A 114,808-nucleotide genomic window follows, 5' to 3' on the forward strand; every position below is an offset into this window, starting at 1 on the left:
GCAGAGGAATGAAGTGAAGGAACCGCGCAGCGGCGCGAGGACCGCCAGCCCCTGCCCGGCACCAGACTGCGTTATCACCTGTCGCTTAACTGACTGACATTACCGCTGGCGGGTTTATTTTTATCACTGTTCCGTCAGCCGCACACCGCTGCTGGCATCAAACAAGTGCATTTTATCCGGGTTAACGGTCACCGGCAGCGTGCCGCCAGGCACGGCATCGCTGCGGCCTGTCAGTTGCATATGCAGCGGGAAACCCTGCCAGTTCAGATGTAGCAGGGTCGATTCGCCGGTGATCTCAACAATATTGACCGCCGCCGGTTGCCCGCTGGCATCAAAAATCAGATCGTGGGGTCGTACGCCAAGCGTGACCGGCTGATCGGCCTGCTGCTGTGCCGCACTGTGCCAGCGACGCGGCAACGGCAGCCACTGCTCGCCACAGCAGACGCCAGGCAGACCATCGCGTGTCTGGAAACGGGCATCCAGCAGATTCATCGGCGGTGACCCGATAAACCGCGCCACGAAGGTGTTTACCGGGCGGTCATAAATCGCCAGCGGTGCACCCTGTTGCACAATGACCCCTTCTTTCATCACCACAATCTGATCCGCCAGCGTCATCGCCTCGACCTGATCGTGGGTAACATAGACCATGGTGGTTTTGAAACGCTGATGCAGCGACTTAATCTCGGCCCGCAGCTCCATGCGTAACTGCGCATCAAGATTAGAAAGCGGCTCATCAAACAGAAACACCTGCGGATTGCGCACCATGGCGCGGCCCATCGCCACGCGCTGCCGCTGTCCACCCGACAACGCTCTTGGATAACGCTGCAGCAGCTGATCGATGCCGAGAATGCCGGCAATGCGGGCGATTTTGCTTTTTTGCTCCTCGCGCTTCACCTTTTTCACCTGCATGTGAAACGCCAGATTCTCCGCGACGGTGAGATGCGGATAGAGCGCATAGCTCTGAAACACCATGGCGATATCCCGGTCAGCAGGATCGAGATCGTTAATCTGTTTTTTATCCAGCATGATCGCCCCGTCAGAGACGGTATCCAGACCGGCAAGCAGCCGCAGCAGGGTTGATTTGCCGCAGCCGGAGGGGCCGACCAGCACAGTGAAACTGCCATCAGGAATGGTTAAATCCAGCGGGTGAAGCACGCTCTGTTTACCGTAGCGCTTCGCCACCTGTACAAGTTCAACACTGGCCATGTTCAGCGCACCTCATTTGATAGTTGGAGTTGTTGCCAGCTTGGATAGCGGCGCGGAGAGCTGCTTATCGCCTGTGATGCCACTTCAATGCCCCAGCGCAGCGCCGTGTGCGATGGCTGGTGATAGAGCAGTGCAGTAAGAAAACCGGCATTAAAACTGTCACCGGCTCCAATGGTATCTACCACCGTCACCGGCTGGGCAGCAGCATACTGCACAGAGGCGGCAGACCAGAGACGTGCGCCCTCTGCGCCACACTTAATCACACAGCCGCCGCGACCACTGAGCCGGGCTGCCAGCTGTTTACCGCTTTCATCCAGCAGTTCTGCGCCCGATAAGCCCAGCGCTTCCACCTCATTCAGCAGCAGCCAGTCACAGTCCGCTAACCAGTTGCCAATCTGTAAGCGAAGCCCATCGCTCCAGCCCGCAGGCGGCCAGCCGGTATCCACGGCGACACAGAAGCCACGCTGTTGCAGCGCGGCCAGCAGCGCCGGGTAGTGATCATAGAGTTCCAGACAGAGAAAGGTGCCGCACAGCAGTACGATGTCGCCCGACGTCGCCTGCGACGGCAACTGGGCCAGCACATCGTCCGCGGTCAGCACGGTAATATGGCCGTGATTGCTGAGAAACGAGCGTTCGTTATCGGGATGGGTCACGCCTACCGTCAGCGAGGTTTCACAGGCATAGCGCGGCCAGTATGCAGCGCTATGAGGAAAGTGACTGGCGAGCCAGTGACTGAATCCATCGTCGCCCTGATTGGCAATGGCCCGATGCGGCACCTGCATCGCCTCCAGCGCCAGCGCACAGTTACCTGCGGACCCGCCGGGACGTAACTCGCTGTGCTGCAGCATCACTTCCGTGCCGCGCTGCGGCCAGTCGCTGAGCGTACTCATGATTAAATCAACATTTATATTGCCCACCACATAGAGGGTGGGCGTGAGGGTAGTGACCATAATTATCCCTTACTTCCGCCGCTGGTGAGACCGCTGACCAGCGTCTTCTGCAACCAGATGGCAATAAACAGTGGCGGCACCGAAGCCAGAATGCCGATTGCCGCGATCAGCCCGTCATCGGTCGCGCGTCCTGCGGTAAAACCGGCAATGGCGACCGGCAGGGTCTGTGCCGAAATATTGCTGGTAAACAGCAGCGCGTAGAAAAACTCATCCCAGGCGAGCAGCCAGCCGAACAGCGCGGCAGCGCCCAGCACCGGCTTTGCCAGCGGCAGCGTAATGCGCAGCAGAACCTGCCAGAAGCGCAGGCCATCAAGCCGTGCTGCCTGTTCGATATCACGTGGCAGTGAGTCGAACTGGTTCTTCAGCATCCAGGTCAGAAACGGCAGGATCAGCGAACAGTAGACCATCACCAGGCCGGGACGGGTGTTGAGCAGCCCCAGTTGTTGCAGCAGAAAGTAGAGCGGCAGCACAAACGCCACGGGCGGCACCATATAGATTGCCAGAGCGCCGGAAAGCCAGGCATCACGACCACTGTAGCGTGAGAAGCTGAACGCCGCGGGTATCGCCAGCAGCAGCGAGATCGCTGTGGCCACCGTCGCTACCAGCAAACTGTTGCCCAGCGCGTGCAGAAAAACGTTGCCGGGCTGATTCGGTGCCAGCGAAACCAGCCCCTGATAGCGGCTGAAATCCCACTGACGCGGCAGCCACTCCAGCGGCACGCGGGAGAGATCGCTGGCAGAACTGACGCTCATCAGAAACAGCCAGCCCATCGGGGCCAGAATGCTGACGGCGACCAGCAGCGCAGCCCCGTAACGCAGGACCCGTCGCAGTTTAGTTTTCATAAGCGGTACTCCGGCGGCGCTGATGCCATAACATCAGCAGATAGAGCGTGATCAGCAGGGCGCACATCAGGGTCATCAGTATCGCGTAGGCGGCACCGCTGCCGGCACGCAGATAGCTGAACGACTCCTGATAAACGAAAAAGCTCAGGGTTTTGGTGCTGTCCACCGGGCCGCCGCGCGTCATCACGTAGATGATGTCGAAGATTTTGAAGGCATCGATGGTGCGTAACACCAGCGCGACGCCGAGCGGTGCAACAATCGCCGGGAAGGTAATCGCTCGGAAACGCCGCCAGGCGGAGGCACCGTCCAGTCGTGCCGCTTCAAACAGATCCTCGGGGATCGACTGCAGCGCCGCCAGCACCAGCAGGGTGACCAGCGGATAGTTTTTCCAGATATCCGCAAACATCACCGCATTGAGCGCCGCCTCCGGCGATCCCAGCCAGCTGCGATAGCCGTCAATGATACCGAGCTGGCTGAGCAGGGCATTGATGCTGCCGTAGTCAGGGTTGAAGTTGAGCCGCCACATCATGGCATTGACGATGGTCGGCAGCGCCCACGGCAGAATCACCAGTACACGCAAAACGTTGCGCCCGATGAATTTCTGATTCAGCAGCAGCGCCACCAGCACGCCGATAATCCCTTCAACGGTGACAGACACAAGGGTGAAATAGAGTGTGCGCCAGATCGACGCCCGAAAGTCGGGATCGCTAAGCGCATAGAGATAGTTTTCCAGCCCAATCCAGGCAGGCGTTTCACCACTGCCAATCAGCGCAGCATCGGTAAAGCTGAGCCAGATGGTACGCAGCAGAGGCCAGGCGGTTAACAGCAGCATCACCAGCAACATGGGTGCCAGCAGCACCCATGCCTGACGCTGTTCGCGTTGACGCAAACTCAGCATCGTGACTCCTTAACGCAGCCGGGCGGCGCTTTTATCAACCGTCGCCATCGCGTCCTGCACCGGGGCTTTACCCAGCAACACCTGCTGTAACTGCTGCTGCAGCTGGTTCGACAGACGGGAATAGTCAGCGGTCTCCGGACGTGACAGCATCACGTTTAGCGATTTGTCCGCCGCAGCAATCAGGCTCTCCTGATCCTTTTTCACTGCTTCATCCTGATAAGAGGATTTCCAGATCGGCAGGCTGAGCTTCGCATACTGATTCTGTACCGGCTGTGAGGTCATGTACTGAATGTACTGCCACGCCTCGTTGGCATGGGTGCTGCCTTTGGTGATCCCCAGCCCCATTGAGCCGTTCACCGCACCGACTTTACCAGGTGCATCGCCAGGCGCAGGCATGATCCCAACGTCGCCCGCCACTTTGCTCTGCTTCGGATCGTTGGCCATGTTGTACATGTAGGTCCAGTTCAGCGCGAAAGCCGCATCGCCATTAGAAAACGATTTACGCACATCCTCTTCCAGATATTCACGCGACGCCGGGTTACTCAGGCCCTCATCAAGCGAGCTTTTCATCAGGTTAAGCGCCTTGAGTGAAGCCGGGCTGGAGAAGTTAAGTTTGCCGTTCTGATAGAACTGACCACCAAAGCCTGAAACAAGCGTGGTGTAGTCACACACCAGCGCCTCAGCCTGGGACCAGCTCCAGACCAGCGGCCAGGTGACAATCTTTTTATCCTTGATGATCTTCGCGTCATCCAGCACCTGCTGCCAGGTCTGTGGCGGCGTGGTGATGCCCGCTTTAGCCAGCATCGCTTTGTTGTAGTAAAGGTATTTGGTGTCGAGGATCCACGGCATACCCAGCGTTTTACCTTTGTAAACCACGGTGTTCATCGCGCCCGGGAAGACCTTCTCTTTATCCTCTGGCGTAATGCGTGCGCTGACATCCTGCAGCAGATCGAAACGGGCGAATTCCGCTGGCCAGATGGCATCGAACAGCACCACATCATAGCCATTGCCGCCCGCGCCACGCGCCGCCACAATCTTGTCGTGCAGCGCCTCATAAGGAACAAACTCCAGATTGACGCTGACATCCGGGTGCTGCTTCTGAAAATTTTGCGTCATCGCGCGGATATCATTTTCGCTGTAAGCCGCCTGGGTCATAAACAGGGCATTGATCTGGCTGGCCGCCGCCGCGCTGCCTGCGCTTAACATCAGTAAGGCGGCAAAACCGGCTTTTAGTTGGGGTGTGTAACGCTGTGACATGGTCTTCTCCACTGTGCAGCAACAGGCTGTCGGTTAATTAAATCAATTTGATTGATTTAATCGGGGGCGTAATTTTGGTCAGTGGGTGAACTGACCTGTCTGAATCTAAGCAAACGGCGTGCCACAGTGCCGGAGGGCATAGCAACAAAGCCGTAACAACGCTGAAACTCAGACTGCGCTTTTATGGCAAAATTGCCTATCCTGATGCGCGAGAATTGCGTGCAGCATCAAAGATATTGTTTGCCCGAATGCATTCGGAGACCAATACTGTCGGGTCCCGCTGAAATGGAAAACAACATGAAAACCTCGGGTACCAACCTTGAACATGCGCGGGCGCACAACCGACGTGTGGTGATTGAAGCCATTCGCCTGCACGGTGAACTGACCCGTGCCGAACTGGCCCGCATGACGGCGCTGACGCCGCAGACCGTCTCGAATATCGTGGCGGAACTGGAGCAGGCCGAACTGCTGACCAGCCGCCAGCCGCGCCGCAGCGGGCGTGGTCAGCCCTCAATTCCGGTTACGCTCAATCCCACCAGTGCCTGGTCGATCGGCATCCATCTTGATCACCAGACGCTGCTGCTGGTTCTGGTCGATCTCAGTGGTGAAGTGCGTTTCCGCCGCCTCGTTCTGGTGCAAAAGCCTCAGCCTGCTGCCACCCTGGCGTGCATTGCCAGCGTGCTGGAGGAGATGCGCGCCTTCCTGGGTACTCAGTGGCAGAAAGTGCTGGGGATTGGCGTGGTGATGCCAGGGCCTTTTGGTGTGGAGGGCATTTCATCAGTGGGGCCGACCACGCTGAACGGCTGGGAGCAGGTCGATATCGAGGCTGAACTCGCCACCATTAGCGGTCTGCCGGTGACGCTGGAAAATGATGCTACGGTCGCTGCCATCGGCGAACGCTTTCACGGCACAGCGCGCCACCTTAACTCCTTTATCTATCTCTATATCGGCACCGGCCTGGGCGCGGGGATCTTCACCGATGGTCATATCTATACCGGCCACGCTCATAATGCGGGCGAAATCGGACACATTGTGGTCGAGCCGGGCGGTCGCGACTGCTACTGCGGAAATCAGGGCTGCCTCGAGCGTTACGTCTCGCTGCAGGCCGCTTATGAATTCTGCGGTCTCGATCCAATGCGGGCGCTGCCCGAAGATCTGTTGCAGATTGAACCCGCGCGTTTTACCGCATGGATTGAGAATGTGACGACGCCGTTGCGTCAGGCGATCAATATTCTGGAGTCGGTGTTTGATGCTGAGGCGGTGATTATTGGCGGGATGATGCCTGCGCCGTTGCTGGAGCAGATGGTGCAGCGATTGCCGCCGCTTTATCAGTCGGTGCGCGGACGTTATCTTAACGATATGCGACTAAAAATTGGCATGACCGGCAGCGATACAGCCGCTCTCGGCGCCGCCGCTTTACCGATTTTCGATGAATTTAATCCGAAGTTTCAGGTGCTGATGAAGTAGTCAGGGAAAAGGGCGCTGCTGCAGGCAACAGCGCCACAGGCATTAACCCGGGTAGATACCGCGATCTTTACGCGCCATCAGAATACGCTCACAGGCCACGATATAGGCCGCGGTGCGCAGCGAGCAATCTTTCTCCTTCGACTTTTCCCAGACGTGTACCATCGCTTCCGTCATGATCTTGTCTGAGCGACGATTGATCTCATCTTCGCTCCAGAAGAAGCTGGCCATGTCCTGAACCCACTCGAAGTAGCTGACGGTCACGCCACCGGCATTACAGACCACGTCCGGCACCACGATAATGCCGCGGGTGGCCAGCATGTCATCGGCATCCGGATAGGTCGGGCCGTTTGCGCCTTCCAGCACGATTTTGCAGCTCAGGACTTCAGCACGCTCGCGGGTAATCTGACCTTCCAGCGCCGCCGGGATCAGAATATCCATCCCTGTGGTCCAGAACGCCTCTTTATCAATGCTCTGCGCACCAGGGAAACCGGCAATCTGCTTATTGGCGATCTGCCATTCGGTCAGGGCAGCCATGTTGATGCCATCGGCATTAAACAGCGTCGCGGTGTGATCCTGAATCACTACCACACGAGCACCCGCCTCATCAAACAGGCGTGCCGCTTCGCTGCCGACGTTACCGAAGCCCTGGACCGCAACGCGTGCGCCTTCAATTTCAATACCTGCACGGCGTGCCACTTCGCGTCCGGTAATAAACACGCCGCGACCGGTGGCTTTTTCACGCCCCAGTGAACCGCCCAGATGAATCGGTTTGCCCGTGACAACGCCGGTAATCGTTGTGCCGTGGTTCATGGAGTAGGTATCCATCATCCACGCCATCACTTTGCTGTTGGTCCCGACGTCTGGCGCAGGAATATCTTTTTGCGGCCCGATGATGATGCCGATCTCGCTGGTGTAACGGCGGGTCAGTCGCTCAAGTTCACCGTCGGACAGTTTGAACGGATCAACGCGGATACCGCCCTTAGCGCCGCCATAAGGCAGGTTAACCGCCGCACATTTGATGGTCATCCATGCGGAGAGCGCCATCACTTCATTAAGGTCGACATCCGGATGGTAGCGAATACCGCCTTTTCCTGGGCCGCGCGAAAGGTTGTGCTGAACGCGATAGCCTTCGAAATGGCGAATTGAGCCATCATCCATCTGGAGAGGAATATCAACAATCAACGCACGTTTTGGATGACGCAAAGTATCTATCCAACGTGAAAGATCGCCCAGATAGGGCGCAACCCGGTCGATTTGCTGTAAATAGGTGGACCAGGCAGATGTGCTGCTTTCAGACGCATAAGATAACTTATCCATAAAAAACCTTTCTTAATGAAGTTATTTATTGTGTGGAGCCGTGGATGGAGAGCGCATTGCATTGCGCCGACATAATCTAACACTACTGAAACAAATAAGATGTGGCATCAGCCATGCCACATCGCTGTAATGCCCTGTTTTGGGGCAGGGTAAGTGAATAGATTAGTATTGCTGGCCCCTTACAGACGAATAAAGATGCGCGTGGAGTGCGTATTTTCTGCATAGGACAGGAAATATCGCTATCTTTCAAATCTTTGAGGGCGTTCAAAAAGTTAAATAATTGATCGTAACCATGTTGACTTTGCTGCACCAATTAAGTGCATGAGAATAAGTAATCAAAGGATTACATAAAGTAATGGATTGGACGTTAATAGCGCAGGCTAATCAGGTATTTAGAAAGGAGAGAGGGTCAGGGCTGGGGAAGGGAGAATAACGGGCCAGCGCAGTGGCTGGCCAGAATGAGTTTTACTGATGCAGAGCCTGCTCGGCTTCTTTCAGTTCCTGGCGAGCGTCAGCCAGTTTATCTTCGCGCTTCTGGATCTTGCTGGCGCTGCGGCCTTCTGCTTTCGCTTTAGCCAGTTCCTGTTCGCGTTCCTGTACCTTCAACTTTTTCTCTGCCACTTTTTCCTGACGCTGCTTTAGCAGACTGCTTTCGGTACAGTTCTGATTTACTTCGCTCAGCGCTTTTTCAAGGCCGGCAACCTGATGGGTATTATTGTGCTGGCGGGCAAAAGAGAGCTGGGTCTCAATCTCCTGCTTTTTGGCTGCACAACCGGTCAGGCCAGAGGCCGCGTGAGCAGCAGTAAAAGTGAGTGGTAACAGGAGAAGGCTGAAGGTCAGTAAGGTCTTTTTCATCTTAGTCTCGTCAATGAGTCAGGGTTGTGGCACCAGTATACGGAACCACCTTAAGAGATTCTTAACGAAAAAAATTATTTACTGGCGCGGAAAAACAGGGGTAAAGAAGGCGCTGCCTGCTGTCAGGCAGCGCTGGAGGCGTTGGATTGGGCAAATTGCAGGTTACAATCAGGTCCACTGAGCATTACCGGATGGCCATCCAGACTCTGCTGTTCAAAATAGTCCTGCATCTGCTGGCTGATGCCGGCACCACACCACATCACATGATGCTGATGAAGGTCGGTTTTAACGGCTGGCAGCCCGGTTGCACGCGAGTCAACCTCGACATTAAAGCCCATCGCAGTAAGACGAATGGCTTCAAGCCAGATTTCGGTTTTATCAAGTACGCTCACCGCTTCCAGAAACAGAGGAATAGAAGATTCGTTGCGCGATGAGGCGCGCATGACTTTATCCGCCTGCTGCTGCACGGTTTGCTCAAAACGGTTGAGGCGACGTGACGCTCCCCGACGGAGATCGGCGTAAAGCCAGGCGCTCAGCGGCCGCAGCAGATTAATGACGAAATCATCACCGCTATAATGGCTGGACATCGTGTGCATCTGACGTGAAAGCGACAGCGGTGTGCCAAATTCCAGCTGCCAGAGCAGGTCACCTTTGCGCGCCGCCCAGCCAAAGGTGGTGACCGTCGAAGCAGCCTGCTGACCTTGCCAGATTTCGTCGAGCGTCGCGCCAGTGGCTGTTAAGCCAACCAGGGTCTGGATTTCACTGAGGTGATGCTCACTCCAGCGTTCCTGATACTGCTGCGGCGTCAGTAATCCCTGCTTCATCCAGCTCTTCAGGTTAGCGGGATGGGTGCCGGTTATGGCGCAAACAGTATCGGTGGTATAAGAATGCATATCGTGCCCTCTGTAGAGGGGAAGGCCGCCGGGATTAACCGGGGATGAACCACCACTATGAACCTTATAACAGCCAATTAACAGAGGCAGAGTTAAGGCAAACCGGCGCTATGTGCCTGTGACGCTACGCTTATTCGTTGTTATTCTCCGATTAAATTTATGCTGATCAGCAGGTTAAAAGCGCTGCGATCAGGCAATAAAAATACTGTGTATTTATTCAGTAAATATTCTTTACGCAAATATACCGGGAAATCGGTACTTTTAAGCCTCTTTTAAGAGCATGCCGACTCTTATCCCCCTTACATCCTCCCGCTAAATCGCTAAAATAGCGGGTTCTGATGATCAGGAGAAAGAGTGCCCAATGCGTTATCGTTTTAGTCTCGCCGTTGTAACGGTTGCTGCTGTACTGACTGGCTGTGCAAAACATGCCGCCAGCGATGCGCCAGATGAATTTGCTGCTGGCCCGACGCAGATTGATGTCTCACACATCAAGACCCGCGCAGATGATGGCTCCAGTGTATTCCTGACTGTAGATGGTAAAGACGCCGGCAGATTGCCTAACGGCGAAAGCATGCTGCTGCATGTTCCGGCCGGAAAACACCAGGTCGGTGGCTATGTACCCACTCTGTTTGGTATGGGTCGGGTGACCATTGCGCCGGTAGAAGTGACCACGTCACCGGACGATGTCAAAAAGGTGGCTTATACGGTCACACGCAACAAAGCGACCTTTGTTGAGAACAAGGACGAGCAGGGCTGAGTGGATGACGGCGGAGAGCTGCGCTCTCCGCTGGAAGGGCTGGCACTATAAGCCCAGTTCGCTCAGTGAAGGATGGTCGTCAGGGCGTCGGCCCTGCGGCCAGTGAAACAGCCGCTGTTCTTCACTGATTTTCAGATCGTTGATGCTGGCATAACGCTGCTGCATTAAACCCTGCTCATCAAAGGCCCAGTTCTCGTTGCCATATGAGCGATACCACTGCCGTTGCTCGTCATGCCATTCATAGGCGAACCGCACCGCAATCCGGTTCTGGTCAAAACTCCACAACTCTTTAATCAGCCGATACTGCTGCTCCCGCTGCCATTTTTGCTGCAGGAAGGCGATAATTTCTGCCCGGCCGGTCAGAAAGGTATCGCGATTGCGCCATTTACTGTCCGCTGAATAGGCCAGAGCGACTCGCTCCGCATCCCGGCTGTTCCAGCCATCCTCAGCCAGCCGGACTTTTTCAATCGCCTGTGCAGCCAGGGTAAATGGCGGTAGAGGCGGACGTGTATTTTCCAACTTTCTCTCCTTAACAGCGCAGGCAAACGCATTGTCAGCATTCGTTACAGTCGTATCAGAGTTCCAGGGCGTGAATCTGGCAGACGGCACGCGCCGCTTCCTGACCTTTTTTCACGAAATGCTGAGTATAGAAGTCGATAAACTCGGCCGATGGCTGGAAATTATGCGGCGTGAGTGACACCGAGAAGACGGGCACATTGGTTGCCAGCTGTGCCTGCATCAGACCACTTACCACAGCCTGCGCGACGAAATCATGGCGATAGATGCCGCCATCCACCACCAGTGCTGCACAGACAATCGCATCGTAGTTGCCGGTCTGCGCCAGGCGTTGCGCCAGCAGCGGCATTTCAAAAGCGCCCGGAACATCCCATGTCTTAATCTCATATGAGGTACCGCGGCTTTCCAGTTCCTGTTCGAATCCTGTCAGAACCTGAGAAACGATTTCGCTGTGCCAGTTAGCTTTAATAAAGGCGACTTTCAACGGCTGCATGACTTACTCCAGTAAAAGGTGACATTCAGTGGTAACGGGCCAGATTTCGCCCTGCACCCCGAATCAAAATAGTGAGCCCGGCAGGCCAGTAACCTGCTGACAGTCTTCACTATACTGTAATGTAAAGAGTCTGTGTCCATCATTGTGATTATATGTAAATAACTTAGCGATGGATTACCCGCTTATGCTGCCGCAAAAGCCCGCAACGCCTCCTGCAAGGCATTCAGCACGCACTCTTCAGCCCGCCAAACCGCCTCACACCCTGTTGTTTGCGTAACAGCTTCCAGTTACGTTATTGCTTAAATAAAATACTGGATATTTGAACAGGTTTTTGTATAATTAATCGACTGCCCGCCGGGTATTGGTAGCGTTAGCGAGGGGTGAACCCATGATGATTTCAACTGAAAGCCTCAAATCTCTGGAACAATCGGTCACAATGAGCAGTCGTGAACTGGCTCAGATGACCGGTATTACACACGGAGAAGTGAAGCGGTTAATCAAAAGTCTGGAGACGGCTCAGCGTCTCTCCCAGCCGCTCAGCGTGAATGAGTATGAGCGGGAAGGGGAAGTGCGTCAGGAGTACCGTCTGTGCAAGCGTGACTCGCTGCTGGCCGTGGCACGCCTGTCGCCAGGCTTCACTGCAGAAGTGCTGGATCGCTGGCAGGACCGCGAGAAGACGACCCATCTGCCTGACTTTACCAATCCGGCTGAAGCCGCTCGCGCCTGGGCTGAGCAGTTTGAACAGCGTCAGGCGGCGGAGCAGCAGCTGGCTCTCTCGGCACCCAAGGCGGCGTTCTTTGATAACTTCGTTGAGGTTGATGACTCGCTGGGCTTTCGGCAGCTCTGCAAAATGCTGAAAGTGAAAGAACCGGAGTTTCGCCAGTTTCTGCTGGAGCGCAACATCATGTATCGCGCAAAAGGCACCCTGACGCCGCAGCACTACCATATGCAGGCCGGCTACTTTACGCTGCATACCGGCACGGGCGAAAATCAGCACGCTTTCTCTCAGGCACGTTTTACGTCTAAAGGGGTGAAATGGGTCGCCAGTCTGTGGGCAGGGCACCTCTCTGCTCAGCCAAAAGGCGCAGCTGCGTAACCGTTCCTGTGATCTTGCGGGCTGGCGCGGATGTATAAGTGCTGGCAGATGTGCCTGTAAAAGTGCAGATATAAAAAAGGCCGCAACAGAGTGCGGCCTTTTTTGATCGTTAATGATCGATTATCGGGCAACTCACCAGCCTTTAATCGCATCACCCTTGTAAACTTCTTCGGCTTTGGCCGCCACCTCCGGTGACTGCAGCGCTGACTTCAGCTTCTGAATTTTATCGCTGTCTTTATTATCTTCACGTGATACCAGCGCATTGACGTAAGGCGATGAGGCACTTTCCATAAATAAGCCATCGCGGTGCGCTGATAATCCAGCCTGAGCCGAGAAATTAGTATTAATGATCGACAGGGTCACGTTGGGATCGTCTAAGGTGCGGGTCAGCTGTGGGGTGTCCACTTCAACCAGCTTCAGATTTTTTGGATTTTCGATGATATCCAGTGAGGTCGGTAAATAACCCACATCCGGTTTAAGTTTAATCAGACCCTGCGCCTGCAGCAGCAGCAGGCTGCGTCCCAGCGTGGTGGCTTCGTTAGAGATGGTGATAGTGGCACCATTCTGCAGCTCACTGATGTTCTTGATTTTGTGCGAATAGGCAGCAATCGGGAAGACGAACGTTTTACCCACTACCGCAAACTTATAGCCGCGCTCTTTAGACTGTGATTCCAGATAAGGCAGGCTCTGGAAGGCGTTAGCATCAACTTCTTTGTTATTCAGCGCTTCATTTGGCAGCACATAGTCATTGAAGTTAAGCACTTCGACATCGAGCTTGTATTTATCTTTCGCCACCTGCTTTACCACCTGCCAGATTGCTTCATCAGGCCCGGTATTAATCGCAACTTTAACTTTGTTATCGTCATCTTTTGAGCAGGCGGATAATAGTAGAACAGAACTGGCGAGTAATGCCGTAAACAGACCTTTCATTATCAGAAATCCCTCAGGTGGTTGATGGCTTCAAAGATAATACAGAACTCACAGGTTGCGTACTGACTGAGGAATATATCTTATAACCACAACGCAAATAATGAACATTAATTAATCAGTCATTCAGCCAGTCCGCTAATGGCCGGTTTTCATCCCTCTGTTCGCTGGCGGAAAATTCCTGTTAACAGGCTTATTAAAACGCAGGCGGGCATCAACACAGTTTTCTTCTAAGCTTACTTATCGGTCACTACTGGCATTCTATTGATTATTAACAGGGATTAACCATGTCGAAGCAAGATAACGAAATTAACGCGGTTGAAGTGATGCGCAGCAGCCAGGCCTGGAACGGTGACGTTCTTGAAGCCTATCCCACCGGCGAACCTGAGCTGACCGTTATGCGGCTCTCGCTACCTGCCCATACGTCATTGCCCTGGCATATCCATCCAATGCCGAATGCGGCGTTTATTCTTTCCGGCACCCTGATTGTTGAGGATAAAGAGAGCGGCGAACAGCGCACCTTCCATGCGGGTGAAGCCCTCAATGAGACGGTCAACAGTGCGCATCGCGGTTACACACTGGATGAGCCAGCCGAACTGGTGATTACCTATGCCGGTGTAAAGGGGCAGGAACTGACCGAGCCACTGCCGGGCGAGCCGGAAGAGTTTTAAACGCACTTACTTCATGACGCACCACGGTAGTGTCGCCCGCTGCCGTTTAAAAACCCTGCTCAGACTTGATTCGGATCAGTAAAGGGTGCGCCTGCACAGACCAGGATTAAACGCTCTCTGCTTCATCCACACCAATTAAAAAGGAATTTTCATGGATAAGAATGTTGCTCTGCTGCTTGCCCCAGGCTTTGAAGAAGCTGAGGCTATTATCACTCTCGACATCCTCTCACGCCTGGGCGTTCAGGTTACAACCCTGGCCTGTCAGCCCTATCGCGAAGTGAACAGTTATCATCATGTGAAGGTTGTCGCCGATGAGCTGCTGGAGGCGAATCGGGACAGGCTGTTTGATGCGGTGATTGTGCCGGGTGGTCCTGACGGCAGCAAAAATCTGGCGGCAAATGCGGCAGTGATAGATTTTATTCGCCGCCATGATGAGGCGGGCCGCCTGGTCTGCCCAATTTGCTCCGCAGCGGCCAGAGTGCTGGCGCCACAGGGTCTTTTAAGGGGGCGTCGCTATGTCAGTTCTGGGACGTCATCAGAAGGTGTCACCGATGGCGTTTACGTTAATGCCTCGGTAGTGAAAGATGGCAATTTGCTGAGTGGACAGGATCTGGGCGCGGCGTTTGATTTCGCCTTCGCGATCGCTTTTATCCTGACTGGCGAGGCTGACCGTGCCACCGAGCAGGCTGAACATATCAGTCACAAGCTTAAGGTGGATTTCGCTAAGCTTTAATGAGCGGTATTTCGCGCCCTTAAAGCGAGATGCTGGCAGGGCGCAAAGTCATCCGCGACAGAAAAGGCATTTACTTCCCGCCAAATCCCGCTTCCCGCAGTACCTTTTTTGCCTGCTCCGATTCTGAAAATCCGCCAGCCGACGCGCCTCTGGGGTAATGACTGCACAGGCGTAGCGCGCAACAGAATTGAAAGCCGCAGGGATATCAACGACTGTCAGCCCGGCAATCTGGCTCAGGGCAGCCCGATGGCTGGCATAACCGATAAACAGATCCGCCAGATCCTCCAGGATAATCCATTCTGCCGCCAGCCTGCCTGCGGGAATCGGTGCAGAGTCACGCCCACCCACCAGTGCCTTTGCGCGCTGGCGCACCGCTTCACCGGCTTTGCCCATCCGGGTGAAAAGGGCCTGCGCGTAGTCGCCAGAGGGATCGGCTGTGGGCGTAGAGGTTGCGATCCGCAGTGTGTCGCGGGTCACTAGCTGATACCAGTCGTCTCCCGCCTGTAGCCGATCGCTGCGAACCGCGATGCAGAGTTTATTAGTTGTGAACGGTATGACTGCCAGCGCTCGCCCAGCGTTCAGCAATTTTTGCGGATGTTCCTCACTGGCTGAAGCAAAGAGATCGCAGGGTTCACCGGCTTCAATCCGTTCGCGAAGCAGACCGGCGGGGCCAAACCGGGTTTCAACTGGCTCAGGAAAGTACGCCATCAGCGCGGGCCAGACCGCTTTCAGGCTGCCCGCCGCCAGTACGCGCATCACTCTGTTCCCTGATAAGCGGTGCGATAGAAGCGCTGATACCACTTATTGGCCAGCTTATTCATGTCCACATCCTGAAATTTCTGCGGATAGAGTTTTTTCGCCATCCACAATTCGCCAATCCCCATCGCTTCCGGCATTGGATAACCCCATGCTTTGGCGTAGTCCGGCATCAGCCAGACGCGATGATTTTTTACCGCGTCGATAGCCTGCCACTGTGGTGAACTGTTGATTTCATTCACGACGGAGGGATAACGGTCCTGCACAAAAATCACCTGCGGATCCCAGGCGATTATCTGCTCCATCGACACGGTTTTGAATCCCTTTACAGTCGCTGCGGCGACGTTGACCGCGCCCGCATGCAGCATCATCAGGCCGGTATATTTCCCTGATCCGTAGGTGGTCAGTTCCGGGTTCGCCATATAGGCGCGAATGCGTTTTTCCGCCGGAACATCCTTCAGGCGATCGCTGACGATTTTGCGGCCCTCATCGGTGGCCGTAATCAGCGCTTTTGCTTCTGCCGGTTTATTGATGATCTCGCCGATAAGCGTAATCCCTTCACGCAATCCTTTGTCATAGGCCATTTCCTCATCGCGGATAGAGGGGTTCATTTTTGCCTTTTCACCCGGCTCGTCATGACGCAGTGAGATAGCCACCACCGGAATGCCCAGCGCGGTAATGCTGTCGATCATCTCCTGCGGTGCGTAGTTGGTCACAAACACCACCTGCGGATGCAGCGCCACCAGTTTTTCGGGATCAACATGCGTTAGATCCCCCAGTGTCGCTTTCTGATTCAGCTCAGGAGCCAGGCGGGCATAGCTGTCGCCAAGTTGCTGCTTCCAGTTCGCCATCACACCGACGATTTTATCGGTCGCGTTCATCTGCACCAGCAGGTTCAGCGTTTGATGCTGAAGCACCACAATACGATCAACACGGTCAGGAATCGTGACCTGGCGGCCTGTCTGATCGGTTATCTGGCGCGATGCCTGGGAAAAGAGCGGAAGGAGTATCAGTAAACCGAGTGTGCATGCCTGCCAGAAGCGCTTCATTAACTATCCTCAAAATACGTTATGCATTGGATTATATAGCGATAAGTGATGGGCGTCACGGTCCGGGTCTGCATTCCGGCATAGATGTGAGTACGAAAAGAGACTGACTGAGGGTTCTGATATCTCTTGCCTGTCCGGCACTGATAATGTGCAACGCCCGTTACTGACTCACCATCCCGGTGCCTTCTGGATTATGCTCTCTCTATTTCTCTGATTTTACGTAAGTTAATTTCTGGCACGCCATTTGCTGAAGTCTGAACAGTAAGCAGCGTTCGACACAATTGATAGCAAATAGCTGGCTAGGGTTCCGGTTCACGCAGGTGAATGTCTGGTCCGAGAGCTGGCGACCTCTGCGAGGTTACACGGCGGGACAAAAGCCCGGGAGACAGCGGCACCAAATGGTGTCTTGCGCTGCTCCCGTTTTTTTGTGCCAACCAGAGGTCAACCATGAAGAAATCACCCCTCCTGACGCTTATTCTGTCGCTGACGCTGCTGGTCAGCGCGCCATCTTTCGCCGCGGTCAAAAAAGAGTTCAATATCTGCTGGACCATCTATGCGGGCTGGATGCCGTGGGGCACCATCAGCAACGAGAAAATCATCGATAAATGGGCCAGCAAATACGGCATCAAAATTCATATCACCCAGCTCAATGACTATATCGAGTCGATCAACCAGTACACCGCGGGTCAGTTCGACGGCTGCACCATGACCAACATGGATGCGCTGACCATACCTGCGGCGGGGGGCATTGATTCCACGGCGCTGATCACCGGCAGCTTCTCCGATGGCAATGACGGTGTGGTGCTGAAAGGCGCAAATAAAAAACTTAGCGACCTGAAGGGGATGTCTGTCTATCTTCCTGCGCTGTCGGTTTCGCACTACCTGCTGGTTCGCGGTCTGGAGAAGGCCGGTTTACAGGAAAAAGACGTTAAGGTCGTGAACACCTCCGATGCCGATATCGTCTCCGCCTTTGGTACCAGCGGCGTGCAGGCGGCGGTTGCCTGGAATCCACAGCTTTCAGTGATCAAGAAAACCCCGCAAACCACAGAGGTGTTCAGCTCTTCGGCCGTGCCGGGCGAACTGATTGACATGATGGTGGTGAACACCGAGACCCTGAAAGATAACCCCGCGCTGGGTAAGGCACTGACCGGGGCCTGGTTTGAGATGATGGCGAAAATGCAGGCCGGAGATGCGCAGGCGCTGAGCGCGATGGCTGCCGATTCCGGTACTGACCTCGCCGGATACAAGGCGCAGCTGAAAACCACCCACCTGTTCTGGACCCCAGCCGAAACCCAGACATTTGTTTCTTCCCCCGATCTGGCGAAAACCATGCAGCGCGTCGCCGCGTTCTCCTTTGATAAGGGATTACTGGGCGAGGGTGCACAAAGCGCTGACTTCATCGGTATGAGCTTCCCTGGCAACATCACCGTCGGTGATACAGCGAACATCAAACTGCGCTTTGACGACAGCTATCTGAAGATGGCCGCTGCGGGCAAGCTGTAATCACCGATCTCAGGAGTATTTGCCATGCGCCACATCAACCGCTATCCCCGGCAGGGAATGCGCCTGACGCTGATGCTATTACCTTTTGTGCTGCTGATCGCCGTCTGGTTTATCAGTTCGGCGGTGCGTCTTGAAGCCAACCCACACGACAAACTGCTGCCCGGCCTGTCACAGATGATCGCCGCCATTGATCGGATGGCCTTCACGCCGGACAAGCGCAGCGGCGAATATCTGCTGTGGGCGGATACGTGGATTAGCTTAAGCCGTCTGCTGACTGGCCTGGCGATCTCTTCACTGATTGGTCTCTGCATCGGTGTTGCTGCGGGCGTCTTCCCGATGAGTCGCGCGGCGCTGTCACCCTTTATGACCGTGGTGTCGATGATCCCGCCGCTGGCGCTCCTGCCGATGCTGTTTATCGTCTTCGGGCTGGATGAGCTGTCAAAAGTGATGCTGATTGTTATCGGGATTACGCCGATGCTGGCGCGCGACCTTGAACATCGGGCGCGGGAAATCCCCGCAGAGCTGTTTATCAAAGCACAAACTCTGGGGGCGAACAGCTGGACGGTGGTGCTGCGGGTTGTGCTGCCGCAGCTCTTGTCGCGGCTGATCACCTCGCTGCGCCTGTTGCTGGGATCCGCATGGCTCTTTCTGATCTCCGCCGAAGCCATTTCCGCAACCGCCGGACTGGGCTATCGCATTTTCCTGGTTCGTCGCTATATGGCGATGGATGTGATCATTCCCTATGTCATCTGGATCACGCTGCTGGCGTGGCTGATGGATCTCGCGCTGCGTCAATTGCACAAAGCCTGTTTCCCCTGGGCGGAAGGAGGCCGGGAATGAGTTTTATCGATATCAAAAATATCTGGCAGGAGTATGGCGACCACGTGGTGCTGGAACGCATCAATCTGCAGGTCAAAGAAGGTGAATTCTGCTCGCTGGTGGGGGCGTCCGGCTGTGGTAAGTCGACGTTTTTACGCCTGCTGCTGGGTCAGGAAAAGCCGACACGGGGATCGATCACGCTGGATGGCGAACAGCTGCGCGCGGAACCCGATCGCAGCCGTGGCGTGGTGTTTCAGCGTTATTCGGTTTTTCCTCATCTCAACGTGCTGGATAACGTCGCCATTGGCCTCGAACTTCCGGCTTCACCGTTTACTGGCCGGCTGTTTGGCACCCGAAAACGCCATGCCCGTGAGCAGGCAAAACAGATGCTGGAGAAAGTCGGGCTGGGCCATTCGCTCGATAAATATCCGGCGCAGCTTTCGGGCGGGATGCAGCAGCGGCTGGCCATTGCGCAGGCTTTTGTGATGCAGCCGCGCGTACTGCTGCTGGATGAGCCCTTCGGCGCGCTGGACCCCGGCATCCGCAAAGATATGCATGCGCTGCTGCTCCAGCTCTGGAGCGAAACCCGCATGACGGTGTTTATGGTCACTCACGACCTTGCCGAAGGCTTCAATCTTGGCACCCGGCTGCTGGTTTTCGACAAAGTGCGCATCGATCCTCAGGCCCCCAATGCCTGGGGCGCGCGTATCACTTACGACATCCCGCTTAATGAAACGCGGCTGTCGCAGCTGGCAACCCGCAACAAAAACAACATTTATCCCTTCAAGGAGACCGCTCAATGACCGCATTTTTTCATTCAGCTCCGAGCCTGCGCGAAGAGCAGCTGCCTGGCGGAGGGCACACCTCGCTGATTTTGCGCAAAGGGCAAATCCTGCGCCTGACCGACATCGAGGGAGGCGCGAACGTCAGCATGATGATGCTCAATCCCCACGAGAAAAGTGAACGCCTGAATCTGCCGGATACCCTGAAAGGCCAGCATACGGCTCGCCTGACCACCGGGCACTGTTTCTACTCCGACATGGGACGCGTACTGGCCGCGATCGTGGCGGATAGCTGCGGCTGGCACGACCCGTTTGGCGGCGTTCTCAACGCGGCGGAAGCGCACGATAAGTATGGAGCCGGACGCTATCAGGAGCTGCGCAACGGCTTCTACCGCAACGGCACAGATAATCTGCTGGTTGAGATGGGCAAATGGGATCTGGGCCTGGAAGATCTGCTGATGGTCGTCAATTTTTTCAGCAAGGTCACGGTTGATGAGAAGGGCCGCTTCCGGTTCAGCGCGGGCAACAGCCTCGCCGGCGATTTCACTGAACTGTACGCACCCATGGACGTGCTGATGGTGCTGACCGCGCTGCCACATCCGCAGGATCCCGCCGCTGACTATCTCCCGCGACCGGTTCAGCTGAGCTGGTATCAGGCCGACGATATGCAGGCCGTCAGCGAAGCGATGGTCACGCGCGGTGAAAACCAGCGCGCGCTTCATAACACCCAACTTTTTGCCCTGTAAGGAGGCTGCGATGACCCTTATCAACTCTGATCGTCGTCCTGAAGATGCCGTCTATCGCCACGTGATACCGGCAGGCGAGCCGTGGCTGTTCGAAGTGAAAAAAGGGCAGACGCTGCGCCTGCTCGACCTCGAAGGGAATCAGGCAATTGATACCCTGTTCTATAACAGCGATAACCCGCGGGAACGCTACGATCCTCAGCGCACGCTGCGTCGTCAGGGAAACGTCTATCTGACCACCGGCAGCGTGCTCTATTCGAATCTCGGCAATCCGCTGCTGACTATCGTTGCCGACACCTGCGGTCGTCACGATACCCTGGGCGGAGCCTGCTCGCAGGAGAGCAACACCGTGCGCTATGCCCAGGATAAGCGCTACATGCACAGCTGCCGGGATAACTTTCTCTGTGCCTGCCTGCACGATGGCCGCCTTCACAAACGTGATATCGGTGCCAACATCAATTTTTTCATGAACGTTCCGGTCACGCCGGAAGGCGGTCTGACCTTTGAAGATGGGCTATCGGCACCCGGCAAATACGTTGAGCTGGTAGCCGAATGCAATGTGATGGTGCTGATCTCCAACTGTCCGCAGCTGAATAATCCCTGTAACGGCTGGAACCCGACGCCTGCCGAAGTGCTGGTGTGGAACTAAGCCAGCGTTGCCATGGCGAAAAGCGGGAATGAGTTTCTCAGCCTTTTGCGTCAGACCTCTCAACACACTACCGGCGCACGCCTGTTACGTGCCGGTCAGCCCCGGGGACGGCCCCAGGGAATATCGATTATTGCGGGACGACCCGCATCCCTGAGAGTTCGCTTATGTTTGATACCTTACTGATTGCTAATCGTGGTGCTATCGCCTGTCGCATCCTGCGCACGCTGCGTGCCATGCAGGTGAAAGGGGTCGCCGTTTACTCCGAAGCCGATCTGAGCAGTTTACATATCCGCGAGGCGGATGTGGCGCTAAGCCTTGGCGAAGGCCCGGCTGCACAAACCTATCTGGTGACGGAAAAGATCATCGCCGCCGCGCAGCAGAGCGGGGCGAAAGCGATTCATCCTGGCTACGGTTTCCTTTCGGAAAACGCCGCCTTTGCTGAGGCGTGCGAGGCTGCCGGTCTGATTTTTGTCGGGCCCACACCGCAGCAGTTGCGGACTTTTGGCCTGAAACACACGGCCCGCGCGCTGGCGGAAGCCGAAGGGGTGCCGTTGCTGGAAGGCAGTGAACTGCTGGCAGATATCAGTGAAGCCCGCCGCGCCGCAGAGAGGGTCGGCTATCCGGTAATGCTCAAAAGCACCGCGGGCGGTGGTGGCATCGGTATGCGGGTCTGTCGTGATGCGAATGCGCTGTCAGAGGCGTTTGAAACGGTCCAGCGCCTCGGCCAGAACAACTTCAGCGATGCCGGGGTATTTCTCGAAAAATATATCGAACGCGCCCGTCATCTTGAAGTGCAGATTTTCGGTGACGGCAAGGGCGAGGTAATCGCGCTGGGCGTACGCGACTGCTCGGTACAGCGGCGTAACCAGAAAGTGATCGAAGAGACGCCAGCGCCGAATCTGCCCGCAGGTATGGCGGAGGCTTTATGCGCGGCGGCTATCGCGCTGGGAAAAGCGGTGAACTATCGCAGCGCCGGAACGGTTGAGTTTGTCTATGACAGCGTGGCGCAGCAGTTCTATTTTCTTGAAGTGAATACCCGTCTGCAGGTTGAACATGGCGTCACGGAGCAGGTGTGGGACGTTGACCTGGTGCAGTGGATGATTGAGCTGGCAGCAGGCGATCTTCCTCCGCTTCACGCGTTAGCCGCCGCGCTGAATCCTCAGGGCCATGCCGTGCAGGCGCGAATTTATGCGGAAGATCCGGGGCGGCAGTTCCAGCCTTCGCCAGGGCTGTTAACCCAGGTCCTCTTTCCGGCAGCCGACGGTAAAACCCTGCGTATTGACCGCTGGGTGGAAGCCGGCTGTGAAGTCCCGCCATTCTTCGACCCGATGCTGGCAAAAGTTATCACCTGGCGCCCCACTCGCGAGGAAGCCATCGCCACCCTGGCACAGGCGCTGGCGGAGACCCGTTTCTATGGCGTCGAAACCAATCGCCTCTATCTGTTGCAGATTCTGGCCTTCTCGCCTTTTACGGCTGGCGAACCCTGGACCCGCTGCCTGGAGCAACTCGCCTATCAGGCGGCAACGGTTGAAGTGGTGAGTGCCGGAACCCAGACCAGCGTTCAGGATTATCCCGGACGTCTGGGATACTGGGCGGTGGGCGTGCCGCCGTCGGAGCCGATGGACGATCGCGCACTGCGTCTGGGCAACCGTCTGCTGGGCAATGAGGAGGGTGACGCCGCGCTGGAAATCACCCTGAATGGACCCACCCTGAAATTCAACACTGAGATTCAGGCGGTGATCTCTGGCGCGCCGCTCACTGTCACACTGGATGGCGTCGGACAGTCAATGAATTCTGTTTTTACCATTCCGGCCGGGGCAACGCTGAAGCTGGGCGCGATAAGTGGCGCAGGCGTCAGAAGTTATCTCTGTCTGAGCGGCGGCATTCAGGTGCCGGACTATTTAGGCAGCAAAAGCACCTTCACCCTTGGTCAGTTTGGCGGACATGCCGGACGGGCACTGCGTAGCGGTGACGTGCTGCATCTCGCTCCGCGTTCTGCGAGCGCAACCGGATCGGAACTGCCCGTCGGACTGCACACAGAGCTTGCCACGGTGCGCACGCTGCGCGTCATTTATGGTCCGCACGGTGCGCCTGAGTTTTTTGCGCCGGAGTATATCGAGACGTTTTTTGCCACAGAATGGGAAGTGCATTTTAACTCCAGCCGCACCGGCGTTCGCCTGATCGGGCCAAAGCCAATCTGGACCCGCGACAGCGGCGGTGAAGCAGGGCTGCACCCCTCAAACATCCATGACAACCCGTACGCGATCGGCGCGGTCGATTTTACCGGTGATATGCCGGTGATCCTGGGGCCGGATGGCCCGAGCCTTGGCGGGTTCGTCTGCCCGGTGACGGTAATCGAGGCGGACCTCTGGCAACTGGGACAGCTCAAAGCCGGTGACAAAGTGCAGTTTGTCGCGGTGGATATTCCTACCGCCCGCCGACTGGCAGAGGGCCGACGCACCGAGCTGACCACGCTCCAGCCACAGGAAACAGACTGGCAGCCTGCGCCGCTGATTTCGCCCATCGTGATGACCTGCGGCGCAGCGGATAAACGCCTGGTGGCGCGCCTCTCTGGTGATACGCATCTGCTGCTGGAGGCTGGCGAGCCGGAACTGGATCTGGTGTTACGTTTTCGCATTCATGCGTTGATGCAGGCGCTGGAAGCGCAATCCCGCAACGGTATTATTGATATCACGCCGGGGATCCGCTCGCTGCAAATCCACTTTCAGCCGGAGACGCTGACGCCCGACGTGCTGCTGATGTGGGTGCGCGGTGAGTGGGAGAGGGTCTGCATGAGTGATGACCTTCAGGTTCCCACACGCGTGGTGCATCTGCCGCTCTCCTGGGACGATCCGGCCTGTCAGAAGGCCATCGAAAAATATATGACCACCGTGCGGCAGGAAGCGCCGTGGTGCCCGAGTAATCTGGAATTTATCCGCCGGATAAACGATCTGCCGGATGAGCAGGCTGTCTGGAACACGGTCTTTGAAGCCAGCTATCTGGTGATGGGGCTGGGCGATGTCTACCTCGGCGCGCCGGTCGCCACGCCGCTGGATCCCCGTCATCGGCTGGTGACGACAAAATATAATCCGGCCCGCACCTGGACGGCGGAAAACTCGGTTGGCATCGGCGGTGCCTATCTGTGTGTGTATGGCATGGAGGGGCCAGGCGGCTATCAGTTTGTTGGCCGCACGCTGCAGATGTGGAACCGGTATCATGAAGTCGCTGATTTTGGCGGTAAACCCTGGCTGCTGCGCTTTTTCGATCAGATCCGCTTTTATCCGGTTTCAGCCAGTGAGCTGTTGCAGATTCGCCGCGATTTTCCCCTCGGTCGCTATCCGCTGCGCATCGAGCACAGCACGCTGCGGCTGGCGGAATATCAGGATTTCCTCGCCCGTGAAGCGCAGAGTATCGGTCGGTTTCGCGATCACCAGCAAGCCGCGTTCAATGCGGAACGTGACCGCTGGATCGCCAGCGGGCAGGCCCATTTCGACAGCCAGGAAAGTGTGGCCGATGAAGGCGGCGACGCGCCGCTGCAGCCGGGCGAGCAGGGGGTTGAAAGCCCGGTTTCCGGCAATTTATGGCAGGTGCAGGCGACGGCGGGCAGCCGGGTGCGGGAAGGCGATATCCTGGTGGTGCTGGAGTCGATGAAGATGGAGATCCCTCTTCTGGCGCCGTGCGACGGCATTGTTCAGCAGGTCAGCGTGCAGCCAGGCAGCGCTGTACGTGCAGGGCAACGCGTGGCGGTGATTGTTGAGGATAATGCGGAAGGATGATGACAACTGGTCGCCTGGTGGCGCAGTAATAATCTGACCCTGCGCCTGCTGATGGTTCCAGACTGGCGGGCGCAGGCGAGTCCGATCACGGCGAAGGGCTATTCGCCGCTCGCGCCCAGTTGGCTTAACCAGCTGATCATCGCCTCACTGCCTGGCTGGCTCAGGGTGCGTTGCGGCCAGACAAGGTAATAGGGTTTGCTCAGCGGCAGGCAAAGATCATCCACTACCACCAGATCGCCCCGCGCCAGTTCCGCCGCGATAAGGCGTCGCTGCCCCAGCAGCACACCAGCTCCCGCGACGGCCGCATCAATCGCCAGCGAGGTCAGATTAAAGCTGAATGCGGGCTGCGGCAGAGGTTCGTCCATGCCTTTAGCCTGAAACCAGCTTCGCCAGTCCGGCAGAAAACGGCCTTCATTACCCCAGTCGAGGTGGATCAGCGGCGCCTGGCTTAAGATCGTTTCCGGCGTAAAGCGATGTAACAGAGCAGGACTGGCCACCGGCAGCACGTCATCATGAAACAACTTCAGCTTATCTGACTGCGGGTAACGATCCTCACCAAAGCAGATCACAAAATCGGCGGGCATCGCGGTGAAATCGACCTGAGAATGCGTACCGTGTAACGAGAGATCGATATTCGGGCAATGGTCGCGCCAGCTAGCCAGCTGGGGCAACAGCCATTTGGACGCCAGCGCCGGTAATGTGTAAACCGTGAGTTTTGGCGCACTGGCCGCATGGCGGATGTTTTGCTGACCGAGATGCAGAATATCAAACGCCTCGGTGACATAGCGCAGATACTCTTTGCCGGTTTCGGTCAGCATCACGCCGCTCTGCGTACGTAAAAACAGGGCGCTGCCGAGTTGCTCCTCCAGCTGGCGAATCTGCTGACTGACTGCCGCCGGGGTTAAGGCAAGTTGAGCGGCCGCTTTTGCCAGGCTGCCCAGTTCGGCAGCCACTTTAAATGACTGTATGACGCTGATCTTTGGCAACCTTGGCAATTGGGCAGGCATTAACTCTTCCTTATCAGGGCATTAAGTTTTTATCGTTACGCAGCGTTGCAGGCGACCGGTAGAGTAACATCACACCTGCTCATCATGAGAATTGTTGCTATGTCTGGTTCCCTTGTCCGTCTCGATCTTCATCCACTGGCCGATCATGGCTGGCGTCAACGTTGTCGTGAACAGTTAAACCAGTCCGGCGCGCTGGTACTGCGTCAATTTTTAAAACCACACGCTTTAGAGGCGATCATCGAAGAGGGCAATGCACAACGTCACCAGGCTTATCACACCCGCAGCAAGCACAATGTCTATCTGATGAAACCTGATGACGCTTTCAGTGCTGAGCATCCGCGTAATCGGGATGTGATCAGCACCAAAGGCTGCATCACTGATGATGTTATCGCTGCCGACTCGCCGCTGCGTCAGCTTTATAATGATGAGCTGTTCAAACATTTCCTGTGCGATGTGCTGGGTGAAAAAGCGCTCTATCCCTATGCTGACCCACTTTCCTCGATCAACCTGCACTATGCATCACACGGCCAGGAGCTGGGCTGGCACTTCGACAACTCCTCATTTGCCATCACCTTACTGGTACAGAAACCGCTGGCGGGCGGCGTGTTTCAGTATGTGAAAGATCTGCGGGATGCCGATGCCGGTGAGATGAACTTTGCCGGTGTCGACGCAGTGCTGGAAGAACGCCAGACCGTTGACGCGCTGGAGATAGATGCCGGGGATCTGGTGCTGTTTCGTGGCCGTAATTCCCTGCACCGTGTGACCCCAACTGAAGGCGAGGTCACCCGTATGCTGGCCGTGCTGGCTTACAATACGCAGCCGGATATTGCGTTGTCAGAAACCGCGCGTATGACCTTTTACGGCAGACTATGACATCATGGCGTGTCTGCAAGGGCACGCCAGCCGCGCAGAAAGATTTGCTGCGTGCGGAAAGCCACCAATGCACGCCAGTCCGCATCTTCTGGCCAGAACCCCTCGACCAGTTGCTGCTTTATCACCTGGCCGCCCGCACTGGCAGGGTCGCCATAGAGGTGCAGCCAGTGATCTTCACGCACCCGCTGATGCATATCCTGACCCTCGTAAGTCCCGCATTCCACCACCAGAGGCAAAATCCGGGTGTCAGCCAGTGACGTCAGCAGATAGTGCGACAGATAGCCTGTTGCCGTTGCTGTTACACCAGTTACACTGTCACGTCCGGCACCAGTAAACAATAAGGTCAGCCACTCACCGTAAATGACTTTGCCCCAGTCATGCGCCGGATAACGCTGCTCCGCAATAGAGAGCAGCATCGGATGCCCCCATGCGCCAGCCCCGGTATGAAGGTCAAAGCTGATGATGGTTTTCGCCACAGAGAGATGCTGTTCAACGATTGCCGCCATCGTAAGGTGTGACCAGCAGGGCTTCTCACCGCCGAAAAAAAAGCCGTCAGCAAAACTATACTGTCCGGCTTCTGTGACACGTTTAACCGCCTGCCAGCCCGCGCCCTCGAGTGCGTCGGCCAGTTGCCGATCGGCGCTTGCACGGTCGCCATGATAAATACCGTGCCACTGTGCATAATCCGGGTTAGCAGGAGGCGGCTGACTGAAATCGATAAAGTTACGGTTCAGATCAATATTGTCTTCGTTCACGCGCCGTAAATGCGCCGCGCCCCATGGATTGAGCAGATGAATCAGCAACAGCGCGGTATCAGCGGGCAACGCTTTTTCATCCAGGGTCTCGAGCCAGGCTATCTGGCAATCGGAACCATAATAGCCTTCAACGCCGTGAGTGCCGGAAACGACCAGCATCAGACGTGATGCGCTGGCCGGTCCTATCCGTGCCACGTCTGTATACAGGGCTTCTCCCAGAGGACCAGGCAGAGGATGCGGATACGAGGTCGTCTCAGCAACTTTGCTCTGCGCCGCTGCCATAAACCGCGCGCGCTGAACGTGGTATTCGGGCAATGCCATAGTCTTCATATTCCTGCGATTCTTCACGTTGAGCGGCTCAGGGATAAACACTGAATTTAAAATATTTTTTGGTGAGCTGGTCATAATTCCCGTTTTTATGCATCTCCGCCAGTGCCGTGTTAATCATCTTCAGGTTTGCCTCATCTCCTTTGCGTAGCGCGATACCCACGCCATCACCAAAAATCACTTTATCCACCAGGGTCCCTTTGATGGCGTACGGCTTGCCTTCGGCTGAGGTCAGGAATCCCTGTTCAGCAGAGACCGCATTGGCCAGGCTGCCATCAAGACGCCCGGCGACCAGATCCGGATAAACTTCCATCTGGTTAGGATAGGAGATGACTTTAACGCCCTCCGGCTCCCATTTGGTTTTGGCATAGGTTTCCTGGATGGTGCCCTGTGCCACACCGATCGTCTTACCGCGCAATGAGGCAACATCGGTCGTCAGCGTGCTGGCAGCCGGTGCCAGTAAAGCACTGGGCGTGTTGTACAACATATCGCTGAAAGCCACCTGCTGACGACGCTTATCGGTCATCGACATCGCTGACAGGATGGCATCAAATTTCTTCGCCTGAAGGGCAGGGATGCTGCTATCAAAACCCATTTGCACCCACTGGCACTTCACCTTTGCCTGAGCGCAGATGGCATTGCCCAGATCAACATCAAAGCCCTGCAATGATCCATCAGCCGCCTTGAATTCAAACGGCGGGAACGTAGGGTCAACGCCAAAGCGCAGGGTCTGCTGCGCCAGTGCCACGTGACTAACTGTTGTGAGCGAAAACAGTAATGCGAGGGATAAGCTCTTTTTCATGTTTTAATTCCCGGATGCAAATGAATTTAAGCGCGACATTCAAATTTAATAACATGCGACCTGTTTTCCTGCCAGCGAATAAACTGCAATCATCCAGATTAAAATCTTATGTTATTAAGGTACTGTGCGAATTATTTATACGGCGTTAATTTTTACTTAATACTGTGCATCAAATGACTGAGCCATACCAGGGTGTGGCGCAGGTCCGGGCCTGAAGCCGCAGGCGCTGGGGATGGGATAACAAGACAAGCCCCAGCGCCAGTTTTACAGGTTATCGCGCAGCAGTGATTTATCAGGACAGGGAATTAAGTAATGCGCCTGCGTTAAACTGAATTGTCATAGCCAGACAGTAAATATTTACCTTCCCGCGCTGCTTAAAATAAAGTTTATGGGGTTTAAATCAGTTCAGATAAATTAACGGTTAGCCCATCAGAATAATGTGATGGATGCGCTTATTTTCTGCTGGAGAGCGCTAAACGTTCATGCAGGAAATCTATAAACGCGCGTACTTTTTCTGGCACATGACGAGTATTAGGATAGAGCGCGTAAATTCCCTGACGGGGGAATTGATGATCGGGCAGTAGCCGTACTAATCCACCTTTTCCAATCTCATCCTGTACCAGCCAGGCGGGCAGAATCGCCACGCCAGCACCGGCTAAAGCAAAAGCGAGCAAAGAAGAGGCACTGTCAGCCGTGATCATGGCAGGCTGAAATGCGCTCATCAGCACAGACTCGCCTTCGGGCGTGATCACCTGCCAGCTGAGTGGCGTCGATAAACGGCTATGCGCAATCCATTTTGCTGACGCGAGATGTGAAAGATCCCGGATAGACGCTTCATTCAGGCTGTTGAGATAACAAGGTGCAGCGACCGCCAGGATATCAAACTGATCGATAAGGCGGGCGTGATGACTGGAATCGGCAAGATGCCCAAGTCGTATCGCCACATCGAAGCGGCCGGCAATCAGGTCGTCATTTTTTGATGAAGAGACGTGATGTATGCATAACTGCGGGTGTTGGGCTGCAAAGTCAGCCAGGGCAGGGACGATCACACGAGCGCCATATTCCAGAGTGGTTGTGATCCGGAGTGTCCCGCTTAATCCAGCGTGATCACTTCTCACATCCTCTAATACGCTTTCCGCATCCTGAAGAAGCTGAAGGCAACGATGATAAAATCTTTCACCCGTATCCGTGGCTGAAACGCGTCTGGTGCTCCTGATAAGGAGCGAGACACCCAGCTCCTCTTCGAGATGTTTAATATTGAAACTCACAACGGCTTTAGTTAACCCGAGTGTCTGAGCTGCACCTGTAAAACTGCCTGCCTCGACAACTGCGACAAAGATCCCCAGCCGTTGCATATTGATCATCGTAAACTCCGTTAACGAAATCTCATTGTCAAAATATCTTTGACAGTGTAACAACAGAAAGTGAATTTATCCCGATAATTTAAGCACCTATACTGCGCGCCTTACGCTGACCTGTCTGGGAAAAAAATGAGCTATCGTGTGCGCGTAGCCAGTGTCTATTTGCTGGGATTTTTTATTGATCTGGTCAACATGTTTATCGCCAATGTTGCTTATCCAGCAATTGGCAGACATTTTGATGCCCCCGTTAGCCAGCTGGCATGGATCAGTAATGGCTACATCTTAGGCCTGACGCTGGTCATACCGCTCAGTAGCTGGCTGGTACGGCGCATGGGCGCAAAACGTCTGTTCATGCTCTCACTGCTTATTTTCATTGCGGGCACTTGTGGTGTGGGGGCATCAGCGTCACTTTCTCAGCTCATCACCTTCCGATGGATACAGGGCATCGGCGGCGGACTGTTGATACCTATCGGTCAGACGATGACCTATGCGTTATACAGGAGCAATGAACGTGCGAAGTTATCGTCAGTCGTGATGTTGATTGCATTGCTGGCACCCGCCTTGTCGCCAGCTGTTGGTGGAATAGTGGTTGAGAGCCTTAGCTGGCGCTGGGTTTTTCTTGTGACCCTGCCGCTCGCGGTTGCGGCATTGCTGCTGGCGGGATGCTGGCTCAAAGCAGACAAACCGGCGAACTCATCTGAACCGCTGGACCTGGTGGGTTTAGTCAGTGGTTGTGCCGCGCTCACGCTGATCCTTCTCGGACTGACTTACCTGGGCGATGCTGACAGGCTTTATCAGGGGGCGATGATGCTGCTTGCTGGCGTCATTACTCTGGCGGCCTATGTATGGGACGCACTTCGAAAAAGCCATCCACTCATTAACCTGCATCTGATAAAGGATCCGCTCTTACACACCGCAATGCTGATCTATCAGTTTATACCAGGCGTGTTCACCGGCGTCAGTATGATCACTATGCTATACCTGCAAAATCAATTAGGTATGCATGCCAGCATTGTCGGCGCGCTCATGCTGCCATGGTCTCTGGCTTCCTTTGCGGCAATTAGTCTGACAGGTAAGACGTTCAACCTCTGGGGACCACGCCCGCTATTTATCACCGGCTGTCTGTTTCAGGCGCTGGGTATTGGCCTGCTGGCGTTGACTGGCCAGACATCGGACACCTTAGTCTTTGCACTTGCTTTCGCCTTGATGGGATTTGGCGGCAGCCTGTGCAGCAGTACGGCCCAGAGTTCTGCTTTTATTCACATCACCGACAGCGAACTTGCTGATGCCAGCGCACTCTGGAATATCAATCGCCAGCTCAGTTTTTGTCTCGGCGTTACGCTGGTCAGCCTGCTGTTCAATCTGATTGCGAATAGCAGCATGCCTGAAGAACACGCTTATCACCTCTGTTTTGTTATAGCGGCATTCAGCGCTGTGATTCCGCTTCTGTGTTGTTTACGCATTTCAAATCAGAAAGTTATTTCTATGCTTAAAAGGGACCAAAAATGAACCGTTATTTTAAGGAAGTACTGGACGCCCACGAATTGATTTGCAACTGGCTGGGTAACAAAGAAGCACATGATGAGGTTTGTGAGGAACTTTTAGCGCGTTTTAGTCCTGCATATTCTATGGTGACACCGGGCGGTGCCTTGCTGGATTTCACGACACTAAATGGGTTTTTCCGCACTCAGCGCGGTGCACGTCCGGGTTTAGCGATTGATATCTGCGACATGCAGATGGTTGCTGAGAGTGAAGAAAACGCCACTGTGGTATATAAGGAGTTGCAGCAGCTTCCGGGCCAGGAAGCCACGCTGCGGTTTTCTACGGTTGTGTTCGAGGTAAATGATGCTGGCAAGGTTTTGTGGCGACATCTGCACGAGACTTCGTTACCTAAGCCGTAGATGCTGTCGATTCGCAGTGTGTCAGGGCGCGACGGGTTGAGAGCAACAGCGTGCTCTTAAACCAGCGATCATCGCCACTGTATATCCTGAACCGATCGCCGTGAGAGATACAGTGGTGGTGAGGCGACGGCTTTATTGATCGTGAAAATTCCTCACCAGAGGCCGTTATACAAGGGGCTTCAGCAGGTTGTCTGAAGTCCACGGATAAGGTTAGCTTAGATCTTTAGCCTTTATGTTACCGCCTTGCCTTAAGTGCGCATAATCTATCTTATGTTAAATAAAATATCTCATACGTACTTCATTACCCTTTACCACCTTCGGCCTGCCGCCGATATTTTTGCGACAGGCGACCAAATACCTCTTCCGCGTTTTTGCTTTCGCCGCTGTTTATACCTGCGCTGACCGCTGTTTGCAGAGCATCAAGTTTCATCTGCTGCTCCCGTTCTTCCAGTGCCCTGAGGCCCGCACGGATCACTTCACTGGTGTTGTTATATCGCCCGCTTTCTATCTGTTCGCGGATGAACGCTTCGAAATAAGGACTGAGTGCTACGCTGGTTGGCATGATTCCTCTCCCGCTGAGTTACTATCAGTTATTAACTGTTAGTATTTCAGAGTTACTTAAAACCCTCCCACAGCTATGCCGAATATTTACCTGTGATGTCCAATGCTACGATGTTATCGCATCGCCAGTATCCATCGCAGGTCTGCGCTATTCTCCCGCATCGGTATTGTCATCTCGTGACGGTACAATTAACAACGCCCTATGTCGATTACTGCCATTATCAGTTATGGCAAAACATAACTGACTGACCAGTTAAGTAAAAACCCCAACAAGTTAGCTGGGGTTATGATGGGTCGTTACTCTTTCGCTATCGGCGTCTCGCTTACATCAATCTTCGTGTCACCCTGAATGCCCTTAATGCGTTTCTCAACGTCATTAACCTGCTCGCTGCTGTGCAGCAAGGTGTACGTCAGATCAAATGTTGTGCTCGCACCCGGTTGCAGTTGCTTCACACGTTTTTGTTCACGTTCAATGGTGACCGGATAGGCGTAACTGGTACCAGGTTCGATGCCGGTCACGTAGCCCTGTTTCAGGGTGTCGGTATTTTTCCATAAGGTCAGCATCGGGAGCTGACGCGTATCGAACTGAATGGATGCGCCGCTGTTGCCCTCTTTATTTATCACCGCAGCGACGGTCTGATGTTTGCTGTCTGAAAGTGGCTTGATGTTGAACACCATCTCATCGAAGTCTTTGGTCGGACCTTTATAGGTCTGCCACTCTTTTAACCCGGCTTTCGCGTAGTCATTGAACGGGCTGATGCCGGACATCGGTGCCAGGAAGCGTGCGCCCTCTTCCAGAATCGGTTTGCCGAAGTTGCTGTGATAGATGATCTGGTAATCGTGCGGATAGTCGGCATGGTTTGTTAACACATCATGCAGGCTGAAACTGTTGCTGCCTGGCACGTAACGCAGCTCGGTCATGGTCTGCAAATCAGCTTTCTTAAAGGTGCTCTCTTTAATCAGGCCGCGAATACGAATTTCGTGTGGTGCTGCATCGGCCACTTTAACTTCCAGCTGAGAAACCGGCGTATTCCCTGCTTTACCGTGCAGCGTATAGATTCGGCCTTCATCGGTGACCGGATGGCCGGTCCATTCGTAGCCGCAACGCACCATCATCTCGTTGAAACCATCCAGCCAGCCCAGACCGTTGCGGCTCTCAAGATTGATGTAGGCAGGATTGACGACCTCTTTAACCGGTGAATCCCAGCCCATGCGGGTGCCAAAGCCTTCAACACGCAGTAAGTTCATGCCACGGGTCGGGCTTAGCGTAATCGTCAGGCCGTCCTCGCTGCGGATCGTCAGTATTTTACTGCCTTCCTGCTTGCCGCCATGCAGGACTTTCTGTTCGATGCTGAACGGTTTGCCCTGTGACTTCAGCTCACTGCTGGAAATCTTCCAGTTTCCCTGCTCGGTGCCCTGTTCAGCACTCGTCAGCACCCAGGTTTTCGCCGCTGCAGAGCCTGAAACCAGCACTGCCAGTACCGTTAACGCCAGTTTAATCTTCATCCTTCACCCCATTAGCTGAATCGTTTTTTCATTCCGTAAGGGAAATTTACTTAATGGGACTGAAGATAAACGTGATGATGCTCACCTGTTGGGAAAAGGCAGCGACTCAGACCTATTATTGTGGGCCAAATCACAGTGATTACAGGCCAGAGAGGAATAACTACAGCGGATCAGGTGAAATTTGCTGACATTAGCTTTATTCGATTCAGCTAAAAATGAGGGATCTGATAAAGGACGGCTGGTGAAGCACCATAAAAAAAACACGAAAAAAATTCCTCAAACGCGCAACTTTTTCCATTTTTAAACGAACCTGTTATCAGGGACGTCAGACAACTCCGTCTGTTCGTCAATGGAGAGAGTAAAGCCAATGAAAAACACCCTGAAAACCCTGGCCGTCGCTACGCTGCTGGCACTGAGTGTTCCGGCAACATCTGCTTTTGCAGCGTTACAGGTCGGTGAAAAAGCACCGGACTTTAAACTGGAAGCCGCGCTGGCCGGTAAATCGACCACCTTCTCATTGCAACAGGCGCTGCAGAAAGGCCCGGTTGTCCTCTACTTCTTCCCTGCTGCTTTCAGTGCAGGCTGTACGCTGGAAGCACACGATTTTGCTGAAGCGACCGATGAATTTAAAAAGCAGGGTGCGACCGTCATTGGCGTGACGGCGGGTAATACCGATCAGATTGCGAAATTCTCGCAGCTTGAATGCCGTGACAAATTTACCGTCGCAGCCGATCCCGGTGCCAAAGTGGCGGCAGAATATAAGAGCACTATGGAGATGAAAGGTCAGAAACTCTCAGACCGTACCTCTTACGTGATTGCGCCCGATGGCAAAATCCTGCTGAGCTTCACCGATAAAAATCCTGATACGCATATCCAGAAAGCGATGGATGCCGTTAAAAAATACCGCCAGGCCAATCCGGCATAACTTCATCTTCAGAGCAGGTACATCATGCTGACTGCGATTGCAGCCGCCTTCCTGGGCGGCATTATTCTGAACCTCATGCCCTGCGTGTTTCCGGTGATCTCGCTGAAAGCACTGAGCCTGATCCGCCATCACGAATCACCTTCCCACGCCAGAGCCGAAGGCCTGGCCTTTCTGCTGGGCGTAGTCGTGACGATGGTCGCTCTGACCGCAGTTCTGTTGCTGGCCAGGGCGGGCGGTGCATCGGTGGGCTGGGGATTCCAGCTGCAATCGCCGCTGGTCATCGCTGCGCTGATTCTGGTGATGCTTGGGTCGGCGCTGAACCTGCTCGGTCTGTTTGAAGTAGGATTATCGGTTCAGCGGGTTGGCGAAGTGGGAGGCGATCGCGGTGGTTTAGTCGGTTCAGCTCTGACTGGCGCGCTGGCCATCATTGTCGCCACTCCCTGCAGCGCGCCCTTTATGGCCAGCGCGGTAGGCTATGCGCTTACCCAGCCTCCGCTAATCAGTCTGGTGATCTTTATTTCACTGGCGCTGGGCTTTGCTGCGCCCTTCACCCTCATCTCATTCTTCCCGGTGCTGGCGCGAATTTTGCCAAAACCGGGTGCATGGATGATCACGTTAAAGCAGGGGCTGGCGTTTCCCATGCTGGGCGCGGTGGGCTGGCTGATCTGGGTACTTGAACGTCAGGCGGGTTCGGCGGCGCTGGCTGCCATTCTGGCCTGCTGTTTACTGTTTAGTTTCGCTGCCTGGCTGTATGGCATGGCGCAGAAACGCCGTATGATGGGACAGCGTCATTGGGTGCTGCATGTGGCGACCGCATTCTTCCTGGCGCTGGTCGTAGTGCCGTTACTGAACCTGAACAGGTTTGCCGAGGCTCCGGCTGAAACGGCAACCGCCTCACAGGCTGCCGCCGCTGTGGCGTGGTCGCCCCAGAACGTTGATGCCATCAAAGGTCAGGGCAAGCCAATACTGGTGAACTTTACCGCATCATGGTGTATTACCTGCCAGGTTAACGATCGTACTTCGCTTTCGACGCAGGCGGTAAAAGCGGCGATGGCGCGAACCAACACCATTTATATGGTCGCGGATTCCACCAAATACAATCCCGATGTTGAACAGGCGCTGAGCGATTTCGGACGCGGTGGATTACCGCTCTACGTGGTCTATCCGGCTGACGGCGGTAAACCTGAGGTACTGCCCCAGGTGCTGACGCCTGGCATTGTGATTTCAGCGCTGAATCAGGCAACAGAAAAAGGAAATAAATCCTGAGATTACTGATGAAACGATTGCCTGGCGCGTGGCCAGGGCGCGGCGACAGCGTGCTGAACTGCTGATGATCGATGCCAGAAACTGATCAACGCGCACAGCAGTGGCCAGCATTAATGGCCCGGGCGCAGGCGGGTGACAGAGCTGCCTATAACCAGTTACTGAAAGCGATGGTTCCGGCCATCCGGGCACTGGTATGCAAAAAAATCCGTGATGAGGGACTGGTTGAGGATGTCATTCAGGAGACGCTGCTGGCGATTCATCGGGTGCGGCATACTTACGATCCGCAGCGTCCGATACTCCCCTGGGTTGCTGCCATCGCCTCTGCCCGGGCCATAGATGCGCTGCGCCATCGCGGCCGTCGCCAGGAAGTACAGGATGAGGAAGAGCTGCAACGGCAACCCGCTGCAAGTGCAGAGTCCTCAGCCGATACGGATATCCTCTCCGGTTATCTGGATAACCTTCCGCTGCGCCAGCGAGAGATCGTCGAATCCGTGCATCTGCGCGAGCAGAGCCTGGCGCAGGCAGCAGCTGAAACCAATCAGTCGCTCTCTGCGGTTAAATCTCTGTTGCATCGCGCAATGGTCAACCTTCGTAAATATGGACGGGGTCATCATGAGAAATCATGACCAGTTAATCAATCAGCTCAGCGCGTCTGCCCAGCCGGTGCAGCGCGTCTGGCCCACCGCCTGGCGCGTCGCGGGCTGGATTGCCCTTGCCCTGCCCTGTGGCGCGCTGACCAGCTGGGCATTTCACAGCCGTTTCACCGACTGGTCTCAGCCTGGCGCGTTTTTCGCGCTGGTTGCCCTGCTGCTGTCACTCATCATCGCGGGCAGCACGCTGGCGGCAGCCTTTACGCTGAGTATTGCAGGCAGAAAACCGATCAGCCTGCGCTGGCCGCTGCTGATGGCGATGATGTGGCTGGGGCTGAATCTGATCAATATGTCATCTTCAGCACCGCCATCGGGCGCGAACCGGTTGGGTGAAGGGATGCACTGCTATCTGTTTATGCTGTCGGCCAGTGTCCCGATGATGCTGATGTCCGTGTTCGCCCTGCAGCGCACCCGATCCCTCTATCCGGCGCGCAGTCTGGCGCTGAGCGGCTGCGGCAGTGCGTTTACCTCATCGATGCTGCTGTCGTTGTGCCACGATACCCATCTGCACGCCATCGATTTTTCTATGCATCTGGCTGCGGGCATCACCATCGTGGCGCTGACGGTGCTGGCAGGCCGCCGCTGGGTCAGGCTGGGAGAGTAATGGCACGCCGCTTCCGTTCCTCCTGAAGATGACTCCGCGCCCCGTTCAATGAAATTCTGTCAGGAGCGCGGACTGGGTAATTTTATGCATTCTCCCCCGCGCGGCTACGGCCCAGATCCAGGGTCAGAGAGACCGCACCGACGATCAGCATCAGCGCCATAATCAGTGAAAACGAGAAAGTGAGATGTGTGTAATGCGCCACGTAGCCAATCACGGCTGGCCCGCTCAGTACCCCCAGGTAACCCAGAGTAGTAATGGCAGGCACGGCGACCGCCTGCGGCATCACCGTCTGACGTCCGGCGGCGGAGAACATTACCGGCACGATATTGGCGCAGCCTGCGCCGACCAGGGTGTAGCCCAGCAACGCCATCGGCCAGGAGGCGATAAAGGTCACCATCGCCATGCCTGCGGCGGCAATCAGTGCGCCGCCCAGCACAACCGGTAAACGTCCCAGCGATGAGATAATCCGATCCCCGGTCAGACGCGCCACGGTCATCGCAATGGCAAAGCAGGTATAGCCCAGTCCGCCCAGTGATGCCGGAATGGCCCGGACGTCGGTCAGATAGACAGCACTCCAGTCCAGCACGGTGCCTTCGGTCAGGAAGACGGCAAAGCAGATGATGCCGATAATCAGTACGCTGCCGCGCGGAACAGCAAACACCGGGCCTTCAGCGGGGTTCGCGTAGGTCAGTAAGCCCGATGCGCTGACCAGCGTCATGATAATCACCGCCGCGACCGCCAGCAAACAGCCGGTCAGCACGCTAAATCCCATCGCCAGCAGCAGCGTCATAAAGCCTGCCCCGGCAATGCCGCCCACGCTATACATGCCGTGAAAGCCTGACATGACTGGCTTTTCCGCCTGCTTCTCCACCAGGATCGCCTGGATGTTCATGGCGCAGTCGGTTACTCCGATGCCGACGCCAAAAAACAGCAACGCCAGCGCCAGCAACAGCGGGTCGCTCAGCACCGATAGCCATGGCGTACTGATGATGACCAGCGCGACAGCGACCAGAATCACCCGGCGGCAGCCAAAGCGGCTGGTCAGCCAGCCCGTCACCGGCATCGCAATCAGCGCGCCGACGCCAAGACAAAGCAGCAAGGTGCCGAGTTGCGCCTCATTAACGCCGGTATTGCCGCGGGCGAAGGGCACAATCACCGCCCAGGTCGCGGTTATAAATCCGGCTATAAAAAAGATGATGCGTGTTGCCAGCGTGGAAGAGACGTTATTAGCCATTGCATTCCTTTGAGGGATGTCGGGGAGAGCTGACAGGACCGAGAGATCGCTATTGACTCCCTGCCCGGCAGTGAACGATTATGCTCACTATAGCTCGATTGTGAATATTTTGAGGTTTATATGCTCGATTATGCAGCTTTCCCGCAGCAGCGACAAGCGCTGATTCGTGAGATATTGCAGGACAAAGGACGGGTGGTCTGCGCTGACCTGGCACGGCAATTGGCTGTATCAGAGCACACTATCCGCCGCGATCTCCATGAACTCAGTAAAGAGGGTTTATGTAAAAAGGTCTATGGCGGTGCGGTGTTACAGCTTCAGGAGGCGGGCAGCTTTGTCAGCCGGAAAGCTCACGATCACGCAGCAAAAGCCCTGATCGCGCAGCGCTGTGCCAGCCTGGTGAAAGCCAATAGCTGCATCTTTATTGATGCCGGTACAACCAATCTGGCGCTGGCACAGGCGCTATCACCAGATTTGAATATCACCGTCGTCACCAATGCACCCGATATTGCTGCGCTACTGATCAACCATCCTGCTGCGGAGGTGATTATGCTGGGCGGGCAGATACAGAAGAGCACCGGCGGCGCGGTCGGGCAAACCGCGATCAACCAGATCCAGGGGATTCTGTTTGATCAGGCGTTTATTGGCGGCTGTGCCATGAGTCCGGAGGCCGGTCTGACCGGTTTTAACTATGCGGATTGCGAATTCAAGAAAGTTGCCATGGCGCAAAGCAATCAGGTCATTGTCGGGCTGACAGCGGATAAAATCCCCGCCGTAGCGCGATTCAGCGTGGCGAAATGCCGTGAAATTTCAACGCTCGTCGTGGAAGAGAAGCTCGATAAAGAACTGCTTAAGGCGTTTGAAGCGGAAGAGATGACGCTTATTACTGTCTGATACGGGGTGATTAAATAAATCGTGTCGCAGACGAACCCGATGAACGCACCCTGCCCTGGCTGTGCTAATGGTCGACAAATCCGCACCCGATGCTGCCAAATCCCAGGCTTTGGCGTAGGCTGAAAGCTGGTTGGTTTCACTACACAGGAGATCACGATGCAAAATGAAATGACAGCACAATGCCACTGTGGCGCGGTGGCGTACCGGGTGACGCTGAAGGATGGATTTAATACGGTGCGCCGCTGCAACTGCTCGTTTTGCCGGATGCGCGGCGCGGTGGTGGTATTTGCGACAAAAGTGGAGCTGACCCGCGGTGAAGCGCAGCTAACAGAGTATCGTTTCAACAGCAAAGAGGTGGGCCACTACTTCTGTTCCGTTTGCGGCATTTACACCTTTCATCAGAGCCGCTCACAGCCCGATCAGTTCGGGGTGAATGTCGCCTGCCTTGAGGGGGTTTCGCCGTTTGATTTCACCGATGTCCCGGTCTCCGATGGTATCAATCATCCAAAAGATGGCGGCGCGGGCGGTGTAGCCGGTCATCTGATCTACACCCCCACGCAATCCTGAACGATCGCAGGCTGAACTACTCCCGTGTGGGCTTGCCACTGAAGCGGGTAATCGGCTTCTGCTCTTCACGGTCAATCTGTTGTGAGAAGACTTCAAGCGCCGCGAAGATGGGGCGAAGTCCGCGCCACAGATCCTCATCATTGAGTAACCGGATAATGCCGCGGATGCCCGGCGCAGTTTTTTCCTGACGGGCCTCATCGCGCGCCGGTTTAACGGCCATCGCGGCATCGCGAACGGCCAACAGCAGATGATTAAACCGTTCTGGCGGCACACTGCCCAGCGTCATCATCAGTAGCGAGAGATTCTGCAGCGCGTTCTGCGTATCCGGCTGATTAAGGCCCGAAACCAGGATTTTCCCCACCTCGCTATTTGATTTAACCAGGTCGTTCGCCAGCCGCAGAAAACCGTGCTGGTGAAGATTTTCGATTAGCTCATCCATCGCCTCCCGGGCGGTCGGCTCGGTAGGTGTCGGCGGGACCTGATATTTCATCCGTTCTGCCATTAGAATTTCTCCGGTTTTTCGACATGTTCAGGCGGTTCCCGATAGCCAGCCTGCTGCCATTTTTGCTCTATCGGCAGGTGATCCAGCGGCGTACGACTGCCGTGACGGAAGTTGTGTAGTGGCACCGGATTAGGCTGCGACCGGCGATCAACGCGCTTCATATTTACGGCAATTTCTTTATAAGCTGGTGTGTTGACGTCGGGATCGTGATGTTCGCCGGTCAGGGCGTTGACGCCATCTTTGCCATGATGAATCGGCATAAACAGCACGTTGCCTGCCACTCGCTCAGTGATCACAACAGGCACATCCAGCGATCCGCGCCGCGAGGTAATGCGCACCCACTCTCCTTCGTTCAGCGCGCGCTCGGCGGCCAGCTCCGGTGAGATCTCAACAAAGGCATTAGGCGACAGCGACATCATGCGGCCACCCTGCCCGGTCTGATTCATCGACTGGAAATGCTCCAGCATCCGCCCATTATTCAGTAGCAGATTATACTGTGAATCCTCCTGCTCGGCGGGCGGCTGCCAGCTCAGCGGATAGAGTCGCGCTTTGCCATCCGGGAAATTAAACCGTTCCGTGTAGAGTCGCGGCGTGCTTTCGCCTGCGGCGCTGACGGGCCAGAGCTGGGACTGCCAGCCGACCAGTTGCTCATAGCTGACACCCGCGAAAATCTCTGCGATGCCTGCCGCTTCCGCCATAATCGCGCCTGGGTTCGGGTAATGCCACGGATGACCAAGACGGGCGGCGAGATCGGTAAAGATCTCCCAGTCGGGCCGACTATCACCCAGCGGCTTCATGGCGGGTGAAAAGTGCTGGATCCGCCGCTCGGTGTTCACAAAGGTGCCCTCTTTCTCCACGCTGGGCGCACCGGGCAGCACCACATCGGCAAATTCGGCAGTGCGTGACATGAAAATGTCCTGTACGACCATAAATTCCAGCTTGCTGAAGGCGGTATGCACCGAAGTGGCATCGGCATCCGCAAACGCCGTCTCTTCACCGGTGATATACATCGCACGAATTTTGCCTTCACCGGCCTGCTGCACCATTTTGAAATTATCAGCACCAGGCTGATCGGAAAGCGCTTCAGGCGAGACGCCCCAGGCGCGCGCCCATTTTTCGCGCACCGCTGGGTCAGTGACTTTTTCATAGCCGGGATAGAGATTACTAAGGCAGCCATAGTCGCTGGCGCCCTGTACGTTGTTGTGTCCGCGCATCGGATAACCGCCGGTGCCAGGCCGGCCATAGTTGCCGGTGACCAGCAGCAGGTTCGACAGCGCCGTACTGGTGTCTGCCCCGTGGCTGTGCTGGGTAATTCCCATCGCCCACAACACACAGGCACTGCCCGCCTGGCCGATCATTTCCGCTGCTTCAATCAGTTCTGATTCACTCAGTCCACATGTCTTACTGGCAAAGGCCAGCGTAAAGGGAGCTAGTGAGGCGCGGTACTCATCAACCTGGTTGACCCGCTGGGCCAGAAAAGCCTCATCCGCATAACCGTGATCGAACATATATTTTGCCATCGCCGAGGCCCAGACCAGGTCAGTACCCGGTCGGATGCGCAGATAGCAGTCAGCACGTTCCGCCATTTCATGACGGCGCGGATCAACGACCAGCAGTTTCTGACCGCGATGTTTGTGGCTCTGTTTGATGTGAGAAGCAATGACCGGATGGTTCTCGGCCAGGTTGCTGCCGACCAGCACGATCAAATCGGTCTGTTGCAGATCTTCAATCGTCCCGGCATCTCCGCCGTAGCCCACCGTGCGGAACAGTCCTTCTGTGGCCGGGTTCTGACAATAGCGCGAGGAGTTATCAACGTTGTTGGTGCCAAAAATTAAACGGGCGATTTTTTGGGTCAGATAGGCTTCTTCATTGCTGGCCTTGCTGGAGCCGATAAAGCCAATCGCATCGCCTCCATAATTCTGAGCGATACCCTGCAATCCTTCGGCAACCCGCTGTAGCGCTTCATCCCAGCTGGCAGGTCGGAAGCGACCATTCTCGCGGATCAACGGCGTAGTCAGGCGCTCCGGGCTGTTGACGAAATCCCAGCCGAACTTACCTTTAACGCAGGTCGAGATGCCGTTGGCCGGGGCTTCGGCGACCGGCTGAACTTTCAGGATATGGCGGTCGCAGGTCCAGATTTCAAAGCTGCAGCCTACACCGCAATAGGTGCAAACGGTTTTTGTGCGTTTGATCTCAGACTGGCGTAGCGCCACATCGATTTTCGAAACGCCGGTAATCGGCTCCATGCCGATGCTGTTTTCCAGCGTTTTAACAAAGTCGATCAGCGGACGCTTCAGCCCTTCATCCATCGCGGTAAAGGGGCCTGCATCTGGCTGCATGGTTTTTTCCAGCAGCGCATTGCACGGGCAAACAGTGACGCAATGTCCGCAGCTGACGCAGCTGGAACCGGCGATTTCCGTTCCGCCATCCCAGAGCACGCGAGGATGCGCCTGGGTGTAGTCAATCGACAGCGTCTCATTGACCTCGACATTCTGACACGCTTCGACACAGCGACCGCATAAGATGCACTGGTCAGGATCGTAGGTGTAAAACGGATTGGAATGATCTTTTGCGTAGGGCTTGGGCTCATGAGGATAGTACTGAATCGGAATGTGCATATCTGCCACGGCATTATGCAGCGTGCAGTCACCGGTGTTGTGTTCACAGACGGTACAGTAAAGCTCATGACGATTGAGCAGCCGATCCATTCCCTCCTGCTGCGCGGCCTTAAGCGCACTGCCTTCACTCTGCACCTCCAGCCCCTCTTCAGTGCGGAGCGTGCAGCCGCGAACCCGCTCGCCGTTGGCATCTACCCAGCAGACATCACAACTTTGCAGCGGCGGCAACGCCGGGTGGTAACAGACATGAGGTAGTTTTTTCCCTTGAGCATCCAGAAAATCGATTAGCGGTTGATCAGCTAACCCTTTTAACCGTTCACCATTGTAGATAATGGTGCAGTAATTTTGACTCATATAAGCCTCATGACGACATTGCGACGAGCTACCGAATGGAAAATCTCCCTCTATTTAAAGGGTTGCTTCACAAGCTTAGTGAGGATTAGCAGCCACGCCATGAATACCGCTACGCTTATCAAGGTTACTCGCTGACAGGTAAGGCTTTTTTAAATGTAATGACTTCTTACCGGGCAAAAACGGGTCAGGTTTTACCCGGCTGATCGTCAGAATCTGGCACAGAGGCTTCGCGTTGATAAGCATTGGCCGCACAATGGTGAAGTTTAGGGTTAATAACCAAACATAATGTATGTTGTAACTATATAATCAACTAGCTTATTTCGCTATAAGACGCAGTGTAATGATCGGCACGCTTATCAATCCGTCGTTTTGCCCTCAGGCAAATTAATTATCAGGACCGCCGCGAGTTAACAGACTACTTCCGAATTAATTACGTACCGCCACTAACTTATTCCAGTACATATCAGGCTGAAACGATTTAATCTGGATAACGGGTTTATGGATTATTTTAGCTATTAAACGGGACTATTCTCCTGGCCGTGAGTGAGCGAACAATTTATGGCATAGCTATGTCGATCAAATGACAGTTATCAGCATTTACGCCCAGAACAGTGGCGCTCCACCCCAGAGTTGACGCTCACATATTAGTCATACCTATCAGCCATTTATCTTAATTTTAACAAGCTGATAATTATAAGATGATAATGATAACTGTTATGGTAATATCCTGTTAACCCTGCCCGACACTTTCTCATCAGGGCCTCTTTACGCGTCATGCTTAATTAAATTATCAGTAAATACCTGGCTGAAACGAGGTCCCTATGAATCCCATCGTTTATATCGTTGACGACGACGCTGCTGTGACTGCTGCACTGCGTAATCTGCTCACTGCCGACGATTACACGGTTATCTCTTTTTCATCGCCTGATGATTTCCTGGCTCACGCTTTTACTCCCCTTCCCTGTTGCCTGATTCTGGATATTAATCTGCCTGGTGCAGATGGATTTGATGTCGCACAGGCATTGATCGATCGTGGCTACGCCATTCCCACTATCTTCTTAACCGGCTTCGGGACTATTCCGGTCACAGTGCGGGCGATGAAAACCGGTGCTTATGAGTTTCTGACTAAACCTGTCGATCCCGATCGTATTTTGCAGGCGGTTGCAGAAGCCTTACAAATCGCCGGGCAGAATATGGCCTCTTCCGAGGAGCGAAGGGAGATACTGGAGCGACATCAGACCCTGACACCGCGTGAAAGCGAGGTCATGCTGCTGGCGATTAGCGGCCTGCTGAATAAGCAGATCGCCGCCGAAATGGGCGTCAGTGAGATCACAGCTAAAGTTCACAAGCGGCGGGTGATGGAGAAGATGAAGGCGCGGTCGCTCACCGATCTGGTGCGGGCGGCAGAGCGGCTCAATATTGATCATACCCGACGCCGCTAAGGCCAGGCAGACACCTGGCCTCAATACGATTATCCAAGTGGCAGAGTGAACCAGAAACGGCTGCCGCCTTCCGCCCGGTTCTCTGCGCCTAACTCACCACAATGCTTTTTGATAATCCCTTTGCTGATGGTTAATCCCATACCCATGCCACTTTTCTTCGTGGTGTAAAACGACTCAAAAATCCGTTCACGCACGCCATCCGGCAAGCCGCAACCACTGTCCAGCACCTCAAAACGCAGCGTGTCCGGCGTCGGGTTCTCTGACGTCAGCCGCAAAAGCGCCGCGCGCGGTAAATCGTCGGACATGGCATCAATGGCATTGATCACCAGATTCAGCAGCACCTGCTGAATCTGAACGCGGTCGCAATAGATATCCGCCTTTTCGGCCTTCAGTTTCAGCTCCAGCGAAATTCCGCGTCGCTCCAGCTCCACCCGGGAGAGCGCCAGAATATCGCGAGCGATCAGATGGAGGTTTTCCGAGGCAAAGCTCGATTCATGATTGCGGGTCAGCGCCTGCAGGCCACGAATTATCTCTCCGGCACGTTTTCCCTCTTTGATAATTTCATCCAGACTGCTGCTGGCATTCTCCAGCATCACCGGTTCACGCTTTAACCAGCGCAGGCTGGCACCGGCATTGGCCACGATCGACATCAGTGGCTGGTTAATTTCGTGTGCGATTGAGGCAGTCAGTTGCCCGACTGTGGTGGCGCGCGTTACACGGGCCAGATCCGCCTGGGCCATGCGCGCGGCATCTTCTGCCTGGCGCTGCGAGGTGATATCGGAAATGGTGCCGAAGTACTCTTTCACCTCGGGGAAGTTTTCTACCGGCTCTCCGATACCTTTGATATAACGGCATTCCCCATCCGGCCTGAGCACACGGAACTCAGCCTGCATACTACGTCCCTGACTGACGCTGTGGGTCACCAGTTCGCTGATGCATTCATAATCATCGGGATGAACGCGGGTCAGAAAATCTGCCATCGACAACCCTTTTTGATGGGCTGGCAGGCCCAGAATACGGCCATACTCTTCAGACACCATCATCATGTCCTCTGCCACTTCCCAGCGCCAGGTACCGGTATGACTGATCTTCTCGCCGAGCATCAGTGAGGTTTTGCTGGCGCGCAGCTGCTTTTCAACCCGTCGCCGATGGTTGTTCTCCTCCAGCAGTTCAGCGTAGAGGCGCGCCGTCTCCAGCGAAACTGCCGCCTGAGCGCTCAACGTTTTAACAATGTGGGAGTGCTCAGCCGTGAACGCATCGGGCATCAGGCGATTCTCCAGATAGAGCACCCCAACCATATTGGCCTGCCTGAACATCGGAACACATAACACCGCAGCGCCCGAGGCCACCAGGTAAGGATCCTGACTGAACGGACTGAACTCTTCCGGCTTGCCAGTACGTATCTCCTGACCGGTACGGATCACCGCGGCCAGTACCGATAGCGGCAGGTCAGTTGCGACGGGGCGCTCTTTGACAATCTGCACCCGCACGCCATCAGCCGTGCTTTCTGCCCAGGCCTGCGTTTCCGGAAGCGTACCATCCAGAATCCGGATAAGCCGACAGCGCTGGGCACCGGCCCGCTCCAGCAGGATGCGCATCAGGGTATGAATCAACCGATCAAGGTTGATCTCCTCCGTCAGGGCGCGCACGGCGGTCAGCACACTCTCCAGGTCGTAGAACGAGGCATCCTGCGTAAAGGGAATGGTCGCCACTGCACTGTTTTGCATCGGCGTGGTCAGATGCGGATAGTGCTGCTCAAGCTGGCGCACCATCGCCAGCGCGCCCCAGCTCTCCCAGCTTCTCATCGACGCTTTAACGTAGGCATCGGCGGCGGTATCTAGCTGTAATGCTTTGCAGTAGCGGCCAGCCAGCTGATTCGCCAGCGCATGAATGTGCAGATATCCCCCCTGGCGGGAGAGACAGATCGCATTTTCATACTGTTTCAGCGCCTCGCCCGTGTTGCCCGCAAGACGGGCACACTCTGCCCTGAGCAGGGCATATTTATCAGCAAAGAGTCCGGGATTGAGGTCGGCCCAGCCCGCAAATTTGTCCAGATCGCAGCGCAGCGTGTTGCTGTCAGCCGCACCGGGCTGCAGACTCAGCGATAGTGCGCTGTAAAAATGCATATCCATCAGGTAGATGTAAGCGGGCACTGCGCTGGTCAGCGGACGAATTTCTGCAAAACAGCGCAGCGCCTCCCGGTATTCTGCCGCAAAGAAATGCGCCATTCCCCGATACAACCCCGCCCAGAACAGCACCATCGCTTTTGGGCCAGAGATCACGCCCGGCTCGCTGCCCGCCACCATCGGCAAAGCGCCATCGCGATCGCCTGCCCTGAACCCGTTGCTGTTCCGCAGTTGCATCACCAGCTGCTTCTGCATGACCAGCACGTTCTCAACATCGGGATAAAAGGTTTTGCGGGTAAAAGCGAGTCCGCGCTCAATGGAGGTCATGACCGACTCCAGGTGATCGCCGCGTGTCAGCGTGTTCATGATCTGATGACGCAACGAGAGGCAGGCAAAGGAACGGTCTCCGTGCATCACCGCGACGCGAAAACTTTCACGGGCACTTTCTACGGCCACATCCAGCGGCTGCGTCCAGATCCCCAGCTGATCCAGAGGCAGCAGCGTGCGGGCTTTATAGCGGGTAAAGTCATGCCGCTCCACCAGCTCACGGGCCACCCGACCACAGGCATAGCCAAAATGCCAGGCCTGATAGCGTTCGCTGATCAGCACGCTGAACCAGGCGAGACCAAACGCAGAAGCACCGGTCACGCCGTGATCCAGCGTCATCTCCAGCATCCGGCAGACCAGTAACAGATGCAGCTGCGGGCAGTCGTAGGCGGAGACAAAAATGGTGCTGGCCATCAGGTTCAGCACCGACTCAGTTTCCTGATCGGTGTTGCGTGGCAGGTGGGAAAAAGCCGCTTGCGGGGAATCGCCGATCCGCGCCCTGATCGCCTGCCAGGCGGCGTCAATCTCCGCGTCGTCCGGATCACGCCTGAGATGCACACCAAAGACAGCCAGCCAGGCGAGCGCAGTTTCCAGCGCCAGATGGTTGTCGGACTGGCGCATATGAATTTCAGCAGAGAGACAGGCTGCCATCGATTTTTCACTGAGCGTGCCTGGCTCACTCAGCAGTCGGGTACAGAGCTTTTGCGCGGTCGTGAGATTACCGTGCAGAAATTCGCACTCCGCCTCATCGATGCCCAGCATAAAGTCATTGCCGGTCACCATCCGCTGGCTGAGTTGCTGGGCGCTGCGCAGATAGCGCAGCGCCGAGAGATAATCCCCGGCACGTTTTGCTCCCTGCGCAGCATGTAAACAGAGGGGATAATAGCGTTCACGATCTGCGACACTAAGCGGCAGTTCAGCAATCATGCCGATGTGATAAGCCGCGCGGAACAGCGTCTCACTGTGATCGGCATTCGCCACCGCGGCCGACAGCCATGCCGCCGCCTGATGATGAAGAGAGTGTTGCTGCCGAAGTTCGAGCAGTAAAAACGCCGCGTTATGCACGCGGTCGTGGGTAAAGGCGTAGTTCCCGCCAGTCAGGGTTATAAAACGGCCGCTGACGGCAGGCTCAAGCTGCTGCTGAATCCGCGATACGGACGTCGCGTTGATATGACTTAACAGCGACAGTTCACCGCTGGCCCCCAGACAGGCCAGCGAACCCAGCAGCTGGCGTGTAGCCTCCGGCATCCGCGCCAGCTGATTTAATACCAGCGTCGCCACATTGTCGGTGTACTGACGCGCAATCAGCGCCTGGCTGTCGTAATGCCACTTCAGCGGGTTCTGACGATAGACAATCACCCCATCATCCACCGCCTGACGGAAGAACTCCTGCATCGAGAGCGGATTACCGCCGGTTTTCTCAAAGATAATCTGTGCCAGCTCACGATTGCCGCCGGGACGGGTATGCAGCATTCCCGCCAGCCAGCGGGTGATGCTTTTAACACTGAGCGGCTGCGGCGTCAGCGCCACGACACGTGCCGCTGATGCTCTGAGGCGCAGCAGAAACCCGGCAATCATCGGACAGGGCATCGACTCACCCTCCCGGAAGGCGAGCACCAGCATAAAAGGCAGATGCTCATTACGGGTAATCAGATTTTCCAGCAGTTGCAGCGTGGCATTGTCTGCCCAGTGAACATCATCAATCAGCATCACCAGTGGACGGCCCGGGGTGGCAAAGGCCTGGATAAGCGCAGACGCCATCTGATTAAACTGCTCGCGGGCGTCCGGGGCATGGCGCACCACCGGCTGCACCGTCCGGATATTCAGCAGCTGTTTTAGTTCAGGCACCAGTTCAATGGCTAAATCGGTATAGCCACCCAGCAAGCGCAACAGGCGAACCCGCCATTTGCTTAGCTCCAGGGCTGACAATCCCAGCAGATAAAGCGTGACCGTGCGAAACGCTGAGGCGACTGCGGCATAAGGTGCGGCAGGCGAATGTTGATCGGCCTTGCTGGCGGCCAGCAGAATCTGTCGGTGCTGCAGGGTTTTCAGGGCGGAAGCGATAATGGCGGACTTACCCGAGCCGGGCGCACCGCTCAGCATCACCAGGCTCTGCGTGCCGGTACGGTTGACCGCATCCAGCGTCGTCAGCAGCACGCGAGCCTGCGGATGTTGCGTGAATAGTGTCTCGGGCCGGAAACTGGTGCTGAACCGCTCCTGCAGACCGGGCGTGAACGGCGCAATGGTGTTTTCTGCGGTCAGCGTCGCCTGACAGCGGCGTAAATCAGCCATCAGCCCCTGCACGGTCTGATACCCGTCAGCAGGTGACTTTGCCAGCAGACGCAGCAGAATCACAGAGAGCATCAGCGGCACATCCTCTCTGACCTGTCCGGCTGGCCGGGGTGCGCTGGCGATGTGATGATGAATCCACTCCGCCTCCCCCGCATCTGGTGAGCCAAACGGCAACTTACCGGTGAGATACTCATACAGCACGACACCCAGACTGTAGAGATCGCTGAGGCTGCTGACCGGATGCGGCGTGCGGCCGGTATGTTCAGGTGACATATAGGCCAGCGTACCGCCTGAGACGCGCAGGCTGTTTTTTTCCGCCGACTGTGCCGCCAGCGAGGAGAGGCCAAATCCGCCCAGCCGGAACCGGCCATCGTCACTAATAAAAAAATGGCCCGGCTTGATATCCCCATGCACGATGCCCTGATGATGCGCCTGGCCGAGCGTGTAGCAAAGCTGCAATGCAACCTGCAGGAAGTCAGCGATTTCATCGGGAGGGGTCGCGAGGTTATTCGCCAGGCTGCGAAACGGAAACGTGGGGTAGATCAGCGCATAGCGGTTGAGGTAACGGGTGGTGCCCGTCGCGGTGATGGCCCAGCGGGGCGAAAGATAAGCGGCCAGCGCGCGCTCATTTTTCAACCGCTGCGTCGCCTGAAACGTGACGTCGTCACTCTGTCCGGTGGCGATTATCAGTGACTCACCTGAGTGACGGCGCGCCAGCATCCAGAGCAGACAGCCATCCTGCGCCAGCGGCGTCAGCGTGTCGAAATCTTCAATCGCGATCCCTGCGTCGTCACTCTCCTGAAAATTAACTGAAAGCATGCTCATCAGCGCACCTTTCCCTGAGATAACTCGCAACGGATCAGTGTCAGCAGCGTATCAACATCAATCGGCTTTCGCAAAAAAGTCACGGCACCCAAGGCAATGGCATACCACAGGGTGGTCTCTTCCAGATCTGCCGAGATAAAAATCACCGGTGGCAGACCTGCCCGCTGTTTCAAAATAGTGAACAGCTCAAAGCCGGACATGCCCTTGAGTCCGACATCGATGATCAGCATGCCCACCTCTGAAAGCGCATCGTCATCGCTCAGCAGCGCCTCACCTGACTCAAATAGTCGGGTCGAATAGCCGTCTGAATGCAACAGATTGCTGAGTCCACTGCGGACCGCGCGTTCATCGTCCACAATGACAATACGCTGTGACAGCGCCATGCAGTTATCCTCTGAAACGCCTCATCGTACGGCACGCGAGGACTTAAGGGTGGTCATCACCATCGGGTGGCGGTGTCCCACTGATTTTTGGCACACACTCATGGCGAAACCACTTCAGCGTCACCGGCTGCCGGCGGAACAGACGCGTACCCAGCGGAATCAACTGCTCGCCCACCAGCATGCCAAACAGCCCCACTAAAGCAATAACCGGCGGTGCCGGAGAGTTCACGTTGATCAGGGCATAGATTACCCCGGCAAGCAGCCCCACCGTGAGAGAAATAATGTAGGATTTCAACATGTTCAGCTTACCCGCGAAACAGGTGTAACAAACGGCGCATCGGATCGCTGCAGGGTGGTCGCATGCTCTGCGGGCAAGACTGCATGAACCAGCGCCCCACCCAGCAACATCCCCAGCAGCCCCACCAGCGCAATCGCGGGCGGAGCCGGTGAACGCACCTTTAACAGGCCGTAAAGCAGGCCAATCAATACCCCTGCAGCCAGAGAAAGCAGTAAAGGATTCATAACCGGACTCCTGTTATGCCTGCTGACCGGCAGACGTAAGCCGATCAGCAGGACGCCCCTTAGCGGACCGGTGCGTGAACCGGTGCCAGGGTACGGTGTTCACTTTTCTGACGTGACGGCGCTTTGTGTACCATGGTGTAGGCATAATCCACACCAATGCCATAGGCACCTGAATGCTCTTTGGCGATGTTCATCACTGCATCGTAAGTGTCACGGTTGGCCCAGTCACGCTGCCACTCCAGCATCACCTGCTGCCAGGTCACCGGCACCACACCCGCCTGAATCATGCGCTGCATCGCGTAGTCGTGCGCTTCTTTGGTGGTGCCGCCTGACGCATCCGCCACCATATAGATCTCGTAATCCCCTTCCAGCATTGCGCACAGTGCAAAGCTGTTGTTACACACTTCCGTCCAGAGACCGGACACCACCACTTTTTTCTTGCCGTTCGCGGCCAGCGCATCACGCACTTTCTGGTCATCCCAGGAGTTCATTGAGCTGCGTTCCAGAATGTCCTGACCCGGAAACACATCCAGCAGTTCAGGATAGGTGTGGCCAGAGAAGCTTTCGGTTTCGACGGTGGTAATGATGGCGGGGATATTGAAGACTTTCGCCGCCTTCGCCAGCGCAACGGTGTTGTTTTTCAGCACCTGGCGGTCAATCGACTGCACGCCAAAGGCCATCTGCGGCTGCTGGTCGATGAAAATAATCTGGCTGTTATGTGGCGTGAGGACTTCAAGCTTAGCGTTGGACATGCGTTCACCCATAGAGGTTATGTAACGGAATTTTCGCCAATTGGCGCGGAGCAAAAGGACGATCAGTGCAGGTTTAACGTCCTGCTGCTGGCTGTCTGGTCGCAGTGTAGGGCGACGGGCGAAGGCAAACTATTATCTCTGCGTATAACTATACGAAGGTATAGGTATCCCTCTGTATAACTAGACGACGCATTAACCCGCTCACCATAATCCGGCTTATTCGTGCCCTGTTATCTGCGGCACTTCCTGTCCCGCACTACGTCGGACAACCCCGTTGAGGAGGATCTATGGTTACGCTGGGTAAAGCAGAACTGATACTGACCCATGGCAAATTTCATACTGTTGACCGCAGCAATCCGGTGGCAGAAGCGGTTGCGATTCGTGATGGCAAATTCGTTGCGGTAGGCACACTGGCAGAGGCGATGGAGTATCACTGCGACGGCACCAAAGTGATCGATCTGAAAGGTCACACCGCCGTGCCGGGCCTGAACGATTCCCACCTGCACCTGATACGTGGTGGTCTGAACTACAACCTTGAGCTGCGCTGGGAAGGGGTTCCGTCGGTTGCCGATGCGCTGCGAATGCTGAAAGAGCAGGCGCTGCGCACGCCGTCACCGCAGTGGGTGCGTGTGGTAGGCGGCTGGACCGAGTTCCAGTTTGCCGAGCGCCGGATGCCGACGCTGGATGAGATCAACGAAGCGGCCCCCGACACGCCAGTTTTCGTGCTGCATCTTTATGACCGCGCCCTGCTCAACCGCGCAGCGCTGAAAGTCGTCGGCTACACCAAAGAGACACCGAACCCGCCGGGTGGCGAAATCCAGCGCGACAGCAACGGCAATCCCACCGGCCTGCTGATCGCCCGTCCCAATGCGATGATCCTCTACGCCACCCTGGCCAAAGGACCGAAACTGCCGCTGGAACAGCAGGTCAACTCGACCCGTCAGTTTATGCGCGAGCTGAATCGACTGGGTCTGACCAGCGCGATTGATGCGGGCGGCGGCTTCCAGAACTATCCCGAAGATTACGAAGTAATCGCTGAACTGCATCAGAAAAAGCAGATGACGCTGCGTATCGCCTACAACCTCTTCACTCAGCGTCCGGGTCATGAACTGGAAGATTTTGAGAAGTGGACGGACATGCTGACGCCAGGTCAGGGCAGCGACTATTTCCGTCACAACGGCGCAGGCGAAATGCTGGTGTTCTCGGCCGCCGATTTCGAAGATTTTCTGGAGCCACGTCCGGACTTAGCGCCTGGCATGGAGGATGAACTGGAGCGCGTGGTGCGTCATCTGGTGGAACATCGCTGGCCTTTCCGTCTGCATGCAACCTATGACGAGTCGATCAGCCGGATGCTGGATGTCTTTGAGAAGGTCAACCGCGATATCCCGTTTAATGGTCTGCACTGGTTCTTTGACCACGCGGAAACCGTTACTCAGCGCAATATCGATCGTATCAAAGAGCTGGGCGGTGGCATTGCGGTGCAGCATCGCATGGCATTCCAGGGCGAATACTTTGCCGAACGCTACGGCATTGAAGCCACCCGCCATACCCCACCGGTTCAGAAAATGCTGGAAACCGGCGTCCCGGTCGGACTCGGCACCGATGCAACCCGCGTCGCCAGTTATAACCCCTGGACCGCGCTCTACTGGCTGGTTTCCGGTCGCACCGTGGGCGGCATGCAGATGTATGACGTCAATGCCCGCCTTGACCGTGAAACGGCGCTGATGCTCTGGACACAGGGCAGCGCCTGGTTCTCCAGCGAGCAAAATAAAAAAGGTCGGATTCAGGTAGGTCTTCTGGCAGATCTGGCCGTGCTGAGCAAAGACTTCTTCAGCGTGCCGGAAGAGGAAATTAAAGGCATTGAGTCAGTGCTGACGGTGGTGGATGGCAATATTGTCTATGCCGCCGGATCGTTCAGCGCGGATGCGCCGCCCGCTATTCCGGTTCTGCCTGAGTGGTCACCGGTGGTGAATGTGCCAGGTCACTATCGCAGCGCTCCGCCGGTTGCGCAGAGCCGTGCGGGTATGATGCCCACCGTGCACCACTGCAGTGGCCCCTGCGGTGTTCATCGCCACTCCCATGAGATCGCCCGTGGTTCCAGCGTTCCGGTTGCCGAAGATAACGCCTTCTGGGGCGCGCTCGGCTGCAGCTGCTTCGCGTTTTAATCATGAATAACGCTATCACTCAATCGCCCCGCATCAACGCGGGGCTGTTCTTCCTGCGCCTGACCGGCAGCCTGCTGCTGTTACAGGTGCATGGACTGCCGAAAATTCTGCATTTCAGCGAAGAACTGACGCGTATAGAAGACCCGTTTGGTCTGGGACCGATGATGAGCCTGCTGCCAGCGATAGTGGCTGAAGTCATCTGCCCGATCTTTATTATTCTCGGCTGGGGTAGCCGGATTGCCTGCCTGCCGATCATCGCGGTGCTGCTGGTCGCGATGCTGGTGGTACACCCTGGCTGGTCACTGGCGGAAGGCCAGTTCGGCTGGCTGCTGCTGATTATCTTTACCACGCTGGCGCTGACCGGGCCTGGCGGCTGGCGAATCGGCGCGGTGAAACATCAGGGGGTTCGTCATGGCGCAGGTTAATGATATCCACCAGCTGGAGCAGGAGCAGCCTGAGGTCCAGGCCGCTGGCGAGATTTCGCCGTTACAGCCGCTACGCAGGCCGGTGTTCCGCATGCTGTGGATCGCCACCGTCGTCTCCAATATCGGTTCATGGATGAACGATGTGGGTGTGAACTGGAGCATGCTGACGCTGAGTGCCGATCCGCTGGCCGTGGCGCTGGTGCAGGCGGCCAGCAGCCTGCCGATGTTCCTGTTCGCGCTGCCATCAGGCGTGATGGCGGATATCGTTGACCGCCGCAAATATCTGCTGTTTTCCCAGCTATGGACCTTTATCGCCGCCTGTGGACTGACGGTGCTCGCCTGGACCGGCCATGTCACTCCCGAGGTGCTGCTGGTGGCAGCCTTCTTGCTGAGCGCCGGTGCCGCCATGAGTTCACCGCCATTTCAGGCGGTAGTGCCGGATCTGGTGTCGAAACCGGAGCTGGGTGCGGCCATTGCCCTTAACTCACTCGGTATTAATATCAGTCGTGCCATCGGCCCGGCGCTGGGTGGCCTGATCCTCTCGTTCACCGGTCCCTGGATGGTTTTCCTGCTGAATGCACTCTCAGTGCTGGGCGTCGCCTGGGTGCTCTGGCGCTGGAAGGCGGAGCCAAGCGTGCAGCGCCTCCCGCCCGAGCACTTCTTTCCGGCGGTGCGTGCCGGACTCCGCTACGTTCACGCGGCACCGGTGTTACGTAATGTGCTGGTGCGAACCTTTGCCTTCTTCCTGTTTGGCAGCGCGGGCTGGGCATTGCTGCCGCTGGTGGCGCGTCGTGAACTCGGCCTTGGCCCTGGCGGCTACGGCATCATGCTGGCCTGTATCGGTGTCGGCGCGATTACCGGCGCGGTGCTGCTGCCACGCCTGCGTCGTCGCCTGAGTTCCGATCGCCTGATGGTACTCGCCAGTCTTGTTTTCGCCCTGACCATGCTGGCTCTGGCTTTTGTACGTCACTTCTGGCTACTGAATGCGTGTGAATTTTTTACCGGATTTGCCTGGATTGCCGTGCTCTCGACGCTGAATCTCGGCGCACAGCGCAGCGCCGCGAAATGGGTGAAAGCCCGCGCGCTGGCGGTCTATCTGACGGTGTTCTTCGGCTCCATGACCGCCGGCAGCGCACTCTGGGGACAGCTCGCCTCGCACTTCAGCATTCCGCTGTCGCTCTGCATCGCCGCACTGGGCATGGTGCTGGCCAGCAGCACCGTCTGGCGCTGGCGGCTCGACCAGGATCCCGACCTCAATCTCGATATGATTGGTGATGGCGTCAACGCGCCCGCACTGGATATTCGTCATGAACGCGGCCCGGTGATGGTGAATTACGAATACCGGATTACTATTGATGATGCACATGCCTTTACCGTCTGCATGCAGGATATGCGTCGGGTCAGGCGTCGCGGTGGCGCCATCAACTGGTCACTGTATGAAGATATTTTGCAGCCCGGCATTTTCGTTGAGACGTTTGTCGTCGGCTCCTGGGTCGAGCATCTGCGTCAGAAAGAGCGCTACACCATCAACGACAAAAAGATAGAGCGACGGGTTTTCGCTTTTCATCAGGGTGAACATTCACCCGAGGTTCGCTATCTGGTGGCGCCAGCGTGACTGGCACACCATCTTTTCATCCATCACGTCATACAGAGGGCAATACCATGAGCACCTTTAAAACGACCGACGGCACACAGATCTACTTCAAAGACTGGGGCACCGGTAAGCCGGTTCTGTTCAGCCACGGCTGGCCGCTGGATGCCGATATGTGGGACAGCCAGATGAACTTCCTGGCGGAGCACGGTTATCGGGTTATCGCCTTTGACCGTCGTGGATTTGGTCGTTCTGATCAGCGCTGGACCGGTAATAACTACGATACCTTTGCTTCTGACATCAACGATTTGATCACCCATCTTGACCTGCAGAATGTGACGCTGGTGGGTTTCTCAATGGGTGGCGGCGACGTCACACGCTATATCGGCAGCTATGGCAGCTATCGCGTCGCGGCACTGGTGCTGCTGGGTGCCGTCACGCCAATCTTTGGCAAAACGGCAGACTACCCGCGGGGTGTCGATATGTCGGTGTTTGAAGGGATTCGTGATGGCCTGCTTAAGGATCGCGCGCAGTTTATCAAAGAGTTCGCTACGCCGTTTTATGGTACCAATGCCGGACAGACCGTTTCTGATGGCGTCATGACGCAGACGCTGAACATCGCGCTGCTCGCTTCGCTGAAGAGCACCGTTGATTGCGTCACCGCTTTTGCTGAGACCGATTTCCGTGCTGACGTAGCGAAAGTGAATGTGCCGACGCTGGTGATTCATGGCAGCAACGACCAGATCGTTCCGTTTGAATCCACCGGCAAAGTGGCAGCGGAGATGATTGAAGGTGCTGAACTCAAGGTTTATGACAATGCGCCGCACGGTTTTGCGGTGACGCATCAGGATCAACTGAATCAGGATCTGCTGGCGTTTCTTAACGCGCAGTGATGCAAAAAAACTGCGCGGTGGAAGCCGCGCAGTTTTCATTTTAACGGGTTGGATGATTCACTTCGTTGGGACGCAGATCGAATAACAACACCTCCGCTCCTTCCCCGTGACTGAACGACAGCGTTTTCTCATTGCGAACCCGCGCACCGTCTCCGGCATTAAATTGCAGGCCATTTACCCTGACACTGCCGCGCGCCACATGAATATACGCATAGCGGTCGTCCGGCAGAGTGATTGTCTGCTGCTCATCCCCCTGGAACAGTCCCGCATAGATGCGAATATCCTGGCGCACCCGCAATGCCCCGTTTTCACCTTCCGGCGAAATAATCAGTCGCAGATTACCGCGTTTATCCGCTTCGCTGACGGAGACCTGCTGGTAGCCTGGCGGGCTATTTTTCTCTGCCGGCACCACCCAGATTTGCAGAAAGTGAACACCCTCGGTGCCCGAGTGGTTGAACTCACTGTGAGTCACACCGCTACCGGCACTCATCAGCTGCACATCCCCGGGAACAATCACAGAGCCGGTGCCCATAGAATCTTTATGCTCCAGCGCGCCCTCCAGGACATAGGAGATAATCTCCATGTTGCTGTGAGGATGGGCGCCAAAACCGCGACCTTTGGCTACCCGATCATCGTTGATCACCAGCAGATCTGAGAAGCCCGCCTGCTTTGGATCCCAGTAATTTGCAAAAGAGAAGGTGTGACGTGAATTCAGCCAGCCGTGATCGCCCACGCCGCGTTGCTCTGACAATCTTTGCTCAATCATATTCTGCCCCTTCGTTGATTCGGGAAGTGCGAATGCCCTTCGATGGAAACAGCATATAAGTAAACCATGTAGTCACACAATGGCGTGAACTGGCAATGACTGTCGCGTTTTAGTAGACAATAAAGACGACGTTATGGCGGGAATATGTTTTGCGGATTAATCCTTCAGCTACTTGCTCGCACCACCAGCTCTCCCTGCATGATCACACATTGTGGCGGAGAGTCTGGCCGGATGATTTTTTGCAGCACCAGCTCACAGGCACGACGGCCAATCTCCCTGGAGGGCTGAGCCAGAGTCGTCAGCGGCGGCGATACCATGTCGGCCAGTTCACTGCCGTCAAATCCCACCACGGCAATGTCCTGAGGTATCCGCAGACCCGCCTGCTGTATCGCCGCCATGGCACCCGCTGCCAGCGTATCGGAAACCGCAAACACGGCGTCAGGTCGTGTCTCGCCCGCCAGCAGCTGATTCATCGCGGCTTTTCCGGCGCTGAAGCTTAACTCACTGGCGTAAGCGATGGCCTGCCATGCGAGTTGTTGCTCTTTGAGTTGATATACGTAGCCCTGCTGACGCAGGCGGGCATATCGGTAGCGGAGGTCGTGATTGATCAGCGCAATGCGCTGACGTCCCTGTCCGGCCAGATAGTGCACCACTGACTGCGCAGCGACGTCATCATCAATCCCGACGCAGGAGATCTGGCCATTATCATCATGTTCGGCGCACTGAACCCAGGGAGCCTTGCCTATCAGCTGGCTAAGCTCCGGCAGCTTGCTGAAAGCATCCATGGTGATAATGCCATCCACCATCTTGCCGGAGAGCAGTTGCAGGCTGGATCGCGAACGGGCAATATCCGCGCCCGAGTTACACAACAGGATGCGATAGCCATTTTTCTCCGCCTGCTCCTCAATGCCTTTGACCACCTCTGCGCAGAATGGGTTAGAGATATCGGAAACCAGAACCAGAATCATCGAGCTGCGCGCCGTACGCAGCTGGCGCGCCAGCAGGTTAGGCTGATAGTTGCTCTCTTCGATCGCCTCAAGGACTTTCTGCCGGTTAGCCGGTTTTACGCTGTCGCTGTTATTCAACACACGGGAAACGGTGGCAACCGAAACACCCGCCATCCGGGCGATTTTCTGAATAGACATAGCGATCCCTCTGTTTTTAACTCACCCGCAGAAAACCTTTGAATCCATGCCGCCTCAGACGTCGCGATCCAGACCCAGCTGATGGCGCACCGCAGGGGCGTTCTCTGCTAAAGCAAAATCATCAAAAGCGCGGTCAGCCACCGGGATAATATGCCGGCGGATGAATTCTGCCCCTTCACGCGCCCCGGTCTCGCCATCCTTCAGACAGCACTCCCACTCCAGCACCGCCCAGCCGTCATAGTCGTACTGGGCCAGTTTGCTGAAAATGCGGCTGAAGTCGATCTGGCCATCGCCCGGCGAGCGAAAGCGTCCTGCGCGCGCCAGCCACGGCTGATAACCGCCATATACTCCGCTGCGTCCATTTAACTGGTACTCCGCATCCTTAACGTGAAAAGCTTTGATACGCGGATGATAGAGGTCGATGAACTGCAGATAGTCGATGTGTTGCAGAAGAAGATGGCTGGGATCGAACAGGATATTGCAGCGCGGGTGGTGATTCACTTGCGTCAGAAATCGCTCAAACGTGACACCGTCATGCAGGTCTTCGCCGGGATGTATTTCATAACAGAGGTCCACACCGTGATGGTCAAAACTATCCAGCACCGGCAGCCAGCGGCGCGCCAGCTCAGCAAACGCCTCATCAAACAGGGCTTCATGGTGTGGCGGCCAGGGATAGAACCAGGGCCAGGCGAGCGAGCCGGAAAAAGTGGCATGTGCGCGCAGGCCGAGTTTTTCAGAAGCGGCAGCCGCACGCTTCAGCGTAGCGATGGCCCAGTCGGTGCGCCGGGCGGGATCGCCTCGCAGCGCGGCAGGCGCAAAATTATCAAAAGCGAGATCGTATGCGGGGTTCACGGCAACCAGCTGCCCTTCCAGATGCGTTGAAAGCTCACTGATCTCCAGCCCGAAACTGGCCAGTGTTCCCCGCACCTCGTCGCAGTAAGTCTGGCTGACCGCTGCCTGCTCAAGGTCGAAAATAGCGGGCTGGTGGCAGGGGATCTGCAGTGCCCGGTATCCCAGCCCGGCGGCCCACTCCGCCAGCCCCGCCAGTGAGTTAAAAGGCGGCTGGGTGGTAATGAATTGAGACAGGAAGATGCCGGGTCCCTTAACTGTTTTCATCTGTGACTCCTGATTTCAGTTACCGCTTAATCACGGTATTTGAATGAGAAGAAGAAAATAATCGCAATCACCGCAGCCGCCACGGCAGGGATCCACCAGAATATCGCCCAGCTCTCTGGGCTGGCGTTACCCGCCACCAGCTGATTGTAGAGCGCACCGGAGATTTGCGATCCCAGCAGCATGCCGATACCGTAGGTGAACATCACCACCATGCTCTGCGCCTGCCCCTTGACCTTTTCACCGGCGATCCGATCGGTGTAGATGAATCCCACCACAAAGAAGAAGTCATAGCAGACGCCATGCAGCAGAATGCCCAGATAAATCAGCGTGCGCGTCTCATCACTCATGCCCAGCGCAAACAGTGCATAGCGGACAAACCACGCTGTCATCCCAATCAGCAGCATGACTTTCACGCCAAGACGGCGGAACAGCAGTGGAATAATCAGCATGAAAACAATTTCAGACATCTGACCCAGTGACATCAGGGTGCTCACTTCCCGGATACCGGCATCCGCCAGCCAGGAGGCGGTAAAGGCGTAGTAGGTGCCGAGCGGAATAGAGATCAGGGTGGCACATACAGCGAAGACCAGGAAATGACGCAGTCGCAGCAGTGCGAAGGCATCGGCGCAGAAGAGATCGCGGACTTTTAACGGCAATCCTTTGGCTGGTGCCGGCGTATGTGGCAGCGTCAGGCTGTAGATCGCCAGTAGTACCGAACAGAGCGCCGCCAGCTGGAACACTGCCACGCTATCAGCAATGCCCGTTACGCCAATAAAGATCCCCGCCACGATCCAGCCGATGGTGCCGAAGACTCTGACGATGGGAAAGCTTTTCTCGCTGCTGGCGAGGCTGTGAAAGGCGATGTTATTTGAAAGCGCCAGCGTCGGCATAAAGCAGAGCGTATAGCCAAACAACAGTGCGATCAGCTGCGCCCCGTTCTCCGCGATTAGCGCCTGGGGCACGAACCAGAGAATCGCTGCGCCCGCCAGGTTCATCACCGCCATGACTTTCTGCGAGGGAAAAAAGCGATCCACCAGCATACCGAGCACAAACGGCGAGAGAATTGAGGCGATGGGCCCGGCCGAAAACGCATCCCCAATCAGCAACGGCATGTTGTGACGAGTCATTACCAGCCCCAGCGTCACCGACCAGCTGCCCCAGATAAAGAACTGCATAAACATCATCAGAGAGAGGCGCGGCACAAGCAGCTTATGCTGCATCTGCTGGCCTGCTCTCTCCTGCACTGTTGCAATCATGGGAACCTCACGAATAAGTAATCGATTACATTCTGATTGCTCACAACGTAAACGAATGCAGCCGTCGGTTCCTTCGCCGCGATCACAAATTATTAACTCTGCGTTATCACTCTGGAAATAACAAGGCGATGCCGGGCGGGCCGATCAGCGACTGGCATTAACTACCCGCGCTTTACGGAAGCGGTAACGCTCATACAGCACCGAGTAAAGGCCGCCTGCCACCACCAGAATCGCACCCATCACCGTGGTAGTGGTTGGCAGATTGCCGAGCAGCAGATAACCCACCGCCACTGACCAGATTAAGGTGGTGTAGTCGAACGGGGCCAGCAACGACGCTTCGGCATAGCGCAGGCTCAGAGTCATCAGAATCTGAGTGATACCGCCCAGCAGCCCACATCCCACCAGTAACGCCAGCTGATTACCATGCGGCACTTTCCAGCCGCCTGGCAGCGTGACCAGCGACGTTAAGGCCGTGGTGATAGCGAACCAAAAAGCGATGGCGCCCGGCTTCTCTTTGCCGTTAAGAAAGCGGATCTGCACCAGCGCACAGGCCGTACAGAAGGCCGCCATCAACGCCAGCAGAATACCCGCCGATGCAGAAAGGGAAAATGTTGCCTGGCGCGTCAGTGTGAGATGCCCGGAGAACATCACCAGAATGCCACTGAAACCGGTAAAGACCCCGACCCAGCGATGGTGACGCACCTTTTCGCGCAGAAATAGCGCCGCCAGCAGCACGGTAAACAGCGGCGCGGCATAGTTGATCGCCGTGGCGTCGGTCAGAGAAATGTAGAGCAGCGACAGATAACTGAAATAGAGACCACCGGTTCCGGCCAGCCCGCGCACAAAATGCCCGCGGATATTGCGGGTGCGAATGCCATCCAGCACGCTGCCCTGCAAGCGCAGCCAGATTAGCAGCGGCACCAGTGCCAGCAGCGAGCGAAAAAATATCACTTCGCCGACCGGTATCGCCCCATCGAGTTCTTTTACACAGGCCAGCATCAGCGTGCTACTTAATGCAGCGGTGATCTTCATCGCTATGCCAGCGGAAGCGTTCATACGGTTTTTGTTCTCTCAAAGGGAAAATAAGCAGGGGAATCAGCACACTCCTTATCCATAGTGTCATAATGTCGTACACCAATCTGCCGCGATTACTCTGCAGACGGCATTTTATCTTTTTTTGCCGCAGCATCACGGCATGAAGAGGCATGTAGTCCCGTTTCCCGGCTGGTACACTCTGCCTTCTGCCCTGCTTTATGGGCCTCTTCTCTTAAGGAACGGGAGTCACCGATGTCCACGCTGCGTTTACTGTTATCTGAATCCAACGATCCCTGGTTTAACCTGGCGGTAGAAGAGTGCATTTTCCGCCAGATGCCGGCCACCCAGCGGGTGCTGTTTTTGTGGCGTAATGCGGAAACGGTGGTGATCGGGCGGGCACAGAATCCGTGGAAAGAGTGCAATACCCGACGCATGGCGGAAGATGGCATCCGGCTGGCACGTCGCAGCAGCGGCGGTGGCGCGGTGTTTCACGATCTCGGCAATTGCTGTTTTACCTTTATGGCCGGCAAGCCGGAGTATGATAAAAGCGTCTCGACTCAGATCATCCTGCGCGCACTGACTTCGCTTGGCGTACCCGCGGAGGCCTCTGGCCGTAATGACTTAGTGGTGAACACCGCTGACGGGCTGCGCAAAATATCCGGTTCAGCCTACCGTGAAACGCCGGATCGCGGTTTCCATCACGGCACTATTCTGATGGATGCCGACCTCTCCCGCCTGGCGGATTACCTTAATCCGGATGTGAAGAAATTGCAGGCGAAGGGGATTACCTCAGTGCGCGCCAGAGTGACCAATCTGGCGGAGTTAACGCCGGGTATCAGCTATCAGGCGATCTGCTCCGCGGTGACGGACGCATTTTTCAACTATTACGGTGAACGCTGTGAGCCAGAGAGGATCTCTCCCGACGCCCTGCCCGATCTGCCGGGTTTCAGAGAGCAGTTCGCAAAGCAGAGTAGCTGGGAGTGGAATTTCGGTCAGGCACCCGATTTTTCGCATCTGCTGGACCAGCGTTTTGTCTGGGGTGGTGTGGAGATTCATTTCGATGTAGAACGCGGCGTGATCAGCCGCTGTCAGATTTTCAGCGACAGCCTCAACCCTGCGCCGCTGGAAGCGCTGGCGCAGCGGTTGCAGGGTGTGACCTATCGGCCCGATGCCCTTGAACCGGTGCTGAATCAGCTTATTGCGGATTTTCCGGAGCAACGCGCGGAGCTGACAGAATTGCAGCAGTGGCTGGTCGCCAGCGTGCGCTGAACATTTTTTTACTGGCCTGCGCCGATATCTGGCGCGGGCAAAAAACATCGCGTAAGCATCAGGCAAATCATAAACGCAAAAAACCCGCACAAGGCGGGTTTTAATTAATTATCAATATCAGGCTTATCTGCTGAGGCTATTGCCATCACGCATTGATAAGCACTATTGATAATTAAGGCTTACATAGGGACAACGTTTGCCGCTGAAGGACCTTTAGCGCCGTTTTCAATAGTGAATTCGACCTGCTGACCTTCGTCCAGAGTTTTATAATCGTTGCTCTGAATTGCAGAGAAATGTACGAATACATCTTTGCTGCCATCCTGAGGAGAGATAAAACCGAAACCTTTACCAGCGTCAAACCATTTTACTAAACCAGTCATTTTATTAGACATCGATAATTCCTTAATTTATGAGCCACAAAGTGGCGAAGATGGCCTGTCTTTCAGAAGGTAACTTACCAGGCTTTTAGGAGGAGACTCATGAATAAGGGTATCTTGTGATATCGCTTGCACTGAGGACTGCTTTACTAAAACTGCTTTGATAAGGTCTGTGTTCCAAACCGATGACGCTATTAAGCCACGCCTCGCCGACATTAGCAAACATTATTTTAATTTACTTTTAACATCCAGACGTCCGGAGCGCCCTTGTTGATTTTCCGAGCATTTTGAAATATCAGGGCTGATAGAATGATAATTTTCGCTGAACGGTCAGAGAGTAAATAATAATGCGGTTAATTATTGCTGAAAAATAATACGGCGGCCCTGTACTAATAAAGCGCAGCGATAAACAGTATCGCTGCGCCCTGCTTTATAGAACTCAGGCCAGTTGAGTCTGCTGACGGGCAGCATGTCGCGCCGTGAGCACAAAGACCATCAGACCGGCCACGCCCAGCGCAACACCCACCCACGCGGTGGAGATCCAGCCATAGCCCAGCGACACCGTCAGGCCCCCAAGATACGCGCCCATCGCATTGGCAATGTTCAGCGCCGAGTGATTCATCGCAGCCGCCAGGGTTTGCGACTCATTGGCGACATCCATCAGGCGAATCTGCAATGACGGCAGCAACACTGAGCAGGTGCCGATCAGGAACGTAGCCAGCAGGCCAGTTGCCACATGCTGAACCAGCACCGGGAAGGCCAGCATCACCAGCACGTTCCATAACAGCGTCCAGCCAATAATATTCAGCACCGGGCCATCAGCCAGACGGCCACCCACCAGATTACCGATGATCATTCCCAGCCCAAACGCCACCATCGCCCAGGGGATCAGCGAGGGGGAGATGCCAGCAATGTTAATCAGCGTCGGCGCGATATAACTGAAGATAGCGAACATCCCGCCAAATCCTACCGCCCCCACCAGCAGGGTCAGCAGCACCTGCGCGTTTTTCAGCGCGCCCAGTTCCCGCAGCGGATGCGCATCCACATCGCCAGGCGTGTAAGGAACATAGCGGCCAATCAGCAGGCAGGTCAGCAGTCCAATTGCGCCCACAAAGGTGAACACCACGTGCCAGCTAAATAACTGCCCTATCCAGGAGCCCAGCGGTACACCAATCAGGGTCGCTACCGTCAGTCCCAGCATCAGTGACGCCAGAGCGCGGCCACGACGTTCAATCGGCACCAGCGAGGCGGCTACCAGCGACGCCACACCAAAGTAGGCGCCATGAGGCAGCCCGGTCAGAAAACGCGCCACGAGCAGGCCGTGATAGCTGTCGGCCATCGCGCTGGCAACATTACCGATACTGAACAGCGCCATCAGGATCAGCAGCAGCGATTTACGTGCCATTCGCGCCGCCAGCACCGCAATAAACGGCGCACCGACCACCACGCCCAGTGCGTAACTGGCGATGGCGTTGCCCGCCTGCGGCTCGGTAATCGCAAGGGAGCGTGAAACATCTGGCAGCAGGCCCATCATGATGAACTCACCGGTACCGATGCCAAAGCCGCCCAGCGCGAGGGCCAGTAATGCCCAGCGGACAAAACCGGCATCGTCGGTTTTATGATTTTTTCTTAACAAAATTGATTCCCAATGGCCAGAACTGAAAAAACTGAAGTGAGGCGGAGAGAGAAAGCAGAGCGTGTTCCCGTCCGGTTGAAGCGGGCAGACTATAAAAAGTCAGGCTGCGCTTAGCAACCCATTTATGTGATCTGGCGCACAGTGAAGGCTGCGGGAACGTGGGTCTTTATCCGTGCAACTCTGGCGCATAGCGACCTGTTTAAGATCACAATCCGGGAAGCTACGCAGGCCTGAGTCGTGAATCTCTGTTTAACTGACCTCTCAGCGCTTCTTTTGAATAACAGGATCAGCAGATGACGACCAGAGTTATCCTTCTTACCGGTGCCAGCGGGCGCATCGGGCGCACTTTCTTTGCGGCCAGCCAGAACAACTACCGTTTTATCCTGACCGATTTACGTGAGCCGGATTACGCGATACCCGCACCCCATCGTTTTATTGTGGCGGATCTGTCACAACCTGGTGCGGCGGAGAAATTACTGGCTGAAGAGCCTGTCGATACCGTCATCCACCTCGCCGGTATCCCGGATGCGCAGGCCAGTTTCGACGATCTGCTGCCCGCCAATATTCTCTCTACGACCTGGATACTCAAGGCAGCAGCTGAGCACCGCTGTCGTCGTCTGGTCTTTGCCAGCAGTGCGCAGACCATTGAGGGCTACCCGGCGGATGTCCAGATACATCCCGGCATGGCCGTCTCTCCCGCGAATCTGTATGGCGTCACCAAATGTTATGGTGAAGCACTTTGCGCCTTCTATGCCAGCCAGCACGGGTTGAGCTGTGTGGCGCTGAGAATCGGGGCGTATGAACCTGCACTGGATAACAGCCTGCATAATGCGAGGGATTACAGCGCATGGCTGAGTCCGGAAGATGCCGTCAGATTGCTGACTGGCGCTGTTGAGGCAGAGAAGATCACCTTCTTTATTGGCTACGGCATTTCCGATAACCGCTTTAAGCGCTTTGATCTGACACAGACGCGAGAAGTGCTGGGCTATACGCCGTCTGATAACGCTTTCAGAGCATTTGCGCCAGGTGAGCTGGATTATTAGCCCCTCCCCTGAGCCGTGATCGCTTTCGGTCCCGAGTCGGCTCGTTAATTCTTCACCTCCGTTGCCGCCGGCCCGTCCGGCGGCTGCTTGAGCCCTCAACTGAGACAACGCCCAAAAGAAGGCAGCGGCTGAATCGGCCAAATCAGTGTGTGCCGGTATTCACCCGGCGACCTATGTCTTTCAGCTGGGAATATTTTTCCAGCAGTTGTGGGCCATCATCCAGGCTCATGGCAAACATCCACATATAGGTCATCACCGAATAGATGTGACCCGCATTGGTCCCGCCACGGTTCGACATTACCGCAATGGTGACAGCAAATAGCAGCGCTGCCACGCTACCGATGGCCAGATAACCCCAGGCTTCCCGATCGGAGAGACGGAGCACACCGCTCCGGCGCATATTATCCGGCAGATTTCATCTGTCGGTGTCACCATCTGCCGTAGGGATAGGTTTTCTCTTTGATAAATGCTGGCGTTTCACCGTAATAAACATACCCGTTGGGATGCTCCGTGATCCCTTTGCAAGCATCCAGTTTATCCCCGGACAGCGTGGTGATTTTTACCGGTTTGACTGGCATATTAGCGGCCGGGCCGCTGTTCTGGAGCCAGATGCGCACTTTGCCTTCCGGTGCCAGACCAAACAATAATGTTTTATACCAGGCACTATTTCCTCTCCGATCTTTGCCGGTTGGTACCGACATATTTTCCCGCAGGGCAGATGAGAAGGTGATTCGCGTCTCGTAGGTCTTTTTATCGATAACCGAATCCCAGCAGAACAGCATCAGCGCCGGTGGATGCCGGGCTTTATTAAACTGAGCATGCATCCTGACCCGGTTATTCCATATCTGAGTTGTATCCGGATCCCCTGGAGTGCTGTCCAGCGTTCTGTAAGTGGATACAACTTTCTCGTTGTCGATAATCAGCGCTTTTGTCACCACCGCCGGTAATGCCTTGGGGGTGAAAAACGCAAAACCGACCTCACCGTAGGGCATTTCACCGGTGTCTTCCGGCGTCTGCGCTTCGCCTGACCGACAGCCGCTGACCATGACCATGACCAGCAGGGGAAAAACTGCGTTCAGCCTCATACCTTTTTCCCGTCCATGCTGTAGACGGAACGTTTCCACTGCTCATCCGGGCGGTTGATAAAGCCAATCAGCTCTGAGGGCGATGCGCCCCCGTGAATGAAGCCGTCCGTATTGACCACGATGGCATTCCAGTTGGCCGAACAGTGAATATACCTCTCCGCAATAACGTCCAGCTCATCCTGACTGAACGCTTGATAGGCATAGGTACGCCAGGTATTACGCCCCGGGCTTGATGGATCAACCAGGGACCGTAAAAAGGCATTCACTTCACGGTCAAATACCCCGTCCTCCCCGATGAGAAAGGGCTGGCCGTCAATAATACCCAGCCGCTCAGCCACCTCCGCCAGTTCAGGTGTACGGCTCAGGTCGGTAAAAACCAGCATGATGATTGCCCTCCAGACAGACAACACATAAGCGCCTAAACCCGGCCTGCATGTGTCGTCAGGCGGGTATCAGAAGCAATCGCTACCAGTTGCCGTAGGGATAGGTTTTCCCTTTTACAAATGCTGGCGTTTCACCGTAATAAACATACCCGTTGGGATGGTCCGTAATCCCTTTGCAGGCATCCAGTTTATCCCCGGACAGCGTGGTGATTTTTACCGGTTTGACTGGCAGGTTATCACCTCCTGCGCTGTTCTGAAGCCAGATACGGACTTTACCCTCTGGTGCCAGCCCTAACAGTAATGTGTCATACCAGGCCATATTACCTCTTCTGTCCCTGCCGGTTGGCACCGACATTTTTCCCCGAAGGGCCGGTGAGAAGGTGATGCGCGTCTCGTAGGTCTTTTTATCGATAACCGAATCCCAGCAGAACAGCATCAGCGCCGGTGGATGCCGGGCTTTATTAAACTGAGCATGCATCCTGACCCGGTTATTCCATATCTGAGTTGTATCCGGATCCCCTGGAGTGCTGTCCAGCGTTCTGTAAGTGGATACAACTTTTTCGTTGTCGATAATCAGCGCTTTTGTCACAACCGCCGGTAAGGCCCGGGGAGAGAAAAATGCAAAATAAACTTCACCGTAGGGCATTTCTCCGGTGTCTTCCGGCGTCTGTGCCTCTCCAGCCCGGCAGCCGCTGACCATCACCATTATCAGCAAGGGGAAAAATGTTTTCAGCTTCATACCTTCTTTCCGTCCATGCTGTAGACGGAACGTTTCCACTGCTCATCCGGCCGGTTGATAAAGCCAATCAGCTCTGAGGGGGAGGCGCCACCGTGAATAAGGCCGTCAGTATTGACCACGATGGCATTCCAGTTGGCCGAACAGTGAATATACTTCTCCGCAATCACGTCCAGCTCATCCTGACTGAACGCCTGTGGCGTCTGACCGCTGCGTGCTGCCTTACCCATCACCAGCGCTTTGTCACACAGGGAAGACAGTTCATCAGAAAGAGTCATGTTCGGATTAGCCGGGTCGACAGAGTCAAACACCACCCCGGCTTCCCGTGCGGCCTCAAGCATCACCCTCAGCACCACGCGGGACCAGTCGTTTCTGACGGTCCGTCCGCGCATGGTCAGCGCCGCAAAGCTGCGCTTCTGCATCTGGCCGTACCGGTCCGGAGGAAGCCTGTCGTCATGCCATGTTTCTGCCGATATTTCATTTGTCCGCAGCAGCGGGGCCAGACAGGGCGACTTATCCAGAGTCTGCAACTGCGCTACTGCCTGCCGGTAAGCCTGCGTCTTTTCACCGGGCTGGCTGTACGGCACCGTCTCCGTTGCCGGGCGGGTCAGAAACAGGTCTTCCTTCGTGACGGGCAGATAACCGCCGCCGATATCGGAATGCACGCCGGGCAGCGCCAGCTCCGGCCAGGCCGGTTTCACGCTGTTAAGCGCAAAGTTAAAGCGGCACTCGTTCGCAGCGGTGATATGAAAAACCTTCTCTGCCACGCCGGGACGCAGGGTGAGTTTCACGTTCCCGGTATCCGCACTGTGCGGGTTCAGGCCATTAACCGGCGTACCTATCGCAGCAACGGTATCAAAGATGCCGATGAAGCGGGTCTTTCCTGAAGGAGAACCATTGAAAGTGATGCCCGTCATGGCCTGGCGGATGGCGCTGATAATGGCCGGGTCTTCTGACTGGATGCGGTTAGCAAAATGACGGGCTGCGGCTGCTCCGCGACTAAAGCCAAAGATGTCAAACTGAAGACAATTTATAACAATCTCACAGCCTGATTTGCTTCGTATATCCTCTGCAGCGTCTGAAATAGCTTTCACTAACTGAGATACGGCGTGGTTGGTTTTAGCAGCAACCCCTGTGTCGGATATACCAAATCCCTGGCCCAGCTTGTTGTCGGGTTTACCGGCTTCGGTACCAATACCATCAATGTAGATGCCTACCTGAACATCTGAATCGTTACCGGATATGGTTTGTTTATACAGTGTGCTCAGCCAGTGAATATTGGTGTAGTACCCGGTATAGCTGGTTGCGCCTGTACCCGACACGCCAAAATTTTCACGGGCGCATTTTGCCAGAATGGACTCGGCTTCCGGATCGTTCAGGTTGTAATGACCTGCGGTATAGGCCTTCAGCATGTTCTGCGTGTTAACGGCATTGTTGCCGGTACCGTCGAAGAACACGCCTATCGTCAGCGTGATCTCCCGTTTCTTTTTCTTTGCCGCCTGAGCATGTTGTTCCGGCTCCGGAGCGACTACCGGTGCCATCCGGGCTTTTGCCGCCGAAAGCTGCGGTATCGTACTAGGGGCAATCAGAAAATTGGTTCCCTGCGGGCACCCGCAAACGATCTCTGAGCCATCCACCGCCACAGCGGCGCTGTTTGAGTGCCGGTGATCGCCACTCACAATGATCCCTACTTCCCCGCACTTTGGGCAGGGGGTGGTTTTGTCACCGATATAGAGTTTCAGCAACCCCATGACCGACATACCGGGGCGGGTCGCGATACACTGCGCCCCTGTGGAAGTCTTATCCCCGTGCAGACCGACGTTTTTACCGTGAATGATACAGCCTCTTCGGGTCATCGGCTCAGCCCTCTGCCGGTAAAAAATCAGCATCCATCGGCAGACCTTTCAGCTCATTCAGCGTACATCCCGCCTGCGGGGTGCTGATAATCACATCACCGTTACTCAGCCGGCTGCCGACCAGCGCGATACTTTTACCGCCTTTCTGGAATTTCGCACCGCTGCCGGTGGCAATCCGGGCGGTGGTGCCGTCAGGATAAACCACCTCATCACCTTCCAGCGCAACGCTGACCTTCTGTCCGTCCTCAGGCGCTATTTCAGAGCCGTTCCAGGCTGCACGTACCACCCCGCCGCGGTGTGTCAGCGCCCCGTCAACCGCGATCCGGTAAATCGCCACCACCGGATGTTCAAGCAGAAATGCCTCCTGCTCTTCAACTGTCTGACGGGCACCTTCAGGCATCCCGGCCTTTTTCTCCGTCGAAAATGGCGGACGCGCCAGTAAGGTAGCTAATTCCGGGGTCAGTACGTTGGTATATTGCGGTTCCATGTCAAATCCCTTTTTTTCCTGTGATAAACGCGTCAGCAAAAGCTATGCGACGGCAGGCATCTCCCATAATGAGATACTGCAGGTTTACACAGGAATGATGGATATAAATTGAGCACAATCAATACAGCACGAGACATTAGTCATTTAAAGAATATAAGCCGGGCTATGTCCTGTCTGATAAAGCTTTAGGGCATTTTCGCTATGTGAACTGGATTATTAACCCGCCCCTGACGCAGCGATGGCTTCTAGTCCGGCAATGGCTGTGTATTCCTCCCATTTGTTGCCGCTGGCCTGTCCGGCGGCTGCTTCAGCTCTCTACAGAGTCAGCATCCTTAACAAAGCAGTGGCTGCTTAATCTGTTCGAAAGTCATCTGCCGAGCGCACCGGATGCAACCTGGCAACTTTATGCTTCATTCTGGCAGATGGCTGCGCATCACGAAGCCTATGCCGCGCTGGCAGAACAAATGACGGGAGCGTGGCAGGCGCTGGTGGAGGAGATAATTAGTGACGGCGTCACAGATGGAACGCTGCGTTGTGCCGATATACCGCGCACCGCCCGGCAAATCAGTGCGATGCTTAACGGCTATGCCGATTTGCTGACCATCAATCCGTCGGAGAAAAAGGCAAGCGAAGGGATGGCTGACTTAACGCAGTTTATTGATCATCTCCTGTCGTAACGTGGATCTGACGCGTTATAAAGGCTTTAACAACGCCAGATTTTAATTAAATGTTAATAAAAGGTTTATTATTTTAATTAGTCTGCGCTTTTAACCCGCTATAAATGCAGCTTCTTCAGTCAAACTGACTTATGCTTTTTCCATCTGAAAAGGCCCCTTTTTGATAGCGTTTTGCCCCGGAAACAGCTATTTACACAGATTATTATCATTGACTTAGCACGCCCCGCGCCGGGTAAGCTGGTGTTTTTACGCCACTTATTAACAACGGACTAGCGAAGCGGCAATAATGTATACGTTCACAAACTCACCAAATGATTGATTCCTATAGCAAAGAATCTGTTATCTGCCGATAAAATTAAACATTGAGTCGGACCTTAAAAACACCTATATTGGCCGCGCTTAAAACACATACCCCAATTTAAATACATTTATTCAACTGCGACGCTACGCCCGTCCCGGTTGTAGGAGAGATATGATGACGGATAAAGTCCGTATTGATAGTTTGAATGCACAGAACTTAAACGCAACCAATGAAACCTATTTAGCCCGTCAGGCTGAATTTGAATCAAACGTTCGAAGTTATCCTCGCAAATTGCCGTTCGCGATTGCGAAAGCACAGGGTGTCTGGATCACAGACGTCGAGAATAATCAGTATCTCGACTGTCTTGCAGGTGCCGGAACGCTGGCATTGGGTCATAACCATCCAGACGTTCTGCAGAGCATTCAAAATGTCATTACCAGCGGCTTGCCGTTACATACTCTTGATTTAACCACGCCGTTAAAAGATGCGTTCTCTGAGTACCTGCTCTCGTTATTACCGGGCCAGGGCAAAGAGTACTGCCTGCAGTTTACCGGCCCGTCGGGCGCGGATGCCGTTGAAGCGGCGCTGAAACTGGCCAAAAAACACACCGGTCGTTCCGGCATCATCAGCTTCTCTGGTGCGTATCACGGCATGACCCACGGCGCGCTGTCTGTTACCGGCAACCTGTCACCGAAAGAAGCGGTCAACGGCTTGATGCCGGAAGTGCAGTTCATGCCTTATCCGCACCTCTACCGCTGCCCGCTGGGCATTGGCGGTGAAGCGGGCGTGAAAGCGCTGACCTACTACTTCGAAAACCTGATCAACGACGTTGAGAGCGGCGTTCGCAAACCGGCAGCCGTCATTCTGGAAGCGGTTCAGGGCGAAGGCGGTGTTAACCCGGCTCCGGCTGAGTGGCTGCAGCGCATCCGTAAAGTGACCAAAGAGCATGGCATTCTGCTGATCATCGACGAAGTGCAGGCGGGCATTGCCCGTACCGGTAAATTCTTCGCCTTTGAGCACGCCGGTATTGAGCCGGACATCATCGTGATGTCAAAAGCGGTCGGCGGCGGTCTGCCACTGGCGGTACTGGGCATTAAGAAAGAGTTCGACGCCTGGTCTCCTGGCCACCACACCGGCACCTTCCGTGGCAACCAGCTCGCAATGGCGACCGGCCTGACTACGCTGAAACTGCTGAAAGATAACAATATCGCTGACAAAGTTGCTGCACAGGGCGAATGGCTGAAAGGCAAGCTGGGCGAGCTGCAGCAGCGCTACCCGGTAATCGGCAACGTGCGTGGTCTGGGCCTGATGATCGGCATTGAGCTGGTGAAACCTGACGAAGCCGCTGATCACATGGGCAGCTTCCCGGCAGACGGCGAGCTCTCCGCGCTGGTACAGAAAAAATGTTTTGAGAACGGCCTGATTCTGGAGCGTGGCGGACGTCACGGCAGCGTATTACGTCTGCTGCCGTCCCTGCTGATCACAGATGCAGAACTGGACGTGTTTATGGATAAATTTGAAAACGCCCTGCTGTCAGCTGGCGTGAAACCAGTTTGAGTGGAGTGAATGCAATGTCCCGGTTAAACCCGATTCTGGCGGCCTCAGCACAAAGTACCGAGGCCTACCAGCAGGCGATTGCCCAGAGTAGCGCGGCCGTCGTGAAGTGGCTGGAACAACCTGAGATGTATCAGGGAAAAACCGTCGCAGAGCTGCGCGAGCGCATTAAGCTGGACTTCAATCCTCAGGGCCTGGGCAACCAGGCAGCTATTGAACGCGCCATTGAGTACTTCCTCAAAGACAGCCTGTCGGTTCATCACCCGCAGTGTGTGGCGCATCTGCACTGCCCGAGCCTGGTTATCAGCCAGGCGGCGGAAGTGCTGATTAACGCTACCAACCAGAGTATGGATTCGTGGGACCAGGCACCTTCAGCCACCCTGATTGAGATGAAGCTGATTGAGTGGCTGCGTACCCAGGTCGGTTATCAGCCCGGCGACGCGGGTGTCTTCACCAGCGGCGGCACCCAGAGCAACCTGATGGGTCTGATGCTGGCGCGTGACGCCTGGTTTGCCCGCCAGGGTCATTCTGTTCAGCAGGATGGTTTAACCGGCGATCTGAAGAAGATTAAAGTCTTCTGTTCAGAGAATGCGCACTTCTCGGTTCAGAAGAACATGGCGCTGCTGGGTCTGGGCTATCAATCCGTAACGCAGGTGAAATGCGATCGCTTTGCCCGCATGGATATGGATGACCTGCGCCACAAGCTGGCAGCCTCCAAAGCCAACGGTGAAAACATTCTGGCGATTGTTGCCACGGCGGGTACTACCGATGCCGGTGCGATCGATCCCCTGCGTGAAATCGCGGCGCTGGCGGCCGAAGAGAACATCTGGGTGCACGTCGATGCGGCCTGGGGCGGCGCGCTGCTGCTCTCAGAAAAGTATCGTGACTATCTGGATGGCATTGAGCTGGTCGATTCCATTACCCTGGACTTCCACAAGCAGTTCTTCCAGACCATCAGCTGTGGTGCTTTCCTGCTGAAGGAAGCACGCCACTATGAGCTGATGCGCTACCAGGCGGCCTATCTGAACTCTGAGTTTGATGAAGCGCAGGGTGTGCCGAATCTGGTATCCAAATCCCTTCAGACCACCCGCCGTTTCGATGCACTGAAACTGTGGATGGGCCTGGAAGCGCTGGGTCAGAAACAGTATGCCGAAATCATCGATCACGGTGTGACGCTGGCACAGCAGGTTGCACAGTACGTTGATGAGCAGCCTGCGCTGGAGCTGGTGATGAAACCGCAGCTGGCCAGCGTGCTGTTCCGCTATCGTCCGGCGCATCTGGCGCACTTCAGCAGTGCGGATATTGCGTTGCTGAATCAGCGTATCGGTGATGCCCTGCTGGAATCGGGCCGCGCCAACGTTGGTGTGACCGAGTTCGATGGCGTGACCTGCCTGAAGATGACCCTGCTGAATCCGACAGTGACGCTGGAAGATATCAAAGTGTTGCTGACATTGGTGGAAACCACGGCACAGCAGCTGGTGTAAATACTGGAAATAGTGGCGTTAAGGTCACTATCAGAGGCGCCTCAGGGCGCCTTTTCTTTTTCTGTGTTTATCCCTTTCATTCATCGGTGAGGCCACAGCGCCTGTGCGCTGGTTTGCCGGACATCTTTGCCTCTGCCCCTTTTGTGTAGCCCCTAGCCGATCTTGTATTGACTCACCCATTCAGCACAAAACTCCAGATACGCGAGTGTGATGGCTGAAGGATGTTTGTGCCGGACATAGACCAGATGTAAGGGCATCGAGTGAGTCGGATAATCAGGCAGCAGTCGCACCAGCTTCCCGCTCTCCACATCAGGTTTAACTAAAAAATCAAACAACAGCGATACCCCGGCACCGCTCAGTGCATAGTGGCGCAGGCCCTGCGTATTGTTGGAGGAAAAAAACGGCTCAAACTTTACCTTCTCGTCTCCGGATACCCACTCAAAGGAACCACTGTTAAGCCCTTCCCAGCTGGCTATCGGATACGTCGCCAGCGCCGCCAGCGTCTGCGGATGTCCAAAGCGTTCAGCCAGTTCAGGCGTGGCAACAAACCATGCCTCGACATTCATAACCGGTTTGGCAATCACATCCTCGGTATGCAACTCGCCCAGCCTGAGTGCCACGTCAATGCCATCTTCAAACAGATCCACCACTCTTTCCCCTGAGTGGCAAAACACTTTGATATCAGGATAGCGTTGCTGAAACGCATGCAGTAACTCCCACCAGATAGTGAAGTCAGGCGGCACCGATATTCGCAGTTTGCCCGCCAGTTTGTGCGCAGACCTGACCGTTTTGGTGGCCTCTTCCAGCAATTCCAGGCCAGGTCGCGATTGCTCAAAGAACTGTTGTCCTTTGTAGGTCGGCCTGACCCCTTTCTTTGATCGCTCCAGTAACTGCACACCCAGTGCCCGCTCCAGCTCGTTCACTTTCCGCACCAGCGTAGAGATGGGGATAGCCGTTCTCTCACTTGCCGCTGAAAAGCTGCCTGCCTGAACGACTGCAATAAAGAGTTTTGTCGCGTTGAGATCCATTATCTTCCCATATCTGGCAAACATGTACCCAATTCTGACCGTTTACTTCTTATTTTCAACTATTAAACTCCCTGTTTTGGCTAAGAGAATAAAAATAAAACGGCCCGTAAAAAATTCTTATTTCTAACGAATAAGTCTGGCTACACAATATCCGGATAAGGAAAAACTATGAAAAACCGTGTGACAGAAATTCTGAATATTCGCTATCCCATTATTCAGGCACCCATGTACTTTCTGACCAATGCAATGTTTGTTGCTGCGGTATCCAACGCAGGCGGATTAGGCATAATTGGCCCCAACGCCGGGCAGGATACATTGCCAGACTCTCGTTTCATGGCGCTGGAGCGCATGCGTGAGCAAATCAGAAAAACCAAACAGCTGACGGATAAACCTTTTGGGGCAACCCTGATCAATGGGCCGGATATGAGTTTCTGGCGGCCCACCGCTGAAATGTTTGTTGAAGAGAAGGTAGATGTCGTTTTAGTTAATGAAGTGCTTGATGCCGAAATATTCGATTTTCTGAAACAACATCGCATCAAAATCCTTTATCGTGCGCTGACGCCTGACGTAGCGAATTCTCAGCAGGCTGAAAAGCTTGGCGCCGATATCATTGTCGCCACCGGATTTGATGAAGGCGGCACCGTGCCATCACGCATTATCGGAACGTTCAGTATCGTGCCTATGATCGCTGACAGTGTGAAAATTCCGGTGCTGGCGGCAGGCGGCATTGGGGATGTGCGTGGCGTGCGTGCAGCCATGGCGTTAGGTGCAGAAGGCGTCTGGATAGGCAGCCTGTTTTTAACCGCGCAGGAGAACCCGGCGGATGAGAAGGTTAAGCAGCTGATTGTTTCATCGAGCGCAGAAGATTTGCTACTTTTCCGCACCCTGCCCGCTTATTACCGGACATTGCCAACGCCGCTCAGCCCCAGGCTGGCAGAACTTGATGCGCACGGCGCTGACCGTGAAACCCTGTTCACTGCAATGAATGGCTACAACTCTTTATGGCAGGCGATGCGACTGGGCAATCTTGACAAAGGCGTTGTTTCGACAGGCACCGGCATCTCGATGATCAAATCGGTGCGAACCGTTGCAGCCATCGTCGCCGATCTGGCACAAGATTTCATCACTCAGCCGGAGAAACAGAAATCTGACGACACCGTTCTCAGTCTGTAATCTGTTTAAAGTTAGTGATGTGACCGCCACCAGCGGGATCCGGTTGTCGGATGAGTCCCGACCGGGTCCAGCGTGCTGCCCGCAGTGTTCAACTGTGGGCCGTTATTCAGCTTTTCCTCTTCACAGCCTGAAGCCATACAGGTTCAACCCTTTTCAGTCAAACAGACACAAGATAAATTAACAGCTTTTATTCCCTCATTTAGATTTCGTTTATTTTATAATTTGCATGACGCCTTTATTTCAGCAGAGTCTGGAAAACCGCATCGCGATCAATATATAAAGATTTTACTTCAGCCATAATTAATCAACACTCACGTTAAGTCACTGATAAAAGTGAATAACATATTACAGATAAGAATAGTTTAATTTCACAGGAATTAACGCTTATGCTCCTGCGTAAAATAGTTATCATTCTTCTCGGTATGATTATGGCTGCTGTCATCATTATTGCCGACAACCATGCTCATAAAGTTAATTGCCGTGATCAGGTTTTCAGTTTGCCATCATCGCAAAGTGAATGACCTTGTCTGAATCCTTCTCTCCAGCATCCTCTTTGGCTTCAGACCTGTTGGCGGTGTTGATGACGCGAGAAGGTCAGTGACGTTGATCCGGCTGAATCGCTTACGGAATAAAACCCTGTTACATCGGCCTGAACAGAGCGGCACGTTACGCCAGTGATATTACAGCTGCATTTCTGATAAGCAGGCTTGTTTGTTGCCCTTCCCGGCAGACCTGTCAGTAAAAAAGGCTGCATAACACTTATGCAGCCTGAATTTCCCGCTCAGCTTGCTTGCCGACACTTAGCGCGACGGTGGCTCATCCAGTAGCCGCAGATGATCATCTTTGTTCAGGGTCATCAACGCAACAATACTGACCAGCGCAGTCGCCATCACATACCAGGCGGGGATATCGGGATTACCGGTCTGTTTAATCAACCCGGTGATGATCAATCCGGCACAGCCAGAAAACACCGCGTTAGAAAGCGAATAGGCCAGACCCAGTCCGGTATAACGCACCCGCGTCGGGAACATCTCTGCCAGCATTGCAGGCCCCGGTCCGGCCAGCAACCCGACTACTCCGCCCGCGATAAACACCACCAGCGCTTTCAGCAGCAGCCCGGTGCTCTCTGCCTGAAGTATGTTAAGCAGCGGCAGAGAGAGCACCAGCAGCAATACCGCCGCCGTCACCATCACCGCACGGCGGCCAATCCTGTCACTCAGCATGCCGGCCGGGATGATGGTGGCAGCAAAGCCCAGGTTCGATATCACCGCAATCAGCAACGCCTGGTTAAAACCGGTGTGCAGCGATGCCTGCAGGTACGTCGGCATAATCACCAGCCAGGTGTAACCGGCCGCCGACCAGACCATCAGCCGACAGATACCGAGCAGGATCGTTTTCAGCGTATCGCCAAGGCTGGCGTCAACTTTTACAACGGGTTTTGCCTGCTGCTGAATAAACGCCGGGGTCTCCTCCATCTGAACCCGCAGCCAGAGCGCGATGACACCCAGCGGCAGGGCAATGAAGAACGGGATGCGCCAGCCCCAGCTCAGCATCTGCTCCGGCGACAGCAGCAGTGAGAGCAGCGCTACGATGCCCGCGCCAGCCAGTAATCCCAGCGCCACAGTAAAAGATTGCCACGCCCCATAAAGGCCCCGCTTACCGCGCGGTGCAAACTCGGTCATCAGCGATACCGCCCCGCCATACTCACCCCCCGCGAACAGGCCCTGCAGAATACGCAGACCGGTCACGATCAGCGGCGCCAGGATGCCCAACTGGGCATAGGTGGGCACCAGGCCGATAGCCGCCGTCGCCAGCGTCATCATGATTAACACAAAAATCAGCGTGGGTTTGCGCCCGATGCGATCACCCATCCGGCCGAAAATGATTGCTCCGAGTGGACGGAAGAAAAAGGCGATGGCAAATGACGCATAGGTCAGCAGAAGCCCGGTCAGCGCTGACTCCCCTTCCAGCCGGAAAAAGTTCTGCGCTATCACGGTGGCAAGAAAGCCATAGACGGCAAACTCATACCATTCAATGAAATTACCTACCGAACCGGCAATCAGAGCACGTTTACGGCTGGCGGAGCTGAGCAGATTATCGACGGGCACAGACATGGCAGGAGATCCTTTTTGAGCATCATCAGTCGCTTATGATTAGCACAATCGCCGCACGCCTGCGCACTCTTCTGCCTGTCACGTTAACTCAGACACAGAAATCTGCGCTTAACGCGCCACGGCACGCCCTTTTTCACCTTCACGCCTTGCACAACGGCTTTACGATTGTCAGGATGTGCGGCATTGAATGAATCAGGCGGATAGATGATGAACGCACAAACCTCAAAAGATCCTCTGCATGGCGTAACGCTGGAGATGCAGATAAACAGTTTAGTCGCGCAGTATGGCTGGGCGGAGTTGGGAAAACGGATCAACATTAACTGCTTTAAAAGCGATCCGAGTGTTAAATCAAGCCTGAAGTTTTTGCGGCGCACGCCCTGGGCGCGGGCTGAAGTCGAAGCGCTTTATCTCGCCTCGTTAAAAGAGGAACCAGCCTCCCGCGAAGCACCGTCTGAAGAGGCGGATCAAGCACCCGCAGAAGATCCCTGGGGCAACTGGCGCGGTAACCAGCCGGAGTAACGGGCAGAAAACGCAGCAATAAAAAAGCCCGCACAGGTTATCCTGCGCGGGCTTTTTTTACGTCAGTTCGCTGTTACAGCGCCATGTCGTGCTTCGCTGAAGGCGCTGCCTGCTCAGGCTGTGCTGCTGGCGCCTCGGCTGCTTTGCCATCCATGTTGATAACCGGCGGTGTGGTCAGCTGCAGAGTCGCAGCTGTGTCATTCCATACCTGCTGCAGCATCGGCACGTTGTCATTCAGTTTCTGACCGTAGCCTGGGATCATCTTGTGGATCTTAGCCTGCCATTCCGCTGACTTAAACTCTTCCGGGAACAGTTTCTGCATCACGCTTAACGCGATAGGCGCAGCGGTCGATGCACCAGGAGAAGCACCCAGCAATGCCGCCACGGTTTTCTGCTGATCGGTCACAATTTCTGTACCCAGTTTCAGCACGCCACCTTTGTCAGCATCTTTCTTGATGATCTGTACGCGCTGACCGGCCTGAATCAGTTTCCAGTCCTCTTTCTTCGCGTCCGGGTAGTACTCTTTCAGCGCTTCGAAGCGATCTTCTTCTGTCAGCATCACCTGGCCAACCAGGTATTTCACCAGGTCGAAGTTATCCATACCCACGTCGGTCATTGGCACGATGTTATGAGTAGTGGTGGTGCTCAGCAGGTCAAACAGTGAACCATTTTTCAGGAACTTGGTTGAGAAGGTCGCAAACGGTCCAAACAGTACGACGCGTTTGCCATCCAGATAACGGGTATCCAGATGCGGAACGGACATCGGTGGTGCACCGGTAGACGCCTGACCGTAGACTTTCGCCAGGTGACGATCGGCAATCGCCTTGTTTTCGGTTACCAGGAATGAACCGCCGACCGGGAAGCCTGCATAGTTTTCCGCTTCCGGGATGCCGGTTTTCTGCAGTAATTTCAGCGCGCCGCCGCCAGCACCAATAAAGACATATTTCGCGTCAACCGCACGCTCATTGCCGTTTTTGGCATCTTTAATGGTGACGTGCCACGAGTTATCGCCGTTACGTTTGAAATCGGTGACTTCAGACGAGGTTTCCAGACGGAAGTTGTCATTCTTCTTCAGGCTGCCGATTAGCTGACGGGTAATTTCACCGTAGTTTACGTCGGTGCCAACTGGCGTCCAGGTTGCGGCCACTTTCTGCTGGGGATCACGACCTTCCATCACCAGCGGTGCCCACTGCTCGATCTGCTTGTGATCGGTAGAGAACTTCATGCCCTGGAACAGCGCGGTTTTCTGTAACGCCGCATAGCGTTTAGTCAGGAAATCGACGTTGTCGCCCCAGACGAAGCTCATGTGTGGCGTTGAGTTGATGAAAGAGCGCGGATCGTGCATCACGCCCTCTTTGACCTGCGAACTCCAGAACTGGCGTGAAACCATGAAAGCTTCGTTGATTTCCAGCGCTTTCGTCACCTCGATCGAGCCGTCTTTACGCTCAGGCGTATAGTTCAGCTCCATATTGGCAGAGTGACCGGTACCGGCGTTGTTCCAGCCGTTAGAGGATTCCAGTGCCACACCATCCAGCTTCTCAACCATGATCTGTTTCCAGCCAGGCTGCAGCTCTTCCAGCATGGTGCCCATTGAGGCGCTCATGATGCCGCCACCAATTAATAGGACGTCGGTTTTTTCTGGTGAAGTTTCAGCATGCAGTGCTGAAGAAACTAACAAGGCCGCGAGGGAAAGAGTGGGGATAACTTTCTTTGAATTCATCATTTTAATCTACAGCTCAGACGGTATTGGTTAAAAAAAGTCCTTAAAGTTTAAAATAATGTTATTTGTGAGTTAATGTGAAAATAGTTATAAAATTAAAAATAGCAATTTAGCCTTAATTTAATTACAAAAGGCTTACCGAATTGCTCACATATTTTAACCACACATTAAGGGTGTCCTTTGAATTATACAATCCCCTAACACAAATATTGTTCTCCGGCGATTGCCCGCGCGCAGACCGCTAAAACTGTACTGATGCGGTCAGTTAGCGTATGTTTCCGGGCGATCTTCCACCCGTGCTGAACGCCAATGACAAGCCAACCACAGAACCGACATGCCGTGACTAAACGACCCATGAAACTCAGTACCCTGACCACCCTGATGATGACTGCAGTTATCGTCACCGTGCTGCTCGCTGTCCATCTGCTCTATTTTGTGCAGATCGATAACTTTGCTCAGTCGCATCTTAAAGATAAGGCGATGGCAGTGGCACGCACTCTGGCAGACAGCCCTGAAGTGCAGCGTGGGTTACTGTTACCGGACGGCAGCAGCCAGATTCAGCCACTGGCTGAAGCCGCGCGCAAACGCAACGGCCTGCTGTTTGTGGTGGTGACGGATATGCGTGGCATTCGCTTTTCACACCCGAACGCGGCGGTGATTGGCAAACATTTTGTCGGCAACGATATCTATCCGGCCCTCAGCGGGCGGGAAAATGTGGCGGTAAATCACGGCGTGCTGGTAGAGGCACTGCGGGTATTTACCCCGGTTTATAACGCAGATCATCAGCAGATTGGTGTGGTGGCGATCGGCATTGCGCTGAATGATGTGGCGGCGCAGATTGCCAAAAGCCGCTGGAACATTGTCTGGACTGTCTTATTTGGCGGCCTGGTGGGTCTGCTGGGGATTCTTATTCTGGTCAGGCGCCTGAAGAGCATATTGCTCGGGCTGGAGCCGCATGAAATCTCCAGCCTGTTCGAGCAGCGTCAGGCGATCCTCAATTCTATTAAAGAGGGTGTGATTGCGGTAGATGATGAGTCACGCGTCAGCCTGATTAACCACGCGGCGCAGCAGCTGCTGCATGAGACCACCCGCAAGATGCCATTAAGCGGCGATCTGATTGCTGAAGAGAGCGTAATGCACCGCCATCAGCAGGATGCGCTGCATGCGGGCAAAGCCTGGCACGATCAGGAGCTGACGCTGGGTAATCGCATCCTGATCAGCAATACCGTGCCGGTTCGCAGTCGTGACCGCATTATCGGCGCGGTGACCACCTTCAGGGACAAGACCGAAATCAGCCAGCTGATGCAGCGTCTGGACGGCATGGTAAACTATGTAGACGCGTTACGTGAACGTTCCCATGAGTTCATGAACAAGCTGCATGTCATTCTGGGCCTGCTGCATATGAAAAACTATGCGCAGATGGAAGAGTACATCCTGAAAACCGCCAACGCCTATCAGACGGAGATTGGTTCGCTACTGCAAAAGATCAAATCGCCCATCATTGCGGGTTTCCTGCTCAGCAAAATCAACCGGGTGACCGATGAAGGCCATCAGCTGATTATCGATGAGGCGAGTTTTCTGCCCGACTGCGGCAGCGAGGAGCAGAGCGCGGTACTGATTACGGTGCTGGGCAATTTAATTGAAAATGCGCTTGAGGCGCTGGATCCGGAAACCGAAGGGGAGATCCACCTCATGCTGCATTATCAGAATGGCTGGTTAGCCTGTGAAGTAAGTGATGACGGACCCGGGATCGACGGCACGCAGCTCAGCGCCATTTTTGAGCGTGGCGTCTCGTCAAAAGGCGAAGATCGCGGTGTCGGATTGTTTCTGGTTAAGCAGCAGACCGAAAGCCTGGGCGGCAGTGTCAGTGTCGAGTCGGAACCGGGTGTATTCACCCAATTCTTAGTACAACTTCCGTGGGAGAGAGGAATGATTACCCAATGATCAATGTGTTAGTTGTCGATGATGACGCCATGGTAGCCGAGCTGAATCGCTGTTATATCGGGCAGATCCCAGGCTTTACCTGCTGCGGCACCGCCTCAACCTTACAGCAGGCCAAAGAGCGGCTGGCGCAGGCCGAACCTCAGGTTGATCTGATCCTGCTGGATATCTATATGCAGCAGGAGAACGGTCTCGACCTGTTGCCGGAACTGCGCAGCGCAGGACGTCCGGTTGACGTGATTATTATCTCGTCAGCAGCAGATGCCGCCACCATCAAAACCTCACTCAACTATGGTGTGGTGGATTATCTGATCAAGCCTTTCCAGTTTGCCCGCTTTGAAGAGGCGCTGACTGGCTGGCGACAGAAAAAATCGCTGATGGATAATCATCAGTTCTATCAGCAGTCGGACGTTGATCAGCTGTTGCATGGCAATCCGCCGGGGGCCAGCGAGCAGAAGCGACTGCCGAAAGGATTAACACCGCAGACGCTGCGCACGCTGTGTCTGTGGATCGACGCCCATCCGGGTACCGAGTTCTCCACCGACGAACTGGCAACCGAGGTGAATATCTCTCGCGTCTCCTGCCGCAAGTATCTGATCTGGCTGGCGCAGATTAATATTCTGTTCACCAGCATTCATTATGGGGTCACGGGCCGTCCGGTTTATCGCTATCGCCTGCAGCCGGAGTATCACACTTTACTCAAACAATATTGTCAGTGAACCAGCCGGTAATCGGTGTCCAGTAACTGAAAAGAAAAGTGACGTTGTGACGAGCAGATCACCTGCCTGTCACGGGTCACAAATATCGCTTCAATGCCCGGTTGCTCCGCCAGGCATGCAATGCCCTGTTCAACGCCGAGGCCGTAAAGCAGCGTGGTGTAGATGTCGCCATCCAGTGAACGGTCAGAGATCACGGTGACGCTCAGCAGGTCGTTATCCAGCGGATAACCGCTACGCGGGTCGAGGATGTGGTGATAACAGACGCCATCCAGCTCGAAATAACGCTCATAGATACCGGATGTCACCACCGAGCGATTATTCACCCCGATCACCCCGATCAGCTCATCGGCCTCACCAAACGGTTTTTTCAGGCCGATTGCCCAGCCCGCCTCTTCTGGCGGCGCACCCACTGTCTGCACATTTCCCCCCAGATTAATCAGCGCACTGCTGACCTGCTGCTGGCGCAAAAAAGCCTGCACAACATCGGCGATATAGCCTTTGGCGATGGCGCCCAGGTCGATCTCCATCCCCGGCCGGGCCAGCATGACACTGCGGCTTGCGTCATCAAGAATAACGTCATGCGGATTCGTCAGCGCCATGCGCGCCTGAAGTTCTGTCTCTGATGGAACACGGTGGCCCTGAAAGCCGATTTTCCAGCACTTCACCAGCGGGCCAATAGCCAGATTAAACAGGCTGTCGGGCAGCAGGCTCACCGCATGCGCGCAGGCGATCAGGTCAAACACCGGCTGACTCACGACCACCGGATGCTGCCCTGCCGCGTGATTAATCGCCATCACCTCAGACGCCGCGCGGTTAACCGTGAAGAGATTCTCCTGCTGTTTAATCAGGCGGAAGACCTGTCCGGCCAGGGTCTGATTATCGTCGAAGAGTTTGAGCAGGATGGGTGAACCCATTAAGACAGCGGAGTAAGCATAGACACGCGCATCAGTTAACATAGGCGACTCTGCTTTAAAGAGAAAAGAACGGCATCCGCAGAGCGCGGATGCCGGAGACGACCCTTAACGTCGGGCGTAAGCGGCGGCGTTACCACCGGCCAGAATGCCGAAGATAATGATATCGGCGACTGCGTTACCGCCGATACGGTTAGCACCGTGGATGCCACCAACGACCTCGCCACAGGCCCAGGCGCCGTTAATCACCTGTTTCTGGCTGTCCAGCACCGCAGTGGTGGTGTCGATGGTGACGCCGCCCATGGTGTGGTGTACGCCCGGTGCAACACGAATCGCGTAGAACGGTGCTTCACTCAGAGGATGACGCAGCGCGGTCTGACGACCGAAGTCTTCATCTTTCTGCATGATGACGAAGTTGTTGTAACGGGCCAGCGTGGCTTCCAGCGTATGATGCTCACTCATGTTGAGTTTCACCGCCAGTTCTGCCACGGTTGGCGCGCTGACCACAAAGCCTTTGGCGATATATTCGTCAGCCGCTTTGTTATTCATCCGCACCTGCTCGTCAAACACAATCCAGGCACTCTTCTCTGGCAAGGCGATAATCTGCGCCGAGACTTTATCGCGGGTTTCCATTTCGTTGTAGAAGCGCTCACCCGCCTGACTGACCAGGATAGCACCGCCGCCACGAATGGATTCAGAGACCAGATAAGAGGTGGTCTGTTCAACCGTTGGGTGAATCTGGATTTCGCCCATATCCACGGTACCGGCACCAATTTTTTCCAGCATGGCAATACCGCTGCCGGTGGCGCCTTTGTGGTTGGTGGTGACAAAGCCATCGAGTTCAGGGCGATATTTCACTACCAGTTCCCGGTTCGCACTGAATCCGCCGGTCGCCACAATCACGCTTTTCGCGTTCAGGATACGGCTGTCGTTGTACTCATCGACCACTCTCACACCCGCTACTGCGCCGTTCTCATAAAGGATTTCTGAGACTGAGGTTTCCAGCAGGACTTCGATGTTGCGGCTGTTGATGTTTTTAACCAGACCGCTGATCAGGAAGCCACCCACCGCTGAACGATCCGCCGGACGGTGGGTACGATCGATGCTCATCCCGCCGGTAATGGTGATGTCGTTAAGCTCAATGCCGTGATTCGCCAGCCACTCAATCGCCTCCGGCGCCAGCTCTACAAACTCACGCAGCAGCACCGGATTATTTTTAAACTGACCGCCTTTCAGCGTCTCCTCGTAGAACAGCTCTTTACTGTCTTCGATGCCTTTGAGTTTCTGGAAACGGGTTTCCGCGGCGTTCATGCCCACTGAAGCTTTAATGGTGTTACCGCCGATGGTCGGCATCTTCTCGATGATGACCACGCGCGCACCTTCATCGTGCGCCTGAATCGCCGCCGCAAGGCCGGCGCCGCCGCTGCCCACAATCACCACATCGTAATTCTGCGGTGCGTTAGGGTTGCCGCCCTCTTCAATCACATGCTCTTTGCTGGAGGTGGTCAGCGCGCGTGAAACCGCTTTTTTCAGCGCCTCACTCTGGGTAGTCGCCCCGGTAATCGCATCGACGTGTGGGCTGTTGGCTACCAGGATGCGGCTACGCAGGCTTTCAAAGGTAGTGGTGAAGTCCACATCCAGGGTGTCATCCGGCACCAGCGAGATGTCGGTGATACGGTCAGTATCCAGCGTGACGTTGATTTTCAGTTTCAGCGCTTCGGCTTCGACTTTTTCCTGATAGACGCCCGCTTTGTATTTACGGCCCGATTCACTCATGTCGCGGATCATCGCATCGACCAGGGAGAAGCGCCACAACGGTTCCGGGATCTGCAGCTCTTCGCGTTTGTTGCTGTCGATGTAGAGATCGAGGTGTTCGTTATTGATGATGCGGTCAGCCCAGTTCGGGTAAGCGATGCAGGCTTTACCAATCGCCACCAGATCGTAGCCCTTCTCCAGCGCCAGTTCGGCATCGGCTTTATTGACGACGCCACCAACGCCAATCACCGGCACTTTTGCCAGCACAGGCGAACGCATCGCGACGAATTTCTCAATCAGCGGCGTCGGATCCTGGGTATCAACAATTGACGGACGCAGCAGCTGGCCTACCGAGAAATGGACGTAATCGAGTCCGCGCGCCGCCAGTTTTTCCAGCAGATAGAGCGTGTCGTCAAAGCGAATGCCGGGCACTTCGATCTCTTCCGGGGAGAAGCGATAGCCGATGATGAAAGAGTTATGGGCGAAGCGTTCAGCCATCTTGTGGGTGATTTCCAGCACTTCCAGCGGGAAGCGTGCACGGTTATCGCGGCTGCCGCCCCACTTGTCATCGCGCTGGTTAGAGTTCGGCGAATAGAACTGCTGAATCAGGTAGGTGTTAGCACCATGAATTTCGACGCCATCGAAACCGGCCTTGATAGCGCGGTTCACCGCATCACCAAATTTGGTGATCATGGTTTCAACTTCTTCGGCGCTCAGCGCCAGGGGTTTGGTTGCCCCTTCACGCGGCGCCGCGATGGCGCTTGGCGCAACCGGCGTTTTGCCGCCAATCAGCTCCGGCTCCACCATACGGCCGCCGTGATAGATCTGCAAAATGGCCGTAGAGCCTTCAGATTTAATCGCGTCCGCGATGCGTTTCAGACCAGGGATTTTGTTGTCGCTGTCGATAGCAATGGCACCCGGAAATGCCGGGCCACGGTTGTCAATGAAGCAGCATTCAACGATCACGGTTCCGATGCTGCCTGCACGTGCGCGATAGTACTCGACCAGCTCACTGGTGACCGTACCGTCATAAAAGCCGGTACAGGTGGTCATCGGTGCCATTACCAGTCGGTTTTTCAACACAGCGCCGTTAGGCAGAGTCAATGGATTAAGGATGGGGGTGAGAGATTTCATTGCGATAAACTCCAAGATTTAAAAGTCTGGAAATTTTTTAGCGGACGCAAATTATCGCTTAATTAAGTGGTCCGATGTCATGAGACTAATATACCCTTTTCTTTGCCTTCATAAGCGATAAATTTACTTTTTTAACTTTTAAATGATTTAGAGTTTTTATTTGCCGAATGCATAAAGTGAAGTTATATTAATTGTTAATCATGGGTAACCAAAAATCAACCATTCGTTTACATAAAAAATAAATCGTTTATCATCATGTGGTTAAAGAAAGGCATTCAGTTTGCGTGAGCTGGTGATTTGTCGACCAGCTTCACAGAACCGTCAAAATGTCGATGCCGTAAATATAAATAAAAAATAAATGTTAAAAATGGGGAATAATGAATTAATTTCTTTGATCTGGATCAAAATCTATATTTGCAAAAATCGCATCATATTTACATGGATTTAAAAATGCAGCTCAATAGCTAAGCAGTCGATTAAAAAATCAGTGCATCGCGGTTTATTCACACTATTAAGAATAAGAAAGAAAGTCATCAGTGAAGGTCCGGGGCGCAAATCGCATTCTTCTTAACTTGCAGATAAAATACTATGAAACCACTCTCAGCTGTAACTGAACCCCCAAAAGTCGCACCTGCGGCGCCGGGTAAAAAGAAAGCTATCATGCTTGCTCTGCCGGTGCTCGTTGCCGTGTTGCTGTTGCTGGTGCCCACACCAGCCGGACTCGAACCCTACGCCTGGCACTTCTTCGCCATCTTCGTCGGCGTGATTGTCGGATTGATCTTTGAACCCCTGCCAGGCGCGGTGATCGGCCTGACCGGCGTGGTAGTCATCGCGCTGTTCAGCCAGTTTCTGCTCTTCAGCCCGGCTGAACTGGCTAACCCGAAATTCAAAGTCGCCAGTGAGTCGTTCAAATGGGCGGTCAGTGGGTTCGGCAACTCCACGGTCTGGCTGATCTTCGGTGCCTTTATGTTCGCCGCAGGTTATGACAAAACCCAGTTTGGTCGCCGCCTGGCCCTGATTCTGGTGAAGTATCTGGGTCGCCGCAGTCTGACGCTGGGTTATGCCATTACCTTTGCTGACCTGCTTCTTGCGCCCTTTACGCCGTCAAACACCGCGCGCAGTGGCGGTACCATCTACCCGATTATCGCCAACCTGCCGCCGCTTTACGGCTCTAAACCTAACGACCCGAGCGCCCGTAAAATCGGTTCCTATCTGATGTGGGTAGCGATTACCGCGGCCTGTATTACCAGTTCCATGTTTCTCTCTGCGCTGGCACCCAACCTGCTGGCACTGGCACTGGTAAAAAGCATCGTCGGTTTTGATATCTCATGGGGCATGTGGTTCCTGGCCTTCCTGCCGCTGGGTGTGCTGTTGATTCTGACCATGCCGCTGCTGGCTTACTGGTTCTACCCACCTGAAGTTAAAATCAATGATGAAGTGCCGAAATGGGCCATCGCTGAACTGGAAAAACTGGGCAGACTGACCCGCAATGAAATCCTGCTGCTGGTGTTTGTGGTCTGCGCCCTGCTGATGTGGATTTTCGCCACCTCGTGGATCGAACCTGCCATGGCTGCGCTGCTGGTGGTAGTACTGATGCTGTGGACCGGCGTACTGACCTGGAATGACATCACCAGTAATAAACCGGCCTGGAACACCTTTGCCTGGTTCGCCACCCTGGTGGCACTGGCCGATGGTCTGGCCCGCGTCGGCTTTATCACCTGGTTAGGTAAAGAGGGTGGCATGCTGCTGCAGGGTTATGACCCGCAGGTTTCGGCAGTGGTGCTGTTAATCGCCTTCTTCCTGCTGCACTACCTGTTTGCCAGTACCACCGCACACACCACCGCGCTGTTACCGGCCATGCTGACCATTGCAGCCTCCATTCCGGGCATCAATATGCCGGTCTTCTGCCTGATGTTGTGTACCTCTCTGGGTGTGATGGGCATCATCACGCCATACGGTACTGGTCCAAGCCCGATTTACTACGGCAGCGGTTATCTGCCTACCAAAGACTACTGGCGTCTGGGAACCATCTTCGGTGCCATCTTCTTAGGCTCCATGATGCTGATTGCCTATCCGTGGATGGTGTGGTTGTTCTGACGGATACAACATGCAGATCAACGCGTTATAAGATACCATTCCTGCACTTCCCCACCGCACCCGCGGTGGGGAAGCATAATAAACAATTAATTCGCCTATGATGTTGCACCCCGCAGCCTGTCCGCGGAGGTTCAGCCGGTCATTAAGTGAGAAAAAATGTCGAACAAGCCTTTTGTCTATCAGAACCCTTTCCCGCTGTCCCACGAAGATACCGAATACTATCTGCTGAGTCGTGAGCATGTCTCCGTCTCCGAGTTTGAGGGTCAGGAGATCCTTAAAGTCGATCCGCAGGCGCTGACGTTACTGAGCCAGCAGGCGTTCCACGACGCCTCTTTTATGCTGCGTCCGGCCCACCAGCAGCAGGTCGCCTCCATCCTTGATGACCCGGAAGCCAGCGACAATGATAAATATGTCGCCCTGCAGTTTTTAAGAAACTCTGAAATTGCCGCCAAAGGCGTGCTGCCAACCTGTCAGGATACCGGCACCGCGATCATCATGGGCAAAAAGGGCCAGCGCGTCTGGACCGGCGGCGGTGATGAAGCTGCGCTGTCACAGGGTATCTACAACACCTATATCGAAGATAACCTGCGCTATTCGCAGAATGCCGCTCTGGATATGTATAAAGAGGTGAATACCGGCACTAACCTGCCAGCACAGATCGACCTCTACAGCGTGGATGGCGATGAGTATAAGTTCCTCTGTATCGCTAAAGGTGGTGGTTCCGCCAATAAAACCTATCTCTATCAGGAAACCAAAGCGCTGCTGAGCCCGGGCAAGCTGAAAAATTACCTGGTGGATAAGATGCGTACCCTCGGCACCGCAGCCTGTCCGCCCTACCATATTGCGTTTGTCATCGGCGGCACCTCGGCAGAAAGCACCCTGAAAACCGTGAAGCTCGCCTCAACTCACTATTACGACGGGCTGCCCACTGAAGGCAACGAGCACGGTCAGGCGTTCCGCGACGTTCAGCTGGAGCAGGAACTGCTGGAAGCGGCGCAACAGCTCGGTCTGGGTGCGCAGTTTGGCGGCAAATATTTTGCGCACGATATCCGCGTGGTGCGTCTGCCACGTCACGGCGCCTCCTGCCCGATCGGTATGGGCGTCTCCTGCTCGGCTGACCGTAACATCAAAGCGAAGATTAACCGTGAAGGTATCTGGATTGAGAAACTGGAAGCCAACCCAGGCCGCCTGATCCCGGAAGCACTGCGCCAGCAGGGCGAAGGTGAAGCGTTGCAGGTTGATCTCAACCGCCCAATGGAAGAGATTCTGGCGCAACTGTCCTCTTATCCGGTTTCAACCCGCCTGTCACTGACCGGCACTATTATCGTGGCGCGCGATATTGCACATGCAAAACTCAAAGAGCGCATCGATAACGGCGAAGGATTACCACAGTACATCAAAGATCATCCGGTCTATTACGCTGGCCCGGCGAAGACGCCTGAAGGTTATGCTTCTGGTTCACTCGGCCCGACCACTGCCGGTCGTATGGATTCCTACGTGGATCTGCTTCAGGCACACGGCGGAAGTAAGATCATGCTGGCCAAGGGCAATCGCAGCCAGCAGGTGACGGATGCCTGTCATAAACATGGCGGCTTCTATCTCGGCAGCATTGGTGGACCGGCAGCGGTGCTGGCGCAGCAGAGCATTAAAAGTCTGGAATGCGTGGAGTATCCCGAGCTGGGAATGGAAGCGATCTGGAAAATCGAGGTGGAGAACTTCCCTGCCTTTATCCTGGTCGATGACAAAGGTAACGACTTCTTCCAGCACATTGAGCGCGCGCACTGCGCGAAATGCGTTAAGTAACGAAAAAGACCTTTAATCGAACTGCCTCCGAAAGGCAGGACGCAGGAGATTTTAAAAATCTCCCCGGCTAATCAGTTTAAGGTTGGCCGGGGAACTCAACATAAATTCGCAACTCTTTTATCTGACAACTTTTCCCGGGATGGCTAACCCCCCTTCAGAACTCACGGGAAAGTGTCAAATATCCGTTGAATCGGACAGAGCACTCATCGTTATTTAGTATGCTGGAGACAATATATACATTTTTTGCGCCTTTCAGGTTGGTATAGGTGTATTTAACCGTCAGGTTCATTGCGCCGTTATTGTGGTAAATATCGAAGTAATCTTTGAGCAAGAGACCTTTACCTGTTTTAGCGTCTTTCTGCGCAAACTGATGCGCTAACGCATCGGAAACGAGGGAAAGATTTAGCACTTCAACTATTGTTTTATCTCGCTCAATCCCATTAACACCTTCTTTGGTTATAGCAGATAAGAGCATCTCCTCGGCATAATGACCCCGAGCGGCGCATTCACTGCCAGGTGTATCTGCTGTGTAACCAGCGAACGGTAACAGGGCCAGGGCCAGACACAGCACATAATGATTAATCACCGCACCACCTCCAGAATTGCGCCGTAATCTTTACTAACCAGTAAGCGTGTTGATGGTCCCATAATTATGCAGCCAGCAGAGGCAAAACCTCTGATGCCGTGGCGTTTGTCTCCGTGCATCCTGAATGTACCCATATCACGATCATAAGCGTTGACGCTGAGCGGAACCAGGGTAATTGTGAGTGGGCCTTTGCTGGTTCCGGCACTGCCGATTCTCCAGGTTCCTCGCGGGGTTGGACCCATACCACGAACCTGCTCGCGGTCAGGATTATTTTTGTTTGTAAGAATACCAGAGTAGCCTGTTTCAATTAACTTGCCATCGCGATATAACTCACCCGTACTTTGTTTATAAATCCATTTAGCCATTGTGATTTCCTTATGCTGTTTTCTGCTCTTCCAGGCTATCGGTGTGTTTAATATTGCCGTCTGTATAATGCCAGTCTATTTGTTCATAACGCAGCCCGACATGCTCTACGTGACCGTGCCTTTCAAAATCCGGGTCTTTGGTATCGAACATAACCGTCACGACGTGACAAACCTTCACATTCTCGAGTTTCGTTACGAAATACTCCTCTTCCTGACCGTTGTAATTGATGCGGTAGAAGCTGAACACCGCTTTTGCTAGCGTTTCCCCTGTTGTTAGCGCTTTATACAATTGCGGCGATGCGCTATCAATAGTTTTTTCAAAAGTATAAGCCTCATGTTGCCGCGTGCCTGTCACTGCACCTGTTGTGTCGTCCGTTGGAATAAATAAATTATGCTGCATCCCAGTTACCTCAATGCTTCCTTCGCGTTCAGTGACATCGACAGAGCCTTTTATTAACTTCCCTTCTTCATCGTAAAGCCACAGATATACTGGTATAGCCATTTAACACACTCCTTTGTCATATGAAGAGTGATAGTATCCTCCGCCTGCACTCCCATTATGAAATGCTGAATGATATTTAATTAATGGCAATCAATAAAAACGCATATATTTCTCCCTTTTCGGTCTGCTCACGCATCCTATCTTTGCCCTCAGGACACCCTCTTTTACTGTAATCTGAACTTAACCGGGCTGAAGCTATTGAGACGCAGGCTGATGCGTTCAGAGTTATAGTGGGGATCCCAGTGTCTATGACCTTTCTCTGCACAACTAATTCTATCTGACTCCTCCAGAATGAAGTCCTGGGATTGAAGCGTGACGAAAAATCTTTTAGCTATCGCGTTATTAAAGCAGTTTCACTTACCCTAAGGACTCTGCACCACATCTGCTGCCCGAAGCTTTTAATGATAATTTGTGATCTGGATCTGCAACCGCAGATTGATATGAAGCACGGGTGAATCAGCCGCTGATAGCCGCGTAAATGCCTTGACTGACATTTATTAACTCGCGCCGTGGCGGGATTTTCTGAACGACATTCGGACATGACTTCAGTACTGAAGGGGTAAATTATCGGAGAGAGTTAACGCTTTTCGCCGCAAACATAAAATACAGCTACCTCATTGCCCTCTTTTGATTAACGCTGCCACCGGTGCAGTCACGCTGTAAAATACTTACGACCGGCCATTTTCATGAGCGATATTTTCAGACGGGATAACTACATGGCGTATCATCGGCGTTCAGCCTTCAATTTGGTATTTGGCAGTTTTTCAGATAAATAATTGATGAGTAACGGCATGGGTTTAACAGGCTAATTAATAATGAGCAGAGATTCGGCGACCAACAACCTTGCGCCAACGCCATAACGGGCAGCAGTTTTACGGTAGCCATCCCTCTTATTCCGGGTAATGTCTGACTACCGTAAACTGTAATACAGGAAAAGAGCCTGGACTCTTCCCTGAACTGCGTCTGATTAAGTTGAGTTTCCAACTTTTTGAGGCAGATTTTTAGCCCCGCTGCAACCGCTGCAACGCCACATCAATCTGCACATCTCCTTTGGTGAGTTCGATGATCTGATACTTAATCGCCGGATTTTCAATCAGACCTACCAGCGTCGCCGCCACATCTTCGCGCGGGATCTCACCATACGGAATCGCCAGATCGGCATGAACCCGACCGGTACCGGCTTCATCGGTCAGCGTACCCGGTCGCAGGATCACCCACTCCAGCTTACTCGCCACCAGCTCCGCATCCGCCAGACGCTTCACCCGCATGTAATTCTCAAATCCCTCTGAGGGTGTTTTGCCGCGACCCGCATCCGGGAAAGCGGAAACCAGCATAAAGCGTGATACTCCCGCCTGCTCTGCTGCGGCAACCGCCAGCTTCAGTCCTTCTCCGTCGATGGCATTGGTCAGCTCGATCCCGGCACCGCCCGCACCCGCCGTGAAGACAGCCACATCGTGACCGGTCATCAGATCTGCCAGTGCCATCACGCTCAGCTGCTGAATATCGCCAGCCACCGGTTTAGCACCAGCGGCATGCAGCGTCTCTGCCTGCTCCGGTTTGCGGTGCAGCGCCGTCACTGTATGGCCTTTACTGCTCAGCTGACGAGTCAGCTTTTGGCCCACTTTGCCCGCTGCGCCGATAATGAAACATGTCGCCATAGGATCCAATCCTCCATTTACTGATTGAGTGCCAGAGTATAGTTATCAGTCAGAAACAAAACAGGCGCCTGATGCGGCGCCTGCTGGGTTATTGCGGGATCACTTTTTCTGCTTTCAGCTTATCAAACAGCTGAGTAAAGGAGTCGAGCGTGCTGCGATAGCCGGTGAAGCCCGCTTTGCGGCTCTTACTCATATCAGTAAAGGCTTCCATCGGACGTCCCAGGTCGGCATCGGTATGCCACCAGGAAGCCAGTCTGGTAACATCCGATTCACGCAACTGATGCTGATCTGCAATCGTCTGCCATGCACTGGCGGCTTCCTGCATGCGATCTTCGAGCGGCATCATCTGCGCCGGGTATTCTGCTGCTTCAATGCCGAAATAGTCAGCCAGTTTTGGCCACATCCAGTTCCAGCGGAACACATCGCCGTTTACCGCATTGAAATCCTGATTAGCGGCATTAGGTGAGGTCGCCGCCCAGTGCAGCTGCTCAGCCAGCAGGCCCGCATCGGTCATATCAACGACACCGTTCCACTGCTCAGGTGAGCCAGGGAAGATAAACGGCCAGCCTTTCTCTTTACACAGCGTTGCGTAGACCGCCAGTGTCTGACCCATATTCATCGCATTGCCCACGGCATAACCGATGATGGTGTGGGGGCGATGCACACTCCAGCGGTAGTCATACTTCTCTGCACCAGCGAACACTTCATCTTCCTGCGCGTAGTAGAAGTTATCGACCGGCTGACGGCCCTGCTCTTCACGGAACGGCGTGACTGGCACAGCGCCTTTGCCGTAAGCTTCAAACGGCCCCAGGTAGTGCTTCAGTCCGGTCACCAGCGCCACGTGCGAACCCTGTAAGCGGTCGCCGAGTGCTTCAATCACATTCCGCACCATGCCGCCGTTAACGCGGATATTCTCTTTTTCATTTTCCTGACGCGCCCAGACGCTAAAGAACAGTGCATCCGGTTTCACTGTTTTCAGCGCGTCACGGACGGCATCCGCATCGGTCAGATCGGCCGTCAGGCTGGTGACACCTTCAGGTACCGCGCCACGTCCGCGTGACAGACCGCTGACCTGCCAGCCTTCCTTCTGTAATTTATCTGCCAGTCCGCGACCAATAACGCCACTGATGCCCACAATCAAAGCATGCTTTTTCATTTGATTTCTCCTCGTTTTGCGTAATGCTAAGCCTAATAGAGAATTCAGTTCTTATCTCTGGCATTTATTCACAGCATTCTCAACCTGAGTTCATTAATCGATGCACGATCATCGCCTCAAAGATATTCTGCCGTTTGTTGCCAGCGTAGAGTGTGGCAGTTTTACCGCCGCTGCGGAGCGTCTGCACGTGACCGGATCGGCGATCAGTAAAAGCGTCAGCCGCCTGGAGACACGATTAGGCTCGCGACTGCTGGAGCGCACCACACGGAGCCTGCACCTCACCGACGCGGGCAGCGCCTATTACCAGACCTGCCTGCGCATTCTGGAGGATCTGGCCGAAGCCGAAGCGGTGCTGGCGGCACAGCGAACGATTCCTTCCGGTCGCCTGCGCCTGGCGGTGCCCACCACCTATGGCCGCCTCAATGTGATGCCGCTGCTGATGCCCTTTTGTCAGCAACACCCGGAACTGGCTCTGAGCCTGAGTTTCTCTGACCGCTTTGTTGACCTGTTTGAAGAGGGCGTGGATGTGGCGGTACGGATCGGCGGCGCGCCCGACCTGCCTGCTTCGCTTGGCTGGCGTAATATGGGCCGCGAGCAGATGCAGTTCTGTGCCTCACCCGCTTATCTGGCACGTGAAGGACGACCTGAAGATGAGGCGGCGCTGCTGAACCACCGCGCCATCCTTTATGAGCGTGTAGATGGCAGCACCAAACCCTGGCTGTTCACCACCGAAGATGGTCAGCCGCACTGGCGCGAGGTGCCGTACCGGCTGGCACTGGGCGACGTCGATGCCCAGCTGCAGGCTGTCATCGCCGGGCTGGGTGTGGCACAAATGCCCTCGTGGCTGATTCAGCATGCCGTGAAACAGGGCGATCTGGAGATAATTTTGCCGCAGTTGCAGCACGAGGGGCTGACGCTGAGCGTGGTGTGGCCACGCCGTAAACAGTTCCTGCCTAAGGTCGATGCACTGTTATCGGCGCTCACCGCGCTGGAAATCCGCTAACCCACCCTGCTATCTGTTTATCGCGGTTGGGATGTTTCATCCTGACTGCGATCATTTAATCTTTCTACACGCTGATTTCCCCCTGTTCTTCCCTGCCTGAACCGCCGGTAACTTATCGATCTCCACTATAACCCGCTTAAATTTAATGTTTTTAATTTCGCCCTGATGGAATCCCATCAAAATAAAAATGGCGGAAGGGTTGAGCTCACATAATGAAAACTAAGTTTCAAATATAATTTAACCCGAAATAAAAATATCAGTAGGGTGATGTCTTCTTCATGTTCTGACGTTTTGTCTTTGCCGTTATTACCAGGAGTATTCATGGAAAAAGAACTTTATATCTCGTCGAACCCGGCATCCGGTCCAAATAGCACCACCCGCACCGAGCCTTTTGTGAAGATTATTGCGCTGGTCGCCACCCTGGGTGGATTGCTGTTTGGTTATGACACCGGTGTGGTCTCAGGCGCGTTGCTGTTTATGCGCGGCGATCTGCATCTCACCCCATTTACTACCGGGCTGGTCACCAGTTCCCTGCTGTTTGGTGCAGCCTTCGGCGCGCTGGCAGCCGGTCATCTGGCTGATGGCCTCGGCAGACGACGCATTATCATTGCGCTGGCGCTTATCTTCGCTTTTGGCGCTGTCGGCTCGGCGCTGGCGCCTGATGTCACCTGGATGATCGCTTCTCGCCTGTTCCTGGGCTTTGCCGTGGGGGGTGCTGCCGCGACCGTGCCGGTCTACATCGCAGAAATCGCACCCGCCAATAAACGTGGCCAGCTGGTCACCCTGCAGGAGCTGATGATCGTCAGCGGTCAGCTGCTGGCGTACATCTCCAACGCCACCTTTAACGATATCTGGGGCGGCGAAAATACCTGGCGCTGGATGCTGGCGCTGTCGATTGTCCCCGCTGTTCTGCTCTGGATCGGCATGATTTTTATGCCTGAAACCCCGCGCTGGCACGTAATGAAAGGCCGCAGTCAGGCAGCGCGCGAGGTCCTGGAAAAAACCCGTGCCGCCGAAGATGTCGAGTGGGAGCTGGAAGAGATTGAGGAAACCATTGAAGAGAACCGTCAGCGTGGCAAAGGCCGCCTGCGCGATCTCGCCACACCCTGGCTGATGAAAATCTTCCTGCTGGGCGTGGGTATTGCCGCCATCCAGCAGCTGACCGGGGTGAATACCATTATGTATTACGCCCCCACCATGCTGACCGCCGCCGGACTGAGCAACGATGCCGCGCTGTTCGCCACCATCGCCAATGGCGTGATTTCAGTGGTGATGACGCTGGCGGGCATCTGGTTAATCGGCAAAGTGGGACGCCGTCCGCTGGTGTTAATCGGACAGATGGGCTGCACCTGCTGCCTGTTCTTTATCGGACTGGTCTGCTGGCTGATGCCGGAATACCTCAACGGCACGGTCAACCTGCTGCGGGCTTATCTGGTGCTGGCGGGGATGCTGATGTTTCTCTGCTTCCAGCAGGGCGCATTGTCACCCGTTACCTGGCTGCTGCTGTCGGAAATCTTTCCCGCACGGATGCGTGGCATCTGTATGGGTGGCGCTGTCTTCTCGCTGTGGATCGCCAATTTCGCCATCTCCATGGCCTTCCCGCTGTTATTAGCCGCATTTGGTCTGTCCGGAGCCTTCTTTATATTCGCGGCTATCGGCATCGGCGGTTCTGTTTTTGTTGTGAAGTTTATTCCCGAGACCCGGGGAAGAAGTCTTGAGCAGGTCGAGCACTATTTCTATGCGCTTTATAACGGCAACGGCAAAAAATAGTGCCTGAAACGTCTGTATTGAATAATCCACGGCCCGCGTCATTACGCTGACTACCCGATTGCTATTAACACTGTACCCCTACATTCAAGGAAATTGTTATGAGCCTGAATATTCCCAACGCGCGCTTTTGCATCAACCGTAAAATTGCGCCCAGCCTCACCCTTCCGCAGTTTTTTAAACTGGTCAGCCAGCTCGGTATCCATAATGTCGAACTGCGTAATGATATGCCCAGCGGCCGCGTCACCGACGATCTCAGCGGCGACGAGGTAAAAGCCCTGGCGCGTGAGTCAGGCATCCGGATTGTCACCATTAATGCGCTCTATCCCTTTAATCAGCTGAATGAAGAGGTGCTGCAACGCACCCGCCAGCTGTTAAGTGATGCGCAGGCGGTCGGCGCTGAATCGCTGGTGCTCTGCCCGCTTAATGACGGCACGCCGATCAGCGCTGCCGACACCGTAAGCGCGCTGAAAACCCTGGCCCCGCTGTTCGCTGAGGCAGGTATTCAGGGGCTGGTGGAACCGCTGGGCTTCCCGCAAAGCTCGCTGCGTTCAGCAACTCAGGCTCAGACGCTGATCCATGAAGCGGGTGTGCCATTCAGATTGCTGATCGATACCTTCCATCATCATCTGTTTGAAGATGCGGAACAGACTTTCGAACAGGAGATCGATATTCAGCAGATCGGTCTGGTTCACCTTTCCGGCGTCACCGACCCGCGCCCGGTTAATCAGCTAACCGACGAAGAACGCATCATGCTCAGCGCGGACGACCGCTTGCGCAGCAAGCAGCAGGTCGAGCGACTGGAGAAGATGGGTTACATCGGCCTTTACGCCTTTGAGCCGTTCTCCTCAGTGATGAACAGCTGGCAGGAAGCGGACATTGCCCGCGAAATTCGCGACAGCATCCAGCTGTTAAACCACTCAGCTTAAGGAATTATCATGACTATTAATATTGGCGTCATCGGCACCGGCGCAATCGGTCGCGAACACATCCGCCGTTGCAGCACTGTGTTACAGAATGCACGCGTAGTGGCGCTTAACGATATCAACCGTGAAAACTGCCAGCAAATCGTCAATGAGCTGACGCCGGAAGCGCGCATTTATGACAATGCGATTGATCTGATTAACGATCCGCAGGTCAATGCCGTGCTGGTCACCTCCTGGGGCCCGACGCATGAAGCCTTTGTGCTGGCCTGCATTGAGGCGGGTAAAGCGGTGTTCTGCGAAAAACCGCTGGCGGTTACCGCGCAGGGCTGCATGAACATTGTGGAAGCAGAAATTAAGGCAGGACGTCAGCTGGTGCAGGTCGGGTTTATGCGCCCTTATGACAGCGGCTATCGCGCACTAAAAGCGGTGATCGACAGCGGCGAAATTGGCGAGCCTTTGATGCTGCACTGCGCACACCGTAACCCGGAAGTGGGCGACAGCTACACCACCGACATGGCGATCACCGACACGCTGATCCACGAACTCGATGTGCTGCGCTGGCTGCTGGATGATGACTATGCCAGCGTGCAGGTAATCTTCCCGCGTAAAACCCGTAAGGCGTCGTCACATCTGCGCGATCCGCAAATCGTGCTGCTTGAGACGACCAAAGGGGCGCGCATTGATGTCGAAATCTTCGTGAACTGTGAATATGGTTACGACATTCAGTGTGAAGTGGTGGGTGAAAGCGGCATTGCTCGTCTGCCGGAGCCGGTCTCTGTGCAGCTTCGCAGCGCGGCTAAGCTCTCCACCACCATTCTGACTGACTGGAAAAAGCGCTTTATCGATGCGTATGACGTGGAGTTACAGGCATTTATCAACAACGTCATCAGCGGTGAGATGACCGGTCCCTCAGCTTGGGATGGCTACGCCGCCGCGGTGGCCGCTGATGCCTGCGTCGCGGCCCAGACTTCCGGTGAGATTGTGCCGGTCACTATGCCAGCAAGACCGGCTTTTTATCGCTGATAGCAACGCTGCACGGCGGGTTCCGCCGTGCATTTCCCCCTCCGTTTCATCTTTTCCAGCGGCGCTTCACGCATCATCGGTAACAGGATAAAGCCGCCAGCAGGACATGGAGTCATGCCGGCCTGAGCGCGCAGCACAGCCCACTGTTAACTCATTATCACGGCGCAGTAATCACAATTGCCACACGCCGATTTTGCGCGCGTCCCTGTGCACTATTGTTACTGGTAACCGGTGCACTCATGCCTAATCCACGTGTGATAATATTTTCGCGCGGTATAGCAGCCCCTTCCGCCCACTGTGACGCGACTGCGTTAGCTCTTTTTAGCGACAGCTGTTGGTTATAATCTGGTTTGCCGTAATTATCGGTGTGCCCGTCAATTCGCACATGCTTAATACCGGTCGACGCCAGGTTTTTTGCCATCCCCTGAATATTTCTTTTGCTGGAGGGTGTAAGTTCTGATTCGTTTACACCAAACAGGATCTTATCTGATAAGCCCAATCCCCAGCCTTCCCTATTTTGAGTGAATCCCGCACGCTGCATCGCTGCGATCTGCGCCTCATTAAAACGTTCTTTAGACTGACAACCGACCAGCGCCAAAATAAGCAGCATCAGGGAAATATTTTTTTTCATCTTTAAGCCTTATTTGTTCGCTTATTTTTGTACATATTCATGTCAGCGCGTTCGAGAATAGACTCAACCGTATCGCCGTTTTGTGACCAGGCGTAGCCAATGGTAACCGAGGTATTTATTGGCGTACCTTCTGCAAGAATGATTTTTTCCATGATGAGGTCATGGATGTCCTGCATGAGTTGCTGTAATTGCTCCTCACTGACCTGACTGCTTACCAGCATGGCAAATTCATCCCCACCTAACCGGGCGACTAAATCCTGTTCAGATGCCAGTGATAACAGGCGCGCTGCTATCGCTTTTAATACCTCATCCCCGGCCGCATGGCCCCAGTTATCATTGATACTTTTAAAGCGATCGCCATCAAGAAACAGTAAGGCAAAACGCTCCTCAGCATATTGCTGGTCGAGAAGCCGGGAAAGGTGAGCAGCAAAGGCGCTGCGGTTTGCAAGACCGGTTAACGGGTCCTCCAGCGCTTTGGCTGCCAGCGAGCGATTATCTCGGATAAGCGAAGCCTTCAGCGATTGCATTTCCCTCAGCAACGAATTCAGGTCATCTGAAAATAGCTGAAACTCACTCGTCGTGCTCTCCGGTATACGCAAGGAAAAATCACCGGAATGAATCACATAGTGAATCGAGCTGGTAATGTTGCGCAGTGTAGCGAGCATACCCCGATGCAGAAATTCACTCAGCAAAAGGGAGATAATCAGTACACATAGCATACCGCTGGTCAGAATCATGAAGGAGTATCGAATGAAACTCACCGCGCCGGTCACGGTGCCTTCCAGCGTTAATGTACCGACAGCAACGTCAGAGTGAATGATACTGACGTTAAGCGGTTTAAGATAAATCCACTCACGTAATAACCGCGAATACCAGCCCGTCTGCTCCTGCTGAGCATGCCAGTTGACCAGAACAATTTGATCTTTAGTGACCAGTTTCGCAGACGCGTACATCCCTTCATTGCCGAGCCGTGCAATTTTATTGTGCGCATCGTAACTGTCGGAAAAAACGGTCGCAGCGGTTAGCGTGGTGCTGAGGGTTGCGCCGATTAATTCAAGGTTTCGCTTCTCGTAATTTTTAATAAATAGCAGCGACGTCGAGGAGAGCAACAGCCAGCACAACAGTAATATCACCGCAGCGTTGATGGTGCTTATTTTTCGCAGTTTATTGCGTATCGATGATTTGTCATTTCTTATTTTATCGAATTTCATTTTATTCGCTTCTCTCGCGGGACAGCAAAAGCACGTCCGGACTCACCCTGACACCGCTTCTGGCAAGCGAATCAAGGTTAACGGAAAAAAGCGTGTGGCCCGGATGAAAAATCAGGCAAAACGCGGCGCCCCGCGTGCAATCCGCATTGTTCTCCGCGAGGGTAAGGACGGCTCTGCCCTTAAACTGCTGAATCAGGTCCACCTGCTGTTGTGACGTTTGATCGCCGAAATAGACGGCGTCGCATCTGTGCGACGGCAGGTCGCCTGCGCTGGCAAGATAAGCAACGGTGAATGTGGCTGCCGCAGAGGAGGCATTGTCCGGCAAGGAGAGATGCCGGGCTGAAGAAAAAATACATAATTGAGGCGGTTGTTTTAAGCCCGTCCACTGGGTGAAGCTGATAATACCACTGACGATATCATTGGCTTTGCCATCTTTTATTTCGGCACTGGCAATATGAGGAATAAGCAGCAGCAAAATAAGTCCCGTATAAACGAGTTTGCAGATGTGGCGTATGAAAAGCAGCACATCGACGTCATGATGAATTTGATATTTATCGATCATACTGCGTTCCCAAAAATTCTACGCATGGCAGGACGCTTTAATAAGCGCGGAAATATTAGCATAGCGGTGATTAAATTTGTACTTCTGGTTTGGTTTGCCACATACCCTGTTGTTGTACTTTTATCTGGCGTAAGAATCACTGTGCTATCAGTCAAAATAAGGTTTTAAAATTTCTTCGGTCCAGTGCATAAAGGCTCTGACACGCCGCGACAGATTTCGTCGGTGCGCGACAACAAAAGAGGCACTGAGCGGCTCAGGACACAGATCGGTAAGGACTTCAACCAGCGCACCGCGCTCAATATAGGGCGCCAGCGTGGAGTAACCGCCCTGAATCAAGCCCAGCCCGGCCAGTCCCGCCTCATGATAGGCCGGTACGCTATTTACCCTTATGGCGCCGGGTAACATCAGCAATTGATAGCCGTCATCCGCCGGATACTCCCAGCCATCTGGCTTCGAACCAAAGCTCCGCTGGTAATGGACCATCTGGTGTCCCTGACTGAGAAGGTCATCAATCGTCTGCGGTATCCCAAAGCGCGCCAGATAGCTGGGACTGGCGGCATTAATCATGCGTAGTTTCCCCAGCGGGCGAGCAATAAGCGTGTCATCAACGATTGGCCCCAGACGAATAACACAATCAAACCCTTCATGAACTAAATCAACGCGCCGATCGGTACTTGAAAGCTCGATCTCCAGTTCAGGGTGTGCCTCCAGCAACTGAGGCAGCGCGGGGATCACCACGCCTTGTGCCAGCACGGCTGGCATATCAACGCGTATTCTTCCCCGCAGTGACATCCCCTCGTGAGAGAACATGGACTGTAACTCTTCGGCTTCCGATAGCAGATCGCGTGCGCGTGAATAAAAAGCCCGTCCATCTTCCGTTAATTGCACTGTTCGCGTGGTGCGATGCAGAAGCGTCGCGCCTGTCTCCCTTTCGAGTTCGCGCACCACTAATGAGGCGCGTCCTTTCTGAATACCCAGGCTTTCAGCTGCCTGAGTAAAACTCTTCATTTCCGCCACGCGTGCAAAAATAATCAGCGCCTCAAGGTTTTTCATTGTTCCCCTTAGGAGTAACAGTGCGTTAATTCTTACGTTATTTATCACCATATTAATGGGTAATAGACTGCTTTCACACCGCGGATATTGCAGAAAGCGATCTGAATGTTATGAAGGTAAATCGTCTCTCGGAAGGCTTAACGCCGTTGCGAACTGCCATGCAGGTTTATGTACATAAGCACTGGCTCAGATCCCCGCATCATTCAGATCACTGTCGGTTCCGCGACAAACATGGCTCAGGGTATCGGGAAGCACTCAGTGAAAAGGTGGTTACTCACCACTCAATCCGTTGACCCGAAGGAAGATTTGAAAACTTAGCCCCCATTCCGGATTTGGTTAACGCCAGTCGCGCTGCCTTACGCTGGATTTTAACCCCCTGTCAGGAAGGAAAAGAGAAATGAACAAAGGTTATTTAATCGCTCACGTGACCGTATCGGACCCTGTCGCATACGCTGACTATGCCAGAGCTGCAGGCGAAGCTATGCAGGCGTTTAATCCGAAGATCGTTGCCTGGTCAGGGCAGTATGAAAATCTGGAGGGAGAGGCGCATGAACGGCATGTGGTATTTGAGTTCGAATCTTTTGCCGAAGCCAAAGATTTTTATGAAAGCCCTGCGTATCAGGCTGCCAGGCTGTTGCGTGCAGGGGCTGCGCACGGGACGTTTGTGCTGGTTGAAGGGGCCAGCCTTTAAACACTTCTCCGTCATGTGCCGCTGCAGACTCCAGCGAACCTGGGGCCCGCAGGATGTCACCAGTATGCTCAGTGGTGCCGGGATTTACCCGAGAAAGTGACAAGGGATATTCTGGTAATTGACGCTACCTGACCACCGTGCCGGTTAGGTAGCGTGTAACTGGCAAGGGGGTGGCTGTGTCTGACTTTATGACTTCCGCAGATCGCTTCCATCCCCTTCTGCTTTCATTAAAGCAGCACGGATGAGGTTTTTCTTACAGACGCTCACTTTCGGGGCAGGCGCAGGCCAAAGATATTGTGCCCGTTCTCATGCCGGTAGTAAGCACTTCCGCCATGTAAAGCGGCGATGGCGCGTACCAGCGACAGTCCCAGCCCGCTTCCCGCCGTATGACGGACGTTATCGCCCCGCCAGAAGCGTTCAAATAATTTTTCAGGCTCCTCCAGCGCTTCGCCCGCGTTCGACACCTCAATCTCAACGTAGTCAGCGTGATGACAGGTACTGACCTGAATCGTGCCTTTTTCTGGCGAATAACGAATGGCGTTGATCAGCAGGTTACTCATCGCACGCTGGAACAGCATTTTATCCGCGGTGAGGCTGCCTGCGGCGCTCAGCTCAATGGCCTTCTCCTGCTCTTCCGCAACCGGTTCAAGAAAGTCGATCAGCGATTCCAGCGCGTCCTGCAGCAGGAAGTCCTGTTTATTGAGTCTGATATTGTGGTGCGTGGCGCGAGCCAGGAAGAGAATGTTTTCAGTGAGACGCGACAGACTCTCCAGCTCTTCAATGTTGCCTTCGAGCAGCCTCTGATATTCAGCGGCTGAGCGTTCATGACCCAGCGCGACCTGATTCTGGCCCAGTAACACATTAATGGGCGTGCGGATTTCGTGCGCCAGATCGTCGGCAAACTGGGTCAGACGGATAAAGTCCGTGGATAAGCGCTGACGCATAGCGTTAAGCGCATTGCCAATCGGTAGCAGCTCCTGCGGGATAGCCTGAAGCGGCACGGGCTGATTTAACCGATCACTGGCCGTTTCTGCCACGATCTTACTTAACCGGCCGATCGCCCTTAGCCCTCTGCGAATCAACAGCGGACTGACTGCGGCGCACAGCAATATGGCCGCCAGTGAAACCAGAATGCTTTGCTGGCGATAACGCTCCAGCATCAGTGCTCGCTCCCGCGCGACCCGGGCAAGCGTAATGGTTACCGGCCCGAGCGAGGAGTTTGCCTGCAGGCTTAACGCCGACGCTTCCGTCTTATCCGCATTGATCCAGCGGTGCAGCTGTTTCTCACTGGGTGGCGTGCTGACCGACGTGGGCGAGATCGCGGGCAACGTTATCCCGGTATGATTAATACTGACGTTTTGCTCATGCTGCGAGCGGATGCTGAGAATGTCCTGATGGATATCGACCATCCGATTGAAGTAGAGCGGCAGCGAGCTGGGATGGGCACCATCTTCAAGCAGTTGTCTTAACTGCGCCGCCCGGTTAATCAATGTTTGATCGTCCCGCCAGACCAGTTCGCTGCGTAACGCTTTATACAGAATCAGGCTGATGCCGCCACAGGCCATCGCCATGATCAGCGTAAAAATCGCGGTCAGCCGCAGCGTCAGAGAAGGGCTAGTCACCCTCGCCTCCTTTTTCTGACAGGCAATATCCCATGCCCCTTACCGTAGTGATGAGCTTTTGAGGAAAGGGATCGTCGACTTTACGGCGCAGGCGGCGGATAGCAACATCGACGATATTGGTTTCACTGTCGAAATTAACGCCCCATATTTCGCTGGCCAGCAGCGTCCGCGGCAGAATCTCACCGTGACGGCTGGCGAGCAGCCATAACAGCATGAACTCTTTGCGCGTCAGTGCAAGAGTGACACCGTCACGCAGAACCTGAAAGCGCGCTGAGTCCAGCACCAGATCGCCCACCCGTAGTACGCTACTGTGCGGCTGCTGCTGCCGGAGCTGATTTCTTACCCGAGCCAGCAACTCCGCAAAAGAGAACGGCTTAACCAGGTAATCATTGGCCCCCAGTTCCAGCCCTTTCACCCGATCATCCACCGAGTCTCTGGCAGTCAGGCAAATTACCGGAATCTGACTGGCGGTACGCAGGGTTTTCAGCACCTGCCACCCATCCATCCCCGGCAGCATAATATCCAGTATCACCAGGCTGTAGGGATGTGACAGCCCCAGATGCAGGCCATCCCGGCCGTCTGCGGCGTAATCCACGATATAGCCCGCTTCTTCCAGCCCCTTACGCACCCAGGCGCTCGCCTTCTGGTTATCTTCAATCAGTAATAGTTTCATCGGCGCAGTTTGCCATGAAATTTATGACCGCCACAGTGTTTCAGCAACAGATGACAATATGGTCATCTTTCTGACAGGCAGAACGAACAACCGTACAGGTATAACAGCGGGGTGATTAACACCGGAGTATTAAAAAATGAAAAAGAGTCTCACTGCCCTGGCCCTCACTACGCTGCTTGCCGTTCCCGCGGTCACCTTCGCGGCCAGTAAAAATCCGCTGAGCGTTCACGTGCTGAACCAGCAGACCGGGCTGCCGGCCTCAGAGGTTGAGGTAATGCTTGAGCAGAAACAGGGAGAAAGCTGGAAAGTACTGAATACCGCCAATACTAATCAGCAGGGTCGGATTGATGCCCTTTGGCCAGCAAAGCCCTTTGAGGCGGGAGACTATCGGGTGATTTTTAAAACCGGTCACTATTTTGCGGCACATCAACAGCAGAGTTTCTTCCCCGAAATCCCGGTGGAGTTCCATATCACCAATACCACGACCACCTATCACATTCCGTTGCTGCTGAGCCAGTACGGTTATTCCACCTATCGCGGGAGCTGAAATAAATGAAACGTTTACTGCTGGCATTGATGCTGACTACCGGACCTGCCGTGGCGCTCGCTGCTGAGCCAGCCTCCGTCTATGACATGACGCAGGCGCTGAGTAATCAACTGGCAACGGAGGCCTTGTCCGTCTGCCATAACATGAATCGTCAGGGCGTGGTTGCCGTGGTGGATCGGGGTGGAAACCTGGTCACACTGATGCGGGATGACAACGTGGGGCCGCACAATACCCAGGCGGCATGGCGTAAAGCGTTTACTGCGCTCTCCACCAAAACGCCAACCAGACAACTGACCATAAAGGCGCAATCCTCACCGGAAAGCGTCAACCTGAATACGGTTAATGAGCTATTGCTGCTTGGCGGCGGCGTGCCGGTGCAATATCGCGGCCAGTGGATTGGCGCTATCGGCATGGCGGGCACCGGCGGCGCGGAATCCGACGATCAATGTGGGACTGAAGCGATTAACAAAGTGCTGGGTAACAGCAAGCAACCGTAATCATGATGAACGCGCGGCGGGTATATTCCTGCCATACATGGGGAATAAACTGTTCCCCATGTTGTTTAGATAAGTCGCCGCAAGAACGACTGCTTTTTGCCAGAAGCGGACTCAGAGTAACAAAGGTTAAGATTTTCCTTTTACACTATGCCTCTGGTCAGATTTTTTGACTGTTCCACTCTTGCCTGGTTATTTCCCATAACTCAGAATCCAGTTCGCCTTCGATATATTGTTTCTTGCAATTCTGAACAAGCCGCATTCCGTTATTCAACGATATTTTTTTTGATGCGCTATTTGCGCTTGCTTTTGGCGCTCGCAAAACTTCCCGATGAAGAGTATTAAACCAAAAATCAGTAACTACGTAACATGCTTCAGACATATACCCTTTACGCTGCCACTCAGGCACAATCCAGAATCCACGGTTGTTATCCTTTTCATCTGAAAGGCTTATCAGCCCAATCATAGCTGATGGTTCTTCTTTACGTCTTATGGTCCAGAACCAGGCTAATCCTTTGGCTGATGCAGGTAGCGCGAGCATGTTGACATAACGACTGGCTCCATCGTCAGGGAAAGGCCAGGGAAATCCTGCGGCAAGATAGCGAACAATTTCCCACTGCGGAAAAATCTTCTGGATTTGAAGAGCATCTTCGGCTTGAAGTGGACGAAGATAAAGGCGCGAAGTTTCCAATGCAGGTGTTTTCATATGTTCCCCTTAATAAAGAAAGCTGCCATCTCGTAGACCAGTAACATATTGCTTGAGCATAAACCTTTATTATCTACTTCTGTTATAGGGTTCAACCATTTGAAGCCTTGTAGCAGATCGCTGTATTACGCGTAATCAACGACCGCTTTTCGCTCTTAGCGCACATCTGACTGTTACCAGTCCCTTTAATGCCAGGAGCGGACGTTCATGATTTTGAGATAAGCATAAAAGTGCATACGATTTCAGAAAGCATTAACTGCCTGGTACAGATTACAGAGACAGGCCGGACTCACCAATAAAATCGACAAAGCAGCGTATTCTCGGTGAAAGATACCGGCTAGCCGGCCAGAGTGCCGAGAAAACCCCCTGCCTGGTACAGCTACCTGGCAATACCTCTTTCAGTTGCCCCGTGTTCAAAGATTCGCGAACGACAAAACCGGGCACATAGCAAATCCCCATACCTGACAGGCTCAGGCGAACAGAAGCCTCTATATTATTTACGGTCAGTACAGGGGCTGTCCTCAAGTCAGTACCCGGGCACATACCGCGCAGTTCCCAGGGCTGGAGCAGCCCAGTTGAAGGAAAACGAAAAGAAATGCACCTGTGCATCGTTAAATCCGCTGGCGAGCCGGGCACGCCATACTCATTCAAATAGTCAGGGCTGGCGCAGAGCACAAAACGAAAATCACCAACCTTTTTAGATTTCAGTCGGGAGTCCGTCAGTTCACCGCTTCGTATGGCTACATCAAATCCTTCATCAATGATGTTTACTAGCCGGTCGCTGAAATCGAGATCGAGTTCTACATGAGGATAACGGCGGGAAAAGTCCGGCAGAAGAGGAAGGATCAACCTGTAGCCAATGACAGGCAGTGAAACCCTGAGCTTCCCGGCAGGCTGCGCTAAGCTGCTCGTCAGTTCTGACTCCGCCTCATGTAATTGCTCAAGAATATGCTGGCAGCGGATTAATAAAGCAGCCCCCTCCGCTGTCAGACTCACGTTTCTTGTACTGCGGTTTAAGAGACGTACGCCCAGTTTATGCTCAAGTCTGGCGACATTCTTCCCGACCGCTGAGGCAGAAATCCCAAGCAGCCTTGCGGCCTGTACAAAACTCAGCGTCTCCGCTGTCCGGACAAACGAAGTAAGAGAGGTCAGACTGTCCATTGATTATAAACTTAATGTCCATTAAGAAGAGATTTTCAGTGTATTTATTCACTCTGATGTCTGCAATAACATTACTGAAGTTTGTTAACCCATCCGCTTTTCGGAAACATAAGGTCACCCAATGGCAACTTCAGCCAGAACACCCAGTCCAATGGCCAGGAATATGGCAGCCTTTTCTGTCTATCTGGCGGCTATATTGCTGCCGTTAAGCTTTACCGGTGGTGTAATCTCCACGCCGGCAATACAACAGGCTCTTGGCGGCTCGCCTGCCGCGCTGTCATGGCTGACGAAAGGATTTATGCTGACTTTCGGCAGTTTTTTGTTGTCAGCCGGTGTTGCTGCGGATGTTACTGGCAGAAAGCGCATTTTTACCGCAGGCTCAGCCCTGTTTTGCCTGAGCAGCGTTATGATCTGCCTGACACAGGATATCTTTATGGCTGGGTTGTTCAGGTCACTGCAGGGTCTTGCGGCGGCCTTGATATTGGCCAGCGGCAGCGCCGCACTGGCCCGTCTCTATGAAGGTCCGGACAGGACACGGGCCTTCAGCATACTTGGCACTATGTTTGGCGTGGGCCTGGCGTTCGGCCCTGTGTTGATGGGTTTCATTACGGATGCTTTGGGCTGGAGATGGTTGTATGCCATGTTAGCTCTGCTTTCAGGCATTGTACTTTTGACCGGTGCTGCGTTTCTGCCAGCATCAGAAGAGAGCGGACATCAGAAACCAGACGGCACAGGATTAATCATGTTTACTGCAGCCCTGATGTTATTTACATCAGCGGTAATGCTTATACCTGCCTTTGGGTTTTTATCGTTTCCCACACTCGCCCTTTTCATTTCCGCCATGCTGCTTTTCAGCGGGTTTGTAGTGCGTTGCCTGGGGGTTGAAAATCCTGTTCTGGATATCTCTCTGCTGCTGCGCCCGCGCTTTGCCGGCGTTCTGCTACTGCCGATAGCAACATGCTATTGCTATGTTGTGCTGCTGATTATTATTCCGCTGCATTTTATGGGCGGTGACGGGATGAGTGAGTCCCGGAGCGCTTTTTATCTTATGGCGCTGACGTCTCCAATGCTGGTTTTCCCGTCCATTGCCGCACTGCTGACAAGGTGGTTTTCTCCAGGAACCGTTTCAGCTGCAGGACTTATTATTGCATCAGTCGGGCTGCTTTTCCTCGGATACGCACTACCGGGTAACAGCAGTAATTTTCTTGTGCTTTCACTGATTATGACCGGTACCGGCGCTGCGCTTCCATGGGGACTGATGGATGGTCTGGCACTTTCAGCTGTATCTGTGGAGAAAGCGGGCATGGCCGCAGGCCTCTTTAATACCGTTCGCGTTGCCGGAGAAGGGATCGCTCTGGCGATGGCGTCAGCATTTTTAACAGAAATGAATGATTTGAATCTGAAAAACACCGTTCACGGGTATGCGCCAGAGGTCATTCACCAGGCTGCCGCATGGCTGGGGGGCGGCAGTACTGAGCAGGCCGCTGCGATGTTACCCGGTATTTCACGATTATTGCTTCAGGACAGTTATGACACTGCGTATACGTTTCTTTTTAGAGTTCTGGCTGCTGTCACGCTGATTTGCGCGCTGATGGTCTGGATCACGCTGGGTCGGCAGAGGCAAGGCTGTGCTGCAGGCAATACGCTGGCCAGAGATGAGTGAAAAATCCTGATCGAATAAGGTCGTAAGCGTTCATTTCATCACGTCCGCTTTTCGCTCATAGCGCGCATTATTCGATGTCAGACTGCTCTATGCCAGGAGCGGCCCCTCGTAAAGCTGATTCTTTTCACGGGACAAACTTAGTTAAAATCACCCATGAGGTAACGGTTAAACCCGTTGTGATTAAGAGGCCGTTCTTTGCTCAGCGGGTTATGGAGAATAATGCAGTGTGTCGTAAAAAATATTTCCTCAAATGTGTATTATGAGGCGCTGCACGGCGGGATATTTAAAAAAGATATTCTCTTTGGCTACTGGTAAGAACGCTTTATTAAATTATTTATTTTAAATTTTGAGACATATTGATGCCGGTAATATGAAAGCCATTCTTCTGATACAGTGCTTTGGCTGAGGCATTATTCGGAGCTACCCTAAGTCCGACTTCATCGATGTTCATTATTTTTAGCAATCTTTTCAATTCGCATAAGGCCAGACCACCGAATCCACGGCCGCGCCAGTCAGGATAAATGTAGAAATCACTTATCCAGGCTGATGACCCGGTGATCGACAGCCAGAGGATGCCAATAACGTCCTCTGGTTCATCAGGCTGTTGGATACACCACAGCTGATTAGCCGGGGTCACAACTCCCTTTGTTAACACTGTATCAATAGATTCTATGGCTTTGATTCGTGCTTTTTCGGAAAGATATCCGCGATTGTTTTGCAGATCCTGCGAATATTCATCGATGAAAAGAGAACGATAATTTACGAATTCTTCTTCATTCATATTCCTGAGAGTAATCACACTGTCTTCCTGATGAGGTAGTTATGTGTTGAAAATATCACCTGGAAACTGTTTTTCAAGCTTCTCTGTTAAGGAATGTTTTCTCTGCACGTTTGAATCACCACTGAGAATGGTGATATTTCAGAATAGCGAGTAAAACGGCACTTACTGATTATTGCTAAGCGCCGCTTTTTGCCGTAGCGCCTGTTAACCAGCTTCAGAAGTTAACCAGCCCCTTTGCCATCACACTCAGCCAGCAGGCCCGGAACGCTGTGCGGTCCGGGGATGTTAAGCTGTTCGATTGAGGTGTCCCGACATCTTAAATGTCACTGAAATTATATGCTTTGCGTTCCTTCAGCTGATGACGAGACTCTGACCCGGAATGCAATAACCAGCGCGGCAGTGAGCATGATACAGGCAGCTGTAATGAATACCCCCGTTACCCCGTTGAGGCCATATATCAGGCCACCTATTGCTGCACCCGCGGCAATGGAGGATTGAACGGCGGCGACCACCATACCCCCTGCGCTCTCGGCCTCATCGGGGAGAGTCCGGGCGACCCAACCTGACCACGCCACCGGTATGCCACCAAATGCCATGCCCCACAGCATGACCAGCGCTGTAAGCCCGGCGATTGATAACGGCAGAGTGATCATACCCAGTGCCGCTGCTCCCACCAGAGCAGGCATAATAATCAGCGTAAAACGCAGGCTGCGTTCCATCAGCCATCCTGCCGACAGTGTCCCGATAAAGTTAGCAACGCCAAACACCAGAAGTATTAATGCCAGCCCTTTTGCGTCTATGTGTGCGAGTCCTTCCAGCGCAGGCCGTATATAGGTAAACAGCGCATACTGGCCGGTGTGTGCAAGCACGCACCCCAGCATGCCCACACTCACGCCCGGCCTCTGAAGCAGAGAAAATACGGATGCCGTCCTGGTCCTGACTACCGGCGGCATTCCGGGCAGGGTCAGCCACTGAAAAATGAAAGAGATTGCGCCAACCGCAGCAGCGGCAATAAACGCGCTACGCCAGCCAGACATCTCGCCCAGATAACTTCCCAGCGGTACGGCAACAACAGTACCTACCGCGATTCCACTAAAAATGATCGACAGCGCCCGCGGTACCAGCCTCTCCGGCACTAGCCTCATCGCAACCGCCGCTGCCATACTCCAGAATCCACCCAACGCGATACCCAGCAGGATGCGCATTGCCAGCAGCATGACAATGCCTGAAGAGAGCGCCACAAGCAGATTTGAGAAGATCATAAGGGCAGTAAAGCTCAACAACACGACGCGCCGGTCCAGCGCACGCGTTAATCGCGGTATCAGTAATCCGGCAAATAACGCAATCACCGCCGTCACTGTTACGGCCTGTCCTGCAAGAGACTCTGACACACCCAAATCCCGTGCAATAGGCGTTAATAAGCTGGCAGGCAGGTACTCTGCGGTGAGCAGGCCAAAAACACCCATGGTTAACGAAAAAACCGCAAGCCAGGCTGGCTGGATTTT

103 protein-coding genes, 2 pseudogenes and 1 riboswitch (1 of these 106 cut by a window edge) are annotated in these 114,808 nt (G+C 54.5%); of the genes and pseudogenes, 45 read left to right on the top strand and 60 right to left on the bottom strand.

Features of this window, described 5'->3' with window-relative positions; translation table 11 throughout:
* Positions 1-123: 123 nt before the first annotated feature.
* The 5 genes from ACK13D_RS00005 to ACK13D_RS00025 are packed head-to-tail and all read right to left on the bottom strand — an operon-like array spanning position 124 to position 5,153.
* Positions 124-1,206, bottom strand: a complete 1,083-nt coding sequence (locus ACK13D_RS00005) for an ABC transporter ATP-binding protein (RefSeq protein ID WP_031590703.1) — start codon at positions 1,204-1,206, stop codon at positions 124-126.
* Between the two features lie 2 nt (positions 1,207-1,208).
* Entirely contained in the window at positions 1,209-2,156 is a 948-nt protein-coding gene (locus ACK13D_RS00010; protein WP_033760463.1) for a carbohydrate kinase family protein, read from the bottom strand.
* Positions 2,157-2,158: 2 nt separating this feature from the next.
* Complete coding sequence (locus ACK13D_RS00015) at positions 2,159-2,998, bottom strand: carbohydrate ABC transporter permease (RefSeq protein WP_033760458.1); 840 nt, start codon at positions 2,996-2,998, stop codon at positions 2,159-2,161.
* Positions 2,988-3,896 (bottom strand): carbohydrate ABC transporter permease, encoded by a 909-nt coding sequence (locus ACK13D_RS00020; protein WP_022624334.1) that lies wholly within the window; start codon positions 3,894-3,896, stop codon positions 2,988-2,990. The genes ACK13D_RS00015 and ACK13D_RS00020 overlap by 11 nt, the downstream gene beginning before the upstream one ends.
* Positions 3,897-3,905: 9 nt before the next feature.
* Positions 3,906-5,153: an extracellular solute-binding protein gene (locus ACK13D_RS00025; RefSeq protein ID WP_022624333.1), complete on the bottom strand. Its 1,248-nt coding sequence runs from the start codon at positions 5,151-5,153 to the stop codon at positions 3,906-3,908.
* 297 nt (positions 5,154-5,450) lie between these two features.
* Here ACK13D_RS00025 and ACK13D_RS00030 point away from each other — a divergent pair, with 297 nt between their 5' ends.
* Complete coding sequence (locus ACK13D_RS00030; protein ID WP_010247093.1) at positions 5,451-6,620, top strand: ROK family transcriptional regulator; 1,170 nt, start codon at positions 5,451-5,453, stop codon at positions 6,618-6,620.
* A gap of 42 nt (positions 6,621-6,662) precedes the next feature.
* Here ACK13D_RS00030 and ACK13D_RS00035 read toward each other — a convergent pair whose 3' ends face one another.
* The 3 genes from ACK13D_RS00035 to ACK13D_RS00045 all read right to left on the bottom strand — a co-directional run bounded on the left by ACK13D_RS00035 (position 6,663) and on the right by ACK13D_RS00045 (position 9,685).
* Positions 6,663-7,937: a Glu/Leu/Phe/Val family dehydrogenase gene (locus ACK13D_RS00035; RefSeq protein WP_010247095.1), complete on the bottom strand. Its 1,275-nt coding sequence runs from the start codon at positions 7,935-7,937 to the stop codon at positions 6,663-6,665.
* 465 nt (positions 7,938-8,402) lie between these two features.
* On the bottom strand, positions 8,403-8,792 hold the full coding sequence (locus ACK13D_RS00040; protein ID WP_010247098.1) for a DUF1090 domain-containing protein: 390 nt from the start codon (positions 8,790-8,792) through the stop codon (positions 8,403-8,405).
* A 122-nt stretch (positions 8,793-8,914) separates the two neighbouring features.
* Positions 8,915-9,685 carry a MerR family transcriptional regulator gene (locus ACK13D_RS00045; RefSeq protein ID WP_073970681.1) on the bottom strand — a complete coding sequence of 257 codons (771 nt, stop codon included), beginning with the start codon at positions 9,683-9,685 and terminating at the stop codon, positions 8,915-8,917.
* Between the two features lie 361 nt (positions 9,686-10,046).
* Between ACK13D_RS00045 and ACK13D_RS00050 the strand changes: the two genes are divergently transcribed.
* Positions 10,047-10,442, top strand: a complete 396-nt coding sequence (locus tag ACK13D_RS00050) for a hypothetical protein (protein ID WP_033760447.1) — start codon at positions 10,047-10,049, stop codon at positions 10,440-10,442.
* 45 nt (positions 10,443-10,487) lie between these two features.
* Here ACK13D_RS00050 and ACK13D_RS00055 read toward each other — a convergent pair whose 3' ends face one another.
* On the bottom strand, positions 10,488-10,961 hold the full coding sequence (locus ACK13D_RS00055; RefSeq protein ID WP_010247104.1) for a nuclear transport factor 2 family protein: 474 nt from the start codon (positions 10,959-10,961) through the stop codon (positions 10,488-10,490).
* Positions 10,962-11,016: 55 nt separating this feature from the next.
* The gene (locus tag ACK13D_RS00060) at positions 11,017-11,451 is read right to left on the bottom strand and encodes a 6,7-dimethyl-8-ribityllumazine synthase (RefSeq protein WP_010247107.1); all 435 of its coding nucleotides are present in this window, start codon (positions 11,449-11,451) and stop codon (positions 11,017-11,019) included.
* 388 nt (positions 11,452-11,839) lie between these two features.
* Here ACK13D_RS00060 and ACK13D_RS00065 point away from each other — a divergent pair, with 388 nt between their 5' ends.
* Entirely contained in the window at positions 11,840-12,547 is a 708-nt protein-coding gene (locus ACK13D_RS00065; protein ID WP_010247108.1) for a phage antirepressor KilAC domain-containing protein, read from the top strand.
* 132 nt (positions 12,548-12,679) lie between these two features.
* On the opposite strand, the gene ACK13D_RS00070 is transcribed toward ACK13D_RS00065, so the two are convergent.
* A complete protein-coding gene (locus tag ACK13D_RS00070; RefSeq protein WP_010247110.1) occupies positions 12,680-13,477 on the bottom strand; it encodes a MetQ/NlpA family ABC transporter substrate-binding protein in 798 nt (265 codons plus the stop codon).
* 284 nt (positions 13,478-13,761) lie between these two features.
* Here ACK13D_RS00070 and ACK13D_RS00075 point away from each other — a divergent pair, with 284 nt between their 5' ends.
* Together ACK13D_RS00075 and ACK13D_RS00080 are read left to right on the top strand one after the other, a co-directional pair.
* A complete protein-coding gene (locus ACK13D_RS00075) occupies positions 13,762-14,145 on the top strand; it encodes a cupin domain-containing protein (protein ID WP_337037469.1) in 384 nt (127 codons plus the stop codon).
* Between the two features lie 151 nt (positions 14,146-14,296).
* Positions 14,297-14,878 (top strand): DJ-1/PfpI family protein, encoded by a 582-nt coding sequence (locus ACK13D_RS00080; RefSeq protein ID WP_201500579.1) that lies wholly within the window; start codon positions 14,297-14,299, stop codon positions 14,876-14,878.
* Positions 14,879-14,948: 70 nt separating this feature from the next.
* Here the strand turns inward: ACK13D_RS00080 and ACK13D_RS00085 are convergent.
* Positions 14,949-15,634: pseudogene (locus ACK13D_RS00085) on the bottom strand (molybdate ABC transporter substrate-binding protein).
* A complete protein-coding gene (locus ACK13D_RS00090) occupies positions 15,634-16,683 on the bottom strand; it encodes an ABC transporter substrate-binding protein (protein ID WP_307516222.1) in 1,050 nt (349 codons plus the stop codon). Before ACK13D_RS00090 ends, ACK13D_RS00085 begins: the two are co-directional and overlap by 1 nt.
* Before the next feature lie 288 nt (positions 16,684-16,971).
* Positions 16,972-17,070: riboswitch (guanidine-I (ykkC/yxkD leader) on the top strand.
* A gap of 60 nt (positions 17,071-17,130) precedes the next feature.
* Between ACK13D_RS00090 and ACK13D_RS00095 the strand changes: the two genes are divergently transcribed.
* The 6 genes from ACK13D_RS00095 to uca all read left to right on the top strand — a co-directional run bounded on the left by ACK13D_RS00095 (position 17,131) and on the right by uca (position 24,955).
* Positions 17,131-18,186, top strand: a complete 1,056-nt coding sequence (locus tag ACK13D_RS00095) for a putative urea ABC transporter substrate-binding protein (RefSeq protein WP_010247121.1) — start codon at positions 17,131-17,133, stop codon at positions 18,184-18,186.
* Positions 18,187-18,210: 24 nt separating this feature from the next.
* The gene (locus ACK13D_RS00100; protein ID WP_010247123.1) at positions 18,211-19,026 is read left to right on the top strand and encodes an ABC transporter permease; all 816 of its coding nucleotides are present in this window, start codon (positions 18,211-18,213) and stop codon (positions 19,024-19,026) included.
* The gene (locus tag ACK13D_RS00105) at positions 19,023-19,808 is read left to right on the top strand and encodes an ABC transporter ATP-binding protein (protein ID WP_033760427.1); all 786 of its coding nucleotides are present in this window, start codon (positions 19,023-19,025) and stop codon (positions 19,806-19,808) included. The genes ACK13D_RS00100 and ACK13D_RS00105 overlap by 4 nt, the downstream gene beginning before the upstream one ends.
* On the top strand, positions 19,805-20,533 hold the full coding sequence (locus tag ACK13D_RS00110; protein WP_418795316.1) for an urea amidolyase associated protein UAAP1: 729 nt from the start codon (positions 19,805-19,807) through the stop codon (positions 20,531-20,533). Before ACK13D_RS00105 ends, ACK13D_RS00110 begins: the two co-directional genes overlap by 4 nt.
* A 10-nt stretch (positions 20,534-20,543) precedes the next feature.
* Positions 20,544-21,179: an urea amidolyase associated protein UAAP2 gene (locus ACK13D_RS00115; protein WP_010670353.1), complete on the top strand. Its 636-nt coding sequence runs from the start codon at positions 20,544-20,546 to the stop codon at positions 21,177-21,179.
* A 164-nt stretch (positions 21,180-21,343) separates the two neighbouring features.
* Positions 21,344-24,955: an urea carboxylase gene (gene uca, locus ACK13D_RS00120; RefSeq protein ID WP_418795318.1), complete on the top strand. Its 3,612-nt coding sequence runs from the start codon at positions 21,344-21,346 to the stop codon at positions 24,953-24,955.
* A gap of 98 nt (positions 24,956-25,053) precedes the next feature.
* Here uca and ACK13D_RS00125 read toward each other — a convergent pair whose 3' ends face one another.
* Positions 25,054-25,962, bottom strand: a complete 909-nt coding sequence (locus ACK13D_RS00125; protein WP_033760408.1) for a LysR substrate-binding domain-containing protein — start codon at positions 25,960-25,962, stop codon at positions 25,054-25,056.
* 99 nt (positions 25,963-26,061) lie between these two features.
* Between ACK13D_RS00125 and ACK13D_RS00130 the strand changes: the two genes are divergently transcribed.
* Positions 26,062-26,835 (top strand): HalD/BesD family halogenase, encoded by a 774-nt coding sequence (locus ACK13D_RS00130; protein WP_022624319.1) that lies wholly within the window; start codon positions 26,062-26,064, stop codon positions 26,833-26,835.
* A gap of 2 nt (positions 26,836-26,837) precedes the next feature.
* On the opposite strand, the gene ACK13D_RS00135 is transcribed toward ACK13D_RS00130, so the two are convergent.
* From ACK13D_RS00135 to ACK13D_RS00145, 3 genes are all read right to left on the bottom strand, one after another.
* Entirely contained in the window at positions 26,838-27,911 is a 1,074-nt protein-coding gene (locus tag ACK13D_RS00135) for a DUF2817 domain-containing protein (protein WP_418795320.1), read from the bottom strand.
* Between the two features lie 37 nt (positions 27,912-27,948).
* Positions 27,949-28,719, bottom strand: coding sequence for a transporter substrate-binding domain-containing protein (locus ACK13D_RS00140; protein ID WP_418795322.1), 771 nt, complete (start codon positions 28,717-28,719; stop codon positions 27,949-27,951).
* A 452-nt stretch (positions 28,720-29,171) separates the two neighbouring features.
* Complete coding sequence (locus tag ACK13D_RS00145) at positions 29,172-30,083, bottom strand: LysR family transcriptional regulator (RefSeq protein ID WP_187512029.1); 912 nt, start codon at positions 30,081-30,083, stop codon at positions 29,172-29,174.
* 126 nt (positions 30,084-30,209) lie between these two features.
* On the opposite strand from ACK13D_RS00145, the gene ACK13D_RS00150 reads away from it, so the two are divergent.
* Both ACK13D_RS00150 and ACK13D_RS00155 read left to right on the top strand, forming a co-directional pair.
* A complete protein-coding gene (locus ACK13D_RS00150; protein ID WP_191914110.1) occupies positions 30,210-31,589 on the top strand; it encodes an MFS transporter in 1,380 nt (459 codons plus the stop codon).
* Positions 31,586-31,981 carry a hypothetical protein gene (locus tag ACK13D_RS00155; RefSeq protein ID WP_045140111.1) on the top strand — a complete coding sequence of 132 codons (396 nt, stop codon included), beginning with the start codon at positions 31,586-31,588 and terminating at the stop codon, positions 31,979-31,981. The genes ACK13D_RS00150 and ACK13D_RS00155 overlap by 4 nt, the downstream gene beginning before the upstream one ends.
* Positions 31,982-32,282: 301 nt before the next feature.
* Here ACK13D_RS00155 and ACK13D_RS00160 read toward each other — a convergent pair whose 3' ends face one another.
* On the bottom strand, positions 32,283-32,543 hold the full coding sequence (locus ACK13D_RS00160) for a type II toxin-antitoxin system ParD family antitoxin (protein ID WP_033780223.1): 261 nt from the start codon (positions 32,541-32,543) through the stop codon (positions 32,283-32,285).
* A gap of 296 nt (positions 32,544-32,839) precedes the next feature.
* The gene (locus ACK13D_RS00165) at positions 32,840-34,048 is read right to left on the bottom strand and encodes an aldose 1-epimerase family protein (protein WP_418795325.1); all 1,209 of its coding nucleotides are present in this window, start codon (positions 34,046-34,048) and stop codon (positions 32,840-32,842) included.
* Between the two features lie 367 nt (positions 34,049-34,415).
* Between ACK13D_RS00165 and ACK13D_RS00170 the strand changes: the two genes are divergently transcribed.
* From ACK13D_RS00170 to ACK13D_RS00185, 4 genes are all read left to right on the top strand, one after another.
* A complete protein-coding gene (locus ACK13D_RS00170) occupies positions 34,416-34,973 on the top strand; it encodes a peroxiredoxin (RefSeq protein WP_010670341.1) in 558 nt (185 codons plus the stop codon).
* Between the two features lie 24 nt (positions 34,974-34,997).
* A complete protein-coding gene (locus tag ACK13D_RS00175; protein WP_010247150.1) occupies positions 34,998-36,239 on the top strand; it encodes a protein-disulfide reductase DsbD family protein in 1,242 nt (413 codons plus the stop codon).
* Positions 36,240-36,310: 71 nt separating this feature from the next.
* Positions 36,311-36,865: a sigma-70 family RNA polymerase sigma factor gene (locus ACK13D_RS00180; protein ID WP_010247151.1), complete on the top strand. Its 555-nt coding sequence runs from the start codon at positions 36,311-36,313 to the stop codon at positions 36,863-36,865.
* Positions 36,852-37,493 (top strand): NrsF family protein, encoded by a 642-nt coding sequence (locus ACK13D_RS00185; protein ID WP_033780220.1) that lies wholly within the window; start codon positions 36,852-36,854, stop codon positions 37,491-37,493. The genes ACK13D_RS00180 and ACK13D_RS00185 overlap by 14 nt, the downstream gene beginning before the upstream one ends.
* 82 nt (positions 37,494-37,575) lie before the next feature.
* On the opposite strand, the gene ACK13D_RS00190 is transcribed toward ACK13D_RS00185, so the two are convergent.
* Entirely contained in the window at positions 37,576-38,727 is a 1,152-nt protein-coding gene (locus ACK13D_RS00190) for an MFS transporter (RefSeq protein ID WP_418795327.1), read from the bottom strand.
* A gap of 120 nt (positions 38,728-38,847) precedes the next feature.
* Here ACK13D_RS00190 and ACK13D_RS00195 point away from each other — a divergent pair, with 120 nt between their 5' ends.
* Both ACK13D_RS00195 and ACK13D_RS00200 read left to right on the top strand, forming a co-directional pair.
* Positions 38,848-39,618, top strand: coding sequence for a DeoR/GlpR family DNA-binding transcription regulator (locus ACK13D_RS00195; RefSeq protein ID WP_418795329.1), 771 nt, complete (start codon positions 38,848-38,850; stop codon positions 39,616-39,618).
* Positions 39,619-39,774: 156 nt separating this feature from the next.
* A complete protein-coding gene (locus ACK13D_RS00200; RefSeq protein ID WP_033769017.1) occupies positions 39,775-40,185 on the top strand; it encodes a GFA family protein in 411 nt (136 codons plus the stop codon).
* A 16-nt stretch (positions 40,186-40,201) separates the two neighbouring features.
* Here ACK13D_RS00200 and ACK13D_RS00205 read toward each other — a convergent pair whose 3' ends face one another.
* Positions 40,202-40,687, bottom strand: coding sequence for a DUF1641 domain-containing protein (locus ACK13D_RS00205; RefSeq protein ID WP_418795331.1), 486 nt, complete (start codon positions 40,685-40,687; stop codon positions 40,202-40,204).
* Positions 40,687-43,659 (bottom strand): formate dehydrogenase subunit alpha, encoded by a 2,973-nt coding sequence (gene fdhF, locus ACK13D_RS00210; protein ID WP_418795333.1) that lies wholly within the window; start codon positions 43,657-43,659, stop codon positions 40,687-40,689. The genes ACK13D_RS00205 and fdhF overlap by 1 nt, the downstream gene beginning before the upstream one ends.
* Positions 43,660-44,480: 821 nt before the next feature.
* Here fdhF and ACK13D_RS00215 point away from each other — a divergent pair.
* Entirely contained in the window at positions 44,481-45,101 is a 621-nt protein-coding gene (locus ACK13D_RS00215) for a response regulator transcription factor (protein ID WP_418795335.1), read from the top strand.
* A gap of 29 nt (positions 45,102-45,130) precedes the next feature.
* Here ACK13D_RS00215 and ACK13D_RS00220 read toward each other — a convergent pair whose 3' ends face one another.
* From ACK13D_RS00220 to ACK13D_RS00240, 5 genes are read right to left on the bottom strand one after another with little or no spacing between them, the layout of a single operon-like run.
* The gene (locus ACK13D_RS00220) at positions 45,131-50,671 is read right to left on the bottom strand and encodes an AAA family ATPase (protein ID WP_418795337.1); all 5,541 of its coding nucleotides are present in this window, start codon (positions 50,669-50,671) and stop codon (positions 45,131-45,133) included.
* Entirely contained in the window at positions 50,671-51,054 is a 384-nt protein-coding gene (locus tag ACK13D_RS00225; protein ID WP_010670332.1) for a response regulator transcription factor, read from the bottom strand. Before ACK13D_RS00225 ends, ACK13D_RS00220 begins: the two co-directional genes overlap by 1 nt.
* A gap of 43 nt (positions 51,055-51,097) precedes the next feature.
* Positions 51,098-51,352: a XapX domain-containing protein gene (locus ACK13D_RS00230; protein WP_010247172.1), complete on the bottom strand. Its 255-nt coding sequence runs from the start codon at positions 51,350-51,352 to the stop codon at positions 51,098-51,100.
* Between the two features lie 2 nt (positions 51,353-51,354).
* Positions 51,355-51,576, bottom strand: a complete 222-nt coding sequence (locus tag ACK13D_RS00235; RefSeq protein ID WP_010247175.1) for a XapX domain-containing protein — start codon at positions 51,574-51,576, stop codon at positions 51,355-51,357.
* Positions 51,577-51,635: 59 nt separating this feature from the next.
* On the bottom strand, positions 51,636-52,328 hold the full coding sequence (locus ACK13D_RS00240; RefSeq protein WP_010247179.1) for a hydrolase: 693 nt from the start codon (positions 52,326-52,328) through the stop codon (positions 51,636-51,638).
* A 287-nt stretch (positions 52,329-52,615) separates the two neighbouring features.
* Between ACK13D_RS00240 and ACK13D_RS00245 the strand changes: the two genes are divergently transcribed.
* Genes ACK13D_RS00245 through ACK13D_RS00260 form a run of 4 tightly spaced genes read left to right on the top strand, consistent with a single transcriptional unit; the run spans position 52,616 to position 57,402 of the window.
* Positions 52,616-54,493: an amidohydrolase gene (locus ACK13D_RS00245; RefSeq protein WP_187500474.1), complete on the top strand. Its 1,878-nt coding sequence runs from the start codon at positions 52,616-52,618 to the stop codon at positions 54,491-54,493.
* 2 nt (positions 54,494-54,495) lie between these two features.
* Complete coding sequence (locus tag ACK13D_RS00250; protein ID WP_010670329.1) at positions 54,496-54,918, top strand: DoxX family protein; 423 nt, start codon at positions 54,496-54,498, stop codon at positions 54,916-54,918.
* On the top strand, positions 54,905-56,533 hold the full coding sequence (locus tag ACK13D_RS00255) for an MFS transporter (RefSeq protein WP_418795341.1): 1,629 nt from the start codon (positions 54,905-54,907) through the stop codon (positions 56,531-56,533). The genes ACK13D_RS00250 and ACK13D_RS00255 overlap by 14 nt, the downstream gene beginning before the upstream one ends.
* Before the next feature lie 47 nt (positions 56,534-56,580).
* Positions 56,581-57,402, top strand: a complete 822-nt coding sequence (locus ACK13D_RS00260; RefSeq protein ID WP_418795342.1) for an alpha/beta fold hydrolase — start codon at positions 56,581-56,583, stop codon at positions 57,400-57,402.
* A 40-nt stretch (positions 57,403-57,442) separates the two neighbouring features.
* Here ACK13D_RS00260 and ACK13D_RS00265 read toward each other — a convergent pair whose 3' ends face one another.
* The 5 genes from ACK13D_RS00265 to ACK13D_RS00285 all read right to left on the bottom strand — a co-directional run bounded on the left by ACK13D_RS00265 (position 57,443) and on the right by ACK13D_RS00285 (position 62,741).
* Positions 57,443-58,168 (bottom strand): pirin family protein, encoded by a 726-nt coding sequence (locus ACK13D_RS00265; protein ID WP_031590637.1) that lies wholly within the window; start codon positions 58,166-58,168, stop codon positions 57,443-57,445.
* A 164-nt stretch (positions 58,169-58,332) separates the two neighbouring features.
* Positions 58,333-59,313 carry a LacI family DNA-binding transcriptional regulator gene (locus ACK13D_RS00270; protein WP_418795344.1) on the bottom strand — a complete coding sequence of 327 codons (981 nt, stop codon included), beginning with the start codon at positions 59,311-59,313 and terminating at the stop codon, positions 58,333-58,335.
* A gap of 54 nt (positions 59,314-59,367) precedes the next feature.
* Positions 59,368-60,429: a sugar phosphate isomerase/epimerase family protein gene (locus ACK13D_RS00275; protein WP_418795346.1), complete on the bottom strand. Its 1,062-nt coding sequence runs from the start codon at positions 60,427-60,429 to the stop codon at positions 59,368-59,370.
* Positions 60,430-60,455: 26 nt separating this feature from the next.
* The gene (locus ACK13D_RS00280) at positions 60,456-61,685 is read right to left on the bottom strand and encodes an MFS transporter (protein ID WP_158149912.1); all 1,230 of its coding nucleotides are present in this window, start codon (positions 61,683-61,685) and stop codon (positions 60,456-60,458) included.
* A 144-nt stretch (positions 61,686-61,829) separates the two neighbouring features.
* Positions 61,830-62,741, bottom strand: a complete 912-nt coding sequence (locus ACK13D_RS00285) for a DMT family transporter (RefSeq protein ID WP_277972079.1) — start codon at positions 62,739-62,741, stop codon at positions 61,830-61,832.
* A 231-nt stretch (positions 62,742-62,972) separates the two neighbouring features.
* Between ACK13D_RS00285 and ACK13D_RS00290 the strand changes: the two genes are divergently transcribed.
* Positions 62,973-63,989 (top strand): lipoate--protein ligase A, encoded by a 1,017-nt coding sequence (locus tag ACK13D_RS00290; RefSeq protein WP_418795349.1) that lies wholly within the window; start codon positions 62,973-62,975, stop codon positions 63,987-63,989.
* A gap of 179 nt (positions 63,990-64,168) precedes the next feature.
* Here ACK13D_RS00290 and cspE read toward each other — a convergent pair whose 3' ends face one another.
* Both cspE and ACK13D_RS00300 read right to left on the bottom strand, forming a co-directional pair.
* Positions 64,169-64,381: a transcription antiterminator/RNA stability regulator CspE gene (gene cspE, locus ACK13D_RS00295; RefSeq protein WP_003855207.1), complete on the bottom strand. Its 213-nt coding sequence runs from the start codon at positions 64,379-64,381 to the stop codon at positions 64,169-64,171.
* Between the two features lie 424 nt (positions 64,382-64,805).
* Complete coding sequence (locus ACK13D_RS00300) at positions 64,806-66,002, bottom strand: MFS transporter (protein ID WP_033760352.1); 1,197 nt, start codon at positions 66,000-66,002, stop codon at positions 64,806-64,808.
* Between the two features lie 293 nt (positions 66,003-66,295).
* Here ACK13D_RS00300 and ACK13D_RS00305 point away from each other — a divergent pair, with 293 nt between their 5' ends.
* Positions 66,296-67,045, top strand: coding sequence for an NAD-dependent epimerase/dehydratase family protein (locus ACK13D_RS00305; protein WP_187513775.1), 750 nt, complete (start codon positions 66,296-66,298; stop codon positions 67,043-67,045).
* Positions 67,046-67,187: 142 nt separating this feature from the next.
* Here ACK13D_RS00305 and ACK13D_RS00310 read toward each other — a convergent pair.
* The 6 genes and pseudogenes from ACK13D_RS00310 to ACK13D_RS00335 form a co-directional block, all read right to left on the bottom strand.
* Positions 67,188-67,427: pseudogene (locus ACK13D_RS00310) on the bottom strand (ABC transporter six-transmembrane domain-containing protein); the annotation flags it as partial.
* 46 nt (positions 67,428-67,473) lie between these two features.
* A complete protein-coding gene (locus tag ACK13D_RS00315) occupies positions 67,474-68,091 on the bottom strand; it encodes a DUF2931 family protein (protein ID WP_418795614.1) in 618 nt (205 codons plus the stop codon).
* A 35-nt stretch (positions 68,092-68,126) separates the two neighbouring features.
* A complete protein-coding gene (locus ACK13D_RS00320) occupies positions 68,127-68,513 on the bottom strand; it encodes a hypothetical protein (protein ID WP_187500470.1) in 387 nt (128 codons plus the stop codon).
* Positions 68,514-68,595: 82 nt separating this feature from the next.
* Positions 68,596-69,213 (bottom strand): DUF2931 family protein, encoded by a 618-nt coding sequence (locus tag ACK13D_RS00325; RefSeq protein ID WP_418795616.1) that lies wholly within the window; start codon positions 69,211-69,213, stop codon positions 68,596-68,598.
* 35 nt (positions 69,214-69,248) lie between these two features.
* On the bottom strand, positions 69,249-71,000 hold the full coding sequence (locus ACK13D_RS00330; RefSeq protein ID WP_418795617.1) for a phospholipase effector Tle1 domain-containing protein: 1,752 nt from the start codon (positions 70,998-71,000) through the stop codon (positions 69,249-69,251).
* A gap of 109 nt (positions 71,001-71,109) precedes the next feature.
* A complete protein-coding gene (locus tag ACK13D_RS00335; RefSeq protein ID WP_418795352.1) occupies positions 71,110-71,592 on the bottom strand; it encodes a PAAR domain-containing protein in 483 nt (160 codons plus the stop codon).
* A 203-nt stretch (positions 71,593-71,795) separates the two neighbouring features.
* Between ACK13D_RS00335 and ACK13D_RS00340 the strand changes: the two genes are divergently transcribed.
* The 3 genes from ACK13D_RS00340 (at position 71,796) to ACK13D_RS00350 (ending at position 75,608) form a co-directional block, all read left to right on the top strand.
* Complete coding sequence (locus ACK13D_RS00340; RefSeq protein WP_418795354.1) at positions 71,796-72,269, top strand: TetR family transcriptional regulator C-terminal domain-containing protein; 474 nt, start codon at positions 71,796-71,798, stop codon at positions 72,267-72,269.
* A gap of 472 nt (positions 72,270-72,741) precedes the next feature.
* On the top strand, positions 72,742-74,127 hold the full coding sequence (locus ACK13D_RS00345; protein ID WP_152545226.1) for a diaminobutyrate--2-oxoglutarate transaminase: 1,386 nt from the start codon (positions 72,742-72,744) through the stop codon (positions 74,125-74,127).
* 14 nt (positions 74,128-74,141) lie between these two features.
* Entirely contained in the window at positions 74,142-75,608 is a 1,467-nt protein-coding gene (locus ACK13D_RS00350; RefSeq protein ID WP_039389056.1) for a pyridoxal phosphate-dependent decarboxylase family protein, read from the top strand.
* Positions 75,609-75,760: 152 nt separating this feature from the next.
* Here ACK13D_RS00350 and ACK13D_RS00355 read toward each other — a convergent pair whose 3' ends face one another.
* On the bottom strand, positions 75,761-76,660 hold the full coding sequence (locus ACK13D_RS00355; RefSeq protein WP_418795355.1) for a LysR family transcriptional regulator: 900 nt from the start codon (positions 76,658-76,660) through the stop codon (positions 75,761-75,763).
* Between the two features lie 144 nt (positions 76,661-76,804).
* On the opposite strand from ACK13D_RS00355, the gene ACK13D_RS00360 reads away from it, so the two are divergent.
* Positions 76,805-77,809 (top strand): NAD(P)H-dependent flavin oxidoreductase, encoded by a 1,005-nt coding sequence (locus tag ACK13D_RS00360; protein WP_418795357.1) that lies wholly within the window; start codon positions 76,805-76,807, stop codon positions 77,807-77,809.
* 386 nt (positions 77,810-78,195) lie between these two features.
* Positions 78,196-78,330 carry a hypothetical protein gene (locus tag ACK13D_RS00365; protein ID WP_254920067.1) on the top strand — a complete coding sequence of 45 codons (135 nt, stop codon included), beginning with the start codon at positions 78,196-78,198 and terminating at the stop codon, positions 78,328-78,330.
* 279 nt (positions 78,331-78,609) lie between these two features.
* On the opposite strand, the gene ACK13D_RS00370 is transcribed toward ACK13D_RS00365, so the two are convergent.
* Positions 78,610-79,923 carry an MFS transporter gene (locus ACK13D_RS00370; protein ID WP_010247251.1) on the bottom strand — a complete coding sequence of 438 codons (1,314 nt, stop codon included), beginning with the start codon at positions 79,921-79,923 and terminating at the stop codon, positions 78,610-78,612.
* Between the two features lie 207 nt (positions 79,924-80,130).
* Here ACK13D_RS00370 and ACK13D_RS00375 point away from each other — a divergent pair, with 207 nt between their 5' ends.
* On the top strand, positions 80,131-80,442 hold the full coding sequence (locus tag ACK13D_RS00375; RefSeq protein ID WP_010247254.1) for a VF530 family protein: 312 nt from the start codon (positions 80,131-80,133) through the stop codon (positions 80,440-80,442).
* Positions 80,443-80,515: 73 nt separating this feature from the next.
* On the opposite strand, the gene mqo is transcribed toward ACK13D_RS00375, so the two are convergent.
* On the bottom strand, positions 80,516-82,165 hold the full coding sequence (mqo, locus tag ACK13D_RS00380) for a malate dehydrogenase (quinone) (protein ID WP_418795359.1): 1,650 nt from the start codon (positions 82,163-82,165) through the stop codon (positions 80,516-80,518).
* A 306-nt stretch (positions 82,166-82,471) separates the two neighbouring features.
* Between mqo and ACK13D_RS00385 the strand changes: the two genes are divergently transcribed.
* Positions 82,472-84,106 (top strand): sensor histidine kinase, encoded by a 1,635-nt coding sequence (locus ACK13D_RS00385; protein ID WP_022624763.1) that lies wholly within the window; start codon positions 82,472-82,474, stop codon positions 84,104-84,106.
* Positions 84,103-84,822, top strand: coding sequence for a two-component system response regulator DcuR (gene dcuR, locus ACK13D_RS00390; protein ID WP_009093030.1), 720 nt, complete (start codon positions 84,103-84,105; stop codon positions 84,820-84,822). The genes ACK13D_RS00385 and dcuR overlap by 4 nt, the downstream gene beginning before the upstream one ends.
* Here dcuR and ACK13D_RS00395 read toward each other — a convergent pair.
* Positions 84,816-85,778, bottom strand: coding sequence for an FAD:protein FMN transferase (locus tag ACK13D_RS00395; protein ID WP_033786960.1), 963 nt, complete (start codon positions 85,776-85,778; stop codon positions 84,816-84,818). The genes dcuR and ACK13D_RS00395 overlap by 7 nt on opposite strands.
* A 63-nt stretch (positions 85,779-85,841) precedes the next feature.
* Positions 85,842-88,622, bottom strand: coding sequence for a flavocytochrome c (locus ACK13D_RS00400; protein WP_031592419.1), 2,781 nt, complete (start codon positions 88,620-88,622; stop codon positions 85,842-85,844).
* A gap of 588 nt (positions 88,623-89,210) precedes the next feature.
* Here ACK13D_RS00400 and ACK13D_RS00405 point away from each other — a divergent pair.
* Together ACK13D_RS00405 and fumA are read left to right on the top strand one after the other, a co-directional pair.
* Complete coding sequence (locus ACK13D_RS00405; RefSeq protein WP_010247273.1) at positions 89,211-90,719, top strand: anion permease; 1,509 nt, start codon at positions 89,211-89,213, stop codon at positions 90,717-90,719.
* A 156-nt stretch (positions 90,720-90,875) separates the two neighbouring features.
* Positions 90,876-92,522, top strand: a complete 1,647-nt coding sequence (fumA, locus tag ACK13D_RS00410) for a class I fumarate hydratase FumA (protein ID WP_033780190.1) — start codon at positions 90,876-90,878, stop codon at positions 92,520-92,522.
* 154 nt (positions 92,523-92,676) lie between these two features.
* Here the strand turns inward: fumA and ACK13D_RS00415 are convergent, their stop codons facing one another.
* The 5 genes from ACK13D_RS00415 to ACK13D_RS00435 form a co-directional block, all read right to left on the bottom strand.
* Positions 92,677-93,108: a Shiga toxin A subunit gene (locus tag ACK13D_RS00415; RefSeq protein WP_418795362.1), complete on the bottom strand. Its 432-nt coding sequence runs from the start codon at positions 93,106-93,108 to the stop codon at positions 92,677-92,679.
* Complete coding sequence (locus tag ACK13D_RS00420) at positions 93,105-93,473, bottom strand: DUF2778 domain-containing protein (RefSeq protein ID WP_418795364.1); 369 nt, start codon at positions 93,471-93,473, stop codon at positions 93,105-93,107. The genes ACK13D_RS00415 and ACK13D_RS00420 overlap by 4 nt, the downstream gene beginning before the upstream one ends.
* A 10-nt stretch (positions 93,474-93,483) precedes the next feature.
* Positions 93,484-93,975, bottom strand: coding sequence for an Hcp family type VI secretion system effector (locus tag ACK13D_RS00425; RefSeq protein ID WP_064690754.1), 492 nt, complete (start codon positions 93,973-93,975; stop codon positions 93,484-93,486).
* 1,001 nt (positions 93,976-94,976) lie between these two features.
* Positions 94,977-95,633 (bottom strand): SDR family oxidoreductase, encoded by a 657-nt coding sequence (locus tag ACK13D_RS00430; protein ID WP_335570181.1) that lies wholly within the window; start codon positions 95,631-95,633, stop codon positions 94,977-94,979.
* 88 nt (positions 95,634-95,721) lie between these two features.
* Positions 95,722-96,789, bottom strand: coding sequence for an SDR family oxidoreductase (locus ACK13D_RS00435; RefSeq protein ID WP_033760316.1), 1,068 nt, complete (start codon positions 96,787-96,789; stop codon positions 95,722-95,724).
* 100 nt (positions 96,790-96,889) lie between these two features.
* Between ACK13D_RS00435 and ACK13D_RS00440 the strand changes: the two genes are divergently transcribed.
* From ACK13D_RS00440 to ACK13D_RS00455, 4 genes are all read left to right on the top strand, one after another.
* On the top strand, positions 96,890-97,792 hold the full coding sequence (locus ACK13D_RS00440; RefSeq protein WP_418795367.1) for a LysR family transcriptional regulator: 903 nt from the start codon (positions 96,890-96,892) through the stop codon (positions 97,790-97,792).
* A 321-nt stretch (positions 97,793-98,113) separates the two neighbouring features.
* A complete protein-coding gene (locus ACK13D_RS00445) occupies positions 98,114-99,562 on the top strand; it encodes a sugar porter family MFS transporter (protein WP_010247279.1) in 1,449 nt (482 codons plus the stop codon).
* Between the two features lie 98 nt (positions 99,563-99,660).
* A complete protein-coding gene (locus ACK13D_RS00450) occupies positions 99,661-100,488 on the top strand; it encodes a TIM barrel protein (protein ID WP_045140137.1) in 828 nt (275 codons plus the stop codon).
* Between the two features lie 9 nt (positions 100,489-100,497).
* Entirely contained in the window at positions 100,498-101,508 is a 1,011-nt protein-coding gene (locus ACK13D_RS00455; RefSeq protein ID WP_010670304.1) for a Gfo/Idh/MocA family protein, read from the top strand.
* A 157-nt stretch (positions 101,509-101,665) separates the two neighbouring features.
* Here the strand turns inward: ACK13D_RS00455 and ACK13D_RS00460 are convergent, their stop codons facing one another.
* The 4 genes from ACK13D_RS00460 to ACK13D_RS00475 all read right to left on the bottom strand — a co-directional run bounded on the left by ACK13D_RS00460 (position 101,666) and on the right by ACK13D_RS00475 (position 104,965).
* Positions 101,666-102,139: an OmpA family protein gene (locus ACK13D_RS00460; protein ID WP_346462431.1), complete on the bottom strand. Its 474-nt coding sequence runs from the start codon at positions 102,137-102,139 to the stop codon at positions 101,666-101,668.
* Positions 102,140-102,141: 2 nt separating this feature from the next.
* Positions 102,142-103,350, bottom strand: a complete 1,209-nt coding sequence (locus tag ACK13D_RS00465) for a diguanylate cyclase domain-containing protein (RefSeq protein WP_191920322.1) — start codon at positions 103,348-103,350, stop codon at positions 102,142-102,144.
* A gap of 1 nt (position 103,351) precedes the next feature.
* A complete protein-coding gene (locus tag ACK13D_RS00470) occupies positions 103,352-103,912 on the bottom strand; it encodes a YfiR family protein (RefSeq protein WP_418795371.1) in 561 nt (186 codons plus the stop codon).
* 147 nt (positions 103,913-104,059) lie between these two features.
* Positions 104,060-104,965: a LysR family transcriptional regulator gene (locus ACK13D_RS00475; RefSeq protein WP_050679387.1), complete on the bottom strand. Its 906-nt coding sequence runs from the start codon at positions 104,963-104,965 to the stop codon at positions 104,060-104,062.
* Positions 104,966-105,362: 397 nt separating this feature from the next.
* Between ACK13D_RS00475 and ACK13D_RS00480 the strand changes: the two genes are divergently transcribed.
* Positions 105,363-105,656, top strand: a complete 294-nt coding sequence (locus tag ACK13D_RS00480) for a DUF1330 domain-containing protein (protein ID WP_167430035.1) — start codon at positions 105,363-105,365, stop codon at positions 105,654-105,656.
* A 263-nt stretch (positions 105,657-105,919) separates the two neighbouring features.
* On the opposite strand, the gene ACK13D_RS00485 is transcribed toward ACK13D_RS00480, so the two are convergent.
* Both ACK13D_RS00485 and hprR read right to left on the bottom strand, forming a co-directional pair.
* Positions 105,920-107,278 carry a heavy metal sensor histidine kinase gene (locus tag ACK13D_RS00485; RefSeq protein ID WP_418795374.1) on the bottom strand — a complete coding sequence of 453 codons (1,359 nt, stop codon included), beginning with the start codon at positions 107,276-107,278 and terminating at the stop codon, positions 105,920-105,922.
* Positions 107,271-107,951 carry a response regulator transcription factor HprR gene (hprR, locus tag ACK13D_RS00490; protein WP_033773881.1) on the bottom strand — a complete coding sequence of 227 codons (681 nt, stop codon included), beginning with the start codon at positions 107,949-107,951 and terminating at the stop codon, positions 107,271-107,273. Before hprR ends, ACK13D_RS00485 begins: the two co-directional genes overlap by 8 nt.
* A 136-nt stretch (positions 107,952-108,087) precedes the next feature.
* On the opposite strand from hprR, the gene uraH reads away from it, so the two are divergent.
* Both uraH and ACK13D_RS00500 read left to right on the top strand, forming a co-directional pair.
* On the top strand, positions 108,088-108,498 hold the full coding sequence (gene uraH, locus ACK13D_RS00495) for a hydroxyisourate hydrolase (RefSeq protein WP_010247303.1): 411 nt from the start codon (positions 108,088-108,090) through the stop codon (positions 108,496-108,498).
* A gap of 5 nt (positions 108,499-108,503) precedes the next feature.
* Positions 108,504-108,995: a GlcG/HbpS family heme-binding protein gene (locus ACK13D_RS00500; RefSeq protein ID WP_061703436.1), complete on the top strand. Its 492-nt coding sequence runs from the start codon at positions 108,504-108,506 to the stop codon at positions 108,993-108,995.
* 157 nt (positions 108,996-109,152) lie between these two features.
* Here ACK13D_RS00500 and ACK13D_RS00505 read toward each other — a convergent pair whose 3' ends face one another.
* A complete protein-coding gene (locus tag ACK13D_RS00505; RefSeq protein WP_187496557.1) occupies positions 109,153-109,698 on the bottom strand; it encodes a GNAT family N-acetyltransferase in 546 nt (181 codons plus the stop codon).
* A 270-nt stretch (positions 109,699-109,968) separates the two neighbouring features.
* The gene (locus tag ACK13D_RS00510) at positions 109,969-110,859 is read right to left on the bottom strand and encodes a LysR family transcriptional regulator (RefSeq protein WP_187496556.1); all 891 of its coding nucleotides are present in this window, start codon (positions 110,857-110,859) and stop codon (positions 109,969-109,971) included.
* 121 nt (positions 110,860-110,980) lie between these two features.
* Between ACK13D_RS00510 and ACK13D_RS00515 the strand changes: the two genes are divergently transcribed.
* Positions 110,981-112,522: an MFS transporter gene (locus ACK13D_RS00515; protein WP_418795378.1), complete on the top strand. Its 1,542-nt coding sequence runs from the start codon at positions 110,981-110,983 to the stop codon at positions 112,520-112,522.
* A 334-nt stretch (positions 112,523-112,856) separates the two neighbouring features.
* Here the strand turns inward: ACK13D_RS00515 and ACK13D_RS00520 are convergent, their stop codons facing one another.
* Both ACK13D_RS00520 and ACK13D_RS00525 read right to left on the bottom strand, forming a co-directional pair.
* On the bottom strand, positions 112,857-113,321 hold the full coding sequence (locus tag ACK13D_RS00520) for a GNAT family N-acetyltransferase (RefSeq protein ID WP_418795380.1): 465 nt from the start codon (positions 113,319-113,321) through the stop codon (positions 112,857-112,859).
* A gap of 314 nt (positions 113,322-113,635) precedes the next feature.
* Positions 113,636-114,808 carry the 3' portion of an MFS transporter gene (locus ACK13D_RS00525; RefSeq protein WP_418795382.1) on the bottom strand. The gene runs 54 nt beyond the window's last position, so 1,173 of the gene's 1,227 nt are visible here — the last part of the coding sequence; its start codon lies beyond the right edge, outside the window; its stop codon occupies positions 113,636-113,638.

It is taken from the genome of Pantoea sp. K16, assembly GCF_048452805.1.
In the GTDB taxonomy this organism is placed as follows: Bacteria; Pseudomonadota; Gammaproteobacteria; order Enterobacterales; family Enterobacteriaceae; genus Pantoea; species Pantoea agglomerans.

Excerpts from the sequence above, each read along its gene's own strand:
- ACK13D_RS00015 (WP_033760458.1), bottom strand. The coding sequence starts at position 2,998 with ATGAAAACTAAACTGCGACGGGTCCTGCGTTACGGGGCTGCGCTGCTG.
- ACK13D_RS00115 (WP_010670353.1), top strand. The coding sequence starts at position 20,544 with ATGACCCTTATCAACTCTGATCGTCGTCCTGAAGATGCCGTCTATCGC.
- ACK13D_RS00140 (WP_418795322.1), bottom strand. The coding sequence starts at position 28,719 with ATGAAAAAGAGCTTATCCCTCGCATTACTGTTTTCGCTCACAACAGTT.
- ACK13D_RS00070 (WP_010247110.1), bottom strand. The coding sequence starts at position 13,477 with ATGAAAGGTCTGTTTACGGCATTACTCGCCAGTTCTGTTCTACTATTA.
- ACK13D_RS00260 (WP_418795342.1), top strand. The coding sequence starts at position 56,581 with ATGAGCACCTTTAAAACGACCGACGGCACACAGATCTACTTCAAAGAC.
- ACK13D_RS00270 (WP_418795344.1), bottom strand. The coding sequence starts at position 59,313 with ATGTCTATTCAGAAAATCGCCCGGATGGCGGGTGTTTCGGTTGCCACC.
- ACK13D_RS00315 (WP_418795614.1), bottom strand. The coding sequence starts at position 68,091 with ATGGTCAGCGGCTGTCGGTCAGGCGAAGCGCAGACGCCGGAAGACACC.
- ACK13D_RS00460 (WP_346462431.1), bottom strand. The coding sequence starts at position 102,139 with ATGAAAAAAAATATTTCCCTGATGCTGCTTATTTTGGCGCTGGTCGGT.
- ACK13D_RS00425 (WP_064690754.1), bottom strand. The coding sequence starts at position 93,975 with ATGGCTATACCAGTATATCTGTGGCTTTACGATGAAGAAGGGAAGTTA.
- ACK13D_RS00395 (WP_033786960.1), bottom strand. The coding sequence starts at position 85,778 with ATGTTAACTGATGCGCGTGTCTATGCTTACTCCGCTGTCTTAATGGGT.
- ACK13D_RS00230 (WP_010247172.1), bottom strand. The coding sequence starts at position 51,352 with ATGTTGAAATCCTACATTATTTCTCTCACGGTGGGGCTGCTTGCCGGG.
- ACK13D_RS00200 (WP_033769017.1), top strand. The coding sequence starts at position 39,775 with ATGCAAAATGAAATGACAGCACAATGCCACTGTGGCGCGGTGGCGTAC.
- ACK13D_RS00420 (WP_418795364.1), bottom strand. The coding sequence starts at position 93,473 with ATGGCTAAATGGATTTATAAACAAAGTACGGGTGAGTTATATCGCGAT.
- ACK13D_RS00225 (WP_010670332.1), bottom strand. The coding sequence starts at position 51,054 with ATGGCGCTGTCACAGCGTATTGTCATTGTGGACGATGAACGCGCGGTC.
- ACK13D_RS00275 (WP_418795346.1), bottom strand. The coding sequence starts at position 60,429 with ATGAAAACAGTTAAGGGACCCGGCATCTTCCTGTCTCAATTCATTACC.
- ACK13D_RS00105 (WP_033760427.1), top strand. The coding sequence starts at position 19,023 with ATGAGTTTTATCGATATCAAAAATATCTGGCAGGAGTATGGCGACCAC.
- ACK13D_RS00290 (WP_418795349.1), top strand. The coding sequence starts at position 62,973 with ATGTCCACGCTGCGTTTACTGTTATCTGAATCCAACGATCCCTGGTTT.
- ACK13D_RS00440 (WP_418795367.1), top strand. The coding sequence starts at position 96,890 with ATGCACGATCATCGCCTCAAAGATATTCTGCCGTTTGTTGCCAGCGTA.
- ACK13D_RS00010 (WP_033760463.1), bottom strand. The coding sequence starts at position 2,156 with ATGGTCACTACCCTCACGCCCACCCTCTATGTGGTGGGCAATATAAAT.
- ACK13D_RS00075 (WP_337037469.1), top strand. The coding sequence starts at position 13,762 with ATGTCGAAGCAAGATAACGAAATTAACGCGGTTGAAGTGATGCGCAGC.
- fdhF (WP_418795333.1), bottom strand. The coding sequence starts at position 43,659 with ATGAGTCAAAATTACTGCACCATTATCTACAATGGTGAACGGTTAAAA.
- ACK13D_RS00020 (WP_022624334.1), bottom strand. The coding sequence starts at position 3,896 with ATGCTGAGTTTGCGTCAACGCGAACAGCGTCAGGCATGGGTGCTGCTG.
- ACK13D_RS00175 (WP_010247150.1), top strand. The coding sequence starts at position 34,998 with ATGCTGACTGCGATTGCAGCCGCCTTCCTGGGCGGCATTATTCTGAAC.
- ACK13D_RS00050 (WP_033760447.1), top strand. The coding sequence starts at position 10,047 with ATGCGTTATCGTTTTAGTCTCGCCGTTGTAACGGTTGCTGCTGTACTG.
- cspE (WP_003855207.1), bottom strand. The coding sequence starts at position 64,381 with ATGTCTAATAAAATGACTGGTTTAGTAAAATGGTTTGACGCTGGTAAA.
- ACK13D_RS00360 (WP_418795357.1), top strand. The coding sequence starts at position 76,805 with ATGAAAAACCGTGTGACAGAAATTCTGAATATTCGCTATCCCATTATT.
- ACK13D_RS00445 (WP_010247279.1), top strand. The coding sequence starts at position 98,114 with ATGGAAAAAGAACTTTATATCTCGTCGAACCCGGCATCCGGTCCAAAT.
- ACK13D_RS00160 (WP_033780223.1), bottom strand. The coding sequence starts at position 32,543 with ATGCCAACCAGCGTAGCACTCAGTCCTTATTTCGAAGCGTTCATCCGC.
- ACK13D_RS00400 (WP_031592419.1), bottom strand. The coding sequence starts at position 88,622 with ATGAAATCTCTCACCCCCATCCTTAATCCATTGACTCTGCCTAACGGC.
- ACK13D_RS00320 (WP_187500470.1), bottom strand. The coding sequence starts at position 68,513 with ATGCTGGTTTTTACCGACCTGAGCCGTACACCTGAACTGGCGGAGGTG.
- ACK13D_RS00515 (WP_418795378.1), top strand. The coding sequence starts at position 110,981 with ATGGCAACTTCAGCCAGAACACCCAGTCCAATGGCCAGGAATATGGCA.
- ACK13D_RS00145 (WP_187512029.1), bottom strand. The coding sequence starts at position 30,083 with ATGATCAATATGCAACGGCTGGGGATCTTTGTCGCAGTTGTCGAGGCA.
- ACK13D_RS00240 (WP_010247179.1), bottom strand. The coding sequence starts at position 52,328 with ATGTCCAACGCTAAGCTTGAAGTCCTCACGCCACATAACAGCCAGATT.
- ACK13D_RS00040 (WP_010247098.1), bottom strand. The coding sequence starts at position 8,792 with ATGAAAAAGACCTTACTGACCTTCAGCCTTCTCCTGTTACCACTCACT.
- ACK13D_RS00355 (WP_418795355.1), bottom strand. The coding sequence starts at position 76,660 with ATGTTTGCCAGATATGGGAAGATAATGGATCTCAACGCGACAAAACTC.
- ACK13D_RS00005 (WP_031590703.1), bottom strand. The coding sequence starts at position 1,206 with ATGGCCAGTGTTGAACTTGTACAGGTGGCGAAGCGCTACGGTAAACAG.
- ACK13D_RS00030 (WP_010247093.1), top strand. The coding sequence starts at position 5,451 with ATGAAAACCTCGGGTACCAACCTTGAACATGCGCGGGCGCACAACCGA.
- ACK13D_RS00370 (WP_010247251.1), bottom strand. The coding sequence starts at position 79,923 with ATGTCTGTGCCCGTCGATAATCTGCTCAGCTCCGCCAGCCGTAAACGT.
- ACK13D_RS00265 (WP_031590637.1), bottom strand. The coding sequence starts at position 58,168 with ATGATTGAGCAAAGATTGTCAGAGCAACGCGGCGTGGGCGATCACGGC.
- ACK13D_RS00135 (WP_418795320.1), bottom strand. The coding sequence starts at position 27,911 with ATGGCATTGCCCGAATACCACGTTCAGCGCGCGCGGTTTATGGCAGCG.
- ACK13D_RS00125 (WP_033760408.1), bottom strand. The coding sequence starts at position 25,962 with ATGCCTGCCCAATTGCCAAGGTTGCCAAAGATCAGCGTCATACAGTCA.
- ACK13D_RS00170 (WP_010670341.1), top strand. The coding sequence starts at position 34,416 with ATGAAAAACACCCTGAAAACCCTGGCCGTCGCTACGCTGCTGGCACTG.
- ACK13D_RS00090 (WP_307516222.1), bottom strand. The coding sequence starts at position 16,683 with ATGAAGCGCTTCTGGCAGGCATGCACACTCGGTTTACTGATACTCCTT.
- ACK13D_RS00100 (WP_010247123.1), top strand. The coding sequence starts at position 18,211 with ATGCGCCACATCAACCGCTATCCCCGGCAGGGAATGCGCCTGACGCTG.
- fumA (WP_033780190.1), top strand. The coding sequence starts at position 90,876 with ATGTCGAACAAGCCTTTTGTCTATCAGAACCCTTTCCCGCTGTCCCAC.
- ACK13D_RS00150 (WP_191914110.1), top strand. The coding sequence starts at position 30,210 with ATGAGCTATCGTGTGCGCGTAGCCAGTGTCTATTTGCTGGGATTTTTT.
- ACK13D_RS00245 (WP_187500474.1), top strand. The coding sequence starts at position 52,616 with ATGGTTACGCTGGGTAAAGCAGAACTGATACTGACCCATGGCAAATTT.
- uca (WP_418795318.1), top strand. The coding sequence starts at position 21,344 with ATGTTTGATACCTTACTGATTGCTAATCGTGGTGCTATCGCCTGTCGC.
- ACK13D_RS00060 (WP_010247107.1), bottom strand. The coding sequence starts at position 11,451 with ATGCAGCCGTTGAAAGTCGCCTTTATTAAAGCTAACTGGCACAGCGAA.
- ACK13D_RS00465 (WP_191920322.1), bottom strand. The coding sequence starts at position 103,350 with ATGAAATTCGATAAAATAAGAAATGACAAATCATCGATACGCAATAAA.
- ACK13D_RS00450 (WP_045140137.1), top strand. The coding sequence starts at position 99,661 with ATGAGCCTGAATATTCCCAACGCGCGCTTTTGCATCAACCGTAAAATT.
- ACK13D_RS00470 (WP_418795371.1), bottom strand. The coding sequence starts at position 103,912 with ATGATCGATAAATATCAAATTCATCATGACGTCGATGTGCTGCTTTTC.
- ACK13D_RS00365 (WP_254920067.1), top strand. The coding sequence starts at position 78,196 with ATGCTCCTGCGTAAAATAGTTATCATTCTTCTCGGTATGATTATGGCT.
- ACK13D_RS00250 (WP_010670329.1), top strand. The coding sequence starts at position 54,496 with ATGAATAACGCTATCACTCAATCGCCCCGCATCAACGCGGGGCTGTTC.
- ACK13D_RS00335 (WP_418795352.1), bottom strand. The coding sequence starts at position 71,592 with ATGGAACCGCAATATACCAACGTACTGACCCCGGAATTAGCTACCTTA.
- ACK13D_RS00280 (WP_158149912.1), bottom strand. The coding sequence starts at position 61,685 with ATGATTGCAACAGTGCAGGAGAGAGCAGGCCAGCAGATGCAGCATAAG.
- ACK13D_RS00345 (WP_152545226.1), top strand. The coding sequence starts at position 72,742 with ATGATGACGGATAAAGTCCGTATTGATAGTTTGAATGCACAGAACTTA.
- ACK13D_RS00430 (WP_335570181.1), bottom strand. The coding sequence starts at position 95,633 with ATGGCGACATGTTTCATTATCGGCGCAGCGGGCAAAGTGGGCCAAAAG.
- ACK13D_RS00325 (WP_418795616.1), bottom strand. The coding sequence starts at position 69,213 with ATGGTCAGCGGCTGCCGGGCTGGAGAGGCACAGACGCCGGAAGACACC.
- ACK13D_RS00035 (WP_010247095.1), bottom strand. The coding sequence starts at position 7,937 with ATGGATAAGTTATCTTATGCGTCTGAAAGCAGCACATCTGCCTGGTCC.
- ACK13D_RS00285 (WP_277972079.1), bottom strand. The coding sequence starts at position 62,741 with ATGAACGCTTCCGCTGGCATAGCGATGAAGATCACCGCTGCATTAAGT.
- ACK13D_RS00165 (WP_418795325.1), bottom strand. The coding sequence starts at position 34,048 with ATGAAGATTAAACTGGCGTTAACGGTACTGGCAGTGCTGGTTTCAGGC.
- hprR (WP_033773881.1), bottom strand. The coding sequence starts at position 107,951 with ATGAAACTATTACTGATTGAAGATAACCAGAAGGCGAGCGCCTGGGTG.
- ACK13D_RS00255 (WP_418795341.1), top strand. The coding sequence starts at position 54,905 with ATGGCGCAGGTTAATGATATCCACCAGCTGGAGCAGGAGCAGCCTGAG.
- ACK13D_RS00455 (WP_010670304.1), top strand. The coding sequence starts at position 100,498 with ATGACTATTAATATTGGCGTCATCGGCACCGGCGCAATCGGTCGCGAA.
- ACK13D_RS00510 (WP_187496556.1), bottom strand. The coding sequence starts at position 110,859 with ATGGACAGTCTGACCTCTCTTACTTCGTTTGTCCGGACAGCGGAGACG.
- ACK13D_RS00235 (WP_010247175.1), bottom strand. The coding sequence starts at position 51,576 with ATGAATCCTTTACTGCTTTCTCTGGCTGCAGGGGTATTGATTGGCCTG.
- ACK13D_RS00155 (WP_045140111.1), top strand. The coding sequence starts at position 31,586 with ATGAACCGTTATTTTAAGGAAGTACTGGACGCCCACGAATTGATTTGC.
- ACK13D_RS00305 (WP_187513775.1), top strand. The coding sequence starts at position 66,296 with ATGACGACCAGAGTTATCCTTCTTACCGGTGCCAGCGGGCGCATCGGG.
- ACK13D_RS00195 (WP_418795329.1), top strand. The coding sequence starts at position 38,848 with ATGCTCGATTATGCAGCTTTCCCGCAGCAGCGACAAGCGCTGATTCGT.
- ACK13D_RS00205 (WP_418795331.1), bottom strand. The coding sequence starts at position 40,687 with ATGGCAGAACGGATGAAATATCAGGTCCCGCCGACACCTACCGAGCCG.
- ACK13D_RS00435 (WP_033760316.1), bottom strand. The coding sequence starts at position 96,789 with ATGAAAAAGCATGCTTTGATTGTGGGCATCAGTGGCGTTATTGGTCGC.
- ACK13D_RS00405 (WP_010247273.1), top strand. The coding sequence starts at position 89,211 with ATGAAACCACTCTCAGCTGTAACTGAACCCCCAAAAGTCGCACCTGCG.
- ACK13D_RS00130 (WP_022624319.1), top strand. The coding sequence starts at position 26,062 with ATGTCTGGTTCCCTTGTCCGTCTCGATCTTCATCCACTGGCCGATCAT.
- ACK13D_RS00025 (WP_022624333.1), bottom strand. The coding sequence starts at position 5,153 with ATGTCACAGCGTTACACACCCCAACTAAAAGCCGGTTTTGCCGCCTTA.
- ACK13D_RS00095 (WP_010247121.1), top strand. The coding sequence starts at position 17,131 with ATGAAGAAATCACCCCTCCTGACGCTTATTCTGTCGCTGACGCTGCTG.
- ACK13D_RS00480 (WP_167430035.1), top strand. The coding sequence starts at position 105,363 with ATGAACAAAGGTTATTTAATCGCTCACGTGACCGTATCGGACCCTGTC.
- ACK13D_RS00045 (WP_073970681.1), bottom strand. The coding sequence starts at position 9,685 with ATGCATTCTTATACCACCGATACTGTTTGCGCCATAACCGGCACCCAT.
- ACK13D_RS00330 (WP_418795617.1), bottom strand. The coding sequence starts at position 71,000 with ATGGGGTTGCTGAAACTCTATATCGGTGACAAAACCACCCCCTGCCCA.
- ACK13D_RS00110 (WP_418795316.1), top strand. The coding sequence starts at position 19,805 with ATGACCGCATTTTTTCATTCAGCTCCGAGCCTGCGCGAAGAGCAGCTG.
- ACK13D_RS00190 (WP_418795327.1), bottom strand. The coding sequence starts at position 38,727 with ATGGCTAATAACGTCTCTTCCACGCTGGCAACACGCATCATCTTTTTT.
- ACK13D_RS00385 (WP_022624763.1), top strand. The coding sequence starts at position 82,472 with ATGACAAGCCAACCACAGAACCGACATGCCGTGACTAAACGACCCATG.
- uraH (WP_010247303.1), top strand. The coding sequence starts at position 108,088 with ATGAAAAAGAGTCTCACTGCCCTGGCCCTCACTACGCTGCTTGCCGTT.
- ACK13D_RS00350 (WP_039389056.1), top strand. The coding sequence starts at position 74,142 with ATGTCCCGGTTAAACCCGATTCTGGCGGCCTCAGCACAAAGTACCGAG.
- ACK13D_RS00215 (WP_418795335.1), top strand. The coding sequence starts at position 44,481 with ATGAATCCCATCGTTTATATCGTTGACGACGACGCTGCTGTGACTGCT.
- ACK13D_RS00375 (WP_010247254.1), top strand. The coding sequence starts at position 80,131 with ATGAACGCACAAACCTCAAAAGATCCTCTGCATGGCGTAACGCTGGAG.
- dcuR (WP_009093030.1), top strand. The coding sequence starts at position 84,103 with ATGATCAATGTGTTAGTTGTCGATGATGACGCCATGGTAGCCGAGCTG.
- ACK13D_RS00220 (WP_418795337.1), bottom strand. The coding sequence starts at position 50,671 with ATGAGCATGCTTTCAGTTAATTTTCAGGAGAGTGACGACGCAGGGATC.
- ACK13D_RS00500 (WP_061703436.1), top strand. The coding sequence starts at position 108,504 with ATGAAACGTTTACTGCTGGCATTGATGCTGACTACCGGACCTGCCGTG.
- mqo (WP_418795359.1), bottom strand. The coding sequence starts at position 82,165 with ATGATGAATTCAAAGAAAGTTATCCCCACTCTTTCCCTCGCGGCCTTG.
- ACK13D_RS00065 (WP_010247108.1), top strand. The coding sequence starts at position 11,840 with ATGATGATTTCAACTGAAAGCCTCAAATCTCTGGAACAATCGGTCACA.
- ACK13D_RS00080 (WP_201500579.1), top strand. The coding sequence starts at position 14,297 with ATGGATAAGAATGTTGCTCTGCTGCTTGCCCCAGGCTTTGAAGAAGCT.
- ACK13D_RS00185 (WP_033780220.1), top strand. The coding sequence starts at position 36,852 with ATGAGAAATCATGACCAGTTAATCAATCAGCTCAGCGCGTCTGCCCAG.
- ACK13D_RS00475 (WP_050679387.1), bottom strand. The coding sequence starts at position 104,965 with ATGAAAAACCTTGAGGCGCTGATTATTTTTGCACGCGTGGCGGAAATG.
- ACK13D_RS00180 (WP_010247151.1), top strand. The coding sequence starts at position 36,311 with ATGCCAGAAACTGATCAACGCGCACAGCAGTGGCCAGCATTAATGGCC.
- ACK13D_RS00505 (WP_187496557.1), bottom strand. The coding sequence starts at position 109,698 with ATGAAAACACCTGCATTGGAAACTTCGCGCCTTTATCTTCGTCCACTT.